Source organism: Cyclobacterium sp. SOCE241 (genome assembly GCF_056867545.1).
Genome location: NZ_CP149779.1, coordinates 403,701 through 519,043, shown reverse-complemented (window position 1 = coordinate 519,043; position 115,343 = coordinate 403,701). Strand labels below are relative to the sequence as shown.

General features: G+C 37.6%; 103 protein-coding genes and 9 pseudogenes (2 of these 112 cut by a window edge). 17 read left to right on the top strand and 95 right to left on the bottom strand.

The genetic code is table 11. The annotated features are described in order from the left end of the window. The 29 genes and pseudogenes from WG932_RS02435 to WG932_RS02295 form a co-directional block, all read right to left on the bottom strand. Window positions 1-446 carry the 5' portion of a DapH/DapD/GlmU-related protein gene (locus WG932_RS02435; protein ID WP_149392369.1) on the bottom strand. Its footprint begins 160 nt before the window's first position, so only the first 446 of its 606 coding nucleotides appear in the window; its start codon is at window positions 444-446; its stop codon lies off the left edge, out of view. Further along, on the bottom strand, window positions 443-832 hold the full coding sequence (gene gloA2, locus WG932_RS02430; RefSeq protein WP_483088557.1) for an SMU1112c/YaeR family gloxylase I-like metalloprotein: 390 nt from the start codon (window positions 830-832) through the stop codon (window positions 443-445). The genes WG932_RS02435 and gloA2 overlap by 4 nt, the downstream gene beginning before the upstream one ends. Window positions 833-1,170: 338 nt before the next feature. Beyond that, window positions 1,171-1,464, bottom strand: a complete 294-nt coding sequence (locus tag WG932_RS02425; RefSeq protein ID WP_483086817.1) for a glycoside hydrolase family 97 C-terminal domain-containing protein — start codon at window positions 1,462-1,464, stop codon at window positions 1,171-1,173. Continuing rightward, window positions 1,410-3,095 (bottom strand): glycoside hydrolase family 97 N-terminal domain-containing protein, encoded by a 1,686-nt coding sequence (locus WG932_RS02420; RefSeq protein WP_483086816.1) that lies wholly within the window; start codon window positions 3,093-3,095, stop codon window positions 1,410-1,412. The genes WG932_RS02425 and WG932_RS02420 overlap by 55 nt, the downstream gene beginning before the upstream one ends. 201 nt (window positions 3,096-3,296) lie before the next feature. Continuing rightward, window positions 3,297-4,316, bottom strand: coding sequence for a serine hydrolase domain-containing protein (locus WG932_RS02415; RefSeq protein WP_149392371.1), 1,020 nt, complete (start codon window positions 4,314-4,316; stop codon window positions 3,297-3,299). Window positions 4,317-4,328: 12 nt separating this feature from the next. Then, window positions 4,329-5,360: an NAD(P)-dependent alcohol dehydrogenase gene (locus tag WG932_RS02410; RefSeq protein ID WP_014021860.1), complete on the bottom strand. Its 1,032-nt coding sequence runs from the start codon at window positions 5,358-5,360 to the stop codon at window positions 4,329-4,331. 139 nt (window positions 5,361-5,499) lie between these two features. Then, window positions 5,500-5,871, bottom strand: coding sequence for a helix-turn-helix domain-containing protein (locus tag WG932_RS02405; RefSeq protein WP_483086815.1), 372 nt, complete (start codon window positions 5,869-5,871; stop codon window positions 5,500-5,502). Between the two features lie 13 nt (window positions 5,872-5,884). Beyond that, a complete protein-coding gene (locus WG932_RS02400) occupies window positions 5,885-6,667 on the bottom strand; it encodes a tetratricopeptide repeat protein (RefSeq protein WP_483086814.1) in 783 nt (260 codons plus the stop codon). After that, window positions 6,625-7,746: an adenylate/guanylate cyclase domain-containing protein gene (locus WG932_RS02395; protein WP_483086813.1), complete on the bottom strand. Its 1,122-nt coding sequence runs from the start codon at window positions 7,744-7,746 to the stop codon at window positions 6,625-6,627. Before WG932_RS02395 ends, WG932_RS02400 begins: the two co-directional genes overlap by 43 nt. 381 nt (window positions 7,747-8,127) lie before the next feature. Further along, entirely contained in the window at window positions 8,128-9,624 is a 1,497-nt protein-coding gene (locus tag WG932_RS02390) for an IMP dehydrogenase (protein WP_149392374.1), read from the bottom strand. 331 nt (window positions 9,625-9,955) lie between these two features. Then, entirely contained in the window at window positions 9,956-10,243 is a 288-nt protein-coding gene (locus WG932_RS02385; RefSeq protein WP_483086812.1) for a hypothetical protein, read from the bottom strand. Window positions 10,244-10,546: 303 nt separating this feature from the next. After that, a complete protein-coding gene (locus WG932_RS02380; RefSeq protein ID WP_483086811.1) occupies window positions 10,547-11,071 on the bottom strand; it encodes a GDSL-type esterase/lipase family protein in 525 nt (174 codons plus the stop codon). 23 nt (window positions 11,072-11,094) lie between these two features. Next, the gene (locus WG932_RS02375) at window positions 11,095-11,409 is read right to left on the bottom strand and encodes a hypothetical protein (protein WP_483086810.1); all 315 of its coding nucleotides are present in this window, start codon (window positions 11,407-11,409) and stop codon (window positions 11,095-11,097) included. A gap of 412 nt (window positions 11,410-11,821) precedes the next feature. After that, entirely contained in the window at window positions 11,822-12,505 is a 684-nt protein-coding gene (locus WG932_RS02370) for a RagB/SusD family nutrient uptake outer membrane protein (RefSeq protein ID WP_483086809.1), read from the bottom strand. A gap of 8 nt (window positions 12,506-12,513) precedes the next feature. Beyond that, window positions 12,514-13,377, bottom strand: coding sequence for a RagB/SusD family nutrient uptake outer membrane protein (locus WG932_RS02365; RefSeq protein ID WP_483086808.1), 864 nt, complete (start codon window positions 13,375-13,377; stop codon window positions 12,514-12,516). Between the two features lie 17 nt (window positions 13,378-13,394). Continuing rightward, window positions 13,395-13,910, bottom strand: coding sequence for a hypothetical protein (locus WG932_RS02360; protein WP_483086807.1), 516 nt, complete (start codon window positions 13,908-13,910; stop codon window positions 13,395-13,397). 35 nt (window positions 13,911-13,945) lie between these two features. Continuing rightward, window positions 13,946-16,501: a SusC/RagA family TonB-linked outer membrane protein gene (locus WG932_RS02355; protein ID WP_483086806.1), complete on the bottom strand. Its 2,556-nt coding sequence runs from the start codon at window positions 16,499-16,501 to the stop codon at window positions 13,946-13,948. Between the two features lie 769 nt (window positions 16,502-17,270). Next, entirely contained in the window at window positions 17,271-17,678 is a 408-nt protein-coding gene (locus tag WG932_RS02350) for a GNAT family N-acetyltransferase (RefSeq protein WP_149392380.1), read from the bottom strand. A 179-nt stretch (window positions 17,679-17,857) separates the two neighbouring features. Continuing rightward, window positions 17,858-18,313 (bottom strand): annotated as a pseudogene (locus WG932_RS02345) (RagB/SusD family nutrient uptake outer membrane protein); the annotation flags it as partial. Further along, window positions 18,256-18,663, bottom strand: a complete 408-nt coding sequence (locus WG932_RS02340; RefSeq protein ID WP_483088556.1) for a RagB/SusD family nutrient uptake outer membrane protein — start codon at window positions 18,661-18,663, stop codon at window positions 18,256-18,258. The gene WG932_RS02340 and the pseudogene WG932_RS02345, both read right to left, overlap by 58 nt. Before the next feature lie 805 nt (window positions 18,664-19,468). After that, window positions 19,469-20,821, bottom strand: a complete 1,353-nt coding sequence (locus tag WG932_RS02335; RefSeq protein WP_483086805.1) for a SusC/RagA family TonB-linked outer membrane protein — start codon at window positions 20,819-20,821, stop codon at window positions 19,469-19,471. Continuing rightward, window positions 20,821-22,374: a SusC/RagA family TonB-linked outer membrane protein gene (locus tag WG932_RS02330; RefSeq protein WP_483086804.1), complete on the bottom strand. Its 1,554-nt coding sequence runs from the start codon at window positions 22,372-22,374 to the stop codon at window positions 20,821-20,823. The genes WG932_RS02335 and WG932_RS02330 overlap by 1 nt, the downstream gene beginning before the upstream one ends. 757 nt (window positions 22,375-23,131) lie before the next feature. Then, window positions 23,132-24,076, bottom strand: coding sequence for a M14 family zinc carboxypeptidase (locus WG932_RS02325; protein ID WP_483088555.1), 945 nt, complete (start codon window positions 24,074-24,076; stop codon window positions 23,132-23,134). 5 nt (window positions 24,077-24,081) lie between these two features. After that, a complete protein-coding gene (locus WG932_RS02320) occupies window positions 24,082-24,324 on the bottom strand; it encodes a hypothetical protein (RefSeq protein WP_483086803.1) in 243 nt (80 codons plus the stop codon). Window positions 24,325-24,497: 173 nt separating this feature from the next. Continuing rightward, window positions 24,498-25,108 (bottom strand): annotated as a pseudogene (locus WG932_RS02315) (DUF1501 domain-containing protein). A gap of 23 nt (window positions 25,109-25,131) precedes the next feature. Continuing rightward, on the bottom strand, window positions 25,132-25,887 hold the full coding sequence (locus tag WG932_RS02310; RefSeq protein WP_483086802.1) for a DUF1501 domain-containing protein: 756 nt from the start codon (window positions 25,885-25,887) through the stop codon (window positions 25,132-25,134). 52 nt (window positions 25,888-25,939) lie between these two features. Then, a complete protein-coding gene (locus tag WG932_RS02305; RefSeq protein WP_483088554.1) occupies window positions 25,940-26,761 on the bottom strand; it encodes a DUF1553 domain-containing protein in 822 nt (273 codons plus the stop codon). A 1,131-nt stretch (window positions 26,762-27,892) separates the two neighbouring features. Beyond that, window positions 27,893-28,518: pseudogene (locus WG932_RS02300) on the bottom strand (DUF1549 domain-containing protein); the annotation flags it as partial. A gap of 83 nt (window positions 28,519-28,601) precedes the next feature. Next, window positions 28,602-28,799 (bottom strand): c-type cytochrome domain-containing protein, encoded by a 198-nt coding sequence (locus WG932_RS02295; protein WP_483086801.1) that lies wholly within the window; start codon window positions 28,797-28,799, stop codon window positions 28,602-28,604. A gap of 415 nt (window positions 28,800-29,214) precedes the next feature. On the opposite strand from WG932_RS02295, the gene WG932_RS02290 reads away from it, so the two are divergent. Next, entirely contained in the window at window positions 29,215-29,622 is a 408-nt protein-coding gene (locus WG932_RS02290) for a hypothetical protein (RefSeq protein WP_483086800.1), read from the top strand. Beyond that, window positions 29,619-29,828, top strand: a complete 210-nt coding sequence (locus WG932_RS02285) for a hypothetical protein (RefSeq protein WP_483086799.1) — start codon at window positions 29,619-29,621, stop codon at window positions 29,826-29,828. Before WG932_RS02290 ends, WG932_RS02285 begins: the two co-directional genes overlap by 4 nt. Window positions 29,829-30,144: 316 nt before the next feature. On the opposite strand, the gene WG932_RS02280 is transcribed toward WG932_RS02285, so the two are convergent. From WG932_RS02280 to WG932_RS02270, 3 genes and pseudogenes are all read right to left on the bottom strand, one after another. Beyond that, window positions 30,145-31,443, bottom strand: a complete 1,299-nt coding sequence (locus WG932_RS02280; RefSeq protein WP_014021844.1) for a TRAP transporter large permease — start codon at window positions 31,441-31,443, stop codon at window positions 30,145-30,147. A gap of 3 nt (window positions 31,444-31,446) precedes the next feature. After that, window positions 31,447-31,934: pseudogene (locus WG932_RS02275) on the bottom strand (TRAP transporter small permease). A gap of 3 nt (window positions 31,935-31,937) precedes the next feature. Then, complete coding sequence (locus WG932_RS02270) at window positions 31,938-32,933, bottom strand: TRAP transporter substrate-binding protein (RefSeq protein ID WP_149392388.1); 996 nt, start codon at window positions 32,931-32,933, stop codon at window positions 31,938-31,940. 380 nt (window positions 32,934-33,313) lie between these two features. Between WG932_RS02270 and WG932_RS02265 the strand changes: the two genes are divergently transcribed. The 4 genes and pseudogenes from WG932_RS02265 to WG932_RS02250 all read left to right on the top strand — a co-directional run bounded on the left by WG932_RS02265 (window position 33,314) and on the right by WG932_RS02250 (window position 38,393). Beyond that, window positions 33,314-34,957 (top strand): UxaA family hydrolase, encoded by a 1,644-nt coding sequence (locus tag WG932_RS02265; RefSeq protein ID WP_483086798.1) that lies wholly within the window; start codon window positions 33,314-33,316, stop codon window positions 34,955-34,957. 26 nt (window positions 34,958-34,983) lie between these two features. Further along, on the top strand, window positions 34,984-35,799 hold the full coding sequence (locus WG932_RS02260; protein ID WP_014021840.1) for an SDR family oxidoreductase: 816 nt from the start codon (window positions 34,984-34,986) through the stop codon (window positions 35,797-35,799). Window positions 35,800-35,822: 23 nt separating this feature from the next. Continuing rightward, a pseudogene (gene uxuA, locus WG932_RS02255) lies at window positions 35,823-36,988 on the top strand (mannonate dehydratase). Between the two features lie 47 nt (window positions 36,989-37,035). Further along, window positions 37,036-38,393 (top strand): annotated as a pseudogene (locus WG932_RS02250) (Gfo/Idh/MocA family protein). 289 nt (window positions 38,394-38,682) lie between these two features. On the opposite strand, the gene WG932_RS02245 reads toward WG932_RS02250, so the two are convergent. Further along, a complete protein-coding gene (locus WG932_RS02245; RefSeq protein ID WP_483086797.1) occupies window positions 38,683-39,738 on the bottom strand; it encodes a Rossmann-fold NAD(P)-binding domain-containing protein in 1,056 nt (351 codons plus the stop codon). After that, window positions 39,696-40,091: an NAD-dependent epimerase/dehydratase family protein gene (locus WG932_RS02240; protein WP_483086796.1), complete on the bottom strand. Its 396-nt coding sequence runs from the start codon at window positions 40,089-40,091 to the stop codon at window positions 39,696-39,698. Before WG932_RS02240 ends, WG932_RS02245 begins: the two co-directional genes overlap by 43 nt. A 99-nt stretch (window positions 40,092-40,190) precedes the next feature. Between WG932_RS02240 and WG932_RS02235 the strand changes: the two genes are divergently transcribed. The 3 genes from WG932_RS02235 to WG932_RS02225 are packed head-to-tail and all read left to right on the top strand — an operon-like array spanning window position 40,191 to window position 43,472. Beyond that, a complete protein-coding gene (locus WG932_RS02235; RefSeq protein ID WP_483086795.1) occupies window positions 40,191-41,792 on the top strand; it encodes a hypothetical protein in 1,602 nt (533 codons plus the stop codon). Window positions 41,793-41,826: 34 nt separating this feature from the next. Then, entirely contained in the window at window positions 41,827-43,167 is a 1,341-nt protein-coding gene (locus tag WG932_RS02230) for an amidohydrolase family protein (RefSeq protein ID WP_483086794.1), read from the top strand. Beyond that, on the top strand, window positions 43,131-43,472 hold the full coding sequence (locus WG932_RS02225) for an amidohydrolase family protein (protein WP_483086793.1): 342 nt from the start codon (window positions 43,131-43,133) through the stop codon (window positions 43,470-43,472). The genes WG932_RS02230 and WG932_RS02225 overlap by 37 nt, the downstream gene beginning before the upstream one ends. On the opposite strand, the gene WG932_RS02220 is transcribed toward WG932_RS02225, so the two are convergent. The 10 genes and pseudogenes from WG932_RS02220 to WG932_RS02175 all read right to left on the bottom strand — a co-directional run bounded on the left by WG932_RS02220 (window position 43,473) and on the right by WG932_RS02175 (window position 50,267). Beyond that, a complete protein-coding gene (locus tag WG932_RS02220; protein ID WP_483086792.1) occupies window positions 43,473-44,213 on the bottom strand; it encodes an AAC(3) family N-acetyltransferase in 741 nt (246 codons plus the stop codon). A 388-nt stretch (window positions 44,214-44,601) separates the two neighbouring features. After that, window positions 44,602-44,961, bottom strand: a complete 360-nt coding sequence (locus tag WG932_RS02215; RefSeq protein WP_483086791.1) for a Dps family protein — start codon at window positions 44,959-44,961, stop codon at window positions 44,602-44,604. Between the two features lie 140 nt (window positions 44,962-45,101). Beyond that, a complete protein-coding gene (locus WG932_RS02210; RefSeq protein ID WP_014021833.1) occupies window positions 45,102-45,416 on the bottom strand; it encodes a rhodanese-like domain-containing protein in 315 nt (104 codons plus the stop codon). 4 nt (window positions 45,417-45,420) lie between these two features. Next, on the bottom strand, window positions 45,421-45,705 hold the full coding sequence (locus WG932_RS02205; RefSeq protein WP_014021832.1) for a rhodanese-like domain-containing protein: 285 nt from the start codon (window positions 45,703-45,705) through the stop codon (window positions 45,421-45,423). A 591-nt stretch (window positions 45,706-46,296) separates the two neighbouring features. Next, the gene (locus WG932_RS02200; RefSeq protein ID WP_483086790.1) at window positions 46,297-46,797 is read right to left on the bottom strand and encodes an SGNH/GDSL hydrolase family protein; all 501 of its coding nucleotides are present in this window, start codon (window positions 46,795-46,797) and stop codon (window positions 46,297-46,299) included. Beyond that, on the bottom strand, window positions 46,797-47,063 hold the full coding sequence (locus WG932_RS02195; protein WP_483086789.1) for a hypothetical protein: 267 nt from the start codon (window positions 47,061-47,063) through the stop codon (window positions 46,797-46,799). The genes WG932_RS02200 and WG932_RS02195 overlap by 1 nt, the downstream gene beginning before the upstream one ends. A gap of 53 nt (window positions 47,064-47,116) precedes the next feature. Then, a complete protein-coding gene (locus WG932_RS02190) occupies window positions 47,117-48,073 on the bottom strand; it encodes a glycoside hydrolase family protein (RefSeq protein ID WP_483086788.1) in 957 nt (318 codons plus the stop codon). A 127-nt stretch (window positions 48,074-48,200) separates the two neighbouring features. Continuing rightward, window positions 48,201-48,962 (bottom strand): annotated as a pseudogene (map, locus tag WG932_RS02185) (type I methionyl aminopeptidase). Between the two features lie 67 nt (window positions 48,963-49,029). Then, a complete protein-coding gene (locus tag WG932_RS02180) occupies window positions 49,030-49,710 on the bottom strand; it encodes a sensor histidine kinase (RefSeq protein WP_483086787.1) in 681 nt (226 codons plus the stop codon). A 47-nt stretch (window positions 49,711-49,757) separates the two neighbouring features. Continuing rightward, the gene (locus tag WG932_RS02175; protein WP_483086786.1) at window positions 49,758-50,267 is read right to left on the bottom strand and encodes a PAS domain-containing protein; all 510 of its coding nucleotides are present in this window, start codon (window positions 50,265-50,267) and stop codon (window positions 49,758-49,760) included. A 657-nt stretch (window positions 50,268-50,924) separates the two neighbouring features. Between WG932_RS02175 and WG932_RS02170 the strand changes: the two genes are divergently transcribed. Then, window positions 50,925-51,539 carry a DUF2911 domain-containing protein gene (locus WG932_RS02170; RefSeq protein WP_483086785.1) on the top strand — a complete coding sequence of 205 codons (615 nt, stop codon included), beginning with the start codon at window positions 50,925-50,927 and terminating at the stop codon, window positions 51,537-51,539. 150 nt (window positions 51,540-51,689) lie between these two features. On the opposite strand, the gene WG932_RS02165 is transcribed toward WG932_RS02170, so the two are convergent. The 16 genes from WG932_RS02165 to WG932_RS02090 all read right to left on the bottom strand — a co-directional run bounded on the left by WG932_RS02165 (window position 51,690) and on the right by WG932_RS02090 (window position 71,587). After that, entirely contained in the window at window positions 51,690-52,895 is a 1,206-nt protein-coding gene (locus WG932_RS02165) for a GAF domain-containing sensor histidine kinase (protein WP_483086784.1), read from the bottom strand. Window positions 52,896-53,479: 584 nt separating this feature from the next. Next, the gene (locus tag WG932_RS02160; protein WP_483086783.1) at window positions 53,480-54,196 is read right to left on the bottom strand and encodes a hypothetical protein; all 717 of its coding nucleotides are present in this window, start codon (window positions 54,194-54,196) and stop codon (window positions 53,480-53,482) included. Between the two features lie 648 nt (window positions 54,197-54,844). Beyond that, window positions 54,845-56,068, bottom strand: a complete 1,224-nt coding sequence (locus WG932_RS02155; protein ID WP_483086782.1) for an alginate lyase family protein — start codon at window positions 56,066-56,068, stop codon at window positions 54,845-54,847. Between the two features lie 246 nt (window positions 56,069-56,314). After that, a complete protein-coding gene (locus WG932_RS02150; RefSeq protein WP_483088553.1) occupies window positions 56,315-58,480 on the bottom strand; it encodes a discoidin domain-containing protein in 2,166 nt (721 codons plus the stop codon). After that, window positions 58,420-58,635: a hypothetical protein gene (locus WG932_RS02145; RefSeq protein ID WP_483086781.1), complete on the bottom strand. Its 216-nt coding sequence runs from the start codon at window positions 58,633-58,635 to the stop codon at window positions 58,420-58,422. The genes WG932_RS02150 and WG932_RS02145 overlap by 61 nt, the downstream gene beginning before the upstream one ends. 2 nt (window positions 58,636-58,637) lie before the next feature. Further along, window positions 58,638-59,213, bottom strand: coding sequence for a hypothetical protein (locus WG932_RS02140; protein WP_483086780.1), 576 nt, complete (start codon window positions 59,211-59,213; stop codon window positions 58,638-58,640). Then, window positions 59,153-60,916, bottom strand: coding sequence for an FAD-dependent oxidoreductase (locus WG932_RS02135; RefSeq protein WP_483086779.1), 1,764 nt, complete (start codon window positions 60,914-60,916; stop codon window positions 59,153-59,155). Before WG932_RS02135 ends, WG932_RS02140 begins: the two co-directional genes overlap by 61 nt. A 14-nt stretch (window positions 60,917-60,930) precedes the next feature. Beyond that, window positions 60,931-61,863 carry a sodium:solute symporter family transporter gene (locus WG932_RS02130; protein ID WP_483086778.1) on the bottom strand — a complete coding sequence of 311 codons (933 nt, stop codon included), beginning with the start codon at window positions 61,861-61,863 and terminating at the stop codon, window positions 60,931-60,933. Between the two features lie 139 nt (window positions 61,864-62,002). Then, window positions 62,003-62,389, bottom strand: a complete 387-nt coding sequence (locus tag WG932_RS02125; protein WP_483088552.1) for a sodium:solute symporter family transporter — start codon at window positions 62,387-62,389, stop codon at window positions 62,003-62,005. Window positions 62,390-62,742: 353 nt separating this feature from the next. After that, window positions 62,743-63,810 (bottom strand): sulfatase-like hydrolase/transferase, encoded by a 1,068-nt coding sequence (locus WG932_RS02120; RefSeq protein WP_483086777.1) that lies wholly within the window; start codon window positions 63,808-63,810, stop codon window positions 62,743-62,745. Then, on the bottom strand, window positions 63,789-64,184 hold the full coding sequence (locus WG932_RS02115) for a sulfatase family protein (protein ID WP_483086776.1): 396 nt from the start codon (window positions 64,182-64,184) through the stop codon (window positions 63,789-63,791). Before WG932_RS02115 ends, WG932_RS02120 begins: the two co-directional genes overlap by 22 nt. A gap of 14 nt (window positions 64,185-64,198) precedes the next feature. Continuing rightward, window positions 64,199-66,025 carry an FAD-dependent oxidoreductase gene (locus WG932_RS02110; protein ID WP_149392402.1) on the bottom strand — a complete coding sequence of 609 codons (1,827 nt, stop codon included), beginning with the start codon at window positions 66,023-66,025 and terminating at the stop codon, window positions 64,199-64,201. Between the two features lie 11 nt (window positions 66,026-66,036). After that, window positions 66,037-67,119, bottom strand: coding sequence for a hypothetical protein (locus WG932_RS02105; RefSeq protein WP_014021818.1), 1,083 nt, complete (start codon window positions 67,117-67,119; stop codon window positions 66,037-66,039). A gap of 37 nt (window positions 67,120-67,156) precedes the next feature. Beyond that, window positions 67,157-69,646, bottom strand: a complete 2,490-nt coding sequence (locus tag WG932_RS02100; protein ID WP_483086775.1) for a hypothetical protein — start codon at window positions 69,644-69,646, stop codon at window positions 67,157-67,159. Between the two features lie 26 nt (window positions 69,647-69,672). Then, the gene (locus WG932_RS02095; protein WP_483086774.1) at window positions 69,673-70,008 is read right to left on the bottom strand and encodes a sulfatase/phosphatase domain-containing protein; all 336 of its coding nucleotides are present in this window, start codon (window positions 70,006-70,008) and stop codon (window positions 69,673-69,675) included. Window positions 70,009-70,459: 451 nt separating this feature from the next. Continuing rightward, entirely contained in the window at window positions 70,460-71,587 is a 1,128-nt protein-coding gene (locus WG932_RS02090; protein WP_483086773.1) for a DUF4221 family protein, read from the bottom strand. Window positions 71,588-71,908: 321 nt separating this feature from the next. On the opposite strand from WG932_RS02090, the gene WG932_RS02085 reads away from it, so the two are divergent. Together WG932_RS02085 and WG932_RS02080 are read left to right on the top strand one after the other, a co-directional pair. Further along, window positions 71,909-72,781: a sulfatase-like hydrolase/transferase gene (locus WG932_RS02085; RefSeq protein ID WP_483086772.1), complete on the top strand. Its 873-nt coding sequence runs from the start codon at window positions 71,909-71,911 to the stop codon at window positions 72,779-72,781. Window positions 72,782-72,872: 91 nt separating this feature from the next. Continuing rightward, window positions 72,873-73,313, top strand: a complete 441-nt coding sequence (locus WG932_RS02080) for a sulfatase/phosphatase domain-containing protein (protein WP_483086771.1) — start codon at window positions 72,873-72,875, stop codon at window positions 73,311-73,313. Here WG932_RS02080 and WG932_RS02075 read toward each other — a convergent pair. Next, window positions 73,310-74,026: a glycerophosphodiester phosphodiesterase family protein gene (locus WG932_RS02075; protein ID WP_483086770.1), complete on the bottom strand. Its 717-nt coding sequence runs from the start codon at window positions 74,024-74,026 to the stop codon at window positions 73,310-73,312. The genes WG932_RS02080 and WG932_RS02075 overlap by 4 nt on opposite strands. A gap of 278 nt (window positions 74,027-74,304) precedes the next feature. Between WG932_RS02075 and WG932_RS02070 the strand changes: the two genes are divergently transcribed. Then, window positions 74,305-75,144, top strand: a complete 840-nt coding sequence (locus tag WG932_RS02070; RefSeq protein WP_483086769.1) for a sugar phosphate isomerase/epimerase family protein — start codon at window positions 74,305-74,307, stop codon at window positions 75,142-75,144. Between the two features lie 132 nt (window positions 75,145-75,276). On the opposite strand, the gene WG932_RS02065 is transcribed toward WG932_RS02070, so the two are convergent. The 5 genes and pseudogenes from WG932_RS02065 to WG932_RS02045 all read right to left on the bottom strand — a co-directional run bounded on the left by WG932_RS02065 (window position 75,277) and on the right by WG932_RS02045 (window position 80,654). Continuing rightward, window positions 75,277-76,743, bottom strand: a complete 1,467-nt coding sequence (locus tag WG932_RS02065; RefSeq protein WP_014021808.1) for a sodium:solute symporter family protein — start codon at window positions 76,741-76,743, stop codon at window positions 75,277-75,279. Window positions 76,744-76,822: 79 nt separating this feature from the next. Then, window positions 76,823-78,166: a Gfo/Idh/MocA family protein gene (locus WG932_RS02060; protein ID WP_483086768.1), complete on the bottom strand. Its 1,344-nt coding sequence runs from the start codon at window positions 78,164-78,166 to the stop codon at window positions 76,823-76,825. Window positions 78,167-78,178: 12 nt separating this feature from the next. Beyond that, window positions 78,179-79,219 carry a Gfo/Idh/MocA family protein gene (locus WG932_RS02055; protein WP_483086767.1) on the bottom strand — a complete coding sequence of 347 codons (1,041 nt, stop codon included), beginning with the start codon at window positions 79,217-79,219 and terminating at the stop codon, window positions 78,179-78,181. Window positions 79,220-79,590: 371 nt separating this feature from the next. Beyond that, window positions 79,591-80,312, bottom strand: a pseudogene (locus WG932_RS02050) (SDR family oxidoreductase). 63 nt (window positions 80,313-80,375) lie between these two features. Beyond that, on the bottom strand, window positions 80,376-80,654 hold the full coding sequence (locus WG932_RS02045; RefSeq protein ID WP_014021804.1) for a YtxH domain-containing protein: 279 nt from the start codon (window positions 80,652-80,654) through the stop codon (window positions 80,376-80,378). A gap of 291 nt (window positions 80,655-80,945) precedes the next feature. Here WG932_RS02045 and WG932_RS02040 point away from each other — a divergent pair, with 291 nt between their 5' ends. From WG932_RS02040 to WG932_RS02030, 3 genes and pseudogenes are all read left to right on the top strand, one after another. Next, window positions 80,946-82,307 carry an alkaline phosphatase gene (locus WG932_RS02040; protein WP_483086766.1) on the top strand — a complete coding sequence of 454 codons (1,362 nt, stop codon included), beginning with the start codon at window positions 80,946-80,948 and terminating at the stop codon, window positions 82,305-82,307. Beyond that, on the top strand, window positions 82,307-82,741 hold the full coding sequence (locus tag WG932_RS02035; RefSeq protein ID WP_483086765.1) for an alkaline phosphatase: 435 nt from the start codon (window positions 82,307-82,309) through the stop codon (window positions 82,739-82,741). Before WG932_RS02040 ends, WG932_RS02035 begins: the two co-directional genes overlap by 1 nt. Before the next feature lie 313 nt (window positions 82,742-83,054). Further along, a pseudogene (locus WG932_RS02030) lies at window positions 83,055-84,292 on the top strand (lactonase family protein). 152 nt (window positions 84,293-84,444) lie between these two features. Here the strand turns inward: WG932_RS02030 and WG932_RS02025 are convergent. The 5 genes from WG932_RS02025 to WG932_RS02005 all read right to left on the bottom strand — a co-directional run bounded on the left by WG932_RS02025 (window position 84,445) and on the right by WG932_RS02005 (window position 88,468). Next, window positions 84,445-85,566 (bottom strand): sialidase family protein, encoded by a 1,122-nt coding sequence (locus WG932_RS02025; protein ID WP_483086764.1) that lies wholly within the window; start codon window positions 85,564-85,566, stop codon window positions 84,445-84,447. A 160-nt stretch (window positions 85,567-85,726) separates the two neighbouring features. Continuing rightward, window positions 85,727-87,328 carry a M16 family metallopeptidase gene (locus WG932_RS02020; protein WP_483086763.1) on the bottom strand — a complete coding sequence of 534 codons (1,602 nt, stop codon included), beginning with the start codon at window positions 87,326-87,328 and terminating at the stop codon, window positions 85,727-85,729. Beyond that, window positions 87,301-87,612 carry a hypothetical protein gene (locus tag WG932_RS02015; RefSeq protein ID WP_483086762.1) on the bottom strand — a complete coding sequence of 104 codons (312 nt, stop codon included), beginning with the start codon at window positions 87,610-87,612 and terminating at the stop codon, window positions 87,301-87,303. Before WG932_RS02015 ends, WG932_RS02020 begins: the two co-directional genes overlap by 28 nt. Before the next feature lie 32 nt (window positions 87,613-87,644). After that, window positions 87,645-88,154 carry a M16 family metallopeptidase gene (locus tag WG932_RS02010; protein WP_483088551.1) on the bottom strand — a complete coding sequence of 170 codons (510 nt, stop codon included), beginning with the start codon at window positions 88,152-88,154 and terminating at the stop codon, window positions 87,645-87,647. 17 nt (window positions 88,155-88,171) lie between these two features. Then, window positions 88,172-88,468, bottom strand: a complete 297-nt coding sequence (locus tag WG932_RS02005; RefSeq protein WP_483086761.1) for an insulinase family protein — start codon at window positions 88,466-88,468, stop codon at window positions 88,172-88,174. 185 nt (window positions 88,469-88,653) lie between these two features. Here WG932_RS02005 and WG932_RS02000 point away from each other — a divergent pair, with 185 nt between their 5' ends. Continuing rightward, window positions 88,654-89,856 (top strand): DUF6807 domain-containing protein, encoded by a 1,203-nt coding sequence (locus tag WG932_RS02000; RefSeq protein ID WP_483086760.1) that lies wholly within the window; start codon window positions 88,654-88,656, stop codon window positions 89,854-89,856. 106 nt (window positions 89,857-89,962) lie between these two features. Here WG932_RS02000 and WG932_RS01995 read toward each other — a convergent pair whose 3' ends face one another. The 24 genes from WG932_RS01995 to WG932_RS01880 all read right to left on the bottom strand — a co-directional run. Beyond that, a complete protein-coding gene (locus WG932_RS01995; RefSeq protein ID WP_483086759.1) occupies window positions 89,963-90,520 on the bottom strand; it encodes a hypothetical protein in 558 nt (185 codons plus the stop codon). A gap of 20 nt (window positions 90,521-90,540) precedes the next feature. Next, window positions 90,541-91,926 carry a TonB-dependent receptor plug domain-containing protein gene (locus tag WG932_RS01990; protein ID WP_483086758.1) on the bottom strand — a complete coding sequence of 462 codons (1,386 nt, stop codon included), beginning with the start codon at window positions 91,924-91,926 and terminating at the stop codon, window positions 90,541-90,543. After that, window positions 91,917-92,216, bottom strand: coding sequence for a carboxypeptidase-like regulatory domain-containing protein (locus tag WG932_RS01985; protein WP_483086757.1), 300 nt, complete (start codon window positions 92,214-92,216; stop codon window positions 91,917-91,919). The genes WG932_RS01990 and WG932_RS01985 overlap by 10 nt, the downstream gene beginning before the upstream one ends. Before the next feature lie 336 nt (window positions 92,217-92,552). Beyond that, the gene (locus WG932_RS01980; protein ID WP_483086756.1) at window positions 92,553-93,509 is read right to left on the bottom strand and encodes a glycoside hydrolase family protein; all 957 of its coding nucleotides are present in this window, start codon (window positions 93,507-93,509) and stop codon (window positions 92,553-92,555) included. Between the two features lie 275 nt (window positions 93,510-93,784). Beyond that, entirely contained in the window at window positions 93,785-94,312 is a 528-nt protein-coding gene (locus WG932_RS01975; RefSeq protein ID WP_149392417.1) for a hypothetical protein, read from the bottom strand. Window positions 94,313-94,331: 19 nt separating this feature from the next. Beyond that, the gene (locus WG932_RS01970; protein WP_014021795.1) at window positions 94,332-95,618 is read right to left on the bottom strand and encodes a hypothetical protein; all 1,287 of its coding nucleotides are present in this window, start codon (window positions 95,616-95,618) and stop codon (window positions 94,332-94,334) included. 19 nt (window positions 95,619-95,637) lie between these two features. Beyond that, window positions 95,638-96,216, bottom strand: a complete 579-nt coding sequence (locus WG932_RS01965; protein WP_339679052.1) for a YceI family protein — start codon at window positions 96,214-96,216, stop codon at window positions 95,638-95,640. Between the two features lie 574 nt (window positions 96,217-96,790). Continuing rightward, window positions 96,791-98,257, bottom strand: coding sequence for a sulfatase (locus WG932_RS01960; protein WP_483086755.1), 1,467 nt, complete (start codon window positions 98,255-98,257; stop codon window positions 96,791-96,793). Window positions 98,258-98,374: 117 nt separating this feature from the next. Continuing rightward, the gene (locus tag WG932_RS01955) at window positions 98,375-99,169 is read right to left on the bottom strand and encodes a DUF1961 family protein (RefSeq protein WP_483086754.1); all 795 of its coding nucleotides are present in this window, start codon (window positions 99,167-99,169) and stop codon (window positions 98,375-98,377) included. Window positions 99,170-99,217: 48 nt separating this feature from the next. Continuing rightward, window positions 99,218-100,864: an N-acyl-D-amino-acid deacylase family protein gene (locus WG932_RS01950; RefSeq protein WP_483086753.1), complete on the bottom strand. Its 1,647-nt coding sequence runs from the start codon at window positions 100,862-100,864 to the stop codon at window positions 99,218-99,220. Between the two features lie 497 nt (window positions 100,865-101,361). Next, on the bottom strand, window positions 101,362-102,819 hold the full coding sequence (locus WG932_RS01945; RefSeq protein WP_483086752.1) for a RagB/SusD family nutrient uptake outer membrane protein: 1,458 nt from the start codon (window positions 102,817-102,819) through the stop codon (window positions 101,362-101,364). 27 nt (window positions 102,820-102,846) lie between these two features. Then, window positions 102,847-103,029: a hypothetical protein gene (locus WG932_RS01940; protein WP_483086751.1), complete on the bottom strand. Its 183-nt coding sequence runs from the start codon at window positions 103,027-103,029 to the stop codon at window positions 102,847-102,849. 47 nt (window positions 103,030-103,076) lie between these two features. After that, window positions 103,077-105,296, bottom strand: coding sequence for a SusC/RagA family TonB-linked outer membrane protein (locus WG932_RS01935; protein ID WP_483088550.1), 2,220 nt, complete (start codon window positions 105,294-105,296; stop codon window positions 103,077-103,079). A 33-nt stretch (window positions 105,297-105,329) separates the two neighbouring features. Beyond that, window positions 105,330-106,148, bottom strand: coding sequence for a carboxypeptidase-like regulatory domain-containing protein (locus WG932_RS01930; RefSeq protein WP_483086750.1), 819 nt, complete (start codon window positions 106,146-106,148; stop codon window positions 105,330-105,332). Between the two features lie 1,107 nt (window positions 106,149-107,255). After that, entirely contained in the window at window positions 107,256-108,104 is an 849-nt protein-coding gene (locus WG932_RS01925) for a hypothetical protein (protein WP_483086749.1), read from the bottom strand. A 254-nt stretch (window positions 108,105-108,358) separates the two neighbouring features. Beyond that, on the bottom strand, window positions 108,359-108,727 hold the full coding sequence (locus WG932_RS01920; RefSeq protein WP_483086748.1) for a hypothetical protein: 369 nt from the start codon (window positions 108,725-108,727) through the stop codon (window positions 108,359-108,361). Window positions 108,728-108,801: 74 nt separating this feature from the next. Next, window positions 108,802-110,178 (bottom strand): FAD-dependent oxidoreductase, encoded by a 1,377-nt coding sequence (locus WG932_RS01915; protein ID WP_483086747.1) that lies wholly within the window; start codon window positions 110,176-110,178, stop codon window positions 108,802-108,804. Beyond that, the gene (locus WG932_RS01910; RefSeq protein WP_483086746.1) at window positions 110,157-110,831 is read right to left on the bottom strand and encodes a hypothetical protein; all 675 of its coding nucleotides are present in this window, start codon (window positions 110,829-110,831) and stop codon (window positions 110,157-110,159) included. Before WG932_RS01910 ends, WG932_RS01915 begins: the two co-directional genes overlap by 22 nt. 34 nt (window positions 110,832-110,865) lie before the next feature. Further along, window positions 110,866-111,516, bottom strand: a complete 651-nt coding sequence (locus tag WG932_RS01905; RefSeq protein ID WP_483086745.1) for an FAD-dependent oxidoreductase — start codon at window positions 111,514-111,516, stop codon at window positions 110,866-110,868. Next, complete coding sequence (locus tag WG932_RS01900) at window positions 111,494-111,694, bottom strand: hypothetical protein (protein ID WP_483086744.1); 201 nt, start codon at window positions 111,692-111,694, stop codon at window positions 111,494-111,496. Before WG932_RS01900 ends, WG932_RS01905 begins: the two co-directional genes overlap by 23 nt. Continuing rightward, complete coding sequence (locus WG932_RS01895) at window positions 111,691-112,515, bottom strand: TolB family protein (protein ID WP_483086743.1); 825 nt, start codon at window positions 112,513-112,515, stop codon at window positions 111,691-111,693. The genes WG932_RS01900 and WG932_RS01895 overlap by 4 nt, the downstream gene beginning before the upstream one ends. A 59-nt stretch (window positions 112,516-112,574) precedes the next feature. Continuing rightward, complete coding sequence (locus WG932_RS01890) at window positions 112,575-112,841, bottom strand: hypothetical protein (protein WP_483086742.1); 267 nt, start codon at window positions 112,839-112,841, stop codon at window positions 112,575-112,577. A 93-nt stretch (window positions 112,842-112,934) separates the two neighbouring features. Next, complete coding sequence (locus WG932_RS01885) at window positions 112,935-114,617, bottom strand: RagB/SusD family nutrient uptake outer membrane protein (protein ID WP_483086741.1); 1,683 nt, start codon at window positions 114,615-114,617, stop codon at window positions 112,935-112,937. Between the two features lie 10 nt (window positions 114,618-114,627). Then, window positions 114,628-115,343, bottom strand: the 3' end of a protein-coding gene (locus WG932_RS01880) for a SusC/RagA family TonB-linked outer membrane protein (protein ID WP_483086740.1). 2,599 nt of this gene lie beyond the right edge of the window; the window shows 716 of its 3,315 coding nt (coding positions 2,600-3,315); its start codon lies off the right edge, out of view — the gene reads right to left on this strand; it ends in the stop codon at window positions 114,628-114,630.

The window sequence follows — 115,343 nt, the reverse complement described above, 5'->3', positions numbered from 1 at the left end:
ACATATATGGTCTTGTCCTCCCGCTCGTTATAATGGTTGGCACAAATTGAACCTGCTTCAAAATTAATGTTTTTGCCTATTACACTGTTTCCAATATAATTAAAATGAGCTAGGGCGGTATTTTCAAAAATTAGGGATTGTTTTATCTCCACGCCCGGCCCTACTTTTACTGACTTAGCCATAAAAATTGGCCCCCTTAAATAAGCATTGGCACCAATAAAGCAGTTTTCAGAAATGATCACACTTCCTTTAATTGTTACTCCTTTTTCTAGAGTAGCTGTCTTATGGATGGCAATATTATTTTCTACCCTATAGTCAGATGATAATTCAGAAAATCGCTTTTTAATCATGCTATCAAGTTCATTGATTATTTCCCATGGTAGTTTATTTGTACATTGAGGAAATAATATATTAAAACCTTGAATATAATTTTCAATAGCTATCATAGTTCATAAAACTCAATTGGTAAATCATCAGGATCGGCAATAAATGTAAATTGCTTGTTTGTAAATTCATCTATTCGAACCTCCTCCACAGCTATCCTCTTGGATTTCAAGTAGTCAATAGTTTCCGATAAGTTGCTTACCCCAAAGGCAATATGCCTCAAACCTCTTGCTTCAGGCCGGGAAGGTCTTGAAGGTGGTTTTGGAAAAGAGAAGAGTTCGATTAAATATTGCCCGTTTAAGGAAAGATCAAGTTTATAGGATTTTCTTTCTTCTCTGTAAATTTCTTTGTCTATCGCAAAGCCTAAAATGCCTGTGTAAAACTTTTTTGATTTTTGGTAGTCGGAACAAATTATGGCGACGTGGTGTAGCTTTTCTATTTTCACTATAGATCGGAAGTTTCTGAATGAAATGAACAAGGTGAAAAAGAATCTTTCGAAGGTTCCTTTTCACCCTTGGAAAACACTAATTTAATGTTTTTAGAAGTAACAGTATCTTTTTGCAGCTATTTTTCGGTTCTAACCATAAAAACTCAATGTCCATTTCATGTAGGGTTAAAGTGTATTTTTAGCAATCTTTTTGAAGTTCCCCTTCTATACTTTCTACTTTTACCGGTTTTTAGCAAGAAAACCATACCTCTCTAAATTAGCATTTATTATTCCTGTTTTTATCAAAGAAATAGCTCAACTATTGATCCAAAAACTCAGTACGAAAGTGCCCCACCTGTTTATTCTTTACTGTTCGACAATTTTTTAATATACATAACATGTCCCCCACCTCTACTCATTTGAGCAACAAGTTTTGTTTTGGCATTAACAGCCATACTGCGTATAGTATAAGATTCTTTATTGGTTAGGAAATCAGAATTTTCGGCATCTTCATAAAGAATCGCTTCGTAATTTTCATCCTCTGATAAAAAACTTAAATCCAATGTAATAGAGCGTGCCTCTCTGTTGGTCAATGAACCTACAAACCAATCATCCCCTGCTTTTCTGGCAATGCTAACATGCTTATCAAGCAAAGCATCAAGTACTTTAAAACTGTCAAATTGTGCAGGCATTTTCCGAATACAGTCAAACAAATCTTCTTTTGTAAATAAGCTTCAGGGCTGTCAGGCAATACCATCCATCCGGAATAAATGGTAATAAGCTTAGCTACTTCTGCAACCACAGTTCCTGGTAGCTCCTCAAAAACTTTAGGCCTACCCACATGTGCACTATTTAAATCAAACCATCCATTGGTCATATCCAAAGGCCCTGCAATCTGATTAATTAAAACTTGATTGACAGCTGTTTCCGGAAAATGAGAATATTTGGCATCTCCCTGAGCATGACCAAATTCTTTGGTAATAAGGTTGGGCCAAGTTCTTCTGTCTCCACTTGGGGGAATTGGATTGTCATGGAAATCAACCATCAATTTGTACTTGGCACACAACTCGACAATGACCCTGGTTTGCTTTACCTTCTCTTCTAAAGTCCCTTGCATAAAGCCATATTTCACGCCTATGGCCCCCCATTCTGAAAATTGCTTCAAAACCCTCTCCAAACCAAACTTTTTGGCGCCTACATCATTTAAATAAAGGATGATCCCAATATTATTTTGAGTAGCATGTTCCATACATTCTTCTATATCAACCCCATCTCTGGTGGTCGTTGGGTCTGAATTTTCATTGAACTCATCCCCATACCAATCAGCATCAATTAATAAGTACTGAATATTATTTTCAGCAGCGAAATCAATCATTCTTTTATGGGTTTGGGTGTTTAGTTGATATTCAAAACCATCGGCAGCTCTATAACCTAAAACACGCCAATCCCACAATGATTTGCCTCCTTTAATCCAAGAAGGGTCTGAAATTTTATTGGGTTCATTTAAATTCACTAACAAATTAGATTCAACCAAGTCTCCTACCTTTTCTCCCAACATAAAAGCCCTCCATGAGGTCTTAAAAGGTTGGTTGCGTTTTGAATAAACTATATTAAAAGCAAGTGATTTGTCATTGGACGAAGCAGCGATAGAAAAAGGAGCAAATCCCATTATTTCTGCTTCATGGATGGCCATAAAACTATTGTCATGAAATTGCATAACAATAGGGATTCTAACTTCTTCAATACTTTCTTCAGTCCTGGTAACAGGCCCTACATTATGTTTTTCACCATTGTATGCCCAATAGGTATAGTCATCCTTGAAATTTAAGCTGGTTAATTCTTGATCAATTTTTATACTGTCTTGAATGGCTTCAGTGGGAAAAATATACCGATAGGCAAAACCATCATCATAAACCCTGAACTCAATTTCATACCCATAAGATGAGGACTGGGTTTTAGCAATTTTGAAATTAAATGCATTATAATGGTTTTTGACAGTCGCTTGTTTACCATTTATGGTTTCCCAGGTTTCATTAATTTCGGCCTTTTTAAAGTCGCTAAATGATACATTTTCAACAAAACTAATACCGTTAACTTTTAGTCCTATTCTGGAGGATTCCAGAATGGTATCCGAACCATTCATTACAGTAAAAACACTGGAATTGTTAAAATTTGAAACATTGACCTGTAGTGCCCCATTTGGAGATAACAACTGAAAATCACTTGGTTTTGAACAAGATACAAAAGCCAATAAAACCAATATTATGGAAATTTTAATCTTCATACAGGCAAGTTTTTTGTTTTAATGGAGGCCAAATTTGTCGCAAAAATATCACTAAGAAACAATACCTCAACCTAATATGCTTTTAAGGTAGTTAAAAGGATTTTATCTAACAAAATTGGAATCCCTGTGGTTTTACTTTCAGCCTAAGGTTTATAGGAATGCGGCAATCTTATCCCCTAATATTTGCCAAAATGCATATTTTTAATCCCTTACTATTTTCACTATGCGGTTGTAGATGATTTCTGCAAGATTCCAATCATAACCATCAAAATTAGTTGTATTGTTAAATTGAATCACAACCGCATCAATGTCTTTGTGGTATTTTGCAATACTCTGATAGCCAACAATCAAACCTGTATGCTCATACACATAAATTGAGGAATAGATTTCCTGTTCCCCTTCATCAAACAGTGAACCATCGTTTAATGCTCTCAAGAAGGTACCCACATCAGCTGCTGTGGCTAACATTCCTTGTTCCTCCATCTTAAAATCCTGCTCCTCCCCCACATAATAGCCACTCATGACATCGTCTATATTTACTTCACTAAGTGAAGCAAAAGTATTGTTTAACCCCAGTGGTATTAAAATCTCCTCCTTGATAAATTGGTTGTGATTGTATCCCACTACCTTATCAATAATTTGGCAAAGCAACAAATAATTGGTGTTCGAATATTCATAATCATCACCTGGTTCAAAACTAGCAGGCATTTCTATGGCTAATTCAAGGGCTTCCTTATTGAAATTCGGTCGATTTTCCCAGTAAGCAGGATTGTCGATAAAGTTGGGAATACCAGATCGGTGTTGCACCATTAATCTTAAAGTAATCCTTTCTGCATATTCAATTTTCCCCACAAGTTCTGGGAAGTAATCAGCAAGGGTTTTGTCCAAAGACAAACGATTGTCATTAGCCAATTTAGCGATAGCAACTGCAACATATAACTTGCCTATACTGGCAATCTTAAATAGGGCATCTGGACGGGCAGGTATTTTCTCTTCCCGGTCATGCCAGCCGGCTGTATACAATGTGGGTGACTGACCTGCTTTATCCACATAGACTACCATTCCATCAAAGCCATAGTCAATTGCTTCATTTACTTGATCCTGAACTGTGTGCGGTAATGGTACTATCCACGCCTTAACCAAAATCCACGGTACGAAGGCCAAAGAACCTATGCTTGCAAGGATAAATACTATCCTGAGTATTAGTTTTGTCCGTTTCATACTCTTATCGTTTCAAGCCGATTCGCTATTATTTAATTGTGGTTTTGCTATCGGCCGTTTGTGGGATTTATGTTCCATGACTAAAACTACATTCCCTCGCTTATGCCCCTTATCAATATACCTATGTGCATTTCCAACTTGTTCTAAGGGATAACTCTTGTCTATAATTGATTTTAGTTTACCTGTTTCAATGATCTCCTTTACTTCTTTAAATAGTGACTTTAATTCAGCAACGGGTTTCAATCCTGTAGCAGCAAACTTTGCTTTCTTACTTCCAAATATTGAGGTCCATAACATTTGAAAAAGGAGTGGCATCCCAAGTACTGGAGAGATATACATTCCCTTTTCAGTCAAAGAACTTTTGCATGCTGAAAATGACAGCTTCCCTATCGTATCGTAGATAATGTCATATGTTTGGTCATTTTTAGAAAAGTTTTGTTTCGTGTAGTCAATAACATGATCGGCACCTAATGACTTCACCAATTCCATGTTTTGGGTACTACAGATTCCAGTCACCTCAGCACCATAGTATTTGGCAAGCTGTACTGCAGAAGTCCCTAAACTCCCTGAAGCGCCATTGATCAAAACTTTTTGTCCTGGTTTTATTTCAGCCAATTCCTTTAGAAAATTAATGGAGGTTAATGCCCCATCGCAAACAGGCGCGGCTTCCTCAAAAGTCATATTATTAGGTAGGGTGGTAATTATCCCATCTTCAGGAAGACATAGATACTCTGCTTGTGTACCGTAATTCTCAAGAGACTCTCCGAATACCCGGTCGCCTACCTTAAAAGACCTCACCCCATTCCCTACTGATTCCACCACTCCTGCAAAGCCAGTTCCCGGAATGGGATTCTTAGGTTTCAACAGCCCTAAAAATAAACGGCCAATATAAGGTTTCCCTGTGCGCATCATACTTCCTGCTCTTGTGACGGAAGCTGCATATATTTTTATCAAAACTTCATTTTCCTTAGGTAGAGGCATCCGTACTTCTTGTACTTGAAGAACCTCCGCTGATCCATACCCTGTGCTTATTATTGCTTTCATCGTTTAGTGTTTTTGACAATTCAGATTTTGTTTTAACCCGGGATATGTAATAGAAGGTCTATTGCATATTTCGGGTTTAATAATGAAACAAATGTAAGCCGGATGTTTTGGTAAAATGTTCGTGATTATAAACCCGAACCTATTGTAAGTCACTCTTATCCTGATTTTTAAGAAACTGCTTTGGAGTTAAACCTGTTTCTTTTTTAAAATAGGTATTGAAAACGGTTTTTGAATTAAACCCACTGTCATAGGCCAATCCTATTAGAGACAAGTGGGAATTGTTAGGATCATTCGCAATTTCCTTAAAAGCTTCTACCCGGTAATGGTTGACAAACTCATTAAAATTTTTACCAATGCTCTCATTAAGCAACCATGAGAGTTGATTTGGATGCATTTCTAAATGATTGGCTAAAGATCGCAATGATAAATCACTGTCCAAGTAGGGTTTTTCTTTATCAAAAAGTGCTAATAAACGGTTTTTGTAGGTTGCCGTAGCTTCCTCATCTAACAAAGCTTTTTGGAACCTATAGGTAGAGCCTCATTGCTATTAGGATAAATGATTTTTTGGTATTTGGTATATCTTGAATCTTTTTTAAATCAAAAACCATAGGATCGGTGTACCGAAGGAGCAATAGGGAAGCCTTGTTTTGAAGGGCCTTCTCTACCCATTGAAATGCCTTGTCGACCTCACCTAAAACAGCGTACATCAAGAATAAATAGGAATCAGCCGTAAATCCATTAGGTGCTTTGGTTTGTTCTTCCAATTGGCGTTGGTACTGTATAATTTTGGCTTTGTCTTTTTTCATCGCATAAGCCAAAGCAATCGCTCCTGTTTTTTCTCCTTCAATAATGACGTCTTCAGGCACATTATCAAAGTAGGTAATGACCTCATCGAATTTCCCTAATTTCAATAAACACAATATTTTAACACTGTGGGCAGGAATATTTTTACTATTATTGGTTATGCACCGATTGAGCATTGTCAGGGCTTTCTGATAATCCTCAATCATATAATGAAAATAAGCTCTGAAAAAATGGGTTTCATCTGAAAGTGGATTGATGCTTAATGCTATATCAAGGTGATTTTTTGCTTTAGCCCTATTGCCTGCTATGATATATAAAAAAGAAATAAATTGTTGTGCATCGGCATTGTTTGGATTGATCTCTATCGCTTTCTTCATTTGAGTAAGCGATTTGGCATAATCACATTCTATAAAAAAAGCTTGATTGGACAATTGATAATAAACACCTGAAGATTTATCGTTTAATTCGATAGCCTGATTCGTATACTGAATAGTTCTCCCCATGCTTCTTCAAACGGCATGAATCCAGTAGTTCCTAAAAAACTATAACAGTCCGCCTTTCCAACCAATGCCTCAGAATATTTGGGGTCAATCTTTAAAGCCTTATCATAAAAGGAAATCGCCGTTTCAACATCTTTCGGATTCCATTTGTTTTTGTGAAATTTTGCTTTTAAACAGTACTCATAGGCACTGATACTGTCTGTCGGTTTGGTTACAAGGTGTTCATTTATTTCAAAGTGCCCAAAATGCTCTCTTAATTTATCCGCAATCAAAAGACTGATCTCATCCTGAACCTCGAAAATATTCTCCAGTTTCCTGTCCCATGTTTCCGACCAAAAGTGAAAATCTTCCTTTGTTTGGATCAATTGCGCGGTAATCCTCACTGTATCACCAGCCAACCGCACACTACCTTCAAGAATGGCAGATACATCCAACTCTTTCGCTATTTGTTTGATTGGAACATTTTTATTTTTAAAGAAGAATGAGGAAGTTCTGGAAGTAACTTTCAGACGCTTAATTTTTGCCAATGCATTAATGATCTCTTCCGTAATGCCATCGCTGAAATATTCATTTTCAGCATTCGTACTCATGTTTGTAAAGGGAAGCACTGCAATGGTCTTATAATTATTTTTTTGCTTTCCACCTATCTCCTGAAGGAGAGGGACCTTAATTCCCTCATTGCAGATTGCAAAAACCTCCACGGGTTCTTCTATGTTCTTTAGTTCAAAATGACCAAGTGAAGTTGTAGCAATAGTGGGATGGTTTTTTAGCTCATCATTTAATTTATCCGACAAGAGAATACCACCCGCGACGCTCATGCTTTCAATCCGTGACGCAAAATTCACTCCATCCCCATACACTTCAGTTTCGCTATATACAATGTCACCCATATGCAGACCTATTCGCACTGGTACTGGGTCATTACCTAGCAAAAGGTTTTGGATTTGGATGGCGCAATTTGCCGCTTCAATGGCACTCTTAAAAACACTAAGCGTACCATCTCCATAATACTGAATGATTTCACCATTGTAGATTTTATGAAGGCTTTCGAAAACCTCTCGGTGCCGTGATCTAATCCTCATGGCCACAGCTTCATTTTTTGCATTAATGCTGTATAACCGACAATATCTGTAAACATGACGGCCGCCAATTGCCGCGTTATCTTACCTTTCATTAATTGTTTCTTCTGAAAATTTTAAAACCCAATGGCTCAGGAAAGTATCAATTTAACACATTCTCATATTATATCCTTTAAAAATAAGAATAAAAATACAACCATTAGCATTCCCTTTCTTAAAATCGAAGTGGGCAATAGATCTGCTATTTGGTGCTGAAATCAGTTCATAAAAAAACCTATCCTGTTAAGTACAGGATAGGTCATGAAGCTTTACCACAAAGTGTCTTGCTAGGAAGCTACTTTATTTTCTTCTCCTAGGAATCCAAGTAGTTGGGTTTTAAAGGCCTTAATTTTTACCGTCTTTCACAATTACATCATGCGCACCACCTTCAATGATACTGGTCGATGATACCAAAGTCAATTTGGCATCGGATTGTAATTCCTTAATTGAGGATATTCCACAGCTACACATGGTTGATTTAGTTTTCCCAATAGTTTGGTCTAAATTATCTTTTAATTTACCTGCATATGGAACATAACTGTCTACGCCTTCTTCAAATTTCAAATTGTCCTTTCCTCCCATATCATAGCGTTGCCAATTTCTTGCTCTATTAGAACCCTCGCCCCAATATTCTTTGACATAATTTCCACCTACTAGAAGTTTTCTCGTCGGACTTTCATCAAAACGGGCAAAATACCTCCCCATCATCAAGAAATCCGCCCCCATGGCAAGTGCCAAGGTAATATGATAATCCTGGACAATTCCACCATCTGAACAGATGGGAATATATTCTCCACTTTCTATAAAATACTCATCTCTGGCTTTGGCAACATCGATAAGTGCTGTAGCTTGTCCTCTACCTATACCTTTCTGTTCCCTAGTAATACAGATAGAACCGCCCCCAACACCAACTTTAACAAAATCGGCACCAGCTTTGGCTAAATATAGAAAGCCTTCTCTATCTACCACATTACCGGCACCAATCAAAACATTGCCATCGTATTTTTCTTTCACATAAGAGATGGTGTCTTTTTGCCATTCTGAGAAGCCATCTGAAGAGTCAATACATAACACATCAACACCAGCTTCTACTAATGCAGGTACCCTTTCCTCATAATCTCTTGTGTTAATCCCTGCCCCTACGACCAACCTTTTCTTAGCATCTGACAGCTCGTTTGGGTGGTCTTTATGGCTGTCATAATCTTTGCGAAACACAAAATACTTTAATTTGCCATTCTTATCGACAATTGGCAAATTGTTCAATTTATGCTCCCAGATGGTATCATTAGCCTCATTTAATGTAATTCCATCCTTAGCTGTTATCAAATTGGATAAGGGTGTCATAAAATCTTTCACCTTCTTAGTCAAACTTTCCTTGCTAACCCTGTAATCCCTACTCGTTATTAGCCCTAATAGTTTACCACAAGAGGTGCCATCATCTGTTACTCCAACAGTTGAGAAACTCGTCTCTTTTTTTAAGGCCAATACATCCTCTAGCGTATGTTCAGGCGTTAAATTGGCTCTGCTTTCTACAAAACCAGCCTTATATTTTTTTACCTCCATCACCATTTTGACTTGATCTTCAATTGACTGAGAACCAAAGATAAATGACAAGCCTCCTTCTTTTGCCAAAGCGATGGCAAGTCCATTGTCTGATACCGATTGCATAATGGCAGAGACAAATGGAATATTTAAGGTGATTTTCGGAACTTCCCCTTTTTTATACTTAACTAATGGTGTTTTTAGATTTACTGCGTCTGGGGTGTTTGACTTCCTTGTTAATCCGGGTAATATCAAGTACTCGCTGAAGGTCCTTGAAATTTCATTTATTATATTTGCCATATTTTTTTTCAAATAAAATTCTACAAAATTAGAAAATAATTCTGGTAGATATGCTTAATTTATAATTTACCCTTCATTTTAAGCCATTACCTACTCTGCATCAAAGGTTTAGCATTTGAATTGATCTACCCATTTCTTTGTCAATAACTAAACGGTGATATTTATGCAATCTTAAAATAAGGATAATCGCCTTAACTAGTTTATAAAATTTTGTCAAAACTGCAGCGAATGGCTCTCAATTCACTGCAAATTAACCTTAATTTATTTCACCTTCAACCCCAACAATAACACCGCCATCCTTTATTACTGACATTGTTAATTTACTTTTGCTTTATACGCTTAACACAATTACCCCATCCATTTTATGTGAACCTGATGCAGATTGTTCGGCTAGGGTTTCCACATTTTTAAGTGTAGCACCAAGCCAATCTTTTGTGCGATTAATGTCATTTTGAAAATAAGGCACATTAAATTCTGGAATACTCGGTTGTTTGGCAATTGCCTTTAATTCCGCTTTTTGATCACCAAAATTGTCCAACGGAAAATTGTTGAATCCCAAATGTAGTGCAGGAGAATTCCCTGCAACCGTAATTTCCTCCGTTTCAGGAGAAACAAACATTGAGTTTCCATAAAGACTATTGGCATCAGTATTGTTTTATGAGCTAAGGCCAAAGACTCGGCAACAGGAAAAAGGTTATAATCCACTTCCTTACCCCAGTTAACTGATAATGAAACCACCCTGTCAGCCACGATGCATGGCGTGATCAAAACATCAAATTAGATTCCTTCCATGTCGCTACATGTACTTTGCTAAGGCATCTTCGGCATGGCCTTGCCAAGCACCTCCATTTTCATCGAAATTAGAATGCCTGGCCAGAACCCAACGGCTCTTGCAATTTTAAAGTATTAAAATAATTTGAAATTAATCTCCAATACTATCAATAAAAGGGCCTAGTGCTTCTCCCCAAATTTGATAACCGGCTTCATTTGGATGACAGAAATCAAGGGTAACCTTTTTGGTAAGGACCCCTTCAGATGTCAACATTTTAGATGAAATGCCTAACAAAGTTATGCTATTTTCCTTTGCATATTGCTTCAGTAAGTGGTTGGTTTCATTAATTAATAATCTCCGCGAATCGTCCGGCATTTCTTCACGAGGCATTATTTCCATTAAAACAATTTTTGCATTTGGTGTTTTAGAACGAACCTTATTATAAATAGCCAGAATCCCTTCAAGTATTTCAGCAGCTGTATTTTTTCGTGCATTTTCTGTTTCACTTGTATTGTTGGTTCCTATATGGATAACCACCAACTTGGGGGCTACACCATCCAGTTCCCCATTATTTAGGCGCCACAGCACATTTTGTGTTCTGTCCCATCCGAAGCCTAAATTAAGGACACGTCGGTTTTGAAAAGTTGACTCCCAAGAATTTGGGCCATTAGCCACTCTTAGGCTACCATCAGCATTTTTTAAGGGGGAAAATTTCCTCCCCAAAAATGGGTGATGGAATTTCCAATAAGCACAATTTCGGGATTTAATGAATCCTTTACCCCAAGTACATCATTATGGCGTTCCCACCAATCGTAACTGTCATTTTCAAGTTTTGGAACCGGTATTATGGCAGTATTGGTAGGTTTTAATTTATTACCCTCCTCCACTTCAACGCTTCGCTGTTTACAACCCCATATTAAAAAGGAGATATACATGCAATAAAGGATGCTTTTAAAAGGTTTCATTTCAAATAATCTAACAAGGGTTTTCGATGCACCAGTATATTTTTTCATACACATTAATTAGAAAGCAAATTAAGGAAAAGCTACCCAATTACCTTAAGGTATAGCTTTAAAGGTAATTCAAAGATTCTCTTTCCTACCCTTAATTGAAACTTAGAATAAAAAATTAAATCCTAGCAAATAAATTTGAGAGAAACCGGTTAGTTTAACATTAATTTTACTCGGTTGATGTAATAGGATTTTAGATAAGCGTTGTATTCGAAATGAATGGCAGAATATAACATCGAAATGGTGAACCTGTCTGCCGACAGCAAATAAAGTAGTTTTATTCCATATTTTAGGCTATAACATTATTTACCCCCTTTACTCTTATTCTTCGAAAGGGTAAATATAAAAAACCGCAAACGAATCATTTGCGGCTTTCCACTCTACTGTTATTTAATTTGTTCTATTCAATTAGCCTTTAATAATTAGGGTTTTGGGTAATATTATCGTTGATCTCCATTTCGACTTGAGGAATAGGCCATAAATAATCTCGATCTGCTCTGAAAGTTCTGGTCAATCCACTGGTTATGGTTTCCCATTCCCCACTGGCAGTATTGAGGTAATATAGCCCTTCTACTGTACCAACTTTTTCTTCTCCAATTTTCCATCGGTTCATATCATACAATCTTAATCCCTCAAAAGCCAATTCTACAGCTCTCTCATCCCGAATAATGGCTCTCAATTCTTCCTGAGATTTTCCTGAAGTTATGATAGGCATTTCCACTGTTGGTCTCTGCCTTACCTCATTGATTGCATCATATACGGAATCATCGATTTCACCCAATTCAATTTTTGACTCAGCATACATCAACAAAATATCCGCATAGCGAATCAAAATCATATTAATCGAGCCAGTATTAGGGTTGCTTCCATCTGCAGCAAAATCTACCCATTTCTTTAAATTGTACCCATTTACTGTAGAAAACTCAGAAGACCTGACCCTATCGGCCGTTGGACTATCTGGTAATGAGTTGAAAGTGCTTGTACCTATGGGCTGACCCGTGTAGTAAGTGGTATAATTCCAACGTGGATCGATATTCTCAAATGGGTCATTGGGGTTCTGAGGTCCCTTATAACCATATTTTAAAAATAGATTGTGCACGGGTTCTACTACAGACCCTCCCCAATCGAAGCTGCCGCATAAGAGAAGGCATTGTACGTATCCCCTCCCACAGCATATTGCCTATCAAAGATTACTTCCGAAGAATTTTGGCCGGCATATTGAAACAGGGCTTCATAATCAGGGTATAATTCGTAGATTCCAAGATCCATCACGGCCTTGGCAGCGTCTCTGGCCACAGTATACCTTTCATTCCTATAGGCAATCCGGGCTTTTAATGCTATGGCAGCCCCTAGGGTGGCTCTTCCCACCTCTTGAGAATAAGTAAGTGGAAGTTGATTTCCTTGAATTATTTGATCCAATTCAGCAATAACAAAATCAACCACTTCAGATTTTGCCGTTCTTCCTATATGGTCTGTAATTTCTAATGGATCTAAAATCAAAGGAACATCTCCCCAAAGACTACTCAACTGAGTATAAAAGAAAGCCCGTAAAAACCTCGCTTCTGCTTCGTAACGAGCAAGTAAATTCTCATCTCCCTGTTCTATTCTACCAATATTAGCTAACACATTATTAGCGCGCTGAACACCCCGGTAATACCTGTCCCACTGAGAGCCAATCGCCGCATTCACTGGATCAAAAGTCCCCATACATACGTCATGGAATGATCCCGGCCCTGAAGGAGCCCTAAAGCCAATGTCAGTGACGGCATCTAGTTCTTTGACCATGGCTTGTCCATCCAATTCTGCATAAATTCCATTTACAGCTAGATTTGCATCTTTTTCTTGTTGCCAATAGATAAGTTCAGAAACTTGGCCAGGTGGGATTAAATCCAGCCCATCATCACAACTGAAAAAGCCTAAAGCCAAATAGGACAGTCCTATGTATTTTAAAGTTTTATTTAATATTTTCATCGCTTTTCTATTTTAAATTAAAAGGTGATGTTTACTCCACCACTGAAAAGTTTGCTGTGAGGAAAGAACTGGCTTCTTCCTCTTGGTGTCTCAGGGTCGAAGAGTTCAGTCTCTGTAAATGTCAACATGTTTTCACCTGATACATATACTCTCAAATTGGCTACTACATTCTGGGGAATAGTATATCCGAACTGAAAGTTTTTTAACCTTAAGTAACTTGTATTTTGCAACCAAAAATCTGCTTCCATTAGGTTGGCGGAGTTACCCGACCTTACCATCGGCCATGTTCCATTTGGGTTTCTTTCAGGATGATAAGCCTCCCTTGCCATGGTCACCGGAATAAAATTGGTATAATTAGGCCCTTCCATCAATGCTCCATCCAAGGAGTGCTGTTGGCGCAACACACCTTGCCAAAACATAGAAAAATCAAACCCTTTGTAAGAGGCATTGAAACGCACGCCAAATTCATATCGTGGGTCTTCATTCCCCATGATATATTGATCCCCTGCCGGGTAAAGGGATTGAGAAATCACACCATCTCCATTTAAGTCTTCATAAATGATGTCTCCTATGGTAACAGTAGGAAATATGGTGGCAGGGTAGTTGTCCAGGTCTTCTTGGGTTTTATATATTCCGGGGATTTTAAACCTCTCAAAGAATTGATGGATTCACCTTCAGTCCATACCGTAAACTTGTCCGGAAAAAATGGCCCAGTACCCTTTAAGTCTTCAATTTTATTAACTACATCTGAAAAATTAATACCTACTGAATACTGAAAACCACTCTCAGAGGCCGGGGAACCATGATAATTTACAGCTAACTCCCAACCCTTGTTCGAGACAGCAGCTGCATTTTGTACTGGCGGGTCATAGCCAATCGTTCTTGGGATCGGCAGTTCTATCAAAATATCATCGGTATACTTGTAAAAATATTCAGCAATTACCTCTATCCTATCATCCATAAATCCCATATCCAAGCCTATATTAGACATGGTGGTAGTTTCCCAAGTAATGTCCGGATTGCCTGCACTTGTAATGGCAGTACCGGGAACCAGATTATTATTGAATTGATAGCCTGTACCTAAGTTGTAGGTATTGAGGTATCTGTACAAACCTATACTTTGGTTACCCAATTGGCCCCATGAGCCTCTCAATCTTAAATCACTGAATAAGCTACCATCATTGAGGAAATCTTCTTCTGAAATTCTCCATCCTGCGGAAAAAGATGGAAATACCCCCCAACGTTTTCCTTCTCCAAACCTAGATGACCCATCATAACGAACATTGGCCTGAAACATGTATTTGTCATCGAAACTGTAATTGGCTCTACCGAAAAACGACCTAAGTCTCCACTCTTGTGAATACCCCCCTGTTCTTTGGTTTTGCACATCACCTGCATTGATATCTCTCAGGTCATTGCTGAAAAAATTATCCCTATAGGCGGTTATTTGCTTAAATCGATTGTAGATTTCTTCATAGCCTGCTGTGGCTTGAACACTGTGCTTTTCAAAATTTTGGTCATAATTCAAATACAGTCGCTGACTCAATTCCCGCTGGTTGTCTTGACTTTCCGTGAGCTGTGAAGTTGCAAACCAACCTCCTACATTTACCAATTCACCTGTTACATAATTTCGCATTCCCGCCAAACTGTTCTGAAATATAAATCCATCTGTTGATTCAGTATTTAAGGTTACATTACCTTCCAATGAAAGGGCGTCATTGATGGTATAAGCAAAACCTAACTGGCCAAAAACATCATCACTAATTCTACTTGTCTCACCTTCTTGAACCATTGCGCGAGCATTCCACTGGCCGGAAACCAAATCATAGGTTCCATCAGGGTATTCCATCACAATGTTTCTATTGATATGCAATAAAGCCTGGGTGATGCGTTGACCGGTAAAACCGGGACCACTAAATCCTCTATTTCTATACATCAAGTTGGTTTTAATGGTTAGCTTGTCACTGGCATACATATCGGAATTTATCCGCATGGTAACTTGCTTGTTGTTAAAATTTTGTAGGATCCCATCGGTATCAGAATAATTGACAGAAGCAAAAATTCTCCCTGACTTCCCTCCGCTAGATAGTGAAATGGAATGCCTTTGTTGAAATGCATTGGGATTAAAGATTCCCCCTTCATAATCTGCAAAAGGATATTCCAAAGGATTTGTTCCTGCAGCCACATTTTCTATATAAGTTTCACTATAAGTTGGACTGGCACCAACATTCGCTTGAGCCTCATTTTCCAAACGCATCCATGTGACGGGATCCGTAGGTTCCGGGAAAAAGTTAGGATTTTGCCACCCTACGAAATTATTGTAACTGATTTTAACTTCTCCTTCTTCACCTCTTTTGGTGGTTACCAAGATTACTCCATTCGCAGCTCTGGAACCGTATATGGCTGATGATGCAGCATCCTTCAACACAGTGATGGAAGCAATATTATTAGGTTCTACAGTGCTAAGAGACTGTTCTACCCCATCAACTAGAATCAATGGGTTGGAATTATTTAATGTCCCTACCCCTCTGATTCTGATGCTTGTACTTTCGTCACCCGGAGCACCTCCATTATTTTGAATGGTAAGGCCCGGTGTGGTTCCTTGTAAGGCAGAAGCTGTATTGATTACAGGACGTCTGGCTAGATCTTCTCCTGATACTGTACTTACTGCCCCGGTAACATTCGCCCTTTTCTGAGTGCCGAAGCCTACCACTACCACCTCATCCAAGGAAGAAGTAGCTTCTATTAATGTTACATCAATAATAGAACGGTCACCTATCATAATTCGCTGGCTTTCAAAGCCAATAAAAGAAACAACCAATTCTGATCCTTCCGGAACGGTCAATGAATACTTACCGTCTAAATCCGTAGCAGTACCTATTGTGGTACCGGGAAGAGAAATCGTCGCCCCCGGGATAGGCTCACCGTTCTGATCTGTGACTGTTCCTGTGATTGTTACGTCTACCCTTATGGTTGATAATGAGGACACATCATTAAGGGCAGGTATTTTCTCATATAGGACATGGGCATGACCTTTATGGTTTGAGGGGTAAAATAGCTGAATAGCCATAAGGAATATCAATATTTTAATTGACAAATACCCCTTGAGTAGTCGTTTTTTCATAGCTTTGTAAACTTTAGTGTTGTTATATAAACTGCATTAAACGAGATCAAATGGATGAACCTGAGAAACTTACCCATTGATCTAATACTTTTACTGAAAGCCGTCTTTTAAAAGATGGCTTTCTCTTTTTTGGAGGTTTTATTACATATAAATCTACTTTTAAGGTTTGTGATAAATCGAGAGTCCCCTATTTAATTTTGAGGTAGTTTAATAAACTAATTGGGTCAAGGGTCAATTGAAAAATGAATCATAAAATCCGGCTTGAAATGCGGATTTAAACCAATCTGTATCGTTATACACTTTAACTATCTCCTTCTAAAAAATAAATAACATGGATCAAATGAATTTATTTTAAATTTATAAAGGAAGTCATATAACTTTTTAAACAGGATACCTAATTGCTATAATTTATTGAATCATCTTTAGCCTATCAGAATAGCTGTATTAAATTAGATAAAATTTCAGTTATAAGCAATACTAAAGAATAATTCATCAAATAAATCTAACCTTTTAATAAAAAAGAAGGTAAAAGATGGTAATAATGGCTTAAGTTGACATAATTATAGTCAAGAATTTAAAAAATAAAAGAAAATTAACATTAAAAAATATATTTTAAATAATAATAATCTAATGTAAATCCGGCAAAGTTACCGATATGGGTTAAAAAATAAGCATTTGGATTAGGAATCTTAATCTTGGCAAATCATTTTGTTTGGCTAGGCTTGGTTTTAATGAGACGACAGCTTAACTTCAATAATAAGTAGGTCTATCAATGTTCATCTCCTTGATAAATCCACATCGGCCGGGTTTCACCTGCCAACTCAAATCCTGATTTTTCATAAAAGCCAATAGATTCTCCATCTGCCGTTAACATATGCATGTGGAAGTTCTCATATTTCTTTTTGAGTATTGCGATAATATTTCTCCCTATCCCTCTCTTTTGATAGTCTGGATGAACCAATAAATGAGGATAATAAACGACCAAGTAGCCATCAGAAATTGCATTTCCAATGCCCACCAATTTTTCATCCTCCCAAGCTGAAACCAACCCATGGGAATTCAAAAGTGCTTTTGTCAATAGTTTGGGTTTATTTGCAGCAGTCCAGTTATTGGCCAAATAAAGTGCTACAATCTGATTTTCATCGATCACTCGAGTTTCTGAATAAGTAATTTCCATAATTTGATTTTATTGAGGGCTAAAAGGCGGAGATACTTTTAACATAGATATTACCCTATGTTGAAATTCACTAACAACTCACAAAGATGATTAGTCAATTTACAAACTTAAATCGCCATTAAACAAAAAGGCCCACTTAATAAGTAGGCCCTTTGGTAATTAAAGAAATAAGATATTTATTAATAACCCGGATTTTGAGTTAATCCCGGTTCCACTCTTAAACTGTTTTCATGAAAAGGCCAGCGGTAATTATGCGGTTGGAAAGAACGGTCTTCAATTTTTAAAGAAACCATTTCACCATTTTCCATACGTGTATGTCCCAAGGCAGGTTGATTTAATACGTCCTCTGCAATTTCCCATCGAATTATATCTTCGTATCTCAAGCCCTCACCCGCAAATTCAATTCTTCTTTCATTCCTGATTAAATTGATCCAATCTTCTTGACTAAAATCACTATATTCAGCCCCTGTAACATCAGCTATACTCATGTCTAAACCGGCTCTTTGTCTAATCATATTGATGCTCTCCAATGCTAAATCATCAATGTCATTCAACATGATTTTAGCTTCAGCATAAGTTAACAACACCTCTGCATACCGTAACAAACCAAAATCAAAATTCCCTCCCGATCTAAATGCGTCTGCTTCAGAGACAAATTTCTTAAACCAGAACCCAGATTTACTTGCTCTCTGATTTTCAAAAACATCGGGTTATTGGTATTGTAGATATCTATTGGCTCACCGTAAAATGTATCTCCATGCCCCATTATACTTGATTCATATCTTGGATCTCTATTTAAGTTCGGGTCTAATAAATACTCTTCTTCAGTATGGAGAGGGCAATTTGAGATAGACCTACCTTGGAGGGTCCAATACGAATCTACCAAGGCTTTTAATGGAACTACATACGACTGACCATTCCCCGTACGATAGTGTGGACCTAAATCTCGAAATGAATTGGTAGCACTATTGTTATGGCTTTGCATATCGAAATGCATTATAAATTCATTGTTTGTTGAAGCCCCTTCATATTGGAAAAGCTCCTCATAATTTGAATACAATTCATACTTTTCACTGTCCATTATCTCTTTAGCTAATTGGGCAGCTAATTCATAGCGACCGTTGTACAATGCATACCTCATGGTCAGCGCCTTGAAAGAATATTTATTGAACATATACTTGTCTGAAGTATATTCATCAGCGGGCAAACGTGAGGCAATATCATCAGCTAAAGGGAAAAGCTGGTTCAATATTTCTTCTTTAGGAGTAGTAGGCTGAAGTGCATCCACCAAATCAGCAGGCTGTAAATGAAAAGGAACATCTCCCCACCTGAAGGTAAGCTTAAAATAATGCCAAACTCGTAGTGCTTCTAAAATGGCTTTGTATTTTGTTCTTACTGCCTCATCTTCCACATAGGGTATATCTGCATTTTCCACAAAAGTATTTAACCTACCCAAATGCTTCATTTGTAATTCGTAGTAGAAAAGAAATGCTGAGGTAGTACTATTGATATTTCCATTAGCTATTCTTTGGTGATGATGCCCGTCTACCCTACTGTATGCATTATCAGATTTACCTTCCTCCATGTAAAATAAAGTCTGATGAGAACTTGGATGAGTAAAAACATCCAAGTAACTACTATAAACTACCCTACGTAAATCTTCTTCATCGTTAAAGAATTCAACAAATGAGGTTGCAGTTGGATCCGTTTTATCAAGAAATTCAACACAACCTGTAAGGCTAAGTCCAATTATTGCGAATATTATTAGTATTTTTCTCATGGTTTCCTTCTTAATTTATAGTGGCTTTAACTCCCAAACTAAAAGTTGCCATCCTCGGATAATTACCATTTCCTCCATCTCTTTCCGGCTCTAAACCTTCCCACTTAGTAAATGTAATTGCATCCTGAGCATTAAAATATATCCTTACGCTATTGATATTGCGTCCAATTTTAGGAACAGTATAACCTAATTGTAACATTTTCACCCTAAAGAAAGCTGCATTGCTAAGCCAAACATCACTTAGTAAAGCATTCGGACTAGAACCTGTCCAAACCCTAGGGAAACGGCTATCAGGTGTTTCCGGTGTCCATCTGTTATTCATGTAATATTCTCTTGGAGCACCAAGGTTGTTATTTACACCATCCATTAAAACCGGATAGCCTTCCATTCCATTTAATCTTCCTAACCTTTTACCTACTCCCTGTCCTAGAAAATTAAAATCCCAGCGACGAAATCTTAAATTGAAATTAATTGAATAGTTTAGGTGAGGAAAAGGGTCTCCAAGATTAATTTTATCCTCATCATTAATTACACCATCACCATTTTTATCCTTGTATTTGATATCACCGGGATAAGTATTGGGTAATTTTGCTTCAGTACCATCAACTTCCTCCCAAGTCTGGAAATAACCGTCACTTTCGTAACCAAAATAGTTGTCTATTGCAATTCCTTCATACCAGATTTTATCTTGATTACTTTTAAAAATCAAGGTATCAGATCGATTATATCCTGCTTTAAGCACACGGTTTTGGTTATCAAAGAAGATACCACCAATACTATAATCTACCTCTCCAACCTTATCGCCATAATTAGCAGAAAATTCCCAACCTTTATTCTCGACTTCACCAATATTCACTGAAGAGGTTAAATAATAAGAACCTGTCAATGGTGGCACCGGAAAATCAGAATAAATTAAGTCATAAGAGAATTTATGATAGTATTCAGCCGTCAAGTTTAATTTATTATTAAAAGTAGTCAGGTCCAAGCCAAAATTTGATTGTCTTTGTTTTTCCCAACTAAAATCGGGGTTCGGTACGCGCATGGTCCACCCCCAAGTATTAACTACTTCCTGCCACAAATAAGGGTCGACGTTTTCATTACCGATTAACCCATAAGATGCCCTAAATTTTAAATTATTCACAACCCCCGAACTTATTAACCCATTCATAAATGACTCATTGTGAACATTCCACGCAAAAGCACCGGATGGAAAAAATCCCCATCTATTATTAGGTGCGAATTTACTTGAACCATCACCTCTGGCTGTTACTTCCAATAAGTACCGGCTATCATAAGAATAGTTTAATTTTGTAAAAAAGGAAGATTTAGAAAACTCTCGATAATCTGTGTAAGTATTGTTCATTATCTCAGCACCCCCAATAAATAAATTTTGTCTTGGCCTTGCCTAAGTTCCTTTTCATAATTAATCAATGCTCTAGCTGTAACTTGGCTTTGGCTTACTCCCTGACTAGCACCAACAGAGTTACTCCAAATATTAACAGGTTTACCATCACCATCAAAAAATTTATAGGTCAACCTTTTGTATTTATTGGCAGACTTATTTATCATATATGAAACATTGCCTTCTACGCTTAGGTTTTTATTAATAAAATACTTAGGTCGAAGGTTAATTGTGCTTCTATCATGTAATGCATTCCATGATCCACCATGCTCTATTGATGCCAATGGATTAATATTATTATGTAGAATGTAATTGTCCTCTAATTCTGATTCATAGAATATAGGCTGAGTTGGATTCATCCTCCAAGCCAGTTGATATAGCCCGTGACCGTCACTATTGGCTTGTAATCTATCAACCTGCAACCTATGAGCATAAAAATCCGCAAGTAAAACAAATTTGTCTGCGATATTAATATTTGTATTAAAACGAGCCGAAAACTTATTTGATCCTTCCAACTCATTCATCCCGTTTTCATCAATATAACCTAACATTAAATTGAATGTACCAACTCCTCCACCTCCAGATATACTTGCAGAAGTATTGTGTGAATAAGATTGTCGTTGCATGATCTTATCAAGCCAGTTAACATTTGTGTAATTTCCATTCTCTGCAGCTGCTATGTCTTCATCAGAAAATAAAAGGGATTGGCCTTGATAACCTCTTGCTTCATTGTTAAGTTGCATATAGTCTGGTGCTCCAACAAAATCCGGTAAGTCTATGGGATTATGTAAAGCACCCCAAGAATGCAAATTAACCTTAAACTGTCCTGTTGTTCCACGATCTGTTTCGATAATTATCACACCATTTGCTCCTCTAGAACCATAAAGTGCAGCCGAAGCAGCATCTTTTAATACAGTGATATTTTTAACCTGATTGGGGTCAATATCAGTTAAAGATTGCTCCATCCCATCAATAATTACTAAAGGTCCGGCATTTTGTAAAGTACTAATACCCCTGATTGAAATAGAACCGGGGACACTGCCTGGAAGATTATTTCCCTGCATCAAAGTAACACCGGGAATTGTTCCACTAAACGCTTCTTCCAATTTAAAAATCGGACGGCTTTTTACTAAATCCATATCAAGCTGCTCTACAGATGAAGCCAAATGCTGTCTTTCAACCTCGCTAAAACCAACAACTACCACTTCATTCAAATCCACACTTCCTTCTAGAAGGGTTACATCAATGACATTCTTTCCATTTGTACTAATTTCCTGACCGTTAAAACCAATCATATTGAAAATTAAGGTAACATCTCCGGGCACTGAAATACTATATGTCCCATCAAGATCAGTAGTAGTTCCAGCAGTTGACCCTTTGATTAACACCAATACAGAAGGGATGGGCTCACCCGATTCATCAGTAACTTTTCCCGTGATACTACGCTGTTGAGCCATTAACGTGCAAATTGGCAACATCAACAATAATAGTAGGATAATTCTACTTTTATACATATTGAAAATTTTAATAATTGTAAAATATTTAACAAATAATTGAATTTTTATTAAAAAAACACTTTTTAAATATTACTCAACTAAATAATTCTTGACTCTACCAAAAATTATTTAAATTAAAACAGAATAAATTACCTCATATTTTACCTCCTTTCTTATTTTAATTTTAATTTTTTACATTAAGACATCACATATATTTCATTATTTTAAAAAAGAAAGTTAAATATAGTTAATATTTATTCATTTCAAAATCTAGTTATAATATTTATCAATAAATTAATACTATCATTATTTTTAATACTCATAAATAAATTAATAACTGGTATAGCCATTTAATCAATAAACCTAAAAGGTTAAAAAATCTATATTTTGGAAGACTTTCAATAATAATCAGATCACAGCAAACCCCGACAAAAAATTGATTAACAACAATTTACAGTTACTTGAAAAACTGTTTTCTTTGCAAAAAATTACAGGCTAGAAACATGAGATTTACTTCTTACTACGATTACAAATGACACCAAACAAAAATTAAAAGTCCACCCATATTGAAATCACATCACAATAGCTTTTAGGTAAGGATTTAAAAAAATAAATCATTGCATATATGCAGCCACTTAGAAGTAAATTTACACCGTTTGGCAAGCAGGTTAACGGGAGATCAATCACTAAAATGGTATAAAAATACTGAGGCTAGAAAGACTAAAAAGAATTGAATCTCGTTAATGGCTTACTAATACATAGCCCTATTGATTGGCTAAAAATCCAAATACTCCGAAAGACCTATTATCAAATCTTTCCCAAATAGACGGGCTTTTTCTTGGGTCACTACTTGACCATTATTGATCCCGAAAGGAAACTCCAATGTGCCGGTCATAATCAATCCCTCATCTAAAAATCCTGATGCCCATTTACTGAAAGAGTAGCCTTGTTCATAATTGCTCCCCTTATTCCAAGCTGTACCAAAAGCAAGGAAACCTGTTTTGCTATCCATTTTTAATGGCCCTCTTTGAACTTGAATCAGCGTCTTAACAAAGTTCTCTTGGGCCGCAGCTATTCGCTCGTCTTCATTCCCTACAAAATAAACCCATTCATTGTTTTCTCCCTTAATCCAAGGATTGTGGAGATCGATCCCTATCCATGGTAAACCTGCCAACCATTTCGGAATCTCCTCCCGTATTGCCCTTGTACTTGTATAAAGGCTTTTTCCTGAATAATCTCGATTATGATCTCTGGGACTGCGGTACTTACCTTGATCCCCTTGTTCAACTCCATCCTTATCTAAAAAAGGGATTATCATTATTTCAGCCTTTTCTAAAAGTTTTTTCATCAAAGGATCTTCAGAATGTAATGCATCAATCATCCCTTCTATAATGTAATTGCTCATCATTTCTCCGGCATGTGCTCTAGCTGTAAACAATACCTTAAACTTTGGCTTAACTCCAAAATCGCTTATCAGTAGCTGTTCCACTTCTCTTCCTCCACGCGTGGTACTGAGTACAGCATTTTTTATGTATTTGGAAGAATTGTACTTCATCATAAACTTATCAAAGTTTTTTTGGGTATAAGCCATCCCCATACTTAACATAACAGGCTTCCCATCTCCAGAAAAACTATAACTAAAAAGATCCGACCCAAGGTGATTTTCCTGATCAATCCAATGCCAATTATAACCGCCATCTGTGCTGTAAGCAGCTCCCATATTGCTCAAAACATTAGGCTTGGTAGTTTTAAAAAACCATTTTTTATTGGAGGTGTTTTTAACAGAAAAACACCAGTAAAACCATTCTCTTGGGGTATCTCTGAGATCAGGTTTAAAAAAATGGTATCGCCTAAAATCTTTTCAATAATAACATTCCCTCCCGGGAAATCACTTTCTATTGTTGGGATATGAGCCGTTCTATTGGCAAAATTCAGCTTGTTTGCGGTCCCTACTCTTAAGGGATTCATTAACACTTCTTGGCTGCGTAGCTCTTGGGTGACAAACAGGATGATGGCAAAAAATATATGGAATCAATTTATTCAATAACATAAATGGAAAGGCTAAAGTAATTATTAGGAAAATTGATTTTCATTGAATTTTAAGATGCATGAAAATTGAAACCGATAAGTTACTGGCCTACTTAGGCAAGAATGTCTTTCACCACATTTCCATGAACATCAGTTAATCGAAAATCTCTTCCCCCAAAATGATAGGTTAATTGTTTATGGTCTACTCCCAACAATGATAGTATGGTGGCGTGAAGATCGTGAATGGTAACTGGATTTTCTATTACTCTATATCCATATTCATCTGTTTGGCCATAAATAGCACCTTTTTTATTCCGGCACCAGCCATCCACATACTAAAAGCAGAGGGGTTATGATCCCTACCATCAGCACCTTGAGCAAAAGGGGTCCGCCCAAATTCTCCTGTCCAGACTACCAAAGTTTCTTCCAATAGCCCTCTGGATTTTAGATCTTTTAGTAATCCTGCAATAGGCTGATCTACAGCATGAGCATTTCGTTCATGCCCATCCTTAAGGCTATGATGCTGATCCCATCGATCAATCCCACTCATATAAGGACAGGTGAGCTCCACAAACCGAACACCTCTTTCCACCAGTCTTCTCGCCATTAAACATTGGGCACCATAATTCCTCGTATTCAAATCTTCATCGAATAGTCCGTATAATTTTTGTGTGGCCTTACTTTCTGCAGAAAATTCTGTCAATTCGGGTACTGAAGACTGCATATGATAAGCCAATTCATAATTTTTTATTGCAGCCTCAATTTCACTTGAACTCCCTCCTCTTGGGCGTCCATTTCATGTATAAAGTCCAACTTTTGCTTTTGATATTTTGCTGAGATACTATCAGGCTTGATATTCGCCACGGGTGTATGGCCTGTTTTCATAATAGATGCTTGATAGTCTGCAGGCAAAAATCCATTTTTAAAATTATCAACTCCGCCCGGTGGTATTAAGCCTCCATCCAACACCACATACCCCGGCAAGTTGCTGTTTTCTGTCCCCAAACCGTAATTAACCCAAGCCCCCATACTGGGCCTCCCTTGCAAACCACTTCCTGTATGAAGAAAATAATTGGCATTGGTATGTTCCGGAAAATCTGAAACCATGGATCGGATCAAAGCCAAATCATCTGCACAACCGGCTATATGGGGAAACAATTCACTTACAGCTAAACCGGATTCACCATACTGCTTAAATTCCCAAGGGCTTTTAAGAATTTTACCATTGTTATTAAACTGAGTGGCATCTATCTTGAATTTAGGATCCATCCCATTTTCTTTAGTAAGGCGGGGTTTGGGATCAAATGAATCAACTTGAGAGACCCCTCCATCCATGTACAAAAAGATCACATTTTTAGCCTTTGGAAGGAAATTGGGTGCTTTGGCCAACTGACTAAGCAAGGCTTGTGACTCTGGATCTGTAGATTTACAAGCACTACCTAAGCTCCCCATCATCCCCATGAGTGCCAAAGATCCAAATCCACAGCTACTTATTTTCAACATCTCCCTCCTGCTTAAGGACTTATTAAGAAAAGGCTTGTGATAATTCATGGGTTTACATTAAATAAATAAATGATTTCATATTAAATAAAGCATGGCAATATTCTTTCCATGCCAAAACATCTAGGTCTTTATCTGTTTGTGCATGACTTGACAACTGAATTTTGGTTTTATTGACAAAAGCCAATCCCTTACTCATTTCATCAGCTGAAGGGAGTCTTGCAAAAGCTCTCAAATAAGCATCATTAATCTTATCTTCATCTTTTATCAAATCCCTATTATTCAATAGTTTAATCGCCATATGATTTGCCTGTTCGGCAATAAATGGGTCATTCATTAAAAACAAAGATTGAGCAGGTACATTGGTTACATCTCGCTTTCCGAAAGTAGTAAAGGGAGTAGGCCTGTCAAAGGCCGTCATCATGCGATCCAAAAAGTTTCTTCTAACTTCCAGATAAACTGACCTCCTTCCATTTCCATCTAATGGCCCAGAATCTCCTGGTCTTCCCCTTCCTTGCATAAAGTCAGTCAAGTGGACAGGTACCGGCTTACCAAACATGGTACGATCCAAGGTGCCCGCTGCTTTTAAAACAGCATCCCTGATTCCTTCGGCCTCAAGTCGCCTAATAGAATAACGGCTCAGGTATAAATTGTCTGGATCCATGGCCATGCTACCTTCGTAAGTACTCCTTTGAAAAGCTTGTGTAAGCACCATATTTTTTATCATGGTCTTTATAGACCATGAATTTTGGACAAATGCCAGAGCCAAATAATCCAATAATTCCGGATGAGTAGGTAACTTACCTTGAAGGCCAAAATTATCCACTGTTTCTACCAGACCTTTGCCGAAAACATGGTGCCAAATTCTATTCACCATTACTCTAGAGGTAAGCGGATTATCCGAAGCCAGCATCATTTCAACCATCTGCTGTCTGCCACTCCCCTTTCCGCGATAAGGCTGTTGGGATTCAAATATTCCTGAAAGGAAACTTCTAGGAACCTTTTCTTTACTAGGATCCGAATGATTTCCACGGATAAAAATGGAACTTTCTCCTCCAAACCCCTCTGTCACTCCCTGAATAAAAACACTGTCTTTTACCAATCTTCCTAGGGAATCGCACTCCATTTTTAAAGCCAGTGCAGATGGAAAATCCTTTTTCAACTTCCCTTTAGTTATTTTCTCATTGAGAAAGGCAATTTCTTTTGCGGAGCTTTCCCCATTCACCCAATGCTTAACCGCTTGAGAAAAGGGAACCTCAGTTTCTGAATCATTTAATTCTGGCGTTTGCCATACTTCATCAAAAGAAATTGCATATTCAGCCTCTATATAGGCATCCTCTTTCTGGATGTATTGATGTCTGACAAAGGATCCGGGTAGAATTTCAATATATACCTTGCGTCCTTTCCAGGCACTTAGATCAAAAGTATAGTTTTGCCAAACTTCATCATTCACTTTTTGATCCAAACCACCATAAATAGGATAACTTATCAATTGAAAATTTTCCATTACTATACGGATACTTGCGCCTTTACCCCTCGCTTTAACACCAATGAAATTCTTGTCAACTGTAAAATCCGGGGACCTCAAAGCTCCCCAAATCCCTCTGCCAAATTGTTGACTGGAGGCAAATCCCGGCGATAAGGCTTTTAAGGTCTTTGAGGTAGATGAAAATATTGGTTCCCCTAAAGCAGTACTAGCTCCAAAAGCCAAACCATCTGCTTTCCAACCTTGTAAATTTAACCCTCTAAAATCAGCAATAACATCTACAGTTTTAGCTGATTCCGGTACTGTCTTAATATTTACAAACCGGACTGGTATACTGTCTACATCCGTAGGCACAGCCCATTCTTTGGCCATCAAGGATTTAATTTTTCTCTTTAATTCAGTGGCTTTTGAAACTGTATTAAATTTTATTTGGGCATTTCCTACCGGTAAAGGACTGAACCTGGTACTTCCTAGCATTCCATAAAGTCCATAATAATCTGCAGTAGGTATAGGATCAAATTTATGGTCGTGACATTTGGCGCAAGCCACCGTCAAACCTTGAAAGCTTTTTCCTACCACATCTATCATATTGTCTATCCGGTCAGCCTCATCCTTTTTAATATCTACCGGACTATGGGTTCCTTCACTCATCGTAAAAAACATGGTTCCTAAGGATGATTCATTCTCTCCTGAAACGGGATTTTCTCGGGGAGGTGAAAGAATATCTCCCATAAGCTGTTCTTTCAGTAATTGATCATAGGGAACATCTTGATTAAAGGCCCGAATTAAATAATCCCTAAATCTCCAAGCTCCCTGAATTTGATAATCAAACTCATGACCTTTGGTCTCTGCATACCTCACCACATCCATCCAATGACTGGCCCATTTTTCTCCAAATGCAGGATGATTAAGGTATTCATCTACCAACGCTGTATAAGCTTCCGGACGCTCATCGACTACAAACTGCTTCACCCTTTCTATATCCGGGGAAGGCCTGTTAAAACAAATGACAACCTTCGTATCAACTGGTATTTATCTGCTTTACCACTTATCTCGAGGCCCTTTTCGTCAATTTTTTCATTAATCAAGGCATCAATTTGTTCACTAAAGTCACCCTTTCCCACTTTTTTGTTCGTCTCCGGAGGCATAAAAGCCCAATGAGGCTCATATTCAGCACCTTCTTCTATCCATTTTTTAATAAGGGCCACCTCATAATCAGACAAATCTTGCTTTAAGAGGGAGGCGGCATTACCACTTCGGGATCATCACTTGTAATCCGATCAATCAGAGCGCTTTGATGAACAGCAGCAGGTACAATGGCAGTTTTACCACTTTCCAAGCGCATGGTGGCGCCTTCTTTTAGGTCTAAACGAAGACCTGCCTCTCTACTACTTGGATCAGGCCCGTGGCAGAGGTAGCATTTCTGCACGAGGATTGGTTTAATATGAAAATTAAAATCTACTTGGGCGGGTAAAGCTTGATTGCTTTCTTGTTTACAAGAAAGTAAAACGGAAAAAACTAGCATTACAAAAAATGCAGGTAACAAATAAAAATAACCCCGCCAATTGAGCATTAACATTCCGAATATTATTTAGACTTTTAAATTATTTTAGGTCAATAACCTTCAATTTACTTTTTTTTACAAATACTTCAATGGCAAATGAAGGAAAATACTGCCAATTCATAATATTACACGAAGTTTATCCATCTCTGCACAACGGAATTTCAGATTCATAAAAATTTAATGAAATCGATTGCTACATAAACAATATGTAAAATAAACTTGACATTATGAATACTTAACTTATCTTTGTGTAAAGTTTGTTTTACAAAATGTATAAAATATGGAAACTCAGAATTGGAAAAACCACCGCAAGCAGATTACTAAAGATTTAGCAATATGGACGGCGTTATGGTTGATAACCCTCGCTTTGGTAACCTTTGGACATCAATTTTTGTGGAATGAAAATTCTCTTTATACTTGGATAGGCTTTACTGTAAATTTATTTTTTGCCGGAGGTTTGTTATTGGCAAACATTCGCTTTCTCAAATCCCTTGATGAATTGGAAAAGCAAATCCAATTGGAAGCCATGGGTATTGCCTTGGGTGTAGGAGTATTTGGTGGTATTTCATTTAACTTGATGGACAATACCAATTTAATTCCGGTCGATGCTGAAATTTCATTTCTAATCATTGCAATTAGTCTCACTTATATGATTGCAATTGCAATTGGGAAAAAGCGCTACCAATGAAAAATAATTTAAAAGTTCTCCGTGCTCAAAAAATTGGACGCAAGCGGATCTCGCAGACAGCCTGGCTGTTTCTCGACAAACCATTAACGCCATTGAGAAGGGGAAATTTGATCCAAGTCTGCCGCTTGCCTTCCGAATCGCCAAACTATTTGGCTGCACTATTGAAGAAATATTTGATGATGAAAGCGAAAATTGAACCCGGGTAATGCTTTAGGGTTCGGGAACCTATCGTCTGTTTACTGCGTGCAATCGAATAAAAATCTGCTATGTGGAGACTTTTGCAAAAAGTCCCTATTTTAAAATTGAAATCAGCAAGTAATCAACTGATTTTGAAGCAATTTCAGCAGATAGAAGAAGGCCTTTTGCCTATTACAGGTTTAACAAATACTAATCAAAAACTAAATGATAGAAATAATTCATGGTAAAAATTAAACCTATCGCGAACAACCTATCATGGTACTATGACAAAAAAACTCCTCAACCGCAATGGATGAGGAGTAGAATATTTTAATAAATAATGGTTTACAATCCAAACACGGAAGGCAACCAAAGTGTAAGCTCCGGCACCAATGTGATGATAAGAAGCCCTAATAACATGGCTACAAAGAAAGGGAGCAAAGGGAAGAAAACCTTGGCGATGGTAGTTTTGGCTACTCCCACCCCAATAAACAACACTGAGCCAACAGGAGGCGTACAGACTCCTATACATAAATTCAAAACCATCATGATTCCAAAATGAACAGGGTCAATACCCAAAGTTACCACTGCAGGTAAAAAGATCGGGGTAAAGATTAAAACTGCCGGAGTCATGTCCATAAATGTTCCAACGAAAAGTAAGATTAAATTAATCATAATTAATATTACAAATTTATTATCACTCAAGGTCAATAAAGCTGAACTTATTGATTGAGGGATATTTTCACTGGACATTGCCCAAGACATACTCATTGAAGTAGCGATCAGTAACATCACTATGGCTGTGGTTTCTGAACTTTTCAATAAGATGGCCGGAAGGTTACTTAGTTTTATTTCACCATATATAAAGGAAAGGACCAAAGTATAAACAACAGCAATAGCAGAAGCTTCTGTAGCAGTAAATACCCCAATGACAATCCCCCCAATCACCACAACCAAAAGCATTAGGCTAGGAAAGGCTGCCAAAAATTTGGAGGCCAATTCTTTAACACTGGTGGGCTCTCCGGGCTTAAGCTTGTGCTTTTTAATAAAGATTGCTGCAGTAATCATCAAGAACATCCCAATGAGCAAACCGGGAATATAACCTGCGATAAATAATGCTGCAATAGAAACACCTCCACTGGCTAAAGAATAAACGATAAGCACATTCGATGGAGGAATAATCAAACCGGTGGTAGAGGCAGTAATATTTACAGAGGCGCCAAGTTCTCTTGGGTAACCTTCTTTTTCCATACGAGGACCCAAAATTCCTCCAATGGCCGAAGCCGCTGCTGCTGCAGATCCTGCAATGGCTCCAAATAGCATGGCTGCAATAACATTTACGTACAATAAGCCACCAGGAAGCCTTCCTGTCATGGCCTTCGCCAAATCAATCAGTCGGTTGGCTATTCCTCCTTTGTTCATAATTTCACCTGCCAAGATAAAAAATGGAATGGCAAGTAAGGCAAAACTATCCAGCCCCACTCCCATTCTTTGGGCAATTGTGGTGGCGGAAGGAACTGAGGCAATGGTGACCGTTAGGGTAAGAAAACTTGAAAACCCCAGGGCCCAAGCAACAGGCACCCCTATGCCCATCAGAATAATAAAACTAACAATCAGTATAAGTATGCTTAAATATTCTTCCATGGTTTAGCTATTTTGGGAATTCTTTTGGTTCATTAATATTTTAAGGTCTACCAGTTGATAAAAAAGAACCAATAAACCTGAGAATGGGATCATCATATACACATAAGCCAATGGCAATTGAAGGGTAGCGGATTTCTGTTCCAAAATAAAAGTTATATAAACCAAATTGGTCCCTCCCATAATCATCACAGGAATTACAAATAATATTATTACCACATTGATGACCATCAATAATTTTCTTTTGCTTCTCCTGTCAATTTGGTTGGCAATATATCAATTGCCAAGTGATTACCTTGGCCGGCCACATAAGCAGCCCCTAGCATACCTAGCCAAACCAACAAATACCTCGAAAGCTCATCTGTAAACGAACTTGGAGATTGGATAACGTACCTGGAAAAGACCTGCCAGGTTACATTCATCACCATTACAGCCATTATGACCATAAGCATGACCCCTACAACTTTATCTAACTTTGATTTAAAACTGACCATCGCTTAATATTTTCTGATTTCTTGTACCAATTTATACATTTCCGGATCCGTTTCTTTCATTAATTCATAGACCTTTTCTGCCTCTTTTCTAAAAGGCTCTTTGTCGGGATGTAAAACCTCCACACCGGCTTCTTCTAGAATCTTCATTGATTCAGCAACAGATTCTTCCCATAGTTTGTACTGATAAACAGCCGATTCATCAGCAGCCTCTTGCAACCATGTTTTTTCCTCCTCGGATAAAAGGTCCCAAACTTTGGTACTAACAATCATCATATCGGGAATAGCCGTATGTTCATTTAAAGAATAATATTTACATACTTCATAATGGCGGGAAGTAACAAAGCTGGGCGGGTTATTTTCTGCCCCATCCACAATCCCTTGTTGCAATGCCGTATATAGTTCACCAAAGGATACAGGAGTGGGCGAACCACCAAAGCTCTGCACCATATTTACTGCAGTAGGACTTTCCATGACCCTAATTTTCAATCCCTCAATATCTTGAGGAACCATTACAGGTTTGTCTTTTGTATAAAAACTTCGTTTACCACCATCGTAAAAACACAAGCCTTTCAACCAATATTTCTCTCCGGCAGCCAAAAGTTGCTTCCCTATGGGGCCTTCCAAAACCCTAGCTTGTTGAGCATCATCCTTGAATAAATAAGGTTGTCCTAGTATTTTAATTTCGGGAGCAAATCCCTCCATGGCAGCAGTAGAAACTTTGGTCATGGCCAAGCTACCAATTTGTAGCAACTCCACAAGTTCCCTCTCCGTTCCTAATTGTTGGTTGGGGTAAACTTGAACAATCATTTCTCCATTGGACTTTTCTTCGGCTTTTTCTGCTAAATAAAGCATGGCTGCATGAACCGGATGGCTGGTATCCAATCCATGGCCGAGCTTTAATACCCTAACCCCTCCGGGTTTTGAGCAGCTCACCAGTAGGGCTGCCAAAAGCAGCATACTGAGGTAGATTGGGAAATTTGTCTTTTTTAATTTCAGCATATGAATTGCAATCTTATTTGGGTTTCTATTATTTTACTTCTTAAAATTATGTGAATTAACTTTTATTACAATAATTCAAGCACATTATCTCTAGGCAAATATTAAAGAAGGAAATGCCAAAAATACACACCTTAATATCTATTCACTGATTAATAATACTTTAGCATGATTATTATTAAAAAATCCTTTTCCAAATTTTTCCCTTTACTTTTATCGTAATCATTCCTAAACCATCACTTTTCTTTCTGACCTAAAATTGAAAATCCTACAATTAACCGTCAAAATTAATGGGGAATCAAAAAAAGAAGCCCTGAGCCTCTTTTCTTTTAATTTATTTCTAAATTGTGCAATCGATTGCTCAAGATAATCAAATAATTGAAATGGTGCATAAAGTTTTACGAATTCATCCCGACGACAACGTTTTGGTTGCGTTAACGGACCTTAAAAAAGGCGAAATTATCCAATTTGAAAACAATGAAATTACATTAAAAAATAGTGTTTCTGCCAAACACAAATTTACCATTACTGATCTGGACCAAGGTGATCAGGTGTACATGTATGGTATTATTGTAGGTAAAGCCTTATCCCCGATTGCCTCAGGAGAGGTGATTACTACCACTAACTTGGCCCATCAGACAGCAACTTACACCGGCAAAAGGAAAGATTTTAAATGGAATGCACCAGACGTCAGTAAATGGAAAAACCGAACATTTGATGGATACCATAGACCTGACGGACAAGTTGGAACTGCCAATTATTGGCTGGTGGTACCATTGGTTTTTGTAAACCGGAATGTGGAAATCATGAAACAAGCCTTTGTAGAGGAATTAGGTTTTGCTAAACCCAACCCCTACAAGTCCTTTGTAAAGCAAATGAAGCAACTTTACTTGGAGGGTGACAAAGAAGGTTTGAAACAAGTTGGCGTTGAAGCCTTGGAACAAGTCGGTGAGGATAAGCTTTTTAAAAACATTGATGGAATAAAATTCCTCACGCACAATGGCGGTTGTGGGGGCACTAGACAAGACTCTGAAGCACTCTGTGCTTTGATTGCAGGCTATATCAATAATCCAAACGTAGCTGGGGCCACTATTTTGAGCTTGGGTTGTCAAAATGCTCAACCTGCAATCCTTAAAGAAAAATTGGCCAATATCGATCCGGACTTTAAAAAACCTGTAATCATTTTAGAACAGCAGGAAGAAGGTACAGAACCCCAATTACTTACCAAAGCCATTCAATCCACTTTCTTGGCGATGACCGAAGCAGATCAATTGGAGAGAAAACCAGCTCCTTTGAGTCAATTGACAATAGGACTGGAATGTGGAGGATCTGATGGATTTTCAGGAATTTCTGCCAACCCATCTTTGGGTCAAGTCTCTGATATAATGGCTGCTTTGGGAGGTAAAACCATTCTTTCTGAGTTTCCCGAACTCTGCGGTGTAGAACAAGAATTGATCAATAGGTGCACTACTGATGAAAATGCTGAGAAGTTTGTCCGATTGATGCGTGCTTATGCAGCTTCAGCTGAAGCTGTAGGTTCAGGTTTCGATATGAATCCCAGTCCCGGAAATATCAAAGATGGTCTGATTACAGATGCAATAAAATCAGCCGGAGCTGCCAAAAAAGGTGGTACCTCCCCCATAGTTGATATTCTCGACTATACTGAGATTGTCACTAAACCCGGTTTAAGTTTGCTATGCTCCCCCGGCAATGATGTAGAAAGTACCACAGCCATGGCAGGTTCCGGTGCCAACATTATTTTATTTACTACCGGCTTGGGCACCCCTACAGGCAATCCCATTACCCCTGTGATTAAAGTTTCTTCCAATCATAAGCTTTCTGAAAAAATGGCTGACATTATTGATGTCAATACAGGAGGAATTATTTCGGGCGAAAAAACCATTCCTGAAATGGGAGATGAATTGTTGGAGTACATCATTCAAGTGGCCAGTGGTACCATTAAAGCAAAAGCCGTCTTGTTAAATCAAGATGATTTTATCCCATGGAAACGTGGAGTATCTCTTTAAATTAAATAGTATAACCATAAAATAAAATGTCTCAATTATTTTCAGTAAAAAACAAAGTCATCATCATTAGTGGTGGAACCGGTGTTTTAGGCAAAGCAATTGCCAAGCACTTGGCACAAGAAGGTGCACAGATGGTAATCCTCGGAAGAAATGAGGAAAAGGTAAGTGCACTGGTAAATGAAATTAAAGATGATGGAGGATATGCTTATCCGGCAATAGCAGACGTAACGGACGAAAAAGCTTTATCTCAAGTCAAAGAAGCACTTGAGAAAGAGTTTGACCAAATCGATGTATTGATCAATGCTGCCGGAGGAAATATGCCAGGAGCAACGGTAATGCCTGATCAGATGCTTTCTGACCTATCTTCTGATGCGGTAAAAACCATCATGGACCTCAATTATATGGGTACATTTTTGCCGATCAAAAACTTTTTACCTTTACTAACAAAAAACAAGGAAGCATCCATAATCAACATCTCCTCAATGGCTGCAAGTAGACCAATGACTCGAGTTATGGGCTATGCGTCAGCAAAAGCTGCCATTGACAATATGACAAAATGGATGTCTGTTGAATTTGCTAAAAAATATGGTGCAGGAATCCGTGTAAATGCTGTAGCACCTGGTTTCTTTTTGACTGCGCAAAATGAAGCTTTACTTACTAATAAAGATGGAAGCCTCACTCAACGTGGGAATCAAATCATTGACCATACACCAATGGGCCGTTTTGGAAGTCCGGAGGAACTTTATGGTGCTGTGCAATGGCTTTGCAGCGAAGGTTCAAAATTTGTGACCGGAACAATTACAGAAATAGATGGGGGATTTAGCGCGTATTCAGGAGTATGAGTAACAAGAAACAACCAATATATATGGAGCAAACCATGCGTTGGTATGGTCCAAATGATCCCGTAAAATTGTCAGACATTCGACAATCCGGTGCTACGGGCATTGTAACTGCATTGCATCAAATTCCAAATGGAGAAATATGGCCTAGAGAGGCAATCAAAGAAAGAAAAGACATCATTGAGGCTGCAGGCTTGACTTGGTCAGTGGTAGAAAGTGTACCAGTACACGAAAACATCAAAACTCGCTCAGGTAATTTTAAAACCTATATAAAAAATTATCAAGAAAGCATAAGAAATTTAGCAGCAGAAGGAATTGGTACTGTTTGTTATAATTTTATGCCCATTCTGGATTGGACAAGAACCAACCTTGCATACGAAGTGGAAAATGGAGCAAAAGCCTTGCGTTTTGAAATGAAAGCAATTGCAGCCTTTGATTTACATATTCTCCAGCGTCCCGGTGCCGAAGCAGAATATAGTGAAAGCATGAAGCAAAAAGCTAAAGCCTATTTTGATGCCTCGAATGAGGAGGAAAAACAACAGTTGGTCAACAATATCATCGCAGGATTACCGGGAGCAGAAGAAGGATACTCAGTTGAAGACTTTCAAAAAGCATTGGATACCTTTAAAGACATTGATGCAGCTAAACTTGGTGAAAATCTCAATTTGTTCCTGGATGAAATTATTCCTGTAGCAGAAGAGAGTAAGGTTCTTATTTGTATCCACCCTGATGATCCCCCTTCCCTATTTTTGGTTTACCAAGGGTAGTAAGCACGGCGAGTGATTATGACCGAATCCTAGCAAACAATAATAGCCCTTTCAACGGGTTTACTTTTTGTACCGGATCTTTGGGGGTAAGGCCTGATAATGATTTGCCTGCAATGGTTGAAAAATATGGTGAACACATCCATTTCATTCACTTAAGAAGCACTCAACGGGATGAAGAAGGTAATTTCTATGAAGCCAACCATATGGAAGGAGATGTCCCAATGGCTGATGTAGTAGAAGAAATAGTGAAATTACAGCAGAAAATTGGTAAATCTCTCCCCATGCGCCCAGACCATGGCCATCAAATGTTGGATGATCTTGGGAAGGTTACTAATCCCGGTTATTCCGCAATAGGAAGATTAAAAGGACTTGCAGAGCTTCGTGGTTTGGAAATTGGCATCGCTAGAAGTATATTGAACCAATAGTTGGCAAGTATTGAAAACTTTAAAATTTAACAAACCTGAAAATAATTATGAATAATTCAAATGATTCCAGAAGAGATTTTATAAAAAAATCTGCTATGGCTACCATGGGGATTTCCGCTTTAGGAGCTGTAGGTTTTTCTGCAAAAAGCTATGGAAATATCATTGGTGCAAATGACAAGTTAAATATTGCAATAGCCGGATTGGGAAGAAGATTAGGTGCCTATTACGAGCCAATCGGACAAAAATCGAACAATGTACACCTTAAATACCTTTGTGATGTAATGCCTTCGCAGAGAGAAAAGGCGGCAAAAAACTTTGAAAAGCACATCGATTATCAACCAACCCTTGAAAATAGTATTTTCAAAGTATTAGAGGATAAAGAAGTAGACGTATTGATCAATGCCACTCCGGATCACTGGCATGCTCCAGGCACATGGCTTGCTTTAGAGGCAGGAAAACACGTTTATGTAGAAAAACCATGTAGTCACAACCCTTATGAAGGTGAGCTATTGGTTGCCTATCAAAAGCACTACAATAAGGTGGTACAAATGGGAAACCAACAACGTTCTTCTCCTGAAAGTATTGAAGTAATCAAGGCCATACATGCAGGTGAAATTGGAAATGTCTACAAAGCCACCGCATTTTACAATTCAAGTAGAGGTGAAGTTCCTGTTCAAAAGAAAGCAAGTCCTCCAAATGGATTAGACTGGGAATTGTTCCAGGGACCTGCTCCAAGAAGAGATTATACAACTGAAACTTGGGACTATAACTGGCATTGGTATGGCTGGGATTATGGAACAGCAGAATCCGGAAACAATGGAACACATGAGCTTGATGTAGCCAGATGGGCATTACAAGTAGACTTCCCTGAAAAAGTTATCGTAGACTCAGGTAAGTACCATTGGCCAAATGATGGATGGACCATGTATGATACCATGGATGCCGTTTTCAAATTCTCCAATAACAGAACCATTCAGTGGGATGGTAAAAGTAGAAATGGTCACAATACCTATGGACCGGGAAGAGGTACCATCATCTATGGTACTGACGGTTCTGTATATGTGGACAGAGGTGGATACAAAATGTTTGATAGAAAAGGCAAGGAGATCAAGAGCAGCGCTTCAAATAGTAATGAAGCCGGTACCGCTTTAGGTGGTGGCGGAAGCATGTCCACTTTGCATATGGTAAACTTCTTTGATGCTATCAGAGGTAAAGCCACACAAAATAGCCCGATTGATGAGGGTGCAAAAGCGTATTGCTTTGCCACTTGGCCAATATCGCTTCAAGAACAGGCGAAGTACTTACCTGTGACTCTTCGAATGGTCACATTACCAACAGTAAAAAAGGTAAAGCACTTTGGAAAAGAGAATATGAAAAAGGATGGGAACCTAAGCTTAAGGCTTAATTCTTTAATTTTTTCTGATATTAATTTAAAATCCCTGAAAATTTCAGGGATTTTTTTTTAGTTCAATTTTCATGAGGTTAAACTAAACTTCTAAAATAATTTAATCATTATTTCATCCTCAAAATCAATCCCTTAGTCACCCTATTCAATCCCACATTTTGGCAGACAAATTTTCCCTGGAGAGGCTATGCCGAAATTCCAAGGAAACTGATTTTGCTACGATCACTACCTAAATTACGATCTTTTTTTATATAACGATTACTCATAAAGCGCTTACTGTTTTCAATGATTATTTAACAGTGCTTTTTCTTCTACCTACCGCATTAAGGTATTTGGCATACCTATTCATTACCCATAGATGAAGCCTTGCTTGCGTATTTACATAAATCAACCAAGGAATCTTAGGAACAAATTCATGTATGGCGGAAATAATGTATTTACCGTCTAAGACCTCTCTGAATTCTAGCCAACCATAATTGGCTCTGCTCACTAAATAGCCTCCTGTAATATAAAATAATTGTCTCTTTTTATCGCTTCTGTCCTTAACCCAAGACAACTGTAACATTGGTTTTTTGATAGAAAACAAATAAAAACTTATTACTTTTTTTTCATCTTCCTTGGCCTTAATTATAGATTTGAAGAACGTGGGCAACCAAACCTTGTACCTATTCGCAGCCCAAAAAGCACTTCTACCTCGTAAATTGGCCATTCTTTGTATACTTCTAACTGTATTTTTCTGGGTTTTTAGTGACCTAAACTTAGGTAGAACAGGCTCTTCTTTTGATTGTAAGGCTATTTTCACTGCTTCATCATAACTCTGGTAGGAAATATTCTTTTGCTTAAATGACAATTCTTGCGACACCGTCATGGTATGTTTCAAGCTTTCCACCAATGGTGAAACCAATTGAGAAGGACTTTCTCCAAAATAGCCAACCCATAGTTTTGAAAGGCCTGGAGAGAAAAAAGGTACCGAGAAAATCCACCTTTTCTTTCCCATTACTTTTGATGTGCGGATTAGCATTTCCTTATAACTCATCACTTCTGGGTTCCCAATTTCTATGGCCTTGTCATACACTGCTTCATTTCCTAGGCAAGAATCAATAATGGTAAGGGTGTCTCTAAGAGAGATAGGTTGTGTATTGGATTCTGTCCATTTTGGGCAAACCATTACAGGCAGTTTTTTTACGAGATTTTTGATCATGTCAAAGGAAGAACCTCCTGGCCCCACAATTATACTTGCACGCAAGGCAGTAAGGGCTGCTGATCCGGTGGATAAGGTTTTCTCTACTTCCAGACGGCTTTTCAAATGGAGTGACCATTCTTCTTCGGGTTCTCCTTTAGGCAAAATCCCCCTAGATATATGATTTGCTCCACCGCATTAGCTGTAGCAGCTCGTGCAAAATTATCGGCTAGAAGGAGGTCTGTATCCTCAAAACTTCCTTGATTAAGCCTGGTAGTTGCATTCATTGAGTGCACTAAATAAATGGCATAGTCCACACCTTGGAGAGCCTCTGTAGTAGAGGAAATAGAGTACAGTTCTACTTGCCTCCATTCAATTTCTTTCAAAGGGTTTTCAACTACCTCTTTCCTACTTAAACCAATAATATGGTAGTGATCTTTGAATCTGTCCATAAACCACCTGCCTATATAACCGGTTGCCCCTGCTATGGCTAAAACTTTCTTTCTTTTTAAAGTCATACTTATATCAACTAGTCTAAGCTTAAATTGTTAGTGCTTCTCTAAGTTATTCCTATTTTTGCCTTTAACTTTATTTAAGTAAATAAAAAAACATAAGTTATGCATAAGTTTTTCAAATTCTTTATGGTAGCATTGACCATTTCAGGAGTTGCAATGGCTCAGGAGGAGGAGGCAAATTGGGATGTTTCAAGGCCAAATGGAGATTGGGATTTTGACTGGATAAATTTCACTACTGATGAAGGAACCTGGATGAATCTGGACGTGAGCCCAGATGGTAGCACCATTGTGTTTGATCTGCTTGGAGATATTTATTCCATTCCAATTAAAGGAGGTAAAGCAACAGTCTTGAGAACAGGAATGCCTTTTGAGGTACAGCCAAGATTCAGTCCGGACGGAAAATGGATTTCCTTTACCTCAGATGCCGGAGGGGGAGACAATATTTGGATAATGAAAGCGGATGGAACTGAAGCCAAACAAATTACCAAGGAATCTTTCCGTTTGTTAAACAATGCAGATTGGATGCCTGATGGAAATTTTTTAATTGCTCGAAAACATTTCACTTCAGGAAGATCTTTAGGTGCGGGAGAAATGTGGCAATATCATATTTCAGGAGGAACAGGCCTACAACTTACCAAAAGAAAAAATGATCAACAGGATGTCAATGAACCTTCTATTTCTTCGGATGGTAAATATTTGTATTACAGTGAAGACATGGCTCCAGGAGGAAGCTTTCAATACAATAGAGACCCCAATGGACAAATTTATGTGATCAAGAGGTATGATTTTCAAACCGGAGAAATAAAAACCATCACTGGGGGACCCGGTGGAGCAGCAAGACCACAAATCTCTCCTGATGGAAGCAAGCTAGCGTTTATTAAACGGGTAAGAACGAAGACAGTATTGTACATACATGATCTTAAAACAGGTGAAGAGTGGCCGGTTTATGACCAGTTAAACAAGGACCAGCAAACCGCTTGGGCTATTTTTGGTGTATATCCGGGTTTTGCTTGGTTACCTGAAGGTGACGAATTGGTTATTTGGGCAAAAGGTAAAATCCACAGAATTGATATCGCTACACGCTACCAAAGCATTGTACCCTTTTCTGTGGATGTGAATATGCCATTGGCCAAATGGGTTCATTTTGACCATCGAATTGAGCGTGAAGAGTTTACCGCTAAGATGATAAGAGACGTAAGCACCTCTCCTGACGGTCAAAGCATTGTTTTTAGGGCTTTGGGCTATATTTGGACTAAAAATTTACCCAACGGAAAACCTAAAAGGTTAACGAATGGTGAGGATTTTGAAGCTGAACCCTCTTTTTCCCCTGATGGTAAAAAAATTGCATTTGTAACCTGGAATGATCTGAATAAAGGAGCCATATTGGAAATTGACCTAAGCAGCAAGAAAATCTCACCGCTAACAAAAGAAAAAGGTATTTATAGAACTCCAAGCTATTCACCGGATGGTAATACTTTGGTTTACAAAAAAGAAGGCGGAAATTTGGACCAGGGAAGGACCTTTGCAAAGAACCCAGGTTTATACCTTTTAAATTTAAAAACAAGTCAAGAAAATTATTTAAATGTATCGGGAGATTTCCTAGCTTCACTAAAGATGGAAAAAGAATTTTCTTCCAATCCGGAGGAAAGTTTTTGGAAACCTGACAAAAAACTTAAAATCAATCAACTTAAATGGAGAAGATGAACAAACCCATGTAGCATCTAAATATGGCAATCGCTTGGTTCCAAGCCCAGATAATAAATGGGTAGCGTTTATTCATCTGCACAAAGCTTACGTGTCCCCATTGGTACTTAATGGCCAAAAGATCAACCTAGACAACAACAGCAAATTTGTTCCGGTGGCAACCTTGGATAAAGATGCAGGACTGTACTTACACTGGTCAAAGAATAGTGAAAAAGTACATTGGGTTTTAGGTGACAAATACTATAGCTCAAATTTGGTCGACAAGTTTCATTTTCTAACTGAGAATAAAATAGAAACTGACATTGAAAATGGAGGCCTTGAAATAGGTCTTACTGCAAAGGTAGATCAACCCAAAGGATCCATAGCTTTTACCGGAGCTACTATAATTACCATGGAAGGAGAGGAAATCATCACAAATGGCACTTTGGTAATTGAGGGAGCTAAAATCCTTTCTGTAGGAAAAAGTGGAGAAGTCGACATTCCTAAAAATGCCCTGGTTTATAACATGAAGGGTAAAACCATAATGCCGGGAATGGTAGATGCACATGCTCATATTGGTGCTTTTAGAGATGGGCTGACTGTACAACAAAACTGGCAATTGTATGCCAACCTTGCTTATGGTGTAACAACCTCACATGATCCCTCAGCCAACAGTGAAACGGTATTTACATTATCAGAAATGATAAAAAGTGGTAAATTAGTAGGACCAAGAGTGTTCAGTACAGGTTTTATTCTATATGGGGCTGATGGTGATTTTAAGGCAGTGATCAATAAACTAGAAGATGCTAAATCCTCCATTAGACGCACCAGAGCATTTGGCGCCACAGCTGTAAAGTCATATAATCAGCCGAGAAGAGATCAAAGACAGCAGGTACTGCAAGCTGCAAGAGAATTAGGTGTCAATGTGGTCCCTGAAGGAGGCTCCACATTATTTCACAACTTATCTATGGTGCAAGATGGTCACACAGGAATAGAGCATAATATTCCAATTGCTCCGGTTTACAATGATGTGATAGAATTTTGGAAAAGAACCAAGGTGGGTTATACACCTACCCTCATTGTTAATTATGGAGGTCTCAATGGAGAAAATTACTGGTATCAAAAATCAAATGTATGGGAAGATGACAAACTATTGCAATTTACACCAAGAGGTCTAGTGGATGCTCTATCCAGACATCGCAACATGGCTCCGGATGAGGAATATGAAAATGGCCATATACTAACTTCAAAGCAGGTAAATTCACTTGCTAAGAATGGGGTAAAAATAAACTTGGGTGCTCATGGTCAACTGCAAGGTTTGGGTGCACATTGGGAACTTTGGAGCCTTGTACAAGGGGAATGTCAAACCATGAAGCCTTACAAGCGGCCACCATAAACGGAGCAGCTTATATAGGCATGAGTAAGGACATTGGATCAATTAAACCAGGGAAATTAGCCGACATCATAATTTTGGACAAAAACCCTCTGGAAGATATCCGAAATTCAAGTTCAATTTCACACACCATGATCAATGGAAGGCTCTATAAGTCAAATACTATGGATGAAATAGGAAATGAAGCAAAAAAGCGTCAACCTTTCTATTGGGAAAACAGCCTTTTTCATGAAGCATTCCCTTGGCATGAAAGTATACAAACTTATATGCAGAGCGGATGTGGCTGTCATGCACACACCAGCCAATAATTAATTGGCCCTATCAATAAAATAAAAGAGATCTTGTTTCAAATACTTGATCCCTTTTTCCCATATTGCCGAAGCCATCATTACAATGCTTTTGGCCTCCAAAATCTTACCCGTTCTGTACTCGGCAGGTTCAAGAACATCTAATAAGCGATCATAGCGTTGCTCATAACCATTAAACCCATGTCTTTGGTAGGTTTTCTTTATCGCATTTCCGTTTGATAATTGCAGCGTATGTGAGACCTTTTCTCCAAATAAATAGGGTGGAATGATTTGCTCTTCAACCGCATGCATGGAAGTATTGGGTTTGCTGCCACAACCCAAAAACAATACTTTTCCACCTATCTGTGGTAGCCTGGCAAAAGGTGAACAGGGACCACAGGGTGTCTCATCCAAGAGATGATCTTTTAAAAGGAAATCTGATTTACTTCCAATACCACATACAGAATGGGTTGGATGAATACTTCGCTTAACACCTGGATATGTTCTAAAGAACTCCGTTAAGGCTCCTACACAAGAAGCTGTGTTCAACTCATCAAAAACAGGTTGTGCCTTATTTACGGTTTTGTAGGATAAACTGGGCATCAAAAGAGTTCCCTCTTCTCCTATTTGATCCAAAAAAGCCTGAACTATAATATTTGCTCGATATGGAAACTTTCCAACGGAATTTAGGGAAGCATGCACCAATACGTGATCTCCTTTTTTAATTCCTAATAAGGACAAGTCCTTTCTAATTTGCTTCACAATTTCATTCATAAGCAGCTATAATAAATCAAGATAATTTTCACATTACTTAATGGTGAGCATGATCATTTTGTAAAAAGATAGCTATATAATTTGATTTTTAAAGCTAAAAAAGTTTGGGTTTTGATTTCAAAATCTAAGTTACTCGGTTTTACCTGAAATAAGCTTTTGACAACCTATTTTAAAAAAACTCAAAATCAGTCACTGGGATGGGCCACAGATTAAAATCCCATAACATAATCAGGGTTTAAATTAGAAACAGTTATCAACCAAAAAGCTTCCCAATTTTGCTGAAAACAATAATCGGGAAGCTTTCATTAAATTTAAAGTAATCTTTAATTTTCTTTGGATAGGAAAAATTAATGGGCTTACTTAAATAAAGGATGGCTTATTTATTCAAGAAGGATGAGTACATCCAAACCAATTTCTCTTGTTCGCTGATATAATCACTCATTAAGGCATTGGTACCTTCATCTTCTGCATCTGCGGAAAGAGCCAACAGTTCTCGCTGTCTTAAAATAATGGTTTCAAATGCTTCCAATATACTCTGCACACCTTCGCTTCCATCAGAAACATTACTAACACTTTTGATTTTAGCTACTTTCTTATAGTCATCAAAAGTATGTAGAGGAGTCGCTCCCAGTGTCAGAATTCTCTCTGCAACTTCATCTACCTTAACTAATAGATCATTGTACAATTCTTCGTACTTCATATGCAGTTCAAAAACTTCTCGCCTTTTATATTCCAATGTAGCCCTCTGGTATTTTGGTAGAACATCATATAATCTGCGAGCAAATTATTAAGCTCTTCAGCAAGGGATTTACTTTTAGCAACATCAAGTCCAATTTGATTTGTTTTTTCATTTTGGTTTATATTTAAAAATCAATACTAAATTTTACTTTGCAAACTGTTCCAAGCACCTCCATTGTATACTACCTTATAGCCGCCGGCTTTCAGAATCCTTTTGGCCGAGGCACTTCTCATTCCACTAGCACAGCATGTGATTATCGGCTGGTTTTTATCTTTCAATCTGCTCAGATGATTACTTAACGTATCTAAAGGGATGTTGGTTGACTTTATTATGTGTCCTTCCTGAAACTCCTTCTTAGTCCGAACATCAATGATAACAGCACCGCTATTCATTACTTCGGCAAAATTAATTTTAGGACCAAAACCGAATAATTTTTTGATTGTGTTTAACATTGAATTAAGCAGTTTGTGTTTGGTAGTAATTAACTTCCAACCAAGATCCCCCATTATAACATTCTATTCCCTGTTGTTTCAAGAATTGGGTAGCTTGTCCACTCCTTCCCCCACTAGCGCAACACAAAATTAAGGGTTTTTTCAATAATTCGAGTTCCTCTTTTCTGCTTTCAAGCTCTTGTAAGGGCACATTTATTGAACCTTCTGCATTGCCACCACTAAATTCCATTGGAGTTCTAACATCTATTATTGTACCTCTATTTTCCTTAATTAACTTATTAATATCCATTTTAATTCATTTTTAAATTGTCCTCATAAAATCAACCTAGACCCACAAACCATTAAGCCATACAGCTTAATGGTAGTTAAACCCGAGATATTCAATCAACAGTCTATTACAAACTTTACTGGATAATCCGGGGAAACTTATTTTAATAGTGATAGTACATCTTTATAAATTAAATTTGTTAACTAACCCTACAAAACAATATTTGTCTCTGTTGGATAGTGTAAAGGTGCAAAATCTTGATTTCCTATTCAGGGACTTTTGTTACATAAGAAAAATAAAAAGCATCTTTGAACCCTACCCTATTTGTACAAACCAATCCGGGACTGTCTAATTGGCTGATTTCAGTGTTATTCTATATATACTCTTAAAGCCAAAAGCCAGCAATACCATTTTGAAATTAAAACAAACTTTTTGATAGGACTTTTAAAACAGAAAAAAACTTATTTGCGAAAAATTGAATACAATGCTTAATTATGGTTGATACCAAGGTGATTCCAAGCATTGGGCTTCTGGATTGCTACTATACTTAGATTAAAGAAAATCTATTCGACCAATTGTTCTCATAGACTAGCTTATCTACACTTACCAATACTACTTTTCAAAAAAACTCAAATGATTGCGTGCCTCATTTATCCAAATTCGTGCTATTAATTCATGTCCGGCAGGCATGGGATGTAACCCATCCCAAACCCAGTATTTTGCCGATGTCTTTTTAAGAGAATTATTAAAAGGTTCCTGTAATGCTATATGAACACAATTATAATGGTCGGCTAGCTGTCTAATAATTGACTGCATTTTGTTCATCACCTCTTCCCACTGCAATTTTTTCACCCTAGACCAATCATCTATCAATAAAAAAGGTTCGCATAAAAATATTATTGTATTGGGGAGTTCCGCTTTTGTTATTTTAATCAAGGTTTTATAATCCTCCTTCCATTCCTCTAAAGTATATTCATTGGCAATAATTCTTGACACATCATTTACTCCAATTAAAATACTTAATAAATCAGGCTTTAAATCGATGGTATCTTCTTGCCAGCGATTTAAAAGGTCTTTTACTTTATTTCCACTAATCCCCCTATTATAAAACATTAATTTTTTTTAGGGTAGTCGAACCATAGGCGACTAGAAATAAGGTAGGCATAACCATGTCCCATAACGTGATTCCAGTCTTCGTTTCTTGATCTCGCTCCATCAGTGATTGAGTCTCCTTGGAAGAGGATAGTTAAACCTTTTTCATTTTCTTTTAATAGGGTGAAATTTTTTCTGTCATTACCAGAAAGAATAGCCGGAAATGTTAAGCCTGCGAAGCCCATTAAGCTAATTTTAAAGAAAAAATTTCTTCGTGATTTCTTCATTTGCTTATTTAATCCATTAGATTGCCTCTAATTCATTAAGCTACAGAGATTGGTTATTTTCCGGGCCACTCCCAATTTATCAAATCATCACTCCAAGCAATTCCTATTGAAGCATTTTTATCAAAATCTCCTTCCTCCTCTGTTTTAGGGCCTGAACCATGAAAAAACATTAGATATTTACCATACTTTGGGTTTCGCCTTAAATTAACCACCGTTCCGGCAGTAATTCTTCCTTTGGCCCATTGCCATTGGTCTTGTCCCAAAACGATCAAATCCCCCCAATCTTTCCAATCTTTTAAATTGGAAGAACGTTTGATATGGATACCATTTTCAGGAGAATGAAACAAAAGGTATTCATTATTTTCAGTAAGAACTGTTACATTTTCACCTGAACTGGTATGACAGCAATAAGTCCAGTTATTCAAATCATAGGAATAGGACATGCTTACCCCATTTTGCTTATAAAAGCACCACCATTTACCTTTTTCATCCTTGTCTTCAACAAGGTATGGATCGATCATTCTTCCCATATCTTCTTGCTCTACCTTGGGCCCCTTCACTTTTAGCAGCTCAGGCTCAGTCCAGCTTTTCAAATCCTTGCTCCTCATGGTATAAATTCGTGCTTCTGAAGTTCCATACGTGACAGGATCATTTACACCTAAACCTGGTCTAGGATAAGTTTGTAAGCTAAGCACCCATTCATCATTGAATCGAATCACATTTCCCGGACTACAAAAATTAAAATGTTGACCTTTAGGTGTAATAATTTCACCCGGGCTCCAGTGAATCAAATCTTTAGATTTGCTAATGGCTGTATAGGAATAAATCAACCCTTCCTCAGCCTTTACCAAAGTATAAAACAGATAGAATACATTCTGGTGAAACAAAATTGCAGGATCTCTATATGCTATAGAATCGTTACCTTTTAAAATAACAGGAGATTTAAGCGCTTTTAAAATACTTTCTTGGCCTTCTGTTTGGTGCGTGAAAAGCACTATAAACAAAAGCAAAGTTAAACTATTTTTAAAATACATTATTTATTAATAAAAGTTTGAAATTCGAATAGAATATTCCTATTTCCGAAGACCTCTTGCAAACAGCCAACATACAGATAATAATCTATAAAGACCATTTTCTTTATACCCAAAATCCGTTATCCGCCGTAAGCACCAAAGGTTCATTTTCAGTAATGAGAATGGTATGTTCGTGCTGGGTAACATAACCTCCCTTATTTCCAACCAAAGTCCAGCCATCCATTAATTCCACGGCATAGGTAGATTTGGTGGAAATAAATGTTTCAATGGCTACAGTTGTATTTTTCTTGAATCGATTCCGATTACTTTTCACCCTATAGTTTAAAATATCTTCAGGCTCTTCGTGTAAACTAGCCCCCACACCATGTCCTGCCAAGTTTTTTATCACCTTAAACCCTCTTTGTTTGGCCTCATTTTCAATCAAATATCCTAAATCAGCTATTTTCACCCCCTTTAATACTATTGATGGCCTTTCGTAAAATTGTTTCGGAAGCATTAACCAAAGGTTGATGGTTGTAAATATCTTTTCCAATAATAAAAGATCCCCCATTATCTGCCCAAAATCCATTTAACTCGGCGGATACATCCACATTTATTAAATCTCCTTCAGCTAATATTTTGCCCGACGAAGGAAGGCCGTGAGCTATTTCATGGTTGACGCTTATACAAGTATACCCCGGAAAGTTATAGGTTTCATATGGGGCAGATTTTGCGCCAAAGCTTTTTAGGATTTCTCCACCATACTGATCCAGGTCTTTGGTAGACATCCCTATTTTTGCATAGGCTCTCATTAATTTAAGTGTAATCCCTACAACCTCACTTATTTTTTCATACCGATTAATTCGGCATCCTTAGTTATGGACATATGTCAATGTTTATTTATGATTTTCGAAGTTATTGATGCTAAAACCACCGGGCCGTTATGGTAACTTTTACTCACTATTGTTTAATTTAAAAGGTAAAAAAATAGTAAATATACTTCCTTTTCCTACTTCACTAATAACCGATATCTCACCACCCAATTTGTTTACAAATTCTTTACTTAGTGCTAAACCTAGACCTGTCCCTACCTCATTCGCGGTACCAAGCAATGTTTTAGTTCTGTAAATATCAAATAGATTTTCTACTGTTTTCTTACTCATTCCAACTCCATCATCTTCAATAGAAATCTCAATCCCAACCTCCCTTTTAGCTGAAACAACATTAATTTTTCCACCGTTATTTGTGAATTTAATGGCATTTGAAATCAAATTTCTGAGTACAATTTTTAATATATTTTGATCTGTGCAAATTTTAATTTCATCTAAACACTTATATTTTAGTAATATCTCTTTAGTTGCTGCAAGCTTGTTTTCAAGTGAAATTACTTGCTCAATTGTTTTGGATAAACTAATCTTTTCCGACTTAATATTGAGTTCTCCCGTTTGAGATTTCGCCCAGTTCAATAAATTATCAAGTAAAATAAGAGTTTCTTTAGCAGTAGAATTAATTATTTCAATGTATTTTTCTGACTGCTTGTCTTCAAAACTATCTGAACGTTTTTGGAGCAAGCTGGAAAGGCCGATAATATTGTTGAAAGGACTTCTTAAATCATGGGCTATAATAGAAAGCAACTTATCCTTGGTTGCATTAAGCTTTCTATACTTATTTTCATTTTCCTTTAACGCCTTTTCTGCATTTTTTTTTCAGTAATATCACGAATAGCCCCTACTAAAAATTTATTCCCATTGGAGTCAATAAATCGTGATTTCCTAGTAGAAATAATTTTAGTTTCATTGTTAATCGTTAGGGTTTCTTCATTTATATTTTCAATTCCTTCAGTAAGTACAGCCCTGTCAATTTTTAAAAAGCTTTCTCTTTCATCGATTGGGACATTTTCAGCAAGCGTCTTTCCTATAATTTCAGCTCTTGTAAGTTGGAATAGCTCACAAAAAGCATCATTAACAAGCACTAACCTGCTTTGATCATCTTTCACAAAAACAGAATCCCCCATATTGTTAAAAATGGAAGCAATGGGAGCCACATATACCTCCTTGAGATTTTCTTTATCAAAGGTATTGAATCGCTCATTTTCATGAAAATCATTGGCTATTGATTTCAGTTCCTCATTTTGCCTTTTCAGTTCACTAATTTGTATTTCTAATTCTTGCCGTGTGGGTTTATCCTTCATTCTTTAAGTTCTGAGATAAATGAAAATTAATTTCATTTATTGTAATGTTCCAAAGAGCAATTTCCTTCTTTCTTTGTGATTGTTTAAATTCAGAAATCAAATTTAATGATTTCCCTACCTATCTGAGCAAAAAATCACCCTAATTTAATAAGGTCTATCTTTCTCAAAATCAGAAAAAAGCAATTATAAATTAAAGTAAACATAAATAACTATAAAATCAATTGTTAAATCACAAGAAAATAGTATTCAATATGAAACTTACTGGTGCTCCTTAATTCTAAAATTGAAATTAATTTGATAACCAAGAGCTAAAACCCTATCAATAAGTAAGGTTAAGCTCCAGAATTATTCTAAAATTCACTATTCATACAGGCCTTTTGGGATAATTCTGAATCATCAGTTCCATTAAGCAAAAGCCCTAATCAAAATCAATTTTTCCTGAAGATTGAATTAATTTTTTAATAATAAAGCCCTTCCATTTTTACATTACATTGAAAATTAGCTACATAACTAAATACAAGTATTTAAAGGATTATCTCATCGCTCTACTTAGTGAAAACATAGAAATAGAGTTATAAAATCAATTCAGATAAAAAATATTAAATATTTAATCACCTTTAGTATCTTTCCTTTTTAAACCCATAAAAAACTATTCCTATGAAAAATTTAAAATTCCAATACACATTATTATGCCTTTCACTATTAATGGCATTCACCATTGTTTTCCAATCTCAAGCTCAAATACAAATACCAGCACCCAGTCCCGCTAGTTTTGTTTCTCAAAACGTAGGTTTTACTAAAATCAGTATGGCCTATTCCTCACCAGCTGTAAAGGGAAGAACCATTTTTGGTGAACTTGTGCCTTATGGAACCCCATGGAGGGCGGGTGCAAATGCACCAACAACTATTGAATTTAGCACTGCTGTTAATCTAGGTGGCAAAACACTCAATGCAGGTAAATATTCAATTTTTATCACTCCTAATCAATCCGAAAGCTGGACTATACACTTTAATTCTAAAGGAAATGCCATTTATGCTTACATGCAAGATGGAAAAGTAAATACAGCAGCTCTTGAAAAAGATGATGCAGTATCATTGAATGTAAGTCCTGAAAAATCAATGGAAATTCACGAAAGGCTTACTTATTCAATATCAGCTGAAGACAATAAAGTAGCAAAAGTTACTTTTGAATGGGAAAAGGTAAATTTCTCTTTTAAAATAGATACGCAGGTAGATCAAAAACTGGAAGAATTCAACACTGTATTTAAGTAAAAATAAAATCCAATTGCAACAATATTATGAATCCAAAAAGTCCTCTTTAAAGGAGGACTTTTTGATTGTCCTGTACTGAAATTGCGTTACATAAAACCTAAATATAAATTCGGGTTTATAAATAATTAATTGAGTTCTTCTCAAAGAAAATTATACAGGAATATTAACTTCAAAAGTTGAATATTTCCCAAATTCTGAATCTATTTTCATTTCTCCTCCCAGACCATCAACTAGGTGCTTTACCAAAGGTAAACCAAACCCGTAGCCCAATTCACCAGAAGTGCCCTTAGTCGTTTGACTCTCCCCATTTAATATCTCCTCAATTTGTTCCACCCTCATACCTGTTCCTGTATCACTTATTATTGCCCTCAAACTATTAATGTAATTCTTTTCTTCGAGGCTAAGTAAGATGCTTACACTTCCACCTATGGGTGTAAATTTGATGGCATTAGATATTAGATTACCTAAAATTTGCAATAATTTAACCTTTGAAAATCTTGTCTCAAAGTTCTTACTTGTAATCTCAACTGTTAAATTTATTTTTTTCTGTTCTGCCTGAACACCATATAAATTTTTTAACTTCTCTTGCAACACTTGGAGGTTATACTCATTTTGAAGGTTTAATTGTTCTGGTGCTTTTTTTCCTTTAGCTTTTGTTGAAAGGATTTGATCTGCTAACTCTAATAGCGATTGGCTACTGCTTTGAATAACCTTAATAAACTCTAGAACATCTTCCAATTGATTATTGGTACCTTGATCTTTTATAATTTGGGCCAAGCCTATTATTCCTCCAATTGGACCACGTATATCATGGGCTACCTGTTCTTGTTTTTCCAATGAGTCTTTGACCTTAGATTTCAACTCATTTACAGACTTGATAATTTCCAAGCGATTAATAATTTCCTCAGCTATGATTTTTAAAAGGTCTGCTTTTTCGGGAGTAATTGTTATTGCCTTAGTATCCAATACACACAAAGCACCCAAATTATGGCCAGAACTTGTTTTCAATGGAACCCCGAAATAATACCTTAAATTTGGATCATCTTCCACATAGAACTTATGTTTGAATCTTTCATCTTTAGAAAGGTCTTTTATTTCAAGGGCTTGATCTCCCTTGATGGTATATTGGCAAACCGAGTCTTCTCTTGGCAACTGCATCACCGGTAATCCTACTCCCGCCACGCTCCATTGTGTTACAGCATCAATTAGGTTAACAAGTGAGATTTCAGTCCCGGCCACTTTAGCTGCTAATTTGGTAAGATCCTTTAATTGATCTTCTAACTCCGTAGTATCCAAATCATAATCGGCCAAAGCCAATAATCTATTAAATTCATTTGGGATGTTTGGACTTTCCATAAAAATATAAATATAAAATTTTTTGAAATATAGCAGAAAATAGGGCCTTTACCTAAAAGATTTTAAAATTGTTCTCTCAACAAAAATGAGAATATTTAACGATAGGAATCACAGGCCAAATTAAGACTAAATCAGGTTTATTTCGAAAATAAGTTGTTCTTTTTACCAATTACTTTAAAAAAGAGGGAAACCATTATTAACTAAACAACTAAAAAGCTCTCATCTAATTGATTTTAATATCATGATCCAATAAGACCTGACTATCTGGGATTCTTAAATATCCATCATAAAGATTTGAGAATCAAACCTAAAATAATCACAAGCACTCTAGCTATAAACTCTTCAAATTTAAACCACTAAAGAAAGAATTGCATGTTCTACCCATCCTTTAAATAAAGGTAGTTTGGTCGAGAATTTCAATAATTTACAAAAAAATAAACTAAAACCTACTTTAAAACACATTATAAATAGGTATTAACTAAGGTTTTAAAAATTAAATCAATTGCATGCTCCAATACTACTTGTTCTGAGTTTGTTGATAAATTTTACTTATACTGAGAAATTACCTTCACGAAAACATCATATTATTCACACATGGTTGAATAATCAAAAACAAATTGTTCAAATTCTGACCATTTAGGATCCTCCTTGTATTTATCGATAATAGCAGGGCATTCTGCAAAGAGTTCTTCCATGTCTTTTTTATATTCCTTTTTCTTTATCCTTCTCGCAAGGTCTTCACCACTCTTTTTAATATAGTATGATTTATCCAATCCCCCTGCTACTGTCATACCACCAAAATTTATGCTTGCTGATTCCTTTGCAAATGGATCATTGAAGACTTTAATTTTTTTACTGAAAGTTGGATTCATTACTTGCAACATACAGTATTGAGTTTTGTTCTTTTTCACTTGCACATTAGATGACTCCATATAGAGGTAGCCATCATCCAAATGCTCAGAAGAGAGTTCATTATCTTGTAATTTGGTTAAGTCAGAACTTGCATCTACAAACTGGCTAAACTTGGCCAAGGCACTAGGGGGAATGTACATGTGGTCAATTTCCTCAGGATTTATTTTAATTTTTTCTCCATCACTGGATTTTTCAACTTTCAAATCATCAATTAGACCTTTCTTAAAAAACAATTTTTTAATAACTACTGCTATTTCAGTTCCATTTTTAAGCGTAATATAAGTTGTTTTCTTTCTACTATAGCCTTGAAATGCTGGTGCAAAAGTTTGAGCTATTGTAGAAAATGCAATGAAAAAACATACGAGAGTTAAAATGTATTTATTTTTCATAATTAAAATATTTTTAAATGATCATTATTAATAATAAAAAAGAATAAATATTAACTATTTAAAAATCAATTTATGTAAAACTAATCAATTACCTCTAAATTCCTAAATATCATATATAAAAAGTGAAATATAAAAATATAATTTATTTTATCATACTAATAATAACCTGTGATATAAATCATAATTAGAATTTATTTAATAAGTTATAATACTTTTTACCCAAACAAAAAATAAATATTATTTTTGAGATACATAAGAAATAGATTGGATATACAATAAAACGATAATTCCATGGGAGGGCGGTTATTTACCCCTTCTTATAAATCAATTATTACAACAAAAAAAATTATTTGAAATCGGATTAGGTAATAGTATTTGTAACAATAGTTCCAATCGAAAAAAAATCAGATTGTTTGGCTAATTATTCTATCATAGATTTAGTGATTTTTTTTACAGACAAACATCATTGAAAAAACCAATTAGCAAATTTTGAAGTGATTTCTTCACGGAATAGATTTCGGGTTTATATTTAAGTGAACCTTACTTCGTCTCTTGAATAATCAAAGATATACCATATGATACATTAATAATCGAGATTAATTAATGGTTTTTATTGGCTATGGTGAAACCATAATAAAACCACTTGAACTACTTTGAAATTTGCTTAAAATTCACCAAATCCCAATAACTAAATTCAGTACTTTCACTTATCATTTGATCCGCCACTTTTTTGTACTTCTTGTTCCCGTATTTATAGGCCGCAATATTCAATTGATCTTTTATTAGTACCGGATTAAGCGGTTTAATTTGTTTAAAAGGCCAATCATTTTTTGTTTTGGTATATTGGAACAAAAAGTCCATGCCCTTCGCTATACTTCCACCTTTTTCATTTACAGCATCCCACAAATTGATCCCGACTTTCTCACAGGCTTGAGCAAAATACATTATTGCCAACAAGTTCATGCTACTATAATTCCATGAAATGGTTCTAGCAAGTTCTGCGGGTTGGCTTCCATCCTTTTCAATCATTTCTTCTAAAATTAAAGGTAGCCCTGCCTTTGCTAAACTATCTGCCCTGTCAGACTGATCCAAATAAATTGTCAGTGGAATAATTTGAGCAAAATACCAAGTAGTATGGTTGTTTCCATGAACTGCCTCATCCTTACCATGCTTGCTATTGACTAACCATGAAACATAAGCTGCCAACCAATCCTTCATTCCCTTTTCCATGCTTACTTCCCAATGTTCAGAAGCTGAGAGCATTTTTAACACATCAGGTAAAACTGCCATCCGCCTAGTATCTATAATACCGATACCTCTACCTTCTGTTCTTCCCGGAATTCTTTGAGCATAATATAGGTTTGGATTCATTCGCGTTTCTGAATCGAGAAACCATGTTTTAATTAATCTAATTGCGTATTGGGCATATTGCTCATTTTCTAAAAAATAATAAGCCTTACTTAATGTATTCAAGGACTTCATTAAAGCTCCAAATTCATCGTGGTCTTTATAGTCATAAAACTCCGGATTGATTTCTCCGTCCCGTCTTATATAAGGAAGTCCATCCTCTTTTTCAGGATCCGGCCACCAGTAAGGTCCCATACTGGTATAATCATGAATATCCCCACTAGGAGGCAATTGCTTTTTATGAACTACTGAAAAAGGTCCACTTTTCAAGGCCATTTCTGCCTCATTTTCTAACTTTCTCATTTCAGGCATTGCCATAGAAGTACCTGAATTTTGTTTTGCTTGATTTAAAACCGCTCCCTCCCATAGAATAAATTCTTTTTGCGCCCAAAGTAAATCAGAAGAAATCAGGACAAAAACTAAAGTAATAATAAGGGTAATTTGGTTTTTTGGGTAAAAGCTCATTTTGGAAATATCAGTTTTAAATATGTATAATTATCGAATAAGAAAAGAAATAATGAAAAAGTTTCACCAACTGTGGAACATTATCCGGAACACTTCATTTCATAAAATCTTATAGTGTCAAACGAAATAAATGTTATTTTTAGACCCTAACAAATCAGATGACACCATAGAACTCAATGAGCAAGGATTGTCTCTTTATAAATTATGGAAAAATCATTAATTAAAGAAACAGGACCGTTTAATTTGTCATTTCTCAATATTTGAAACCGGTAATACCAAACGCCGTTCAAAATAACCATATCCATAAGTCAAGATAATCCTGTCGTCCTTATCTAGGGAAAGCTTCTTTTCACCAACTACCACCCTATTTTCTTTAATTTGCAATGATCCTATCAATTTTAAAGCCAAAGGAGAAGCCTCTTTCAAGCTCACCAAGAGGCTTTCGCCGGCTTGATTGACAATCTTTATTTTGGCAACATCTGTTTGCTTATAATCAAAGTTAAGCGGTGCAGTAAGTGCGATTGTATAATTCCCATTTCCCTTATTTTCCAAAATTATATCTGTATAATAATTGGCCATATAAGCCATGCTCATATTAAATGCAGTATTGAACTGAACCCATCCCTCTGTCCAACCCAAGTCACCTACCTCGGGGTAATTAGGGTAATGAAAGGATTTTGGTGAACCATCAAATACAAATTGAACATCCTCTAATAAACCAATTCCACCTTTATGTCTGCTGTACCAACCAAGATCCACCCCTTCCACTTCCTCAGGCCCCTTATATGAAAATTGACGTCCGGTAGGGTTCCGACCAAAGGCATTCTCAATATGGGACCATGCGAGCATTTCCATTTCTTGGACTAAAGTCTTATTTGTCAAAATCCCACATGCCGCAAAAATAGCAGCCGGAAAACCTAATATATTTCCGGTCTCATTCCATCCGGGTGGGGTCCATTCTTCTTGACTGTACTTCCTAAAATCCCAAAGATTTTCTGATCGATCCAACATCATTTGCGCCCATTCATTCACTTTATCAGGAATGCCTTTTGGTGATCGTTCAGGAAACTGATGATAGAAATAAGCAAAGGCCCGCAGGGTCATGTGCTCAGACATCCTTTGTCCCTTGGTGGTCATTGGATCTGCCCAATCCAAATGCTTTACCATCCAATCCATTTGATTATAGGCAGCTTCAAAATACTTTTCAGCATCAACATCACCTACTCGTGTAGCAACTTCATACATCATCAGGTTGGGTATTACAGAAAAACCTGGTGGCATTTCTCCTTTGGTCGTTCCAAGTTGAGTTTTCAAGGATAACAGATTATGCGCTTTACTCTTATTGTATTGAGAAAGGGAATGCTTAGAAACTGCTTCTTTTTCCCAATTGTCTTTAACATATTGATAAATCAAGTCGAAATTTTGCTGAGGAAGCCACCTTTTGATATAAGGCCAAGCATAAAGAAAATGTGCCAACTCTGCTTTTTGCATTTCATGATCCAACCTTTGACTAATTTTAACATCCGCATCCCAATGCATCAACTGAACAATGTCTGGAGTGTTTTCAGCAAATGGTTCCAATTTTCCCCATAGTCCCCTGTACTTTTCAGAAAATTCTTCATTGGAAATATAATGACCTTTTCTTTCCATCCGCTCATAAGCCTCGGGATTACTTAGGTACATTGCCACCAGACTTTGCATGGACCAATTGAAAAAATCACCATCTCTCCAAGCAAAACTTATCTGCCGAATATCATCAACCGTACCCACATAATGTCGAGCTCCCAACATAAAGTCAACCATATTTCTATAGGTTACTCTTTCTATCCAGTTGGGACCTATCCGAAAAGGAAAAGATTCAAGTCCATTAATTTTTACCAAAAATTCATCTTCACTTAAGGGGTTGAAATTTGAAAAATCTCCTTTCTCTCCAACTACTTTTCCTGTAAACTCTACCTCTCCACTTCTGCTATTGACAATGGCAAAAGAGGTGTTGTCTTCGACCTCTGGTGCTGTAAAACGTTTGCTTCTATAAAGATTATATCCACTTTGATTTACGAGTATCGGCTTATTCTCCAACCCGCTTGTATCCGCATATTTTTGTCCCCACAATTGCACTTCATTGAGTTGCATCTCTTGCCCATCTATTGCTAGCAATCTAACCCTTTCTATCAGTTGAGGCTTCTTTAAATTCACCTCCACTTTATGGGCAATATTATCGGTCACTTTGTGAAATGTTCTCCATTCTCCATTGAGTAAATACTGTAGATTAAAAGCTTCATTGGGCACTGTCGATGGTACAAAATTTATATCTACTTTTATCACTTCTGTGGCACCCGGAAACTTGAGAATTATCCAAGCATTCTCATCATCCGGCCGGCTTCTCCAATGGGTGTTTGAATCCCCATCAATGGCAAGTTTGGGTTCGTGATTTTTTCCATGGAACTACTGCTTGCCTGAGCAGAAAAAGACAAATTGTTCTGTGCATTTACAAGAAGTGAGCAATAGTAAAACAGCCAGAAAAAAAACCAAAATGGTACTGATTGTAAACGCTTATATTCTTTCATTTTTATAAACATACTATACCAAATAAAGCTACTGGAACATGCTCAAATTTTTGCTTAAAAGATAACTTCAATTGGTCCGTTTCAATTGGGTCTTTGAATTTAAGTGATACAACAGTTTGATGATTGTCCTGAATAGCTGCTAATACTTTTCCCTGTCCATCCCTGATTTCAATCTCTCTCACACAAAAAGGTATTTCATGTTCCGGATGTCCCATTAGGGTTGACTCTAGTGCATGGTCAAAATCAGTATCAAAATACAATTTTAACTCACTTATAATCTGGTATTTATCCCAAACCATCTCAATGAATGGATGAGAATCATTTAAGCAAGCTGCCCAAGCATTTGAGGACACTGTAGGTCTAAAAATGCCATTCACTAAATCTTTTGTTGAATATAGGTCAATAGCCTCAGAAAACTCAAATCCTAGGTTATGACCTTCAGGCCTTCTTTCCGGTAACCAAAAGTCAAACTCCTCAATACCAATACCTTTTGGTGGTTCTTGCCTGCTAGAGGTAGCTACAGCTTTATTGAATTTTGGAAGACGGTGAGGAGTCCTGTGGCCCTTGTTTGAGAACACCTTATCGACACCTTGTCATTGGCTTCAAAAGCCACAAAATAATATTCTGAATTTTCTATATTAACCTGTAAATCAATTGTTAAATATTGTTCACCTAAAGTTAATTCAAACTCTTTTTTAGCTAATATTACCTCCGGGCTGAAGTTACCTTTCTTTTTACTTTTTAGCAAAGACACCTGTATTTTGGTGTTTATTTTAGCTTTGAACAGGAATTTCATGGTCGGTAATTTCCCGGGGGAAAGGGGCAACATTTGTGCTGCAGCGAAGGTCAAAGATTTCCAAGGTCCATCAAAGGCCAGTCCCGACAATCTCATGGTGGAAGAAGCAGATATCGTTGCCAATGGAGCCAAATCTTCTTTCAATTTCAACACATGATTAGGGATGTATTGCCCCTGTAAAACCAAGCGATCTTTTAAGGCTTCTATCCTACCCTCATTTAGGATTTCTGAAGGGCTAATTTCCTCCTCCTTGCAGAGCACTGCAGCCATGGCCACGGCCTGGGCATTGTGGGCACAAGTCGCCATTACCCGACTCGATCCAAAGGCCACATGACTGGCACTAATTATCCTTCCGGTCAAAAATAAATTACTGATATTTTTGCTGTACATGGTCCTGTAAGGAATCTGATAAATACCTTTTGTATGCCATTGCGTACAGCCGGGTTTTTCTCCATAAACTCCATCTGCAGGATGTAGGTCCAAAGCCCAACCACCATAGGAAATCGCATCACTAAACTCTCGTTGTTCTACCAAATCTTTTTGAGACAAAATATAATCTCCTTCAAATCTTCGGCTCTCTCTTTTTCCTGGAATCGAACCTACCCATTCCAAGGTATGGGTGTCTGTTTCCGGGTATTCTCCTGAATTTTTCAAGTGATTCCAGATGCCGTAAATTACTCTCCAAAGTTCCCATTTAATTGTTTCAGAATCATGAATTGTATCTTTTCTACCGCCATATTCCACCCACCAAAGCCGGCAACCATGGTCTTTCAAATTGAAAGATTTAAATCTTGGTAATTCCTCAATTTCGGTATTAGCATATTGGGGAGCAACAAACCTAACAGGTTTACCTGTATCTTTACTGTAAAAATACAAGCTGTGTCCCAGTAGCTCTCCATACGCTTGATCCGGTGCGAAAGCTTCATCGAATTCACTGGCGGCCTCAGCCCCCATCCTGAAAGCAGCACCTGCCATAAAACTCATAATCCCATCTCCGGATCCGTCCACAAACAATGGGGCTTTTAGCCTATATATCGTGGAGTTCTGACTGCAAAATGCCAATATATGATCAATGGTATCGTTCCCTTTCTTCTCTAAATCATACATAGCTGTATTCAACAGAAGCTTGATATTCGGAAGTTCAGTAACCTTCTCAATAAGGATAGTATCCAATATCAAAGGATTCCCTTCAGGGTTTCGGTATAAATTTTCCAAAAGAATCTCATCGATAACTCCTCCTTCCCTAGCCCAACGATTATTGTTACCCATATGTGAAGTTGCCCCAAGAATCCATAGGCGAATTTCAGATGAGCCATTCCCTCCCAATACAGGCCTATCTTGTACTAACACTACATTGATACCTTGCCTTGCTGCTGTAATGGCACAACAGGTCCCTGCAAGACCACCTCCTACAATCACAAGGTCTGAATCAATATTTTCATTTTTAAGCCCTCGCTTCTCTTGCGTAAAATTTTCTTTGATCATCTAATTAACTGAATTCAGGTTTTATTATATATTTTGAGCTTTCGCTTTTTTCTTGAATAATGAACAGCAAAATATCCGAGGAGAAAAATTAATGTTCCCATTATAAAGAGATAAATGCTACCTCCTCCTCCCCATATCCCCAGACCAAAGAACAACAAACCAATGCCAATAAAGGCCCAACCCATTACCTTATAGCCATAAGTATTCTGACTTTGACCATCGTTTAAACTATTAGTCAAATCTTTATCCTTGTTTCTGCCTAAATAGTTTTTGTATTGCTCAAATTGGACATTTTCACCCCTCGCAAAAATTTCATAGAAGGCCAAAAGTGCAATAGGTAAAAACACTCCTACAATCATTTCACTACTACGCCCTAAGGCAAAAGAAAATAAGGCCGGAGAAATAAACTTAAAAAATAGATTGATTAAAAGGCTCAGTCCGGTAACAACCAAAATGGAAGATCCTGTTTGTTTTTTCGAAAATAGCCCCCAAATAGCAGGGGCATATAGGGCACCTCCGGTAACTGCCCCGATGCTTAGCACTACCTCCACTATACCTCCGGCCAGAGGGACCATAAACGCCACACCTATGGTACCCAAGCCAAAGAGGAGTGTTGCTATTCTGGCCACTTTCATCAGAGTCTTAGGGGCAGCATTTGGATACAGAGGCTGGTAAACATCATTGGTCAAAACTGCAGCAGCAAGATTGAGAGAAGTGTTGACCGAGCTGGCTGTGGCAAAGATCATTCCTCCAAGCATTAAACCCAACATACCTACAGGTAACACACTCATACACATTCTCAGATAGGCTCCTTCTGTTTCTAATCCTGTAAGACTGGGATCCAAAACCCGATAAATCATAGGAGGCAACATCCAAATTAAGGGACTAATCAGGTACAATGCACCAAAAAGATAACCTACCTTACTTGCTGATTTGGTATCTTTCACAGAAGTATACCTTTGGACATAAGCCCAGTTTCCACCTATAAAAATGGTGTTGTACCCAACAAATGCCAGGATGAACCAAAAGGTATATTCACCATTGAATAGATTAAAAAAGTGTCGGGAGCTTCAGCAATAAATTGATTCATACCCCCACCTTCTCCAAAGAAAGCGGTAATACGATCAAAACCGCAGCAGTTAAAATCACAAACTGCAAAACATCTGTTACAATTACTGCCCAAAGGCCCCCAACTGCAGTATAAAGCATAATCATTCCTCCCAAAAGCAGGATGGCATAATAAATATCAAAACCTGTAACTACATTTAATATTTTTGCCACCGGGTAGAGAAATGCACCTGTATAACCTAGAGATAGTACTAAGAAGATGAATGTATAATACTGTTGCACTTTTTTTCCAAACCTATTGGTAAGGTATTCTGCAACGGTAATAGATTGTGTTTCTTTCCATTTGGGAGCCAAGTATTTGCCAATCAGAAAACCACTGGTACACATGGCCATTTGAATGGTGATGGCTACCCAACCCCATTCATAAGCAATGGAACCCCAAACTACAAAGGTTCCTGCAGAGAAAAACTCATGAACAAAGACAGGCCACTAATGGACCAGGGAACCGCCCCCCGCAGCGAAAAAAGATTTCATATCTCCTCCTTGTCTACCAAATGACAAGCCTGCTCCAAGAATAATTAATGTAAAAATAAAAATGGTTAGGTAATCTAATTGATGCATACAACTGGGAATAAGGTGGGGAAATGCTTAATGATGATGGAGAAATATGGACATTCTAAATAAGCCTATTTTAAAATATAAATTTAAAGATAATTGTAATATTTAAACTTATAATAGTAAAGACATTTCCAAATCGATTAATGATATTCCTTTAATAGAATTGGGCCTGGATGGTTAATTGAATAAGCCGAGGTAGCTTCACCAGGCATTTCTCCTCTCTTCCATTCTAGGAGACTGCCATCCAAAGTTGCTTTATTTGGGGTAGGATTATTGGGTATGTTATCCCCTGTTTGGTTGGTCCATTTTGTCAATACTATTCTCATTTTGTGAACGAGGGCTCTATTTTCAGGTGCATAAATCACATTCTTAAGATTATGGGGATCATTTTTGGTATGGTAAAGTTCTTCTGCCGGCTGGGGCAACATAGTGATTAAAGACTGAGCTGCCGTAAGTTCTCCTTTTTCATACCTGTTCCACAACTCCTTTGCTGCAGGAAAAGCATGAGGGTCTGACTCTCCGGAAAGATTCCGTTTATTGGGCCAGTTGTTTCTAATGTAAATCCAATCACCCATTCTGACCATTCTTTCGTGCATACTGTACCGATGCCAATTTCTTTCGGCAAAGGCCACTTCACGAACTATGGCAGAATGCTCTTGTAACACTTTCACAAAGCTTATACCTTGAATGCTATTGGGCCTATTCAGTCCAGCAAGCTCAAGGATTGTCGCAGATAAATCGATAGCACTAACCAAGGAATTGGTTCTTCCTTGGTTGACTTTTGGTCCTGAAATAAGCAAAGGTGTTTGAATGCCATTCTTATACAAGTAGGTCTTGCTTCTGGGAAAAGGCCTGCCATTGTCAGAGACCAAAATCACATAAGTATTGTCCATTATACCTTGTGCTTCCAATTCATTCAGCACTAATCCTACATAATGATCCAACCTACTGATTTCATGGTAATATCCTGTTAGATCCTTTCGAGTAAGCGGACCATCGTACATATAAGGCTGTACCTCGACCTGGGAAGGAAGATAAGTACGGGCCTGATCATTTACCTGCCAGTCCCTGTGGGCATCATGAGAGGCAAACCAAAAGAAGAAGGGCTGGTCTTTGGGACGGCCTTGAAGGTGAGCCAACCATTTTTCACTACCTGCTGGCCGACCTTCAGAATGTTCCACAAATCCTAACTGATCGGGCGGTGCCATGTGATTTTTACCAGATAAAACCGTATGGTAACCCGTTTTTTTAATTCTTGAACAAAGGTATTTTGACTATTTGGAAGAGGTACATGGATTTCAGGTGCTCCGGTATTGTGTGGGTACCTACCGGTAATCATGGATATCCTGCTAGGCGAACAAGAACTTGCCGTTAAATAGGCATTATCAAATACCAAACCTCTCATCGCCAGCCTTTCCAGATTTGGGGTTTCAATCGATTGATTGCCATAAATGCTAAGATCCTCCGCTGAAATATCATCGGTGATGATAAAAATAAAATTCGGAGGCTTGTTGAAAGCTTGAGCAAAATATGTCCCAAACAAAAACCAGGATAATAGAATTGGTATTTTAAAATAATTCATCTTTAAAGCCAGGCTTATTTATTGGGCAATGTAGGATAAGTATAAATATTTAAAGGGGATTCGATAATTCCCATAAATTCATCCAAATGCCGTGTATACACTTCCCTAGGACTTGCGTTGTTTCTATTAGCGACATAAGCTGCATAACCTACGGCTTCTCCCATCATCCCACAAGTTCGCATCACTCTGGTACTTCCAAATGCTACATGTGTAGTGCTAATATTTCTTCCTGCCATGTACAAATTATCAATGTTTCGTGAATACAAGCAACGGTAAGGTATGGTATAAGGCTTTACCCTAATATGCTTGGTGGCAGCAAAGAATTCCTCTCCCTCAAAGTATTTGGAGTTTTTTGCATCCGGAAAATGAAGGTCAATGGTCCAGGTAGCCGTTACACTTCCATCAGGATACATCACCCCATCTTGAATATCCATTTGGGTCAACACATGGTCTCCCATCAATCTCCTTGACTCCCTTTTACCCCCTATATAAGATACCCAAGCCAATTCATTATTTTTGTATTTCTCGGCTTTCTCTTTTTTCAGGTAAGACCAATTGCCATAAATAGCCCGCAAGTTGTGGTCTCTGATTGCTTCAGCCTCATAGATGGTGTTGAAATTACCAAAACCGGTCTCCCATTGCCAATCAGCTTTGTGTTCATCGATGTGGTATTCATCCGAAAACTGTAGTGCCCACGGGGTTTCCGGGAAATCAGAAGGATAATCCTTTTCTAGGGAGGCCCATAAATTAGAGGTTCCTAAAGTAAAATCATCTGCAGTATCAGCTGCCAATGATTCTCCGGTTTCCTCTTTGCTTTCCCGTCCCATCCGGTATTCGGCGCCGGCAAGGAATCCCAATGTACCATCTCCCGTACAGTCGGAGAAATAAGTACCTTCAAATCGGTATTCTTGGTTGGTTGCAATATCGCGACCTATCACCGCCTTGATGCTATTCCCATCCATTTCCACTTCATACACATGGGTATTGAGATGGAGGGAGATATTGGGTTCAGCCTTTACAATTTGCTCCTTTCTATCATCTCCATATCTTTTTTCGTCAGGATTACCATTCCCCGGATCCCCATTGTCTAATTCCCGAACAATACGGCCTAATTTTGGGTAATGGTTTACATCTACTCTTCCCATCAGGTGAACCCTTATTTCTGAGCTATTGTTTCCACCCAATACCGGCCTGTTTTGTATTAAAGCTACCTTTAAACCCATCCTAGCCGCAGATATGGCTGCAGAAGTACCTGCAATACCACCACCTACTACTACCAGGTCAAATTTCCCTATCTCCTCAGGGCCATCTGTCAATCCCAATAATTCCTTGCGTAGCGTGAGGAGTTTTTCATTATCATTTATAGGCTTGTCTTCCTTGGAGGTGGAAAAATAAATGGCATCAAACCTTCCGTTAAATCCGGAAAGATCTTTAGCAGTTAAGGTATTTTCTCCTTTTTTCATATCAACAGAGCCAGCATAATACCAATCCCAATCTATGATTCCACTTTGCCCAAAAACTTGGTCAATTTCTCTCCCATTGATCGACAATTTAAAAGCTCCGGGCCCTGTAGGATATGGAGCCCAATCTTTGGTTCTTACCCACATATGATAAGTCCCACCCTTTTCAAAATTCACTTTGGTACTGGCATCTTCCACCACGCGTCCCATACCATGGGCCATCAGATAGGAACTGTACAATACATCGAAGGATTGCTGGTCAATGACCCATCCTCCTGTATTTTGGAATGATTCTGCTTCTACAAGCACCCTGTCTTGGGCTTGTAGGTTTACTTGGGTAAAGGCCAGCAAGAGGCCAAACATCCATAGAATACGTTTCATTTTAGGTTTATTTATTTAGTGTTCAGTTGTTTTTTTATTTTTTTATCAAGTTTATTTTGACCGAGTAATAGTTCTATCAATCCATCTTTCCATATACCTTGCTTTATGTAATCCAAAACCTGATATTGAAGTGATTTGCTAAGATTTAGCTGGTTTTTTAATACCGAATAAACCTTTCTTTGCTGGGCAGGATTGCCTTCTTTCAAGCCTTCCAACAATTTGATTTGTAGTTCGGGGTACAATTTCAAAGTGTTAAATTTATCGAGCATCTTCATTTGTAACTTATACGGACTTTTCTCCATGGTTTGCCAAAGCCAAACCTGCCTTTTTAAAGAAGAGAAAACCTCCTCAGGCAAGACTTTGATTAGGTGTGAACTCAGAAAAATATTGTCTCCAAGCAATACCTCAAGCATAGCTGTTGATAATTTATCGTCGGTATATAGGTCCTTATTAATAACCTTCTCAATAGCCCAATATTGATAGGGATAATGTCCACTTTCTAGAAACTGTATCAACAAAGCCTTTGAATAAAGCCCCTCTGTATGCACCTTAACCTTTTCCGCCATCTCCCCATGCGCCAAATGCCATAAAGTATAACAAGAATAAACAGCACCGTCTATAACTTCATTTTTAATTGTTTTGAGGGTAGCTCCTGTTACGGCATCCACGCCATTTGCGGCTACCGTTTGTGTGCTTCCCACCAACTCTTCAATCTTATAGTCTTTGAGAAGCGACCTTTCATTACTAAGAATCTCCTGCAACTTTTCATGGTCTTCATCATCAAAGGGCACGTGGTCTAATTTGGTTAACAACTCTCCTTCCGGAATTTCATATTTTAGGTAATTACCTAAAAGATCCCAATAGAAGTCTATATAAACCGGATAACATTCATTGGTATGACAAACAGGGGTAAAAATTTCTGCCATATACCCCTCTGACTCTCCCAGCTCATTTTCCAGCAAATACATGTCATAGCGTAAAGAGTCTGTTTGCAAACTTTCTATTAAAGTCTTTTTGCCAGGATTATCACGCTCTTGTAAGCCTAATAGACTTATCGTAAAAGCCAATAGAATTAAACCTCTAGTCAAATTCATTAAATCTCATTCAGGTTTTAAGGTTTGCCTTGTATTTTTATTTATAAGAAAATTGAGCGCTTGCTTTACAATTTTGATTTCCTACCAACCTTACCCACCTGGCTTCAATCCCTTCAGGAAATTGCTCCACATGGGTTTTACCTGCAGGTACGGTTACCTCTTTATAATCCATCCAAGGTCCGTGGCCTATCGGTTCCATTTGAATAGTAAATGTAACGGCCTCCTTGGCATCATGGCTAAGCTCTAGTGTACGCGTGTCGTAAAAAGCAAACAAGTAGGGATCGGAAGGTTCGCCGGCTTCGATATCAGAATTTGCCCAAGGGCCACCTTTTCCTACAGGTTTCCCCAATTGCCAAAGATCATCAATGGCTCCGGTCCATACAGCAACTTTACCATCATCAGAAACAACAATGTGTTCATTCGATGCCGCTGCTTCAGGGTCAACACCTGTTAACAATAGCATTCCCCTGTAAGAAGCATAATCATTGATTTTTAACTGATGGGAAGCCACCGGTCTGATTTTAGCATAACCATCTGCATTTTCAGCAGGCAATTCATAAAAAGTCCCATGGCAATTGAACAAATCTCTCTCTGTAGCCACTTCTCTACAAATTCTTAGGTTTCCTGATAAAGAGGGCTCAGTATAGCGCTCGTTGCCTTTAGGTAAACGCCACCTTCTGCCCTTGTCATCAATAACCAACACAGAAGCTTCATCCACTTCAAACACATTTTTAGGAATCTGAAAATTGTCATTGATAAACTGCAGGGTAGTGGGATCCTCCACTTTTACCAATTGGAATTTATCGTCCATTTCATAATAGCCCAGGTCTGTAGGTTTCCCTTCTTTATAAGACTTAGCTACCAAGCCTAACTTTCTCCTATCATCTCCCAAACCATACAAGAATCCACCGATAAAATCATTTTGCTCAATGGTATTGACTCCTTCAAAAATACCAGTTTGGATTGCTTTCCTGGTTTCAGGATTGGCAAAAGCCATGTGGGCAGTAGCTATGGTATTTTGATTGGCAGTTAATCGAATCCATTCACCACTTGTGTTTTGATCAAAATACTTTCTTGTACTCTCTCCTGCTTTCACTTCCACCTCGTCCGTGGTTTCCCAATTGCCATCCCCTTTGGCATCAATTTCAATTGTGAAAATCACATTCGATTTACCTTCATTCTTTATCCAAAGGTTTCTATTGTCCCAACCGGCAAACAACATGGGATCAGAAGGGATATCTGCTTTCACCTCTTCATTGAGCCATAATGCACCATTGGCAGTATTGGGCCCCAATTCATCAGGCAGATCCATACTACCAAACCATAAATTGGAATTGGACTGGCCGGGACCCTGAATATTTCCTTTGGCACTTCTGGTATTTAAAAACTCTTTATTGGCAGAATCATCTGTACCAAATACCAATCCATCATTCCAACGTGTAAAATCACCTATCACTTTCAGGTAGGCGGATCTTGGTCTAATTCCCGAGGTATTACCCTCTTGAAAACCTTCAGGAAACTTCCAAAACATACCATGCATGGTCATTAGATAGTCCGGCTCACCGTCTTTTCCTACGTTTCTGATTCTAGGCCATTCAGTATTCCAACCATGTGCGCCATCATAACTGTGACTGGCTTTGGGAAGGCGATAAAATGACCAACCTTTTTCCGCATCTCTGGAAGCAAGGATAACCGACTTATGGTCCCATCCTGTCGCCCATATTGGATCAGTCTCCGGATTGGCATTGCCATAGATCCCACCCGGTCCTGTTACTTCTACAAACTGGTTTCTTCGGACAAGTTTCCATTCTTCTCCATCCCACTCAGAGAGTGAACCCGCTTCTATATCAAACTGCTCCAAGGCTTTACTTCCTGACTCCCCATTGTTGGAGTAAACAGTAACGCCTTGTCCTGAATAATACCCTTTTCCGTGGGCACCTTTCAGTAAGCTACCTGCAGGGTTGGTGTCAGTATCGTCTTTCTTCTTTCGGCGAATATTTCCATCTTCATAAAATTGTTTGACAGACAAATCATGCACATCTACCTCATAGAAACCTTCTTCCATACTGGCATAATAAATCTTATTGGCGGGATCTGTCAAATGTCTGGCATTTCCTGTATGTCTTCCAGGCATATCTGTATAAGGAATTGTCCTTACTTCACCATTTTTACCGATGGCATAGGGGCCTATAAACAATTGTTCACTTTCCTTGTGAATCATTCTATTGGCTGGGGTACCCCCAATACTTTCAGGCCTGATTTGCATATTTAGGTCCTGATCGATCTCATAGAGCATATCAGAAGAACCCAAGGGTAGATGAGGTCCATAAGTGATCACCCACAATTTATCTGCCCATGGCACCACAGCACCTGTTCCGCATTCTCCTTCATTGTTATAATAGGCCAAATGGGGATAAATACCACTAATTGAAGGATAAGTGGATTTCGTTTCCGATTCCTCCGGTTGGCAAGCTGAGGCCAAGAGTATCATTAGCATTAGCAGGTAAAGAAAATTAGTTTTTAACATATCAATTTCTCAAGTCTGGGTAAAGTTTATTGTTGTAATATTGTCTGTTTGTGTTGTTTAATTAGTTTTTGTGCCTCGTTTACTTTGGAAGTTACTTTTTCCGATCCAATTAAATTATGCAATTCTAGTGGATCTTTCTTTTGGTCATAAAATTCCCTAAAAACAACCTTTTCCAAAAGCGAATCTTCAAAAGTCTCAATATAACGAAAATTTTGGTTGATTACCGTTAAATTAGGCAATGCACCACCGTAGGTTCCAAGCCCTTCATACACAAAAGCCTTTCTCCACTCCAACTGATCACCATTTAGCAAAGGCCAAATACTACTCCCGTGGATATTCTCCGGAATTGTGATGCCAGCCATATCAAGTATAAGATGCAAAGATAGGTATAGACCTTTCTTTAAATATCTGTATCTTTAATCAGTTAGGATAGATTTTTTTGTGGTCAGTATTAAAAAATATATTTCTTTGCGACTCTGCGGCTCTGCGTGAAATTCTTTTCAAAAACGAATCCATTCCTTTTTATTTGCTCGCTAAGGCGCTAAGACGCAAAGGAGGGAATTTATCATTTTTTGAATACTTGTGCCTTTGGTCTGTTATTTTAGGGTTTTATTGTAGCAAGTATTAAAAAATAATTCTTTGCGACTCTGCGGCTTTGCGAGACCATTAGAAAGAAACTATGGTGTAAAATGTATGCTTGACAAGACACTGAGAGGGTTTGGGTCTAACAAAAAGGGTATTGGCATTCTCTTTTTTACATCTAAATTATGAGAGGAGCATACTTAAAAAGCATTAATGCTTTCCACATCGTGATCAAATATCAACAACGATAAAACCCAATTCATCTGAGAAATTTTTAAAAACCCATAGCTTCCCATCTTTGGCGAAATACTTAGTAGGTTTCATGGTTAATTCAGGAATGGGCAACTCAGAGACTAAATTGAAATCAACATCAAATACAGATAAATACGCCTTCGATTCTTGTACTTCTGGGAGAAAAGAATTTTTTGATTCCTTCTCGGAATATACCGATTTGGTAGATAAACGGAGGTATCGTTTATTCACCTCATCCCAAACCGGTGGATAAAAACAAACTTGCCCCAAGTAATTTTTATATTCTTCCCGTACTTGTTTCAAATCAGCAAGACCTTTTTCATTTCCTTTATTGACCCGCTTAGGTGTCAATTTAGGTTCATAATCTACTTTTTTTATAAATCCGCCTTCAGAATTAAATAAAAGCACTTCATTTGAAAATTGATGGCTTATTATAATAGAATTATTTTCAACCACCAAGAAGACATTGGGGTCTAAAACATATTGGGTACCTTCAACAGTCAAAATAAAATCACGATATGACCTTTCGGCATCTATCTCAAATCGTTTGACCACATTTTTCTGTACCGACAGCACATCAAGACCTATTTCTCGATTTTTATAATCATAATTGAGTCCAAATACTGTCAATCCAGTATGCTCACCCAATAACTCGATATTGGGGACCTCTCCATATTTAATACCGGTTGAATCCATTGAATTTATCCAGTCAATTTTTTGTATTAAGGCACCACTTCTATCGAAAACTCCGGACTTACTAAAAGATTTAATGAAAAACCGACCATCTTTCATTACATTAAAGTTATTCACAGGCTCTCCTGTACCATCAGGCCCTTCTGTTTCGAATGGATAATTATTTACAAGTGCCAATTCATCTAGATTAACTTCATCAATTGAATGATTAAAATCATTGAATAAATAAATCGATCGTTTCTCCTCGTCAATACTCGAATTTATAAGTTGATATTTCAAATAAAGAGGTTGCCCTTTGGAATCAATGAGGAGGGTATCTACCGAATACAAAGTGTCATGACTCCCCTGATCATTATTTTTAGAATGACAGGAAATCAATACACTTACAATTAATAGAAATGTTATTTGTCTCATATGATTCTCGTTTCTACTTAAACGCTTTAATAGGGTGAATACCCTGTGTGAAGGGCCATTTCTACGTGCTGCTATTTGTTTTATTGGTGCTTTAGTCAATTGAAAAACTTTGCTATTATTTAGCTATCCTTCTATTAAATTTGTGTTGACACAATAATTACTAAAAATAACTCCTAGATTTAACCTCGTTCTAAGATAGCAGAAAAGGAATATCGGTATGTTAGAAAATCAGTGATTATACCAATATTTAACTTCTTTTAGCAACTACATTAATCTTGGCCCTTTACTTTACAAATTGTAAACCTATCCAAAAAAAAAGAAATGACCCTATCCTTCTTTTTGCTATTCATTTCACTAAATATTTTTGGCTATCAAAGAGAAGCAGCATCTAAAAATACCCTTCCAAATATAATCTTGATCAACGTAGATGACATGGGATGGAGAGATACAGGTTTTATGGGCAGTCAATTCTATGAAACCCCCAACCTGGACCTTTTGGCATCAAAAGGAGTGATTTTTAATCAAGCCTATGCTGCAGCGGCCAATTGTGCTCCTAGCAGGGCTTGTATGATGAGTGGTGAAAACACGCCCCGCCATGGCGTATATACAGTGGCAAATTCCGATAGAGGGAAATCTGAAAACCGAAAGCTTGTTCCAACTGTCAATATTCCAACCATTGCTGACCATCACCTATTATTCTCAGAATTACTGCAACAAAATGGTTACATCACTTGCCATTCGGGAAAATGGCACATCAGCAAGGATCCTTTGACCCGAGGATTTGATATAAATATCGGTGGCTCTGATGCAGGGAATCCTGGTAGCTATTATCCTCCTTACAAAAATGTACCAAGTATTCAGTCTACAAGCGATGATTACCTGACAGACCTGGTAATGGACAAAACACTCGATTTCATAGCCAACAATCAAGAACAACAATTTTTCCTCAATTATTCCCCTTACGCAGTACATACACCTATCCAACCGGTGACCGGCTTGCTGGACAAATACCTTGGTAAATCACCTTCAAACGGTCAAAGCGATGCTAAATATGCTACCATGGTGGAGAATTTAGACCGGAATATTGGTCGCCTAATTGATTTATTGCAGGAAAAAAGTTGTTTGAAAACACCTTTATCTTTTTTGTTACCGACAATGGTGGCCTTTATAAAGTTACCAAACAAAGACCCTTGAGGGCAGGAAAAGGTTCTTATTATGAAGGGGGATTAGAATACCTGCATTTGCTGTTTGGCCTGGCAGGATACGTCCCGGACAGGTATCCGAGGTGCCGATTACCAACCTTGACATTTTTCCAACCCTTCTGGAATTGGCGGGTATTGAAAAACCGGAAAATAAAAATTTGGATGGAATTAGCTTACTCCCCTTGTTGACCGCTGGCAAAAATCTTCCCAAAAGGCCGTTTTTTTGGCATTTCCCCATTTACCTTGAAGGTGGCAATGCGGAGAGTCAGGATCCGGTGTTCAGAACACGACCCGGTTCTGCTATTCGATATGGAAATTGGAAACTCATCCAATATTTTGAGAACAATGATATAGAACTGTATAACCTTAAGGAAGACATTTCGGAAAGTAATAATCTAGTGAATGACAGGCCGGACAAAGCCAAGGAACTGTTAACTTTACTCGAAAATTGGAGGGAAAGTACAAATGCTCCCATACCTGAAACTTTAAACCCTGATTTTATAGCCAAGAAGGTAACCAATTAAAAAAAGGTTTCATATATTGAATCAATTTGAAAAAAGGTAACTCCCACTTGTTTAAGCTTTTCTATGGTTTCTTCTGGAGTTTCCTTCTTCTTGTGCGCATAGGCCCATGTATTCACAGCGCCCACCACCATAAATGTGTGCTCCTTGGCCCAATTAAAATCTGCTGAAGGGATCGCACTGGAAAACAGGTAATAGTTATTGGGATTAAAATCCTTTCTTTTGACATTCTCTTTCAATTGATCTATAGAGCAGCTTAATTTGATCTTTCCGGTAAAATATTCCGTAGAAGCCTCAGTACCAATCATTAAAGCTTTGCCCCTTAATCCATACCGATCAAGCAAGTTGATGATTTCATCGAAAGCTTCTTTTTCAAATCCTTGGATTTTGTTGTCTATCATCACTTGAATTTTTCCTTCACAATGAGCCAAGACAGTTTCTAACTTCAAGACCTTTTGCCCCAAATCACCTGTTAGTCCCTGAATTTCTTCCCAGGTCATGGTTGTTACGAGCCGGTCCTCCCCATAATACCTTTTAAAGTCTTTGTCGTGATGTGTAATTAACACCCCATCTTTGGTCAACCTCACATCCACCTCTACCATATAATACCCCCGATTGATTGCCTCATTTAAGGCCTTCAAACTGTTTTCAGGAATTTGTTTGTTTACTACTCCTCCTCTATGGGCTATTAACTCAAAATTATTCTCGTTCTTCAAAGTTTGGCTCAGAGCGGACAATTGGTAACAGAGTAAATTTAATAAGACAAACAGGAATATCAGACTCCTCATCGGGCAATTGGATTATTTAAACAAAATCACTTTTCTGATCAAATATACAAAGCAAGTGCGTACCGCCTGATTCACTTTCAATTAATAATTCATTAATTCTTATCATGAGGAGGGTATTGTTCGTCACTAAATATAGATTTCATTCTCTCACTAAAATCAAGTAGTTTTGGTAAATATTATTCAAAAACTAACCAAACCTGTCTCTTATGAACAATAAATCATTCAAATTAGGCCTATTATCCCTTTTTCTTATGCTATCCTTCCATATTCAGGCCCAGGAAGGGATGCCTAAAGGGTGGAAAGTGGGCAGTCAAGCCTACACTTTCAGACTTTTTTCTCTTGAAGAAACATTAGAAAAGCTTAACAGTATAGGAGTAAAATACGTAGAAATGTATCCCGGTCAAAAAATTAGTAAATCCGGCAATGAAACCACTGATTTTACAAGTATAACTGCTAATGGTAAAGCAAAAATCAAAGCCTTATTAAACAAATACGATATAGAAGCCGTAGCTTATGGCGTAGTCAATGCCAGTGATGAGGATTTGCCCAAATTATTTGATTTTGCCAAAGAACTAGGAATAGGAATACTCACTTCAGAGTCAAAGCCTAACCAATTTGACCAAATTGAAAAGCTTTGCGAGGAATACCAAATTAAACTTGCTTTACACAACCATCCGGTACCTTCTTATTATTGGCATCCAGAGGTTGCTTCCAGAATGCTAGAAGGAAGATCAGAATTAATGGGTGTATGTGCAGATATTGGCCACTGGGTAAGGTCGGGCCTCAATCCTGTAGATTGCCTTAAACAATTAGAAGGTAGAATTATCAGCCTTCATATAAAAGATTTAAACAAATTTGGTGTTAGAGATGCTCATGATTTGCCATGGGGAACAGGCACAAGTAATGTAGCTGGTGTACTTCACGAATTGCATCGACAAGGTTTTGAAGGAGCATTTTCTGCTGAATACGAGCACAATTGGGAGAATAATCTTCCTGATGTGGAAGAAAGCATTGCCTATTTTAAGCGTGTAGCAGCTCAGTTATAAGTATTAAATGCTTTGACGTGACCGGAATTACCCTTTGGGCGGCACGTTTCAATGATAACAAATCAGCTATAAAAAAGGGATCACTTTAACGAAGTGGTCCCTTTTTTTATTAATAGCTTAAACTTTTTGCTTCTATTCGTGAGAAACGTCTTCAAGCATTTGCTTTACCTTTTCAGGCACATTGTCTCGCTCAATAAAGCCAATCAGTATATAAGTAATCGTAGAGCAAATTACCGGCAAACCTATTTCGAGTGCCAGACTTCCAACATCTACATTTTTGGTAATCACAAAAGCTAAAAGTCCAACTAGAATTGATCCAATAGCGGCTTTTGGGCCACACGATTTGAACCATGGAATCAAACCGAATAACATTGGAACAGCAATAGGACCTACCAAGGCACCAAACCAACTTATAATTAATCCCAAAACTCCTCCAAATTTCTCAAATTGAAGAGCGACAAGGATTGTTCCAAGGGTAAATAGGAAAGTAGTAATTCTTGCCGTCAATAAAGAGGTTTTTCCATCCCTGAATTTTTTATTTACCGCAGGTAAAATGTCTCTGGTAATTACTGCTGAAATCGTGTTGATATCAGAAGAAGTCATAGACATTGTATTGGCAAAAAGAGAGGCGATTACCAGTCCTATTAAGCCTACAGGCAACAATTCCATTGTCAAAATCCCATATGACTGTGTTGGGTCTTCCAGATCCGGAAGGATCACGGGAGCTGCCCACATTGGAAAGAACAATATCAATGGCCAGATAATGTATAGGATACCGGATAATCGCGCTGCTTTTGTAGCTTCTTGCTCTGAAGGGGAAGAGATGTATCTGGTAGCCAAATTCCACTGCCCACCATTGTAAGACAGAAAATTGATAAACAAAAACAAAAGGGCAAAACCCACCGTATAGGGCTCATTAAATGGATCTCCATTACCTTCCGGTAATTGATCCCATACGGTAAATACACTTTCAATACCACCTAGTTTCTCGATTACCACATAGAACATAACAAGACCTGCAATGATCTGAACAATAAACTGAGCAAAATCGGTAATAATTACTGCCCACAAACCTCCAAAGGTAATGTAAAGCAAGGAGATGCCACCTGAAATCAAAATACCATAGGTCAATGAAATTCCAGTGAATACATTCAGTAATATAGCTATTGCCGCCCATTTGGCTCCAATATCAAATAACTTCAAAATTACCCCACTCCATGCCATTAATTGCTGGGTGGCTAGGTTATATCGGTTGGCTAGAAATTCCAAGGGAGACTGGATTTTGAACCTTTTCCTTAAGCGTACCCAAAATACAGGGAAAATTTTTGCAGAAATAACAACAGACAAACCTATACCCAGTGCCCACCAGATGTATAAAGAAAACCCGTGAGTATAAGCCAAGCCTGCATAGGCCACAAAAACGGCCCCACTGTAACCTGATACGTGGTGGGATATCCCCGACAGCCACCAAGGAAGTTTACCTCCTGCAACGAAATAATCCTCAGCATCATTGTTCCTAAAATAGGACCATACGCCAATGAGTAGCATCAGTAAAAAGAATAGCCCGATTACGATCAGGTCAATGGTACTTAATTCCATGTAAGAAAATTTTGTTGATTGATTGGAAAAAGGCCAAACCAGATGGGTTTGGCCTAATTAATAATATAGAGATAAAGTATTAAACTGTTGGTTCCCAACCCGGTTCGTACTCTCTCTTCCAAAGTTCCATTGCTTTAGGATCGTATTTTATTTTACCGTTGGAAGAATCAACGTGTAATGTTCTTCCAATCCTTTGAGAGATATTTCCTAATTGTAACAATAGTGTACTTTGGTGAGCTCCTACAATTTCAGATCTAACCTCAATTCCATTGGTGATACCATCAAAGAAGTTTTGGATATGCAAAGCATCCAAAGCTTGTGCAGGGTTAGACCTATTGGTTGGATCTATTACCATGTCGTTTGTCACTTCTTTTACCAATTCATTTTTAAGGTTGAAAATCTTGTAGGAATTTCCACCTTCTATTAAAAGGCTACCATCTTCACCATAAAATAATGTACCTACACTACCTTTTTCGATTTGCTTTCCATTACAGCTCCTACCTTCCCAAGTGATCATGGATTTATTGTCAAACTCCATATTGATAATCTGCGTATCCGGTGTTTGCCAATCGTCATCATACCTATATCTTCCACCTGAAGAGTTTACTTTATTTGGGTATTTAACCTGTAAACCCCAGCGGGCCAAATCCACCATATGGGTACCATTGTTTAGCGCTTCCCCTGTTCCCCAGTTCCAAAACCAATGCCAATTGTAATGAATTAAATTGTCTCTGTAAGCTTCTCTTGGGGCAGGGCCTTGCCATAATTCAAAGTCCAACCATTCCGGAACAGGAACTTGGTTACCGTTACCGATGGGCGCTCTGTTGTTTGCGTACCAAGTTTTTGCCATATAAGGTCTTCCGATAACCCCGTTGTGAAGTTCCTCAATACCTTTAATTACATTAGGCCAAGAACGTCTTTGGTTACCCACCTGAACTACTTTATTGTATTTTTTTTGTGCCTGCATTAGCAATTCACCTTCGTGTGGATTGTGCGCACAAGGTTTTTCAACATATACATGTTTTCCTGCTTTCAAGCCCAAAATTGCCGCTGGAGCATGCCAGTGATCAGGAGCTGTAACGATCAAAGCATCAACATCTTTGTCTTCAAGAACTTTTCTTACGTCTTTCTCAATTTTTGGACTTCTTCCTTGAATCTCATTGATAGATCCTGCAAATTTTTCAGCAGCTCTTATATCAACATCACAGCTATAAATTACATCACACTGTTTTTGGCTGGCAAAGTTTGTTCCAACAGCATGTCCCCTGCTGACAACTCCCATACTTGCTGCATTGATACGATCATTTGCACCAATAATCTTACCATAACTCTTTGCGGACATCGCAGGTAGCATTCCTCCTACCGTAGCGAAGGTGGCGCCAGCGATTGCCTTCTTTACAAAGGTTCTTCTACTATTTTTCATATTATAGATTATTTAAATTTTTATTTTTAATGCTTCTCTTTTACCTTTTGCCAAAACAGCTTCCAAAGAAACAGCTTGACCGTTCATTTTCTTGCTTTCGTCCGCTGCTTGCATAAAAGCAAAAATTTCAATCGTTTCTTCATCACTTATGGGCGACTTGCCACTGTCAAAGAATTTAGCAATCTCAACCAATAATGGTCGGTAGCCTCCATATCCTCCCATATCTAGGATGCCTTTTTCTCCAAAAGCTCTTCCACCATAGCCACTCTTTCCGGTCCTGGTCCCTCTAAATGTTCCAATTTTACCACCTTCCCAAGTTCCAACTACAACATCTGCTCCTTCTGTATAGGTCCTCTGAACGGTTTTACAGCCCGCGCCCATCAATCCATACAAGGTTTCAACACCATGAATCCCATACCAAAACAAATCCGGGTGAGTAGCTTCATATTTAGCCGGACTAAATGCATCCGCACCATAAACTTCACCAATTTCGCCATTTCTTACAGCTACAGCATTCTCCATATACCTCAAGGAACTACTGGAAAAAACAGGAACATTGTATTTTTTGGCCGCATCAAATATGGCAATAGCATCCGGCAAGGAGGCAGCTATCGGCTTGTCAATAAATACAGTCTTTCCGGATTTAAAAACTTCCAATGCCTGCTCCAAATGAAGCCTACCATCATTTGTTTCCAACAAAACAACATCCACTATGTCTAAAAGTGAGGCTATAGAGTCCACGATCTCAACCCCAAGCTTCTTAACATCTTCAATGTATCCAGGAATTCTTTCTACAGAAGTTTTGATATCCTTACTACCATGAGGATAAGCCGCTACTATCTTATAGCCACCCAAATCAGGTGCAGCATCAGAAGCATTAAAAGCTTTGGCAAAGGCTACACTATGTGAAGTATCTAATCCTATAATACCTACCTTCTTATTCCTTTTAACAGATGCGGTGCCAAAGGCAAGGGTAGATGTTGCCAGCCCCAGACCAATCCCGGCGAGTGCAGCTTTTCCCATAAATTCTCTTCTTTTAATAGATGTGTCCATAAATTGTATTGTAATACTTAATTATAATATTGACTTTTTTGAGATAATACATTCAATTATTAAATCTAATCAAACAATTTACTAAAAATTTTAAAAAGGTAAGGTGGAATTTATATGAATTGCATTTTAGTGGCCAATTAGACCAACAACCTAAAAATTTATTACTGGAAAAACATCGTATAAAAAACTAATTTACAAACACTTAAAACACAATCAATAACCTTTCGATAATCAGAGGTTTTTCATGAACGGAACACAAAAAACTTAGCCCTCATAAAAAAACCGGCCATTTAAATTAAATAGCCGGTTTTTTAAAGATCTAAAAATGATGTTCTATCAATTCATTTCATTGCGCAAAGGAATGTCAATAATTATCCCTTTGCTGTTTTGGAAGGTCTAACTTCTATTTTACTAGGTAAAGTTCTGGCATCCAATTTAAATAAACCCACCACAATTTCTCCAATGTCTTCTTTCTGAATTTTCCAGGCATCTTTTTCATCAACTTGATGATCATTAAATCCGGTGGCAACTGAACCCGGCATGATGGTACTAACCCTGATTCCTTCATTCCTTAAATCCAACATCACAGCTTGAGTAAAACCTGTCAATCCAAATTTACTGGCATTGTAGGCAGCACCTCCCGCAAAAAAGTTAGTACCTGCAAGACTTGATATGGTCAAGAAAAATCCCTCTGTGGCCTTTAATGCTTCGACAGAAGCTTTGATTCCGTAAAAAACACCTGTTAGATTCGTATCAATGGTATCCTGCCAGTGTTCTGTACTGAGTTCCTGAATAGGCGCAAAATGCCCTACGCCCGCATTTGCTATAAAAAAATCCAGCTTTCCCCATTTTTCAACAACTTTGCTAACGGCCTCTTTCTGAGCCTCAAAATTTTTAACATCCAACTCCAAGGCCATTATTTCTCCTTTGGATGAAACGGAATCCTTAATTTTTTTGCGGCCTCCTCTGCTCTTTGCAGAGACCTACTTGTGATGGCTACATTCACTCCTTCTGCAATCAAAGCTTGGGCAATTCCATACCCGATACCCGTATTTCCTCCCGTAATAAAAGCAGTTTTATTTTCTAAACTCATAATAATTTAATTTTTGATAAAAAAAGGCCAATGAACTTCATTGGCCTAGTAACAAAAAAATTATTACTTGGTTTTATCTTTTGCTTCTGCAAGCATATTTTTTCCTTTGGTCTTGGTTTCTTCAGCTACGGCAACGATATTTTTATTCATTTTATCCAACTTTTCATTTACTCCTTTGACCAAATGATCAAATTGACTGTTGACTTCCTTTAAGTATCCTTCACCTTTTTTAGACAGCTTCTTGCGGGTAGTCTTCCCTTTCTCCGGAGCAATCAACAATCCAATTTGTACGCCTATTGCTACTCCTGCCAATGTTCCTAAAATTATTTTCGCTGATTTCATAATGTCTTAAATATGGTTTAAAATTTAAAAACTTAACATCCTTTTCTTTTGATGTTATACCCTAGAGTTAACAAGTTTTATACCAAAGTGAAGATTTATCCAAAAAAGATTTACATTTCCTATGAAAACCTGTTATTGTCTTGTTTCCTTAAAAAACGGCCACTTAATATAAATTTAATGTGGATTTCTAATTTAAATCCAAAGCAATAATTCTAATATTGCATACTCTTTTAAATCAAACCTAGCATGCAATCGATTAAACGAACTGTTTTTATTATCCAAATTGGAATTTTGTCATTACTATTAATTTCCATTCCTAGTTATGGCCAACAAACACGGATACATAGTCACAATGATTACCTTCACAATGCCCCATTTTGGGAGGCTTATGCCAATGGAGTTAGCTCAATTGAAGCGGATGTTATTTTAAAAGGTGACACCCTATATGTGGCACATGAAAAAGAAAGTATCAAAGAAGGACATACGCTTACCTCACTTTATTTAGATCCACTACTTAAAGCCAAAAGTCTGGGCTTGGGTTCACAGAAACCTTTACAATTATTGGTCGACATTAAAACAGAAGCTTACAGTACACTAGATAAGGTTTTGGAAGTCATTAAGCCTTATGGATTATTGTGGGAGGATCATGAATACCCTTTTGTGAAAATTGTAATATCAGGAAATAGACCAAAAGTTACAGACTATAATAACTATCCCTTCCCTGTCTTTTTCGATTACCAAAGCTTAACCAATTTAACTGCCCTGCCTTTGGAGAAAATTGAACTTTTCAGCTTAAGTTTCAAGGATTTTTCCCAGTGGAATGGAAAAGGAAGGATGGTTGACCAAGATATAGAAAAAATAAAGAATGTAGTAGATAAAGTGCATTCCTTTGACAGGCCTTTTAGATTCTGGGCCACTCCAGACAGCAAAACTTCTTGGAAGGCTCTTAGTGAATTGGGTATTGACTTTATCAACACTGATAAACCCTATGAAGCAAATGCCTATTTAACTAGTCTGGATGAGCGATTTTATCAAACCAACCATCTAAGCGATATATACAAGCCGACCTTTGAAAAAGACGGTATAGCTGGCCCGGTAGACAATATTATCCTGCTGATAGGCGATGGGAATGGGCTAGCCCAAATTTCTGCCGCCATGTATGGAAATGGTAATGACTTGACGTTGACACAACTTAAAAATATTGGTCTGCTCAAAACTCAATCCAAAGATGATTTCACCACAGACTCTGCTGCAGCCGGCACAGCCTTGGCTAGTGGGAATAAGGTAAAAAACAGAAGTGTTGGAGCCCTTCCGGACGGTAGCCCTGCCGAAAATCTTCCTGAAGTTTTGGATAGCCACGGTTTTGTAACAGGTATTGTGACAACAGACAATTTAACGGGAGCTACTCCTGCGGCATTTTACGCACACAGGACAGAAAGAGACTTAACCAAGGAGATAGCAAGTGACTTGGTCAAAAGCCCTTTGAATTTGTTCATTGGAGGAGGAAAAGATGACTTCACGAAATTCGAACAGGATGAAACAATAAATCTTAAAAAAGCCGGTTTTGAACTGAGCAGCTCCTTGGAGAAGTTGGAAAAAGCAAATCAGAAAAAGTTGGCTTTTTTGCTTCTCAAAATGAGTTGCCTAAAGTAATGAATGGCAGAGAAGGTTACCTGAGTACTGCTACCAAAGCCGGCTTGCAATTTTTAGCCAGCAAAAACAAGCCTTTCTTCCTGATGGTGGAAGGTGCATTCATTGATTCAGGAGGACATATCAATGACAGTCAAACTGTAATAGAAGAAGGAATCGATTTTGATCAAGCCATCGCAGAAGCACTAAAATTTGCTGATCAGAATGGGAAAACTTTGGTAATTATTACTGCAGATCATGAGACGGGTGGTGTAACTCTTCCTCAAGGCAATATCAAAGAACAAAAGGTTGAGCTTGAGTTTACAACGGAGGACCATACTGCGATTATGGTACCTATTTTTGCATATGGACCAATGTCCAATAATTTCAGGGGCGTTTATGAAAACTCAGAGGTTTTCCAGAAAATCAAAGAGGTACTAGCGCAACATTTACAATAAACCAACCTTTTAAATCTGTTATCGGTGAATGTTAATAGAATTTTAGAAACGATTATATTATTTATTTGGTATTATTTAGTCATCAATTTTCCCATTATATTGTGACAACCAAACTTTTAACCCGAAATATGCAATAAACAATTTATAACGTGCTGAAATCACTTCAAAATCAGCTACTTCGTTACTGCTTTCGATTTCACCATAGCAGTATAATGTTAAAAATATACAAACGACTGATTTTCTTGCGATTGCATAACTTCCCCTAAATATGGTACAGGCTCCCACGAATCCAAAATCCGGGTTTAATTAAGTCATGGTTCCGGAATTAGATTTAATATTGAATAATTGTTGTTTTATAGTATATTCGAACATGAAGTATTTTATAGAAAACTTGTTCTTTACCAAGTGCTTAAAACAACTAAGTGTTGTATGCTTACTTGGCATATTAAGTTATCCCCATTTGCTTATGGCCCAGACATCCAAAGAAATTATCTATGTAGGCACCTATAGCCAAAACAATAGTAAAGGTATTTATGTACTTGAATTTGACAGAGAAAATTTAACTACGCAAATTATTCAAACCATTCATGACAAGGAAAGCCCAACTTTCTTGGCTTTGCACCCCAATAAGAAATTTTTATATGCTGCCTATAGGGAAGGGAAGAATGAACAAGATGAAGCAGGTACTGTAATAGCTTATTCCATTGCTCCTGAGACCGGGAAACTTACAAAAATCAACAGCGTTTCATCTGTGGGGGCTAGTCCCTGCCATATTAGTGTAGACCCTACCGGAAATGTGGTTTTTCTCTCCCACTATAAAGGAGGTAATTTGTCTACATTTAAAGTTTTAAAAAATGGGGGGCTTAGTGAAGCAACTTCATTTATCCAACATACTGGAAAAAGTGTTCACCCCAACCAAACAACAGCTCACATGCATGCCATGATACCATCTACTGACGGCAAATGGGTGTATGCTTCGGACTTAGGGATTGATCAAATTTTGAAATACAAAGTCGATATTAAAAAGGGGACTGTAGAAGAAAATCCAGTAATCTTTCAAACATCTCCGGGATCAGGCCCAAGACATTTTGTTTTCCACCCCAGCCTTCCTTATGCTTACTCATTAGAGGAATTAAGCAACACTGTAAGTATTTACAGCTTGGATAAATCAAACGGTGACTTGAGCCCAATTGGTAGAATCAACATGCTTAATGACAAGCTACATAGCGATTATAATGCAGGTGCTGATATTCATTTTTCTAAAGATGGACTTTGGCTCTATGCGAGTAATCGAGGACAAGACAATTTAGTTGTTTACCAAGTCGATCCGGAAAGCGGTTTGCTTAAAACCCAAGGACATATACCTTCAGGGGTGTACATCCGAGAAATTTTAAAGTAGACGAAATTGGAGATTTTGTTTTTGTAGCCAATATGGAAACCGATAATATTGCCATCTTTAATGTAGATAACAAAACGGGAATGCTTAAAGCGACCGATAAAAACATCGAAATTCCAAGGCCTGTTTTTATCGAGCAACTTTTTATTAAATAATACATTTTACTATTTTCCATCTGGCCACGAAAAAGGCATTAATGGAATTTTGCTAACGAAAATTTACTTATTAATCTCTTTTAAATCAGAGGTTAAAATATAATACCACTTCCCTGCCAATAAATGGGAAGTGATTTTTACTTTTTGCCTTTTTACTGCAGATTATCCAAAGACAAATGTGACAACACTAGCTTTTCGTAAGGATTTTTTTCTCCTTTTTCATATAAGCAGAGAATATCTCCATTTGGCAAAGCGGCCAAAGCCGAATAAGCGGAAGGGCCTTGGTTCAAAACCTTAGATGCAATCCAAGTTTTACCACTATCCTTACTTAGCTTGATCGTCATGTTTTCTCTTTTAGTGCTTGACGGATTGGAAAATAAAACCAAATCTTTTCCTTTTTCATCCGGCCAGGAATACCTTATAAATGCGGCTTGGCATACCGGTTCAATTAAGGAAGTTGCCTCCACCGGGTCAGACCAAGTCTCACCGCCATCCTTGCTTACAGACAAAGCCCTCCTATTTTTACCATAATAAGACCGCATGTTCATTAAAAGTGTTCCTTTGCCATCTGCCATTTCTATTAATTGACTTTCATTCATCTTAGGCCTAATGCTTCCGCCTAATTCCCAGGTAACACCATGATCGTCACTAAATATTACATGAGCTCCATACTCAAACGGACCGCCTCTAACTTCCCCGTTGGGGTCATCATAACTGTGATTGGCCGGGATTACCAAGCGACCCTTATTGGGTCCATGCTTGATTTGGATCCCCATACCGGGACCAGTGGCATACCAGCCCCACAATGGATTTTTTGTTGTTTTCGTAATATCCACTGGTGCTGACCAACTGTCTCCATTGTCAGAAGACTTCATTACAAAAACCCTCCTGGTATCTTTACTCTTTTTAGTAATAATATCTCCTTCATGGTCATCTCCCCTATTCCAGGTGAGCAGTAAATGTATGTCTCCGGTTACTTCATCTAAGACAGGATTAGGATTGCCACAGACAGATTCTCCATCGTCCCAAATCACTACCTGTTTAGACCATGTTCTCCCACCATCGGTAGATTTTTTCATTAGAAGATCTATATCTCCTGTATCTCCCTGACCTGATTTTCTACCCTCTACGAAAGCCAAAACAGTTCCATTTCCTGTAACAAGCAATGAAGGTATTCGATACGTATGATAGCCTCCCTCACCTGCAACAAAAAGATCCTGCTCAACAATTTGATTGAACCTTTCAGGCACATAAATCTGTAATAGTGTAGACAAATAAAGGGAAATAAAATAAAACAGTAAATTGAGCATTGGGCTTACTAATATTTGGTTAATTAATATATGTTCCAGTCTTTTTATAATATTATCTACTCTTGAAAATTGGACGGGTACCTGATAATTTCCAAGAGGTGAGGCTTTTGAATAAATTCATTAGCTACTTTTTTATTTCCGACGCTGTGACGCCAAGAACTCTTCCTTCTGCACCTAAAACAGTGTCCAAAGGTAAACCACTCGTTATGGCTGCGACCAACTGTCCATGCCAATAACCATTTCTCTTCATATTTTCTTCCAAGTCAAGCCTCTTGGTTTCGCGGACTTTTGCTAAATCAGCTTCATTTGGCCCCTCTTCTTGGATTTTACGAATCTGCTCCCAAACAGCTGCTGTCAACTTTTCTACTGACTCCGGACCGCATGGAAAGGAAACGGAAAAATTAAATCTCTCTTTAGGAACCCTACTCAAACTTCCTCTAGCCCCTACTCCATAGACACCTCCAATTTCTTCCCTTAAGGTTTCAATTAGTTTAATTGTTAGGATTTCTCCCAGGTAAGAAAGTTGCTGGGATTTAGCCAAATCGTAGGAGGTTTCCCCACTAAAGTATAAAATCACCTGACTTTTATCGTCCATCCCCACTTTTATGGTTTCCTTCCGGTCATGCGGAGGAGTCAAACCTAAATCCAGAAAATTTTCTTTTTTTGAAGGGTCACCCGGTAAACTTCCTAAATATTGAGTAATTAAAGGAAGGACTTCTTCCATATTTATATTACCTGTAAACAAAACATTAAAGTCTGCTGCATTGGCAAATCTGTCTTTGTAAATCTCTAAACTTTTGTCCAAACTTATGGAATCCAACTGTTCTGCAGTATAAATGCCCCGACCTCTTGGGTTTCCATTGCTAATTATTTCATTCACCCGTTTATTAAATTGAAAGTCAGGATTAACACCGGCACTTTCCAGTTGATTTTTTTGGTTGGCAATGAAAACATTCCATAATGATCGATCCATCCTTGGAGATGTAAAATATAAATGAATAAGCTGAAGGGTCATTTCCAAGTCACCTGGGGTGGTGGCACCGGAAATTCGCTCAGAATACGTACTAATATTTGGTGTAACCTGAACGTTTCTTCCTGCCAATACCTTTTTAAGTTGAGACGGAGTAAAATCACCTATTCCCATAACATTGATGGCAGTCCCGGAATAGTTGGCACTATAATGATCTTCCAAGGGGTACAAAGACGTTCCCCCATTACTGCTGGCTGTAAAAATTATTTCATTATTTTTATAATCGGTTGGCTTAAAATAAACCTTCATTCCATTGTCTAAGGTCACCGTGGTTACATCGACCCCCTCATTATATGCCCTACCCACTACCTCTCCTGGCTGGGGTTTGGAAAGCATCAATTCTTCTCTTAGCAAATCCTCTTCATAAGGCTTCGTTTGAATGCTCGTTGCATTTTCCAAGACCGCCAATAGGTCACTTTCTTTGGGTAAGCTCTCTTTGTCCTTCTCCGGAGCAGATACGATCAACACAATATTGTCATTCCTGATCAATTCATCTGCCAACTCATTGACTTCTTCAAGTGTTATTTGGGGGATGATTTCTTGGTAAAACCTATACCTGTTCTCAGGCCCATCTGCAAAGCTTTGGTTAAGGAAATGAGAAACATACCTTCCTACCAAATTTCTGGACTCAACTTTGTCCATTTCCTTAAAAGATTTTTCAGCACTATTCAATAAGGACCTTTTAACTCTATCCAATTCACTTTGGGTAAACCCATGGTCAACCACCCGCTGATTTTCGGTAAGAAAAGACAATAAACCATCCTTAAGTTTTCCAGGGCCAACGACACCTGAGATGGTAAAAAGTCTAAAGGTTTTACTAGGTTGCCATACCTTGCACCTGCAAAAATAAAAGGAGCATCTTCTTGCTGCCTTATCTCGTCTAACCGTTGTGTGATCATCCCTCCAAACATTGTTCTAAGGATTCTACCTTTATAATCACTGTAATTTATTGATGGTTTGGCTTTGTGCTTATAATACAATTGTACTTGAATACCCGGTGCCTCTTCATCTGTTATAATTTTAACAAAATTATCTTTATGGCTGGGTACTTCATAATATTCACGGGCAGGAGCATTTTCCGGTTTTTTAAATTAGAAAAATACGTTTTAATAAGTCCTTCAACTTTTTCTGTAGGCACATCACCCACGGCCACAATGGCCATCAAGTCCGGGCGGTACCAATCCTTATAAAATTTTCTAACCAAAGAATCCGCAGCGTTTCTAATAATCTCCATTTTACCTATTGGCATGCGTTGTGCATAGCGACTTTCATGTAGCAATACGGGCAGGTAAGCATCTCTTAACCGCTGCCCAACACCTTGTCCGGTTCTCCATTCTTCCACTACTATCCCTCGTTCGGCATCGATATCTTCTGTATTCAATAAAAGCCCACCGGCCCAATCCCTCATTACCTGAAAACCATTGGTCAGTTTTTCTTCTTCATCAGTGGGTATTGGCAACATGTAAACCGTCTCATCAAAGCTGGTGTAGGCATTTAAATCACTACCAAAAGCTACCCCAATGGATTGTAGGTAACTGATTAGCTCATTTTTTCAAAATGCTCAGATCCATTGAAAGCCATATGCTCGACAAAATGGGCCAAGCCCAATTGGTTATCATCTTCCTGCATGGCCCCAGCTTTAAGAGCCAATCGCAATTCCAGTTTATTTTCCGGTTTCGGATTGTGTTGAATGTAATAAGTTAAGCCATTTTCCAAATGTCCAATCTTTACTTGTTCATCCAAAGGGACTAAAGAATTAAGGTTTTCTTGGGCAAAACTAAGCGGCTGAATGAGTCCAAAAAGGAATAAGAAAAATAATGGCTTATAAATTTTCATCTGAGTGTGAATATCAGTAAGGTTGGATTTAACAATTCCTAAATAACGCAAAAAACGTCAGAATTTCCATAGGTACCGACAATCATAATCAAAATCCCCGCATCCTATGACTATAAAAATAGGATAAATGGCTATTCCTCACGATATTTATTTTCCTAATATTTACTTTCACAATACCGATAGACATGAGTTTGCGATTAATCCTATTGCCTTTAATTATTTTATGCATTGTTTCCTGTACTTCATCACCATTATTTAAAATCGAATTGGATGCCGATGGAATATTGCGAGAAAATCACCCCTTAATAATCCAGATAGATGTCCCTCTAACCAAAGAGGAAAAGTATCAGCTTCTCAATGAAAAAAATGGTACAAGTTATCCCGCACAAGTCTTGCCCTCCGGAGATTTATTGGTCTTTATTGACCATATGACTGCAGAAACAAAGGCTGAATTTAGTTTGATGAAAGCGAATGATACTGACAAACAAAAGGTAACAATATCTCAAACAGAAGAGGGAGTGGAAGTTTTATCAGAATCAATCCCTGTGCTAAAATACCAGACAGCAGTGGCAAACCCTCCCGGTGATTTACCCGATTATTACAAAAGAAGTGGTATGATCCATCCCCTTTACAGTCCCGGAGGTCAAATAATTACAGACGCATTTCCGGCTGGACATACCCATCATCACGCTATTTTCAACGCATGGGTAAATACCAAATATAGAGGAGAAAAAGTAGATTTCTGGAATCAACATTCAGAGACCGGTACAGTAGAACATGTAAGTTTGAATCAGGCTGAGGCAGGAAACAGTGGAGCAATTATCGAAAGTAATTTGCGCCACATTAGCCTAAAGGATGGAGAAGTACTAGGAGAAAAGTGGACAATCATGGTTTACCCAACTGAAGATTATTTCCTATTTGACTTGATATCGGAACAAACCAATACGAGTAATGACACGCTATTTATTTTAGAATATCATTATGGAGGAATGGGTTTCAGAGGAAGCAAGGAATGGAATAAAGTAGACAGCACACATTTTACCAATACTTGGGAAATACTAACCTCAGAAGGATTTACCAATGAAAATGCCAACCATACCAAGGCCTCTTGGGTTACTGCCTCAGGAAAGATCGCGGGGAAAACTTCCGGAGTTACAATATTTGGGTTTCCAGAAAATTTCAGGTATCCACAATCTATTCGAGTTCACCCTACCATGCCTTACTGGGTATATGCACCTATGGTTGAAGGAGAATTTTATATTGCTCCAGGGGCCAGTTATAAAAGTAAATTCAGGTATTATGTACCCAATGGTGAATCCGACATAGAAGTCATTAGGAATATCGACAAAAGTTTGAAATTCCCTATAAAAGCTAAACTATTAGATTAGAAGTGGTCTAGTGGTATTTAGTCACCTTTGTTACGAGGCAACAAAGGTGACTAAATAAAGTTCTCTTAGGATTACATCTTTTTGTATCCAAAGGTTATCTATTCACTTAAAAATGAACCGTATAACTCATTACAGGAAACATAGAAAGTTGTGGTATTTCATCAATTTCCTTTTTAACATTATTATAGAAATAATCAATTGTCGTATTGTTATTCGTCAGATTTTGAACATCTAATTTGACCTCATGACTAAGCTTTTGTTTATTCACACGGTAACTTACAGCAATATTAAGGTAAAAGACATCATCAGCCTTATTCCCAAGGTACTGGCCTTCAATTCCCACTTGTTTTTCTTGTTTAATGGATTCTTCCAGATCAATAGAAGTATACCTTCTGCCCCCCAAAAGGGTAACTCTTGAATTAATTCCTATGGTTTTATCAATAGAATTTTTTCGCCCCACAGAAAATTCCTTTCCAAAAAGAAAATTGCCTACATAGTTTCCATTGTACCTTGAATTTTTCCACGCTCCATTTTTTGCCTTGTATTTAGAATCATAGAGGGAAGAAGTAAGCAAGAAATAATATTGATTGCTAAAATACCGCTCAAGGGTAATTTCCAAACCAATATTTTTTCCCTCACCATCATTCACTAAAGCCTTATCCACAAAATAATCATCCTGATTAATCAATGAATAGAGACTCCTACTTTATCCTCAACCGGAATATTATTCAAATGCTGATAATAGGCTTCAACCTTTAAAATCAAGTTGCTATTCAATAAATTTTCATACCCTAATACATAATGGGAAGCCTGCAACAGCTCCAAATTTTTATTGGGCATAAAATAATCACCATTGGGTTGGTAAACCAGTGCAAAATGGTTTGGTAAAGATGCCATTTTACTGTGTAAACCAAAAGCGGCATTGATATTCTGAGTTTCATCCAATTGGTATTTCAAAGCCAATCTGGGTTCCATGTATACCTTCTCATTCAAACTACTTTTGGAAAGATGGAATCCATTCACTGCAGTAAGAAACTCTGAAATTCTCCATTTCCAACTGAAATAACCCTCACTAAAATGGGCTGCGCCTTCATTCTCCTGCCCTTTCAGATATAGATTTTGGGGTATGCTGAAATAGTGATTATCTAAATCAAAGTTAGTATAAGCATACATTAATCCAACCTGAAAATTGTGCTTGGAATTAATTTTATGGTGTAAAGTGGATAATAGACGTGTTGTTTGATTATTCAATCTGGTGTTATTAAATTCTTTCAATATTTCCTCTTCATAGGGCCTTTGTTCAATCAATTTACTTCCATTAAAGCCATAAGAGACAATTGATTTTAAATAGGTATCCTTTCCCAAAGGAATAAAATGTTTGAGTCCTGTAACAGCCAGATTGCTGTATTGAGAACCTTCTTCCAATATTATTTCCTCGTCTTCCTCATCTGTAGTATTAAAGCCTATTTTACTTGCTCCTCCTAATCCAAATAAGGTGAAGATTCCAGCATTTTCTGTTGGAAAATAGAATTTAAAACTTAAATCCTGATACCGGGGTACACCACCAAAGCTTACAATTCCCATATCATCTAACAAGGATAGTGTAGAGTATCGATAATTTACCAAATAGCTGCTTTTGTTCTTTTTATTGATAGGTCCCTCTGCAGTAAAATCCAAGCCTAATACCCCTAGTGAAAAACTATATTCCTGTTTTTCATCATTGCCTTTTCGGAGTTTCATGTCAAAAATACCAGATAAAGCATTGCCATATTGAGGGGCAAAGGCACCTGAATAAAATTCTGAATTGGCTAACATCTGACTATTCAGTGCATTAATGGGGCCTCCTGTTAATCCCTCAATGGCAAAATGATTTGGGTTGGGGATCTCTATGTCCTCCAATCTCCATTGTATAAAACGAGGATTATTTCCACGCACAATAATGTCATTGTTTCCGGAACCTTCATTGATTATCCCCGCAAATGAAGACACCAAGCGGGCAGGATCACTTATGGCTCCTGCATGTCTTTTGGATTCTTCAATGGAGAGCTGTTTGGTGGAACTTATCGCCATCTCATTCGTGGACTCCCCCTCTTAAATGCCTTTATTTCCACTTGGTCCAATTGTTGAAATGATTCCTTCATCTCAATATTCAAAACAGTTTCTTTACCGGATATCAGTAAAATATTTGGTACTGTTACCCTTTCATAGCCTAAGTTGGTAACTACCAAAGTTATGCGACTTACGGCTACATTTTCAATTTTAAAATATCCATCAATGTCCGAAGTCACACCTATTAATGGATTTGAATTGTCAATGGTGATATTTGCAAATGGAACGGCCGTTTTACTATCAGTATCCACAACCCTCCCCTTATCGTTTGATTAGGGCTTTGTGCGAAAACTACATTCACTATCAAAAAAGTGGCGAAAATAAACAGGCCAAATACTCCTGGTTTCATAAGATAAATTTTTAGTGTTTACCTAATGACAACCGAATTCGTATTCCCCCTTAGTTAAAATTAAAAAATAAAGAAAGTGAACAAAGCCCATTGTCTCAGCTAAGCCATTTTCATAACATGTTTACTACGGCAAAAATACCCTTCTCTATGATTAATGGTGGTATCTTAAAAGCAGGGTCCGATCTCACTAAATTAGCTTAGCTCTATCAAATTTCCTGAATAATCTCACCTTAATTAATTAGTTATTTTTAATGCCTTTTGATGTGGCCAAGGCAATTACCCTTCCTTCGCTACCCACGGCATTGTAAAAGTGGTAAACAATGCCATTCCACTTTATCACCCATGGCTTATGCGCATATTTTTGATCGTATGGTTCTGAAGGGGCAACCAAATCTTCTCCCTCCCAATCCGTCCAGTTAATTAAATCGTAAGAACAAGCAAACCTTTCAAAAGCACCGGGTTTCCAGAATGCCCCAAAATAAAACATGACGTATAAATCATTAATTTTAGCTATTTGGGCATCCCCACAAATACCTTTTCCTCTGCTGATGACCGGCTCATTTCCAAAGCGTTTCCAAGTCAACATATCATCTGAAACTGCCATCCCAATACTCTCATAGTTTGCCGTATCTCCTTTGGCATTGTAATACATGACGAAAGGATGTCCCGTATGCTTTTCATTGTCCCTAATCACCAGGCTTTTGTATATTGTTTTGTTTTCAAACCATCGCACATCATCATCCACTGGAGACAATAAAGGCTCATTATTGGTTTCCCATTCTTTGGCCTCTGTTAATATTGTGGAGTTGGCCATTCCTATTTTTAATGTTCCTGCTTCATAGCCTTCAGAACTCCCGCCCAGATAACTCATCCAATACTGGCCCTTAAACTTTTCTACCCTATAATCTCCTCCCCATTCCGTATTGACTAAGGATACATATCCTGCCTTTTGATTGCCATCCCAGGTGTCTTGAGTGAATGACAAAATCTTGCCTTTGGATTCCCAGTTTAGCAAGTCCTCACTTTCAGCCAACCATGTTTCGTAGCCTTGGCCATCAAAAACAATATAGGTCATGTACCATACTTCATCTTGCCTAAAGATGGTTGGTGAATCAATCATTTTACTAGTATCCGGATGTTGAAAAACCACACCATATTTAAAAGGGGTTTTGATCTCTTCAAATACTTGCTCCATAACCTCATGAGAAACAATTGGACTCGGATGGGATTCTTTATGATTGCATTGAGTAAAATATAGGATAATTGCTAAGAATAACAGATTTCTCATAGAAAAGATAGGGACAAATTCAGCTTAAACTTTGATTGGTTTTGAGCATCCAAGAAGAAGGAAATTAATTTACAGTAAGAAAAATATGTAAATAAAATTACGATATTTTATAAGCTAAAACCTACTCAGTAAAGTTATTATTTAAAAATTATCTCAAACAGCATTATAATTAATCAAAAAAGCTATAAATAAAGGTTAATGGTCAAATCAATGGATTCTTCAATTTTCACCAAGCCTCCTAATCGGCTGGATGCATTGAGTCCAAGCTCTTCCATAGAAAGGTTTAGTATCCCCTGAAACTTATCATTTAAATGATGAAAGGCAACTTCTTTTAAGATGTGATCTTTACCCGCCATCTGCAAGTAGATGTCTCCATATAGTTTGTTGGGACCTCTACGTAACTTACTTACTGAAACCAAGCAATTTGGAAATACATCCGCCTTGAGGGTTTTCATAAAATCCCTATTCAGTAAAAAATTTCCACATCCAAAATCACTGATAGGAATATTAAAATCCAGTGTAGAAAATTCAGATGAGTCTAAATCAAAAAGTAGCGTATCACGTTTGTCTTGACTCTCATAGCTACATTCAAAACTTCCTATTGTAGTTCTGCCCTTAACAATGATCTCTGTTTGATCAATAACCAAAGCTTTGTTTTGAAACAACCCGGTTAAAAATAAACAACAGCCAAAAAGCAACGTGATACGCATGATTACCTTTATTAAATTTTTAAAAACCTATTACTCCCTCAATCATTAATCCATTAAAAGATCCCCCATTAAGAATATCCGTAGATGCAAAGTCCTGGTAGTTTTGATTTACATACTCTAGTTTTGCCAAAATATTTTTGGTAATGTACCAACCTCCACCAACTTGTACTCGAGAAATGCTTGGTTCAATTCCACTTTCCATTTCCCCTCCGGCCTTATTATAACGTCCGGCCAAATAGTAGTTATCCCTAGCCCCAAAGCGATAAACTGCATCTACTCCTACTTGATTCCAAGTTCTGTCTTCACTTTCATTAGATGCTTTACCTTTTGTTTGCTCAAAGTTCCCAAATAGCTCTAGGCCCCGATAGGCAATGAAGGGATTCAAGACCACTGCTGTGACGTTGTCTCGCATACCAGGGTTGAAGCGGCCGGTTCTAAAATCAGAGGATGTAGAGGCTAATGTATTGGACATTACAAGGTAATATCGTGACCCTGACCTATCTCCGGCCCATAGGGTATTGTTGATTGATCCAGCAGTGGTATATATAGAACCGGTAAGTCTTAAGCGAAGCTCATTGTCTAAGGTTTTATCATAGCCTAGTTTACCGATTAAAGATGGTTTTCTACTGTCTGGATTGGTTATCCCACCTTGAATTTCTCCACCTGTCATTGAAGCAACTGCAATGAAACCATTGTTTTGATAAATTACTTCAGCACCAATTTCGGTAGCAAATGCATCCATAATATAATTTCCCACAAATGGATTATAAAAAGCATTGCCATTGTCAGATCTCCTAAAGTGAGAATCGCCATAATTTACCTCCATATGGCCTACTTTAATGGTCACTTTCTCCATAATTTTATCAAAAGCAGGGCTATTAAGAAAGGAAAGCTTATCCAATTGCAAATACCCTCCTTTTACCCAGGTTTCAGGGTGGTGCCTAGAAGATAAATAAGTAATCAAGTTCAATCGGATTCCATCAGCTAGTGCAACATCAATATTTAGATTGGCTGTAGCAAGATTGAATCCTGAACCTATGTCCATCAACTGGTTGGTATTAATTCCATTGTCATTCAAAACTGCTGAGGCTGTATTTTCATGACTAATGGACTGAAATTGTTGAGCAAATGCTCCTCCAATTCTTACTTTTACCCCATCGAAGGCTACAGTGTCTGCCTTTCCGGATTCAAATACATTGTTTCCTCGCTGATCATAGGGACGCCAATACTGCATGTCTCTTTGTTGTGCGAAGCTGGTAACAGAAAATAATATTGCTCCTGCCAGAAATAAAATGCTCTTTTTCATGATAGCAAAAATTAATATGTTAATTAATTGGATTTAGTTTCATATTGATATGGATCGTCATCTCGTCCCCTGTTTTGATCGTACCAAAAACAGCAGTAGGTGGTGTCACATTAAAATCTGTCAATTTGATGTCAGCAAGACCGGACAATATGATATTTTCACCTTCCGGTGCGATTTTAATTGAAAATGGAATTGATTTCGTTTCTCCGGCAAGTTGAAGTCTGCCGGATACCTTCCAATCATTCCCACCATCTTGGTGGGCTTCTAGCATAGAAAACGTAATTTCCGGATACTCCTCTTCTTTTAGCGCGTTGTAAGCATTTTTATCCATCTGACTTTTTCCACTTTTGAGAGATTTTACCTTCATAGAGACTTCGACCGATTGAATGGCTGTCACTTTTCCAGCTGAGCGTCTAATTGAAGCAGTCCCTGTAGCCTCTTTGGATATCATGTCCCAGTCATGAAGTGTAGAGGTACCGGATACCTTCATTTCAGGATTGGGGGCCACCTCATAGGTTTGCTGTGCAATAACCTGAACACTACGCGAGAGGAAAAGTACAAGTATGAAAAATAAGGTCAATTTTAAATTTTTGTACATATCGGTTTGGCTTAGCTTAATTGAAAATACCCTTTCGAAACAATGTAATTTGGTTGTTTGGATAGGTCAAAGGTAAACTGCAATCTTAGTGAAAACCATGATCAAAGTCATGTTTCATTATGATATAATTTGTCAATTTCTTAAATTTTACGTTTAACTTTAATCATGTGTTAGGATTCATAATTCATGACGTAATCAACAGGAAATCAATATGTTTGGAGATTGAATGATGACATCGCAAAGGTGCACTAGTCTGCTGAAAGGCAGTGTTGAAAACAGCAACAAATTGGTGGATTTTCAAATGAATTCAGAACGGAAAAGATTGGCTTTTGAATATCTCAGGTTCTGCAAAAATAAGGGCTAAAAAAGCCTATCAGTTGAAGGTTGGATACCCCACTATACCTCGCCTATGATATGCATTTAGATTTATTAATGCTACACCAAATAATATTTATAGATATAATAAATCAAATATTTTAAATTAAGTGATTTTCGAGCCTTGTAAGCATCTTATTAAGTATTAAAAAATTACAATTAGCCGGCGCTGAAAATTGTTTTTAATTTTATGGGGTTTTTATAAATCTGAACTGGCCAAATCTCTTGATTGATCTAATTTATTCCTCATTTCCCCTAAAACTTTTTCATAACTTTCTTCCCCTACCAAATTGATATTCTCTTCCGGGTCATTGAGGTGATCATATAACTCCTCATTGTTTCCTTTCGCATCTTTCCCCCAACGATTGTATCTCCATCTGTCGGTTCGCAAACTGGCTCCATCATTGTAAATGGTATACGCATAATTACCTTCCCTACCCCTACTTTCGCCTTTTAACAAAGACAGCAAACTTTTCCCTTGTAGTATGGATGGTTTCTCAGGAGACATGCCTGCAAGATCCACTAGTGTTGGATATATATCCAATAGTTCTGAAATACTTTTGGTATTACTACCGTAATTCCCTTCGAAATCGTTCCCGGGCACTGAAATAATCACCGGAACCCGAACACTACCTTCCCAAAGGCTGGATTTTGACCAACAATCATGTTCACCAAGATTATAACCATGGTCTGACATAAAAATCACAATCGTTTCTTTTCTTAGGTCTAATCTATCCAATGCTTCTAACAACCTTCCTACCTGTTCATCCATAAACCTGACACTTGCCATATAAGCACGAATGGTTTTGCGCTGCTGAAGTTCATCCATACCCCATACTTTATCATTTTGCCTCTTCAAGGCTTGGGGAGGTACATTTTGACCAATTTTAACTGTGGGGAGGTTTACCTTCTCTATAGAATATGGAGCGAAACTTTTTTCAGGTGCGATTAAGGGTACATGTGGCCTAACAAACCCCACTGCTAAGAAAAACGGCGCATCCTTTTTATCCCTTTGCTTATTGGTTCCACCCGAGGGAATTTTTCCGGCGCGATTTTCCAACACAGCTATAGCCTGACTAGCTGCCATATAATCAGTTTGGGTTCCTTCTAAACTGTCAGGAATAACCATTTGCGCGAAATTTGAACCATAATGAAGATTTTTTGGGGATAGTAGTTCCAATTTTCCCTGACTTAAAGTTTCCGGACCAAGCACATTATAAGCATAATCCCAAGAATCAGGATCATCTCCACCCACAGCTCCCCTTTCTATTCCACCAGGCACTCCCATATGAAAAATCTTAGATATTCTGGCGGTATAATATCCTCTTTCTTTGAAAAATCCCGCCATTGAGGGGTGATTAGCCAAAGCCGGAGTTTCTTTCCTGTAACTACCCAACTGATCATTATTGCGCAAAACACCGTTGGTTTCAGGGTACAAACCGCTCATAAAGGAAGCTCTGGAGGGACCACATAAGGGAAATTGACTATAAATTCTAGAAAAACTTACTCCTTCTGATGCAAGTCGATCTAGATAAGGCGTATGTTTATCGGTATTCATATAGGGCCCAATATTGGTATTTAGGTCATCGGAAATGATTAACAAGATATTGGGTTGTTGAGCATTTACGTTAAACGAAGCATTCCAAAGGAATAATAGGAGTGTCATAATTATAATTAAGACGCTATTTTTTTTAAGGGAAGATAGCAATGCTTTATTTTGAATCATTTCTTTTTGGATTTGATGTTAAAGGGCTTAAAAAACAGAATTTACGACTAATATAATTTATAAAAGCCTCCATACTTTAAAATCCTTATACCTTGCACTTCTGGTATACATATGCCTTAAGCCAATTCTACCGGCATTATATAGGGGGAAAATAGAAGCATCCCATTTACAAATCAATAAGTCTAAAGTATCCATTTTGTTTTGGATATGCATTTCAATGGTATCGTCAAATTTAAAAACATGTATGTGGTAGGTTACATTTGGTTTAAAAAGGCCAGTATTGAAATAATCTTCCGGTACATCAGTTCCTGTTAAACCATCCATTTTAGGGTGGTATCTACGCAAACGTATATAATCATTTTCAAGAGAATCTTCCTTGCCACCAAATGCTGCATAACTTATATGGTAAGTATTCATATTATTAAAATAAGTACTCATGGAGGGTACTTTTCTTTTATCATTCCACAACGAAATATCTTTAGGAAAGTCCTTATCCCCTTTTCCAGTCGCATGAAAGTAAAGGATATTAACAAAGTTAGAAGCAGTATCCGTTCTGGTATAATCGTATTCAATGCAAATATTCCCTTCAAAGGATGGTTTTGTCCACAACACTGTGTGGTGGGCATTCTCACCTTGTTCAGGTCCTGCCAGAAGTTCCATTCCCTTATTGCTGTTGACTACCTTTGCCTTTAGCCCATCTAACATCCATTTATTCTCCCAATTTTCAATTCCTGAATCTTCAAATAATATTTCGGATTTGGTCCATGAATCTTTTATTGTTTCTTTGGATTTACACCCAAAAATAGATAGGATAGAAAAAATGATGAATAAAGATGGTTGGCTGAACTTCATTGATTACTTGAATAAATTAATCTGTAGACTTATATCCGGGACCTCTAATTACTTGCCCCGGCAAGGCCCGGTATGCTCACCCTCTTTAAGTACAGGGATCCCATTAACTAAAACGTGCACCATTCCTGTAGCATATTGCATGGGCTTATCATAGGTCGCATGATCTTGTATTTTATTGGGATCAAAAATGGCAAGGTCAGCAAAATACCCTTCTTTTAAAGCTCCCCTTTTTTTGATTTTCAAATTGGTAGCCGGCAATGTTGTAAGCTTATAAACGGCTTCCTCCAAGGAAATGATCTTTTCATCACGCACATACTTCCCAAGGAGTCGTGCAAAATTCCCAAAAGCTCTAGGGTGACTTCTTGATTTAAGGAAAACCCCTTCAGGAGCATATGAAGCCGCATCTGAGCCAAAGCTCATGTAGGGCAGCGCTATTTTCTTTTTGACATTTTCTTCAGACATCATAAAATAAACCGTTCCCACCCTGCTTCCATCCTGAACAACCAAGTCCATGGCCGTTTCTATAGGAGATGTATTGCGCATGGCCGCTACTTCAGCCAGTGATTTACCCGTCAGGTACTTCAATGAATCGTTTTTAAAACCAATCAAAAGCATATCATCATAAGATGCTACACCCATCATCAAACTCTCCCACTCATTGGTTGGAGTAACCATCTCAATCTTTAATTTGTCTCTGATTTTTGGATCCGTTAATCGTTCGGCCCATTTATCATAGCCACCTTCTTGAACCCAAGGTGGCATGGAAGCATCTAGCCCAGTGGCCCCGGCAGTATAGGTATACATATTTGTGGTGATAGTAAGGCCGGCTTTCCTAGCGGAATCAATCTTTGAAACCACTGCATCTAATTTATCCCAATTGTTTTTACCGGCCATTTTCAGGTGGTAAACCTCAGCCCTAATATTGGCCTCATCAGCAATCCTGATCAACTCATCTAGACTTTCCAACAATTGATTCCCTTCACTTCGCAAGTGAGAGATGTACATACCATCATATTCAGCTGCTACTTGACAAAGTGCAATTAACTCCTCCGTACTCGAATAAAAAGCCGGAGCATAAATTAAAGAGGACCCTACCCCCATTGCACCTTCTTCCATGGCTTGCCTAACCAAAGCTTTCATTTGTTCAAGCTCTTCCTCACTAGGGGCACGGTTTTCGTACCCAACCGTATGAACCCTAAGGGTTGTTGCCCCAACGAATGAAGCCACATTGGTGGAAACTCCTTTCTTAACAAGAGCCTCAAGGTACTCACCTAAAGTAGTCCAGTTGATTGGATATTTGATATCACCCTGACTATCTTTTTTATCCTTCTTCATTTCCTCATTTAAGGGGCCCATTGAGCTTCCCTCCCCGAAAACTTCCAAGGTTACCCCTTGCTTGATATCACTTTGAGATTTACCATCTTCTATTAAAGCATCAACAGCCCAACTTAGCATATTAATAAAACCTGGGGCTACAACTAAACCGGAAGCTTCGATTTCAATCGCTCCATGGGCTCCAGTCAAATCACCAATAGCAGCAATGGAATCAGCCACTATTCCTACATCACCGGTAAAAGCAGCATTGCCGGAACCATCCACGATTTGTCCATTTTTTATTAGCACATCAAAAGTTTGGGCAGGTCTGCAACCGTATATAAGAAAGAGGCCAAACATGCCTATAAGAAGTGCTTTCATAAGATTTGGCTTTGAACTGTTTAGAGGTATTTTTATCCCTCTAAAATAACAATATTGTGTATAAAACTTAAATTAGGGTCGATTAAATGATTGGTTTTCATTAAATAAAACGATTATTTAAATTATTTACTATTCAACTGGTCGTATTCCATAATATTTCTCATCATCTCAGAAAAATAATTTTTAAAGCTGTTTTCAACAATTCTTAATATTTTAATAATTAGAATTAATGTTTCGTATCGCTAACAGTTGAGTGGTAAATTTCAATTATATTTAACCTCAATCTAGGCATACTATTTCAGAGAGCCAACTATCAAGGATTGTGATTTATTCCCGAATTATGAAGTAGGCAATCTTTTACGTGCTGAAATCCCTTCAAAATCAGCCACTTTGTTGCTGCTTTCAGTTTCACCATACAGGCGCTATGGAAATCTATAAACAACCTAATTTTCTTGCGAGTGCAACATTCATCACGAATCCTTTTACATAATCCGGGTTTAATAACCAGGATTTTGGGTAATGTTATTATTGACATCAATCGCTCGTAAAGGAATTGGGAACAATAATTTGTCTTGATTAATATCAAATCCATTCGATTGTAAAACTTCTACGGCCCTACCTGTCCTGACCAAATCAAAAAATCGATGAAATTCGAAACACAATTCTACCCTTCTCTCATGTTCAATTGCCAATGTTAGTGTATTGTATTTTTCAGGGTACCCTTCTTGGCCAAATCCCGGTAACCCCACCCTAGCTCGAACCATGTTTAAGTAGGATGGATCATTAGTTACTTCTGAATACATTAATAAAACATCTGCATACCTAATAATTTCAAAATTTTGACCAGGATACCTCCAATTAGGATCATAAAATTTCATGGTAAAAGGATACTCAATAAACTGGTCAGTATCTAAATTAAGGTATCCAGGATATATAGATATATTTTTTCTTAGCACATCATCGGCCTCAAATTCATCAGCCAAATTTTGGGTAGGGGTATTCATCCCATTCCCTCTAAAGGTTTCATTCATACCTGGCAGGTGAAAAGCCCAATGGAAAGGAGTGTATTGAGATTGATGATTGCTGTTAACTGAATTTTCACCCCCAAGATATTGAGCTTCCAAAAGGGATGCTTTAGAATTTTTAGTATCAGGAAGAAATAAGTATTCATAGTCGTCAGCATTGATGTTTCCATCATCATTGGCATCTAAAGAAAACCTCTCACTCTCAATAATTTCTTTTAATTCAATGGAAGCATTCTGATTTTCACCTAAGGTTAGGTATACTTTGGCGAGGATTGCTGAAGCGCCAAACTTAGTAACCCGTCCTACATCATTCCCCGAATAACTTTCCGGTAGATTAGTTTTAGCATATTTCAGATCACTAATTATCTGCTGGTAAACTACTTCTTTGCTTTCTCTAAGATACTCGTATCCTTCTTCAGGTTTCAATGGTTTTAAAGGTAAAGGTATGCCTCCCCAAACCCTTATCATATTAAAGAATATCAAAGAACGAACCAAAGTAGCTTCTGCTTTGAGCCTTTCCTTCAGGTCCGGATCAGTAAATGCAACATCAGCATTATCCAATTGGTAAATCGCATTGTTGCAAATAAAAATGGCATTGTAACAAGTTTCCCAGGCATTTTCAATAAGTCCATTGTTGGTCCTGATATAATAATCTGTTATCTCTTCAGAAAAGGTAGTTGAACCACCAGTAAATTCAATATAAGTATTGTCTGAACGAAGTTCTCCATACAAGTCTGCTATTCCTTGAGCATTGTATATTCTACCCAATTGTCTGTAAATATCATTCACAGCTAAAACTAACTGTTCCTCATTTTGATAAAAATTACCTTCAGTTATTTGTGTCTTTGGATAAAGGTCCAATTCGTCCTCATTACAGGAATAAAAACCCAAAACAAGAAATGAAAGGATGTATATAATTTTATTTTTCATGATTTCTAAGGATTTGGTATAAGTGAATTAAAAGCCAACGTTTACTCCCAAAGTATAAATTTTAGCAGATGGGTAGGGAGAATGAGCCACACCTCTTCTTTGAGCTTCTGCCGCACCACCATTAAAATTCTCCGGATCAAATATTGGGCTTTGTTTCACCGTCAACATGTTCATTCCATTGAAGTAAACCCTTAAAGAACCCAACTTCATCCTTTGCAAGAGTTCCGGCTGGAATGTGTAGCCGAAGGTGAGGCTTTTTAACTCAAATAAGACCCGTCCACTATCCAATAGCTAGATGCCGTTCTTTCTAAGCCATCAAGATCCACCGTCAATTTATAATGATAACCATCCCCTGGGTCTTCCTCCGACCGCCACCTGTCCACCATCTCATGGTAATAATTCCTGCCCTCATGGTATTGCATAGATCGGTGAATATTGTTATCAAAAACTTCACTTCCCTGAACTCCCTGAAACAAAAAACTAAGGTCAAAGCCTTTATAACTAAAGTTATTTGTAACTCCCCAAGTAAAATCCGGTGCGTAATTTCCGATGATGGTTCTATCATCAGAATTGAGAACATCGTCGCCATTGACATCCGCATATTTTCCATCCCCTGCCATGGCAGATTCATATCTTGCTGGATCAGAATCCGCTTCTTCTTGGGTCATGTATACCCCATCATATTGGTAACCATAAAAGTTATAAACCGGATGACCTACTTTATTGATAGATTGCATTCCAAAACCTGCATTATAAATCATAGGAGCATCGTCCTCCCCAAGTTCCACTACTTTATTTCGGTTTCTGGAAAAATTCAATTGAGTAGTCCAAGAAAACTCACCAGTCAAATTATGAGAACTTAAATTTAATTCTAAACCTTTGTTTTCTAGTTTTCCAATATTCCTAAAAACATTTGTGAACCCTGTTACTGATGGTACGGGTACATCTAGCAATAGCCCGTCAGATTTGGAAATGTAATAATCGGCTTCTAAAGAAAACCTCCCCTCAAAAAGCCCCAAATCCAATCCCATATTCACCTGTCGGGTCCTTTCCCATTCAAGATCCGGATTGCTAAAATCTGAAGGATAATAAGAAGCCCCTAGACTGTTGCCTAATGCCATCCGCCCTTGTGCCATGGAACCTATCCATCTATAATCAGCAAACTGGTCGTTCCCTGTAAAACCATAGCTTGCTCTCCATTTAAAATGACTCACAGGCTCGATGCTATTCATGAAACTTTCATCTGACATTATCCAACCCAAAGACAAACTTGGAAACGAGCCCCACTTTTTATTTGGGCCAAAACGGGATGATCCATCTCTCCTATAACTTGCAGATGCTAAATATTTCCCTTTATAATTGTAGGTTACTCTTGAAAAATAGGAAATCAAAACCCTCTCTGTGGCGTTGTCACTGGCTTGGAAGATGTTTTGTCCTCCACTAAGGTACGGTACTAAGTCATTATTGAACCCCCTTCTTTGTGCGCTTGTAAAATAATAATTATCCTTGAAATATTCATTGCCTAACATGATAGAGAATTCATGTCCCTCAAAGGCCTTCTCATATGTTAAAAGATTTTGCCAATTGTAGTTCATTCGATTATTTTGGTTGACCGTCATCGCCCCTTCTGTGATGTAATTAGGCCCCATTTTGTGATCAACTGCCTGATAATTGGTATCATCTCCTCTCCTATATAAATAATTAAGTGAAGACCTGAAATTTAAACCTTGAAGCAGGTTAAAGTTGGCATAAATATTTCCTAAGCTGTTAAAATTTTTATGCTGAATGTCGTCACTTATTCTATATAGGGGATGGCCATTAACTGCTCTAAAGAGTATTGCGCCATAATTTTCATAACCACTTGTTGTGGAAGGTTCACCCAAATAACCATTGTTCCCATATACTGGAAATACTTGGGGATATTGAACTGCCCATTCCACAATCCTATTGTATGGTTCATTCTCATGATCATAAACAACATTCAACATTCCTCCAATCTCTGCCCAATCAGCAACTTTAGAAGAAACCTTTAAGTTTAAGGAGTATTTTTTATAATCAGAATTAATTACTATACCTTCTTGATTTACGTATCCACCTGAAATTAAATAGTTTGTATTTTCATTTCCTCCGGAAACATTAATATCAACTCTTTGCATAGGGGCCACTCTAAAAATCAAGTCTTGCCAATCCGTATTGGGCAAACTTTCTGGATTATTAAAAGCTTCCGGCCAAGTATATTTGTAATGCCCTCTTGCTTCCACTGTATTAGGTGCATTTGGATCACCTCCAGATTCAAGCCAGCCATTTTGAGCTGCATCAATAGAAGCCTGAGCATATTCAGCAGAATTCATGACTTCGATTTTATCAATCTTTTCCTGTAATCCATAAGAATAATTGATAGTTACCTTTCCTTTACCGGACTTCCCACTTTTGGTTGTCACCAAAACTACTCCATTAGCACCCCTTGAACCATAAATTGCTGCCGAAGCTGCATCTTTCAGTATTTCTATTTACGCTATGTCTGAAGGATTAATCAAGTTTAAGTCATAATTGGGTAAGGGAATTCCATCAATTACAATTAATGGAGAACTATTGGCGGAAATAGAATTTATTCCTCTTATTTGAATTGTACTTGAACCTCCGGGACGTCCATTGCTATTGATCACCTGAACGCCGGCAATCTTCCCATATAGAGCTTGTCCAAATTCTACCATTGGCCTGCTACTTAATTCTTGATCCATTTCCAAGGATCCAACAGATCCTGTCAAGTGACTTTTTTGCTGTGTACCATAACCTACCACGACCACTTCTTCCAACGATGCCAAGTCTTCATTCAATATCACGTCTATTACACTTTGGTTACTTACCACAACCCTTTGTGATTCAAATCCAATAAAGGAAAAAATCAGTGTCGCCCCTTCAGGAACAGACAAAGCATACTTACCATCTAAGTCTGTTGCTGTTCCTATCGCCGATCCCGGAACAGAAATGGTTGCGCCGGGTATTGGAGTACCATTGGCATCAGTGACGGTTCCGGAAACCTCAATATCAGCCCAAGGGCTTTCTAAATTCTCTGGATTTAATGGTAGTTCAGCCATTTCACTATTGGAAAAATCAAAATGTAAACCTGACAGTATCTCCTTTAGAGATAATCCATTTTCAAATTTTGAATCTTCAAAAGATTCTGCGTCCATCCTTTGATCTGTTTTAGCTGATTTACCATTCGTTTCTCCTGCTATAAGGAGCCCAATGGTTAACAATTGAATAAGCAAGGCATAAGTACATCCCCTGACCAGGCTTATAACATGTCGTGGTACAAGATTTTTCATACGGTTAGATTAAGGGTTTATTAAAATTTTAGGTTAGGTTTTGGATATAATAGGCCTCTGAAATTTACTTTAATTGGGATTAAACAACTGTAATTACCTTCATTGCTATTGCTGATTGGGACAATTGATTTTCAGTACATTCCATTGTCAAATCGGCCAAGCTATCCTTTTTCTGATTTAATTTATCATCAATATTTACAAAGGCTTTTGAAGAAATAATTCCAGGTCAACGGAGATATAAAATTCTTCTAGGCCGTCCACTATTATATAAATGACTTCTCATTGGTCTAAGCCTTAAATTCATCCAAGAAGCCGGCTCATATGACTATGGTTAAAACTTTTTTAAAGAAGAAACGAGGGAATTCAGTACAATGAATCCTTTCCGATTTTACTTGCCATTCATCCCTGCTCTTATACATTCACCTTTGAAAATATTTCTTCAAAATCAGTTTTTTTCATTATATATTCTAATCCTTTATACAATTGGTAATGCCAACTCTTCCAAGATTATTTCAGTATTTAAATGATTTTGCATTAAAATGAAATAGGTCATTTTCCAATGAAATGCCGGTTGGGTGAAATTCCAAAAAATAACCTCGAGCTTCCTTATTCCCATAAGCCAACCCCCATATAGGGTCAGACTCAATTTTAAAAGCTCAATACTACATTTGGTAAAAAAATTTGCCAGAGCTAAACTCTCATTCCAATAAATTTTCTGGAGATAATTCGGGTAACGACCAAATTGATCAAAATTCAAATATAATTTTTCCTTTTTCATTTTGGGTATTATGGGTTTATTTAATTAAAATTAGCTATTAATCAATAAATATAAAAATTAATCATCGTTAATTTATTGGTTTATAATTAAGGATTTCAAACTAATCTCTTTATATAAAATCATATCAAAAAATTAATATTTACCTATTAGAGTAGGTAATATTCTTTGTTTTGGTTGGAATAGAGGGTAAGTCAAGCAATTGCTTTTAAATTAAAAAATTGATCAATTAAATGAATCAAAAATACACAGGAGAGTTAATAAACACCAATAGAAACACAAGGTTGAAAACTGATTTAAATCCTACTAATAGTTTTTTTCAATATAGGTTATCAAATTTCTTTCTGATATTCTCTTAAAATACTTTGAAGCTGAGGATTACTTATGTGCGAAAGGTTTGATGCTATATTATTCAACCTATCCTTATATTGATCCCTATTTTTCATTACTTCAAATACCCTTATAATGTACCAATCCTGTTGGGTTTCCAAATGGTGAACAATCGCAAGAAACAAGGGCTCAGGGAGATTTTCTACTTTTTTGAATTCATTAAGTACCTGTAGCTTTGTTTTTAAAGGCAGACCACCGTACATGTCAATTATATTTTGAAGAAAATAACTGTCAGAATAATTGCACTTGGAAAGTGTTTTTAGGGCCACTTCTTTTACTTTAGGCTTATCATCCATACCTAGACTACTGATCACCAAGGAATTGAGGTAGTCTTTTTGCTTCAACTTCCCATTGGCGAAAAGTTCAAGGAAAAATAAGCTGGTGTGTTCTAATTGAGGGGTTTGCATAAGGAATGTCATAAGCTCTTCATCCTTATTCAATTCATTTATGGTCAAATTCACCAGTTGTTCTTTTTCTCCAACGTGAGACAAATGCCATATGGTATGGGTCGTATATACAGCATCAACCACAGCTTCCGCAGCGATTTCTTTTTTGGTAGCCCCAGAAGTACCATCTACCTCTGGGTCTCCATTTTCAGGTTTTTCTACAAGATCAGAAAGTTTATACTCTCTCAAGGGTGACCAATCGTTTTCTAGAATTTCAATAAGTCGTAGATAGTCCTTTTCAGTAAATTCGCTATGGTCTGTTTTGGTAAGGGCCTCCTCATAAACCTCCAGACCAAAAAATCTCCAGCAAGGTCCCAATAGATACCAATATCTATCAATTTGCACTCACCAATGAGACATACAGGGGTTTTGAGTTTTCTATGCCAATATAGAAATCCTTTATTGTCTTTTTTAGCGAAAATTTCTACTTGCTCTCCCTTATCATCCTCAATATGATAAACAGAGACATCTGGTTGCCAATTTACTCCATGTAACTTTTCACTTTGGAAGTAAACGTCATCATTATTATTGAACAACAATAGCAGAAAAGCAAACAGTATTTGTTTACAAAACATGAACTTTTAATTCTATTACCTCAATTAAACTTCAATTGTTTTTTCCAAATTCCTAGTGGGTCTTGGATATTGTTTTTCCGCAAGGAACCTCCTCCATTTTAGAGGGTTGACACCAAAATCCTGATGAGTAATATCCCTGAGTTCTGCTCTGGCAAAAGCTTTATAATTGGAATGAATATCTTGTAGGTAACTAACCAAGAGGAGATAACCAGACTTGGCACCGCAACGAGCCAGAGTGGCTGCAATGGAAATTTCAAGCAAGCCACCATAAACCCGCCATCTTACCTCATCATAATCTTCCGTCTTGAATCCCCCAATATTTTCATCTTTTAAAAGCTTTTCAAAGCCCGGAATAAATTGCGCATCAGGTATCCTGTCTCCATAGAAACACAAGTTATGAATCCGGTTATAAAATGGAATAATTTTTAAATCAATTCTACCATTAAAATAATCATTCGTTCGGTTGACTACCCCTCCCCTGAAGTGGTATTTTCAATGATATTTCGAATGACAGGTATTGAACTTTTGCTGCCTGTCATTGCCAGAAGCGCAATGTTTTGATTGATTCTCCAGAACAAGCCTTCCAAAACATTCTTTTCTCTCCCTCTTATAAAATCATAATCATCTACATATCCGCCTGGGTAGCCCTCTTTTTGTTCCTGGTCAAACATTTCTTGTAATTCTTCTTCTATGAGCACGTTTCCATCGCTTTCTCCAAACCAGGCTAATGCCTTTGCCAGAAGAAGTTTGGCTTTTTCATCTTCAGATTTACCATAATAGGTTTTCAATACTGGAATTGCTTTCTCTTTAGGCAACCTGCTGCATTCGTATAAAAACTCTCGTTTTCCTTCTGAAAGTTCTGCTATTCTGGTGTTGATTTCATCCTCTTGAAACCTTTTATCTTCATTGGAAGGTCGGTCATAATCCTTTGGAAGATACCCTAGATCGGCCCACTCACGTTGTAAATCACTCACATCAAAATCACGAGGTCTCGTATTGGTCCATGCCAGATCAGCAGCAATTTGTCCTGTCAGGTATCCCAATACAAGGATATCTGCAGTCATGCGGGTAAATTGCATGGCATTATGCGTTTGGCTTATCCCCCTACCGGCAATTAAAAGCCCATCCAGTGATTTGGGTACTATACAACGGTATGGAATTTCTACAGTTAGATCATTTGAATGTGGCAATAAAAAGCCACATTTCGAAAATTCAGAACTTCCTACATTATGTGGGTCAAAATCACTACTTGCCAATGCAATTACATCCTTAAAGTGAGTTTTTTCAGCAACATCATAGAGATTCAATACATGCATCCCTTCTATAAGGCGTGATTCTCTAACAGTAAGGAAAGGGTGAAAATCGTAAAAATGAGCTTCATAATGAGAAAGAAAGAGTCCACGTTGCAATTCTGAAATTTTGGTAGTGTCCAGCACATCATAATCTCTATTGGTGGGTGAGGAAGAAATTGAAACTGCTCCTTTAACATCCCACTGACTGTAATTTTGTGTTTCACCCGTTCGGGAGTTTCCTTGTGAAAAGCTAGCCCCAGCAAAAGAAGCAATGTCTCCATCTCCAGTGGCATCAACGGTGACATCCCCATTGATGGTTTGTAGTTTACCATTTCTACAAACCAAGAACCCAGAAACTTTCTGATCTTCCAAGAGGGCACCACAGAAAATCGCTCCTGGAATAAACCTACCTCCGGCATTCAAAATTTCCTTGAGGTGGTAATATTTCCGGCCTACTTTTGTTGACATGTTATTCTCAAAAGCTGTCCTTTCTGCTTCTTCATTTTGTTTTTTAAAGAAACCATTGCTCGTTACCCCATGGTAATACCCCATGACTCCCCCATGGTTTTTGTGCCACCTAAATCATTAAAATAATCAGCAACAATGGTATTGGCACCTTTACCTGCAGCGCCCTTAGCGACAAAAGAACCACCCGTACCTCCTCCCGCTACGGCAACCTGACAATATTCTTTGTCTTTTACTAAAGCGATGTAATCAAAGGATACTTGCTCCAATGGAATAGAAAAGCTGGCTTCATCCAATCCTGTGAATCGAATCTGATCAAGGGGAATCTCAGCATTATGAATTCTTAATGTCGATGCTTTAGCTTTACGCGGGGATTTTGGCAATGATTCAACCATTTTACGGGCTTCTTCATTAATGGCTTGAATATTTTTACTAGTAACGGCTTTGCCATTCAACATAAAATATCCTTCAAGATCAACCTCCGGAAGACGATCATCAATTAAAATTATTGAGGTTTCTAGCCCATGTTGATAAATTTCAGCATTTTTAAGGGATGGATCAATATTTTTGAAATTTTGACCTAGCAATGCTGCTTTATGTCTCGCTTGATGTTCTATTAATTCTAAACTTTGCTCCTCCACCTTGAACTCAAAATCTAAGAAAGCCTGGTCCTCAGACAACTTCCCTCTGTGTAAAGCAATTTGGTCTTGATAAACTTTATAATCCCTAGAAACTGACAAGACTTTTTCTGAGGGTTTTCAACGTTTTTCAATTCTAAAACGAAACCGGCCCTATCAATCTCATAAGCCTGATTAAAAAGTTTCTACTAAACATGACCTGATCGGAAGCATCGATAAAATTATTGCATTTCACATGTTGCAAACCTTGCTTACCCGCCATCAAGACCCCTTTAACTTTTCCTTTGTCTTGAAAAATCCCGCAAACATCTGTCATCAATAGGACATGTACCTTACTGACCAGGAGATTTCTCAACATGCCTTTTCTAATACTTCCGGAAAACAGCAATATTTCATCCTCAAATTTACTGTTGCCGGGACCTGTCCCGAGGGAATTGTTCATTTCCGCTACTTCTCCTTCAGGCAAAAATAAATTAGAAAGTTCAGGACTGAAATCCTCAAAACCATCAGCCTCCATCCATAATTTGTGCTTTGCAAAAAGCTCGAAGCCTGGACTTGTCCTCTTTTCAATCAATAATACCTTTTTACCTAATTTTGCAGCTTCACTTGCAGCGAAATATCCTGCGAATCCTCCTCCATTGACCACAACATCATAAGTATCAAAATTGCTGCTCCCGGAAAATTGCCGGTAAATTTCAGACTTTGCCTTCAAATTCATTATACCCGGCCCCACCATTATGGCTCCTGTAGCCGGTATGCTTATATTAAGAAATTTTCTCCTGTTCATTTGTTTTGGTAATTTTTTCTTGATCAATTAATTTGCTAAGATCTGCAACATAGACACTTCGAACATCCCCATCAAAGCCATTGAATACTACAAATTTACCTGAACGATCCCAAGCCGGATGGGCATCCAATCGGAATGAGCTATCCTCTACGTCAGGTGTCTTAACTTTAGTAATCAATGTTTCTTCCCCGTACGGACATTAAGCAGTCTAACCGGCACATATCCATCTCCGTCAGTTACCGTGGTTTCCTTTGCATAAGCATCTGTTATAATGAATGGAAGGCCATGAGGATGAAAACTTGGATGGCCTGATCCAGGGGTAAATACTTCCTGCAAATCTGATCCATCAAATTTAACTGTAACTATTTCAAGTCCTTCTTTACGATCGTTTACTTCCAGGTTCATTGACAGGTAATCGCCATCTGGCAACCATGCCATATGGTGTCCCCCTTTACCATATTGGGTTGTAGTAATCGCTGTTCGTATATTTGAACCATCCGCATTCATGGTTACTACTGCTACTTTTCTTTTGCCACCTGAAATAGGCTTCAAAAGAACACATGTCATGATTCGAGTCATTTGAAGATTCCACATGGCTTTGAAACAATATATCTCAAAATCCTCCGGATTATTTATCCCTAAACTGGGTTTAGTATTTTTATAAATCTCTTCTATACTCGCAATCAGTTTACATTTGCCTGATTCCACATCAGTAACATAAATACCATCGTCACTTGATAGCCCGAAATTTTTGGAACGATATTCATTGGGTACAATAACACCATATCCGGATTGCGCATACTCAGAATTTCGGAGATTATGTGATACTAATTTTTCACCATTTGAGGACACCATGAATAGCCCACCGTCAATCCTCTTGTCCTCTTGGGTTTCTATATTATACCGCACGGTAAAAGATTCCCAGGTAGTAGTGTCCACTTGGTTAAAAAACAATTGGGTATCATCCTTTCCCCATTGAACATTTGCACCAAGCTGCATTTCCCAACCAAATGACTTGGCTATCTCCCTCTCTTCACCAGTTTCAAGATCGATTAAAACTACAGATCCAAATTCCCCGGTTTTGGATACCTATCTTGAAAAGGAAGGCGAAATAAAGCTATGTATTTTCCTGATGGGCTAATTGGAGAGGTATCATGAAATCTATGGATTAAGCCTTCACTACCTACTTTTACAATTGGTACAGCATCAATGTCATGGTCTAGAATTTCAGCAACCGGTAAACCATTAGAAACCTTAAATGGAAAATTTTTATAGTTAAAAAGGAAACTAACAATAATTAATGGATAGATAATATATTTTTTCATTGTTATCGAATTTTAACAAATTAATCTAAGATTAATTTTAACTTAGAAAGGGTAATGTTAGAATTAGGGGTTTTATATAACCAAAGCCTCATTTTAATACCCTGGGTTTTGAGTCAGATTTGAATTGATGTCGAGTTCCCTTTGAGGAATCGGAAGTAATTTATCTTTACTCGGATTATAGTTTCTTGTATCAAATACCCTTAACTCACCAGCATAGGCTTCATATACCGGGGTACCATTCTCATCAAATTCAGGTATATGATATGACTTATATTCTCCAAGCGGTCTGCCATAAAGCGGCCCTGAAAGAACATCTTCAGCGATTTCCCATCTTCTAATATCAAAAAAGCGTAAGCCTTCATAAGCAAATTCCACTTTTCTCTCTTGTCTCACAATCTGTCGCAACTCCTCAAGAGATTTTCCTTGTTCTATTCTAGGTATTCCTGCTCGTTCTCTTACAGAATTGATGGCCTCATAAACTGTATTGTCTACTTGACCTAATTCGATATGAGATTCAGCATAAATCAATAAAATCTCCGCATATCTAATTAGCATAATGTTCAACTCAGACTCTCTTCTAAACTCTCTTTCATCCGACGACACATATTTTCTATATTGATACCCTGAAAAGGTTGCATAAGGGTTGATTACTTCCTGATTATCGATGCGTTTAGGTGGGTTTTGATTATAATCCCATACTTGTAAACTATCGGGATGGGTTTCAAATTGATACCCTAGAAAGATTGATCCGGGGACAACACAAGTAGCGTTTAGTCGAGGATCCCTATTTTCAAAAGGATTTTTGGGATCATACAATGGAGACTCATTAATGCTAAGCCCATCAATTGAGGCATAGGAATCAATTAAAGCCTGAGTTGGGATTTTTGTAGCAAAGCCTCCTGTTAGTCTTCCTCTTGTATGAATTGGGGTTTCATGTGTCAATTGGTTTGCTCTACTGAACTGTATGGTTAATAATTCTTCTGAATTGTTCTGTCCTTCATAAGTAAACAGTTCATCAAAATTTGAGTAAAGCTCATATTTTCCCAAAGCCATTACTTTTCCCGAAGCTTCAGCAGCAATTTCCCAATCATTATTAAACAATGCCAACCTTGCTTTTAAAGCCCAAGCTGCACCTTTGGTGATGCGTCCTCTATCACTTGAAGGATATTCTTCGGGAAGCATATCTCCTGCCAATTCTAATTCTTCCATAACGAAATGATATATGGTTTCCTTATCTGTTTGAGGAAGTCCAGCATCAAACACATCCAAGGGATCTGTGGTAAACGGAACATCTCCATATAGATTAATAAGCCAACCGTACCAATATGCGCGGAAAAATCTAGCTTCCGCTTCAATTCTCTTAAAAGTATCAGCATTTGTTACATTCTCTGCTTTGTGCATATAGGCCAATAACCTGTTACAATTTCCTATATTCACGTAGGCATTACTCCAGGCACCAAAAATTAAAGTAGGTTCTACTGAGGTAACCTGGCCTTGACCCAAGAGTTGCCAAACACTTAAATTCCTATCCCAACTAATATCAGTAGCAAAGTCAAATAGAAATTGAAATGGAACGTGGGTGGTTGCCCTATCAGTAAAATAAAGACTACGGTAAACTGAATTAATAGCCATTTGAAGTTCAGATTCTGTACTCCAAAAAGTTGCATCTGATGGTTGGTCAAGTGGATATTTAACAAGATAATCTTCGCAAGAATACAATAGTGTTGAACTAAAAACAACCATTGATATCATTATAAGTTTTATATATTTTTTCATGATTTTGTCATTAAATGGTTATTTCCAATCCAAAAACGAATACTTTAACTTGAGGATAGAATGTACCCTGCCCTACAGGAGCTTCAGGATCAAAACTGTCATAAAAATTATGAAAGGTTAACAAATTCTGCCCATTTCCAAAAAGTCTACACTTTGAAATATTCAACCTTTTTGTAAGGACAGAAGGAATGGTATAGCCCAATTGTATGGTCTTCAACCTAAAATATGAAGCACTTCTTACCCATTGAGAAGAAACTTGTTCGTTGTTCGGAAAGTTAAAAGTTAATCTAGGATAAGCAGCTGTTGGGTTTTCCGGAGTCCAGTAATCTTTATGCCATTCTTGAGCAGTACCTCCTAGGTAAAAAGCCATGGTTGCAAAATTATCTAAGTACCCATCAACTTTCCCTACACCTTGACCTAATAAGCTGAAATCAAAACCCTTATAATCTAATGAAATATTGACCCCATAAGTATATTTAGGGATGGTATTCCCAAAAATAGTACGATCTTCTGCATTAATAATTCCATCATTATTAATGTCTGCATATTTGATATCTCCAGGGCTAACTTGTCCAAACTGTGTTGCGTGCTGATCTATTTCTTCCTGACTTTGAAAATAACCTAAAGATTTAAGTCCAAATAAGGACATAAATGGTTGTCCTTCCTGATTGATTTCTCTTTCATATATATGAGGACCACTACCCATCAAATCAACAACTTGGTTGT

Bases quoted from the DNA above. Each gene is read 5' to 3' on its own strand.
- WG932_RS02420 (WP_483086816.1), bottom strand. From the start codon at position 3,095: ATGAAGATTAAAATTTCCATAATATTGGTTTTATTGGCTTTTGTATCT.
- WG932_RS02415 (WP_149392371.1), bottom strand. From the start codon at position 4,316: ATGAAACGGACAAAACTAATACTCAGGATAGTATTTATCCTTGCAAGC.
- WG932_RS02410 (WP_014021860.1), bottom strand. From the start codon at position 5,360: ATGAAAGCAATAATAAGCACAGGGTATGGATCAGCGGAGGTTCTTCAA.
- WG932_RS02400 (WP_483086814.1), bottom strand. From the start codon at position 6,667: ATGGGGAGAACTATTCAGTATACGAATCAGGCTATCGAATTAAACGAT.
- WG932_RS02395 (WP_483086813.1), bottom strand. From the start codon at position 7,746: ATGAGGATTAGATCACGGCACCGAGAGGTTTTCGAAAGCCTTCATAAA.
- WG932_RS02390 (WP_149392374.1), bottom strand. From the start codon at position 9,624: ATGGCAAATATAATAAATGAAATTTCAAGGACCTTCAGCGAGTACTTG.
- WG932_RS02385 (WP_483086812.1), bottom strand. From the start codon at position 10,243: ATGTTTGTTTCTCCTGAAACGGAGGAAATTACGGTTGCAGGGAATTCT.
- WG932_RS02375 (WP_483086810.1), bottom strand. From the start codon at position 11,409: ATGAAAAAATATACTGGTGCATCGAAAACCCTTGTTAGATTATTTGAA.
- WG932_RS02365 (WP_483086808.1), bottom strand. From the start codon at position 13,377: ATGAAAATATTAAATAAAACTTTAAAATACATAGGACTGTCCTATTTG.
- WG932_RS02355 (WP_483086806.1), bottom strand. From the start codon at position 16,501: ATGAAAAAACGACTACTCAAGGGGTATTTGTCAATTAAAATATTGATA.
- WG932_RS02350 (WP_149392380.1), bottom strand. From the start codon at position 17,678: ATGGAAATTACTTATTCAGAAACTCGAGTGATCGATGAAAATCAGATT.
- WG932_RS02340 (WP_483088556.1), bottom strand. From the start codon at position 18,663: ATGCAAAGCCATAACAATAGTGCTACCAATTCATTTCGAGATTTAGGT.
- WG932_RS02335 (WP_483086805.1), bottom strand. From the start codon at position 20,821: ATGAACAATACTTACACAGATTATCGAGAGTTTTCTAAATCTTCCTTT.
- WG932_RS02330 (WP_483086804.1), bottom strand. From the start codon at position 22,374: ATGTATAAAAGTAGAATTATCCTACTATTATTGTTGATGTTGCCAATT.
- WG932_RS02325 (WP_483088555.1), bottom strand. From the start codon at position 24,076: ATGGGAGCTGCTTACAGCACAGATGGCGGTTATAATTGGCATTGGATT.
- WG932_RS02320 (WP_483086803.1), bottom strand. From the start codon at position 24,324: ATGAATCCCTTAAGAGTAGGGACCGCAAACAAGCTGAATTTTGCCAAT.
- WG932_RS02310 (WP_483086802.1), bottom strand. From the start codon at position 25,887: ATGTTGAAAATAAGTAGCTGTGGATTTGGATCTTTGGCACTCATGGGG.
- WG932_RS02305 (WP_483088554.1), bottom strand. From the start codon at position 26,761: ATGGTGAATAGAATTTGGCACCATGTTTTCGGCAAAGGTCTGGTAGAA.
- WG932_RS02290 (WP_483086800.1), top strand. From the start codon at position 29,215: ATGGAAACTCAGAATTGGAAAAACCACCGCAAGCAGATTACTAAAGAT.
- WG932_RS02285 (WP_483086799.1), top strand. From the start codon at position 29,619: ATGAAAAATAATTTAAAAGTTCTCCGTGCTCAAAAAATTGGACGCAAG.
- WG932_RS02280 (WP_014021844.1), bottom strand. From the start codon at position 31,443: ATGGAAGAATATTTAAGCATACTTATACTGATTGTTAGTTTTATTATT.
- WG932_RS02270 (WP_149392388.1), bottom strand. From the start codon at position 32,933: ATGCTGAAATTAAAAAAGACAAATTTCCCAATCTACCTCAGTATGCTG.
- WG932_RS02265 (WP_483086798.1), top strand. From the start codon at position 33,314: ATGGTGCATAAAGTTTTACGAATTCATCCCGACGACAACGTTTTGGTT.
- WG932_RS02260 (WP_014021840.1), top strand. From the start codon at position 34,984: ATGTCTCAATTATTTTCAGTAAAAAACAAAGTCATCATCATTAGTGGT.
- WG932_RS02240 (WP_483086796.1), bottom strand. From the start codon at position 40,091: ATGACTTTAAAAAGAAAGAAAGTTTTAGCCATAGCAGGGGCAACCGGT.
- WG932_RS02235 (WP_483086795.1), top strand. From the start codon at position 40,191: ATGCATAAGTTTTTCAAATTCTTTATGGTAGCATTGACCATTTCAGGA.
- WG932_RS02225 (WP_483086793.1), top strand. From the start codon at position 43,131: ATGTCAAACCATGAAGCCTTACAAGCGGCCACCATAAACGGAGCAGCT.
- WG932_RS02210 (WP_014021833.1), bottom strand. From the start codon at position 45,416: ATGTTAAACACAATCAAAAAATTATTCGGTTTTGGTCCTAAAATTAAT.
- WG932_RS02205 (WP_014021832.1), bottom strand. From the start codon at position 45,705: ATGGATATTAATAAGTTAATTAAGGAAAATAGAGGTACAATAATAGAT.
- WG932_RS02200 (WP_483086790.1), bottom strand. From the start codon at position 46,797: ATGTTTTATAATAGGGGGATTAGTGGAAATAAAGTAAAAGACCTTTTA.
- WG932_RS02195 (WP_483086789.1), bottom strand. From the start codon at position 47,063: ATGAAGAAATCACGAAGAAATTTTTTCTTTAAAATTAGCTTAATGGGC.
- WG932_RS02175 (WP_483086786.1), bottom strand. From the start codon at position 50,267: ATGAAGGATAAACCCACACGGCAAGAATTAGAAATACAAATTAGTGAA.
- WG932_RS02170 (WP_483086785.1), top strand. From the start codon at position 50,925: ATGAAAAATTTAAAATTCCAATACACATTATTATGCCTTTCACTATTA.
- WG932_RS02165 (WP_483086784.1), bottom strand. From the start codon at position 52,895: ATGGAAAGTCCAAACATCCCAAATGAATTTAATAGATTATTGGCTTTG.
- WG932_RS02160 (WP_483086783.1), bottom strand. From the start codon at position 54,196: ATGAAAAATAAATACATTTTAACTCTCGTATGTTTTTTCATTGCATTT.
- WG932_RS02155 (WP_483086782.1), bottom strand. From the start codon at position 56,068: ATGAGCTTTTACCCAAAAAACCAAATTACCCTTATTATTACTTTAGTT.
- WG932_RS02145 (WP_483086781.1), bottom strand. From the start codon at position 58,635: ATGAAAGAATATAAGCGTTTACAATCAGTACCATTTTGGTTTTTTTTC.
- WG932_RS02135 (WP_483086779.1), bottom strand. From the start codon at position 60,916: ATGATCAAAGAAAATTTTACGCAAGAGAAGCGAGGGCTTAAAAATGAA.
- WG932_RS02120 (WP_483086777.1), bottom strand. From the start codon at position 63,810: ATGGCACCGCCCGATCAGTTAGGATTTGTGGAACATTCTGAAGGTCGG.
- WG932_RS02115 (WP_483086776.1), bottom strand. From the start codon at position 64,184: ATGAATTATTTTAAAATACCAATTCTATTATCCTGGTTTTTGTTTGGG.
- WG932_RS02110 (WP_149392402.1), bottom strand. From the start codon at position 66,025: ATGAAACGTATTCTATGGATGTTTGGCCTCTTGCTGGCCTTTACCCAA.
- WG932_RS02105 (WP_014021818.1), bottom strand. From the start codon at position 67,119: ATGAATTTGACTAGAGGTTTAATTCTATTGGCTTTTACGATAAGTCTA.
- WG932_RS02100 (WP_483086775.1), bottom strand. From the start codon at position 69,646: ATGTTAAAAACTAATTTTCTTTACCTGCTAATGCTAATGATACTCTTG.
- WG932_RS02095 (WP_483086774.1), bottom strand. From the start codon at position 70,008: ATGGCTGGCATCACAATTCCGGAGAATATCCACGGGAGTAGTATTTGG.
- WG932_RS02090 (WP_483086773.1), bottom strand. From the start codon at position 71,587: ATGAGACAAATAACATTTCTATTAATTGTAAGTGTATTGATTTCCTGT.
- WG932_RS02085 (WP_483086772.1), top strand. From the start codon at position 71,909: ATGACCCTATCCTTCTTTTTGCTATTCATTTCACTAAATATTTTTGGC.
- WG932_RS02070 (WP_483086769.1), top strand. From the start codon at position 74,305: ATGAACAATAAATCATTCAAATTAGGCCTATTATCCCTTTTTCTTATG.
- WG932_RS02065 (WP_014021808.1), bottom strand. From the start codon at position 76,743: ATGGAATTAAGTACCATTGACCTGATCGTAATCGGGCTATTCTTTTTA.
- WG932_RS02060 (WP_483086768.1), bottom strand. From the start codon at position 78,166: ATGAAAAATAGTAGAAGAACCTTTGTAAAGAAGGCAATCGCTGGCGCC.
- WG932_RS02055 (WP_483086767.1), bottom strand. From the start codon at position 79,219: ATGGACACATCTATTAAAAGAAGAGAATTTATGGGAAAAGCTGCACTC.
- WG932_RS02045 (WP_014021804.1), bottom strand. From the start codon at position 80,654: ATGAAATCAGCGAAAATAATTTTAGGAACATTGGCAGGAGTAGCAATA.
- WG932_RS02035 (WP_483086765.1), top strand. From the start codon at position 82,307: ATGAATGGCAGAGAAGGTTACCTGAGTACTGCTACCAAAGCCGGCTTG.
- WG932_RS02005 (WP_483086761.1), bottom strand. From the start codon at position 88,468: ATGAAAATTTATAAGCCATTATTTTTCTTATTCCTTTTTGGACTCATT.
- WG932_RS02000 (WP_483086760.1), top strand. From the start codon at position 88,654: ATGAGTTTGCGATTAATCCTATTGCCTTTAATTATTTTATGCATTGTT.
- WG932_RS01990 (WP_483086758.1), bottom strand. From the start codon at position 91,926: ATGGCGATAAGTTCCACCAAACAGCTCTCCATTGAAGAATCCAAAAGA.
- WG932_RS01980 (WP_483086756.1), bottom strand. From the start codon at position 93,509: ATGGAGCAAGTATTTGAAGAGATCAAAACCCCTTTTAAATATGGTGTG.
- WG932_RS01975 (WP_149392417.1), bottom strand. From the start codon at position 94,312: ATGCGTATCACGTTGCTTTTTGGCTGTTGTTTATTTTTAACCGGGTTG.
- WG932_RS01970 (WP_014021795.1), bottom strand. From the start codon at position 95,618: ATGAAAAAGAGCATTTTATTTCTGGCAGGAGCAATATTATTTTCTGTT.
- WG932_RS01965 (WP_339679052.1), bottom strand. From the start codon at position 96,216: ATGTACAAAAATTTAAAATTGACCTTATTTTTCATACTTGTACTTTTC.
- WG932_RS01960 (WP_483086755.1), bottom strand. From the start codon at position 98,257: ATGACACTCCTATTATTCCTTTGGAATGCTTCGTTTAACGTAAATGCT.
- WG932_RS01955 (WP_483086754.1), bottom strand. From the start codon at position 99,169: ATGAAGTTCAGCCAACCATCTTTATTCATCATTTTTTCTATCCTATCT.
- WG932_RS01950 (WP_483086753.1), bottom strand. From the start codon at position 100,864: ATGAAAGCACTTCTTATAGGCATGTTTGGCCTCTTTCTTATATACGGT.
- WG932_RS01945 (WP_483086752.1), bottom strand. From the start codon at position 102,819: ATGAAAAATAAAATTATATACATCCTTTCATTTCTTGTTTTGGGTTTT.
- WG932_RS01940 (WP_483086751.1), bottom strand. From the start codon at position 103,029: ATGAAGTTGGGTTCTTTAAGGGTTTACTTCAATGGAATGAACATGTTG.
- WG932_RS01930 (WP_483086750.1), bottom strand. From the start codon at position 106,148: ATGAAAAATCTTGTACCACGACATGTTATAAGCCTGGTCAGGGGATGT.
- WG932_RS01915 (WP_483086747.1), bottom strand. From the start codon at position 110,178: ATGGGGTATTACCATGGGGTAACGAGCAATGGTTTCTTTAAAAAACAA.
- WG932_RS01905 (WP_483086745.1), bottom strand. From the start codon at position 111,516: ATGAACAGGAGAAAATTTCTTAATATAAGCATACCGGCTACAGGAGCC.
- WG932_RS01895 (WP_483086743.1), bottom strand. From the start codon at position 112,515: ATGCAGCTTGGTGCAAATGTTCAATGGGGAAAGGATGATACCCAATTG.
- WG932_RS01890 (WP_483086742.1), bottom strand. From the start codon at position 112,841: ATGAAAAAATATATTATCTATCCATTAATTATTGTTAGTTTCCTTTTT.
- WG932_RS01885 (WP_483086741.1), bottom strand. From the start codon at position 114,617: ATGAAAAAATATATAAAACTTATAATGATATCAATGGTTGTTTTTAGT.